Consider the following 111,195-nt stretch of genomic DNA (forward strand, 5'->3'; position numbering starts at 1 on the left):
ATGCATGGTCTAGTCCCTTGCCTTTAATAAGCTGCGCTGACGTTCATCAAGTCGTCAGAGTCCGCAGCAGGTTCTTGTAGTCCTCGCGGATATCCGCGTCGGATTCCTTGAGTTCGTTGATCTTGCGGCACGCATGCAACACGGTGGTGTGATCGCGGCCGCCGAATACGTCGCCGATTTCCGGCAGGCTGTGGTTGGTCAGCTCTTTGGACAAGGCCATGGCGACCTGCCGCGGACGGGCTACCGAACGGGAACGACGCTTGGACAACAGATCGGAGATCTTGATCTTGTAGTACTCGGCAACGGTGCGCTGGATGTTATCCACACTCACCAGTTTGTCCTGCAGTGCCAGAAGATCCTTGAGCGACTCGCGAATCAGCTCGATGGTGATGTCGCGGCCCATGAAGTGCGAGTGAGCGATCACCCGCTTCAGGGCGCCTTCGAGTTCGCGCACGTTGGAGCGAATCCGTTGGGCGATAAAGAAAGCAGCATCATGCGGCAGGTCGACCTTGGCCTGATCGGCCTTCTTCATCAGGATCGCTACCCGGGTTTCGAGCTCCGGTGGCTCTACCGCAACGGTCAGGCCCCAGCCGAAACGCGACTTCAGGCGCTCTTCCAACCCTTCGATTTCCTTCGGATAACGGTCGCTGGTCAGAATGACCTGCTGACCGCCTTCGAGCAGGGCGTTGAAGGTGTGGAAAAACTCTTCCTGGGAACGCTCTTTGCGGGCAAAGAACTGAATGTCATCGATCAGCAGCGCATCAACTGAACGGTAGAAGCGCTTGAACTCATTGATTGCATTAAGTTGCAGCGCCTTGACCATGTCGGCGACAAAACGCTCGGAGTGCAGGTACACCACCTTGGCATTCGGATTCTTCTTGAGCAGGTGGTTACCCACAGCGTGCATCAAGTGAGTTTTACCCAGGCCCACGCCGCCGTACAGGAACAACGGGTTGTAGCCATGCTTGGGGTTGTCGGCAACCTGCCAGGCCGCAGCGCGGGCCAGCTGGTTGGACTTACCTTCAACGAAGTTCTCGAAGGTAAAGGTGCGGTTCAGGTAGCTGGTGTGCTTGAGCGCACCCTCAACCTGCACAGTGCGTTGTTCGGTGCGACCGCTTGGCGCCGGGGCGGCATTGGCCTCGCCCATGGAATCGAAGCTGTCTCGCGAAGGCGCGTCCTCGACTTCAACCGTCGCGGCAGGGGCAGCAACAGGAGCTGCGACTGGTTCGTTGACCACCGCCGTTTGCGCCGCCTGGGCCTGGGATGCAGCCACGGCAGCGGCGAGCGGTGCATTGGGCGCGGCGCGCGGTGCCGAACTGCGTCTGCTGCCTATTAATAAGGAAAGCGCAGGTGCAATACCGTTGCCGTGTTCACCCAGCAGCTCGAGCAGACGGCTCAGGTACTTTTCATTGACCCAGTCGAGAACGAAACGGTTGGGCGCATAGACGCGCAACTCGTCGCCTTCGGCTTCGACCTGTAGCGGACGGATCCAGGTGTTGAATTGCTGGGCAGGCAGTTCATCGCGCAGAAGCTCCACGCACTGCTGCCAAAGTTCCACTGACACGGATATCCCCTGAGTTGAAAGCCGGTGAGGCAAAAACAAGCGCCCATTGTACCCAGCGCCAGCGCAGTTATCCACATGCAGGTGCGTCGAGGATGGCGATAAATCAGCAGTTTAGTGACCAAAATGCCGTTCCGGGCATGTGAATAAGCCCTGTGGATAACCGCACCTGAGGTCTTTGCACAACTGGGGGTCGAAATCGGTGGATAACCTGCCTGTGGATAACAGCCCATTTGATCCACAGCTTTTCCGAGGCTACAACACAGTCAGAACACCTCTTCTCGACAAGGTTTCTTTCCTCTGTACATAAGGTATTTAAAGGCCTGTAGCTTGTTATCCACAGAAATTGTCGACATAAGCTTTATAAGATTCACTAAAAAGCTTTAAATAAGTCCTCTCTTTTTTTCTATGTTTAAGTGATCCGTTGCTCGGGGGCTGTCAGGGCAAACCGGGTGAGCCACCGAATGAGGCCGATTTTCCGTCCATAAGGAAAAGCTGGTTGGAAATTGACCTACGGCCCTGCTTTCTCTAGAATCGCCGGTCTCTTAAAACGGGGGCCATTCCGGCCCGTTGTCGACGAACCAGGTAACACGCCATGAAACGTACTTTCCAACCAAGCACCATCAAGCGCGCTCGCACTCACGGTTTCCGTGCCCGTATGGCCACCAAGAACGGTCGTGCCGTTCTGTCGCGTCGCCGTGCCAAAGGCCGTAAGCGCCTGGCAGTTTGATTTTTCGGCACTGGTGGTGAGTCAGGACTTCAGTCGGGAAAAGCGTCTGCTTATTCCCCGACACTTCAAAGCGGTCTTCGACTCCCCAACCGGCAAGGTTCCAGGGAAATGCCTGCTGATCCTTGCTCGCGAGAACGGTCTTGATCATCCCCGCCTGGGGCTAGTGATCGGGAAAAAGAGCGTCAAGCTCTCCGTTCAACGCAATCGCCTGAAACGCCTGATGCGCGATTCGTTTCGCCTGAACCAGCATTCACTTGCCGGTTGGGATATCGTGATCGTCGCGCGCAAAGGGTTGGGCGAGATTGAAAACCCAGAATTGCACCAACATTTTGGCAAGCTCTGGAAGCGCCTTGCACGCAGTCGGCCCGCTCCAGTGGTTAACACCGACTCTGTGGGGGTAGACAGTCAAGATGCGTAAACTGGCGCTCGTTCCGATCCAGTTTTACCGTTATGCCATTAGTCCACTGATGGCCAGTCACTGTCGTTTCTACCCCAGTTGCTCCTGCTACGCGATCGAAGCCATCGAAACACATGGCCTATTGCGCGGTGGGTGGCTTACCGTTCGTCGCCTGGGGCGTTGTCATCCGTGGAATGCCGGTGGTTTTGACCCGGTTCCACCTGCCTCCTCTTCCCGTACTTCTTCGATAGCCGAGTAATCATGGATATTAAACGCACGATCCTGATCGTCGCCCTGGCAATCGTGTCCTACGTCATGGTCCTTAACTGGAACCAGGACTATGGCCAGGCTGCCCTGCCGACTCAGAATACTGCTGCCAGCAACGTTGCCCCGGCCCTGCCGGACACCGCGCAGGCCGGTAACACTGGCGCCAGCGCCGATGTACCGAGCGCCAACGCTGAATCCAGCCCCGCAGAACTTGCCCCGGTAGTGGTCAGCAAGGATCTGATTCGGGTCAAGACTGATGTCCTCGATCTGGCTATCGATCCCCAAGGTGGCGACATCGCCCAGCTGACGCTGCCGAAGTACCCACGCCGTCAGGACCATCCGGACATTCCGTTCCAGTTGTTCGACAACGGTGGTGAGCGTACTTACCTGGCACAGAGCGGCCTGACTGGCGCCAACGGCCCAGATGCCCGTTCGTCTGGTCGTCCGCTGTATGCCGCTGATCAGAAAAGTTATCAACTGGCCGATGGTCAGGAGCAACTGGTCGTCGACCTGAAGTTCAGCGATGCCGGCGTCAACTACATCAAGCGCTTCAGTTTCAAGCGCGGTGAGTACGACCTGACCGTCACCTACCTGATCGACAACCAGAGCGCACAGCCCTGGACCGGTAACCTGTTCGCGCAACTCAAGCGCGACGCCAGCTCGGATCCTTCCTCGAGCACCGCAACCGGTACCGCGACCTACCTCGGTGCAGCCCTGTGGACAAGTTCGGAACCCTACAAAAAGGTGTCGATGAAAGACATCGACAAGGGAAATCTGAAAGAAAATGTTACCGGCGGCTGGGTAGCCTGGCTGCAGCACTACTTTGTAACTGCCTGGATTCCAAACACGTCTGAAAACAACATCGTTCAGACCCGTAAGGACAGCCAAGGCAACTACATCATCGGTTTCACCGGTCCGGCGCTGAACGTTGCCGCTGGCGGTAAAGGCGAAACCAGCACCATGCTGTACGCAGGTCCGAAGATCCAGGAGAAGCTCAAGGAGTTGTCCCCAGGTCTGGAACTGACCGTCGACTACGGCATCCTGTGGTTCATTGCCCAGCCAATCTTCTGGCTGCTGCAACATATCCACAACCTGCTCGGCAACTGGGGCTGGTCGATCATCGTCCTGACCATGCTGATCAAGGCACTGTTCTTCCCGCTGTCGGCTGCCAGCTACCGTTCCATGGCGCGCATGCGTGCCGTTGCACCGAAACTGGCTGCACTGAAAGAACAACATGGCGATGACCGGCAGAAAATGTCGCAAGCCATGATGGAGCTGTACAAGAAAGAGAAGATCAACCCGCTGGGCGGCTGCCTGCCGATCCTGGTGCAGATGCCGGTCTTCCTCTCGCTGTACTGGGTTCTGCTGGAAAGCGTCGAGATGCGTCAGGCGCCATGGATGTTCTGGATCACTGACTTGTCGATCAAGGATCCGTTCTTCATCCTGCCGATCATCATGGGCGCGACCATGTTCATCCAGCAGCAGCTGAACCCGACTCCACCGGATCCGATGCAGGCCAAGGTGATGAAGCTGATGCCGATCATCTTCACCTTCTTCTTCCTGTGGTTCCCGGCAGGTCTGGTGCTGTACTGGGTTGTGAACAACTGCCTGTCGATCGCACAGCAGTGGTACATCACCCGCAGCATCGAAAAGGCTACCAAGAAAGCCGCTGCTTGACGGGTTAGCCAGCTAACCTGTGGATAAACGCCCCCTCGTGGGGCGTTTTGCTATCTGTCGTTTTTGTCGTGAGGCCCTCGAGCATGAACACTGTGCGTGAAACCATTGCCGCCATCGCTACCGCCCAGGGACGTGGGGGCGTGGGGATCGTGCGGCTATCCGGCCCCCTGGCCCAACAAGCCGGGCTGGCCATCTGTGGAAAAGCACTGACACCGCGGCACGCCCATTACGGAGCGTTCCGCGCTGAAGATGGCCTGGTGCTGGATGAAGGCATTGCGCTGTTTTTCCCTGGGCCCAACTCCTTTACCGGGGAAGACGTGCTTGAGCTGCAGGGCCACGGCGGCCCGGTAGTCCTCGATATGTTGCTGCAGCGCTGTGTACAACTGGGTTGCCGCCTGGCGCGCCCGGGTGAATTCAGCGAGCGGGCATTCCTCAACGACAAGCTCGACCTGGCCCAGGCCGAGGCGATCGCCGACCTGATCGAAGCCAGTTCTGCACAAGCTGCACGCAATGCCTTGCGCTCGCTGCAGGGCGAATTTTCCCGCCGTGTGGATAACCTCACCGAGAAGTTGATCAGCCTGCGCATCTACGTGGAAGCTGCGATCGATTTCCCCGAAGAAGAAATCGACTTTCTTGCTGACGGTCACGTGCTGAACATGCTCGATGAGGTGCGCAACAATTTATCCACAGTGCAGCGTGAAGCCGGGCAGGGCGCCTTGCTGCGCGACGGCATGACGGTGGTGATCGCTGGTCGGCCGAATGCCGGCAAGTCGAGCCTGCTTAACGTACTGGCCGGCCGCGAGGCGGCGATTGTCACCGATATCGCCGGCACCACCCGGGACATCCTGCGCGAACATATCCACATCGACGGCATGCCGCTGCACGTTGTCGACACGGCTGGATTGCGCGATACCGATGACCATGTGGAAAAGATCGGCGTGGAACGCGCACTCAAGGCCATCAACGAAGCCGATCGGGTGTTGCTGGTGGTCGATTCCACAGCACCGGAAGCCAGTGATCCGTTTGCCCTGTGGCCGGAATTTCTCGACCTGCGTCCGGATCCGGCCAAGGTTACGCTGATTCGCAACAAGGCAGATTTGAGTGGCGAAGCCGTCGCCATGGAACAGAGTGAAGATGGTCACGTCACCATTACCCTCAGTGCCAAGGACACCGACATGGGGCTTGAGCTGCTGCGCGAGCACCTGAAGGCCTGCATGGGTTATGAACAGACTGCTGAAAGCAGCTTCAGCGCCCGCAGGCGCCACCTGGAGGCATTGCGTCAGGCCGGTGCGCACCTGGAGCACGGACATGCGCAACTGACCCTCGCCGGTGCCGGTGAGCTGCTGGCAGAGGATTTGCGCCAGGCGCAACACGCCCTGGGCGAGATTACCGGTGCATTCAGTTCCGACGATCTGCTCGGACGTATCTTCTCCAGCTTCTGCATCGGCAAGTAAGCGTCCTTATCCACCGTCGGGTCTGCAACGGACCCGACTGCAGCAGCCTTTTTCTCCAATCCCTTCTCCCGGTCAGGACAGCCACAGTGCTCGTGCTGCGCTGACTCCTGCGCGTCTATCCACATTTTGGTGAAATAAGCCCTGTGGAAAACCCACCTTCAGCTCCGTTGATAACTGGCCCTCAAGGCTGAAGATAACTACCCTTGTGGGTAACTGGCCATTTCATCCACAGGCTTAAAGCGCTTATCCAGAACGCTCATCCCCGGTAGGCCACAGGGTTTTGAATCTCTGTACATAAGGTAAATAAAGGCCTGTAGAACCTTATCCACAGAAAGGTGCCTGACTAAGAATAAACATAAAAACAAAGCTTTAATAAATTTCTCTCTTTTAATTTCTATTACCTGCCATTCATCCACAGCCTGGTTAAATTTTGTGCAAAAGGTTCCTTTAGAGGGGGGTAAGTCCCTATACTTGTGCGTTATCCCTATCTATTCCCGAAACAGGCACGAGGTGCGTGGTGGATTTCCCTTCCCGTTTTGAAGTGATCGTCATCGGCGGCGGCCATGCCGGTACCGAGGCTGCGCTTGCGTCTGCACGCATGGGGGTGAAAACCCTGCTGCTGACCCACAACGTGGAAACCCTCGGTCATATGAGTTGCAACCCGGCCATCGGTGGCATCGGCAAGAGCCACCTGGTCAAGGAAATCGATGCGCTCGGCGGTGCCATGGCACTGGCCACTGACAAGAGCGGTATCCAGTTCCGTGTTTTGAACAACCGCAAAGGTCCAGCCGTGCGCGCTACTCGCGCCCAGGCCGACCGCGCCATCTACAAATCGGTGGTGCGCGAGATTCTCGAGAACCAGCCCAACCTGTGGATATTCCAGCAGTCGTGCGACGACCTGATCGTCGAGCAGGACCAGGTACGCGGCGTGGTAACGCAAATGGGTCTGCGTTTTCTCGCTGACTCCGTGGTACTGACCACCGGGACCTTCCTCGGCGGACTTATCCACATCGGTTTGCAGAATTACTCCGGCGGCCGTGCCGGCGATCCGCCGTCGATTGCCCTGGCGCGCCGCCTGCGTGAACTGCCGTTGCGTGTTGGCCGCCTGAAAACCGGTACACCGCCACGCATCGACGGGCGCTCGGTGGATTTCTCGGTGATGACCGAGCAACCGGGCGACACGCCGATCCCGGTGATGTCGTTCATGGGGTCCAAGGAACAACACCCGCGTCAGGTCAGTTGCTGGATTACCCACACCAACGCCCGTACCCACGAGATCATTGCCTCGAACCTCGATCGTTCGCCGATGTACTCCGGGGTGATCGAAGGCATCGGCCCGCGCTACTGCCCGTCGATCGAAGACAAGATCCACCGCTTCGCCGACAAGGAAAGCCATCAGGTGTTCATCGAGCCCGAAGGCCTGAACACCCACGAGCTGTACCCGAACGGCATTTCCACGTCGTTACCGTTCGATGTGCAGTTGCAGATCGTGCGATCGATCCGCGGCATGGAAAACGCCCACATCGTGCGCCCGGGCTACGCCATCGAGTACGACTACTTCGATCCGCGTGACCTCAAGTACAGTCTGGAAACCAAGGTGATTGGCGGCCTGTTCTTTGCCGGCCAGATCAACGGCACCACTGGCTACGAAGAAGCCGGTGCCCAGGGTCTGCTCGCCGGTACCAACGCGGCACTGCGCGCGCAGGGCCGTGAAAGCTGGTGCCCGCGTCGCGACGAAGCGTACATCGGGGTGCTGGTCGACGACCTGATTACCCTGGGGACCCAGGAGCCGTACCGCATGTTCACTTCGCGCGCCGAGTACCGCCTGATCCTGCGTGAAGACAACGCCGACCTGCGCTTGACCGAAAAAGGTCGTGAACTGGGCCTGGTCGATGACCAGCGTTGGGCTGCGTTCAGTGCCAAGCGCGAAAGCATCGCCCTGGAAGAGCAGCGTCTCAAATCCACCTGGGTCCGCCCGGACACCACCCAAGGTCAGGCCATTGCCGAGAAATTCGGCACGCCGTTGAGCCATGAATACAACCTGCTCAACCTGCTGACCCGCCCGGAAATCGACTACGCCGGGTTGATGGAAGTGACCGGCGGCGCCGAGATCGACCCGCAAGTGGCCGAGCAGGTCGAGATCAAAACCAAATACGCCGGTTACATCGACCGGCAACAGGAAGAAATCGCCCGGCTGCGCGCCAGCGAAGACACCCGCCTGCCCGACGATATCGATTACAGCGGTATTTCCGGGCTGTCCAAGGAAATCCAGAGCAAACTCGGCCAGACCCGGCCCGAGACCCTGGGCCAGGCTTCGCGTATCCCCGGTGTGACCCCGGCGGCGATTTCCCTGTTGCTGATTCATCTGAAAAAACGCGGCGCAGGCCGCGAGTTGGAGCAAAGCGCTTGAGTTCTCAGGTCACCCCTCAACATGCCGAAGAGTTGTCCACAGGCGCCCGCCAGCTCGGTGTCGAGCTGAGCGAGGCCCAGCATGCACAACTGCTGGCCTACCTGGCCTTGCTGATCAAGTGGAACAAGGCCTACAACCTGACCGCCGTGCGCAATCCGGACGAGATGGTGTCCCGCCACTTGCTCGACAGCCTCAGCGTCATGCCGTTTATCCACAGCGAGCGCTGGCTGGATGTCGGCAGCGGCGGTGGCATGCCGGGTATTCCTTTGGCTATCCTGCATCCGGACAAGCAAGTCACGGTGCTCGACAGCAACGGCAAGAAAACTCGCTTCCTGACCCAGGTAAAGCTTGAGCTCAAACTGGATAACCTCACAGTTATCCACAAGCGGGTCGAGGAGTTCCAGCCGGAGCTGCCTTTCACCGGAATTGTTTCCCGTGCTTTCAGCAGCATGGAGAACTTCACCAACTGGACGCGCCACCTCGGTGACGCCCAGACGCAGTGGCTGGCAATGAAAGGGCTGCATCCTGCCGATGAGCTGGTAGCATTGCCGGCAGATTTCAGAGTGGATAGCGAGCAGGCCTTGACCGTTCCGGGTTGCCAAGGCCAACGCCATCTGCTGATACTGCGCCGCACGGCATGACTGGGAACACAAGCAAGAATGGCTAAGGTATTCGCAATCGCGAACCAGAAAGGTGGTGTGGGCAAAACCACCACCTGTATCAATCTCGCAGCATCGCTGGTGGCAACCAAGCGCCGCGTGCTGCTGATCGATCTCGATCCACAGGGCAACGCCACCATGGGTAGCGGTGTGGATAAACACGTCCTGGAACATTCGGTCTATGACCTGTTGATCGGTGAATGCGACCTGGCCCAGGCCATGCACTTCTCCGAGCACGGCGGCTATCAGTTGCTGCCGGCCAACCGCGACCTGACCGCCGCCGAAGTGGTCCTGCTGGAAATGCAGATGAAGGAGAGCCGCCTGCGCACCGCGCTGGCGCCGATCCGCGAGAATTACGACTACATCCTGATCGACTGCCCGCCGTCGCTGTCGATGCTGACGCTCAACGCCCTGGTCGCCGCCGATGGCGTGATCATTCCGATGCAATGTGAATACTTTGCCCTGGAAGGTTTGAGCGACCTTGTGGATAACATCAAGCGGATCGGCGAGCGGTTGAACCCGCAGCTCAAGGTCGAAGGCCTGCTGCGGACCATGTACGACCCGCGCCTGAGCCTGATCAACGATGTTTCCGCACAGCTCAAGGAACACTTCGGCGACCAGCTGTACGACACCGTGATTCCACGCAACATCCGCCTGGCCGAGGCCCCGAGCTTCGGCATGCCGGCCCTGGCCTACGACAAGCAATCGCGTGGCGCCCTGGCGTACCTGGCCCTGGCCGGGGAACTGGTTCGTCGCCAACGTCGTCAAACCCGCACTGCACAGACAACTTAAGGAATCCGCATGGCCGTTAAGAAACGGGGTCTCGGACGTGGGTTGGATGCACTGCTCAGTGGTCCGACCGTCAGCGCGCTCGAAGAGCAGGCTGTCCAGGTCGACCAAAAGGAACTGCAACACCTGCCGCTCGATCTGATCCAGCGCGGCAAGTACCAGCCGCGCCGGGACATGGACCCGCAGGCACTGGAAGAACTCGCCCACTCGATCAAGAGCCAGGGCGTGATGCAGCCGATCGTGGTGCGCCCGATCGCTGACAACCGCTACGAGATCATCGCCGGTGAGCGCCGCTGGCGTGCCAGCCAGCAGGCCGGCATGGACACTATCCCGGCCATGGTTCGCGATGTACCCGATGAAGCGGCCATCGCCATGGCCCTGATCGAGAACATCCAGCGCGAAGACCTCAACCCGGTGGAAGAGGCCATTGCCCTGCAGCGTCTGCAGCAGGAGTTCCAGCTGACCCAGCAACAGGTCGCCGACGCTGTGGGCAAGTCGCGGGTAACCGTGGCCAACCTGCTGCGCCTGATCTCGTTGCCGGAAGTGATCAAGACCATGTTGTCCCACGGCGACCTGGAGATGGGTCACGCCCGGGCATTGCTCGGATTGCCGGATGAACAGCAGGTCGACGGGGCGCGTCACGTTGTCGCACGTGGCCTGACCGTGCGCCAGACCGAGGCACTGGTACGCCAGTGGCTCAACGGCAAACCCGAGCCTGCGGAACCTGCCAAGCCGGACCCGGACATCACCCGCCTTGAACAGCGTTTGGCAGAGCGTCTGGGCTCTGCCGTACAGATCCGCCACGGCAACAAGGGCAAAGGCCAGTTAGTTATCCGTTACAACTCACTAGATGAGTTGCAAGGTGTCCTTGCTCACATCCGCTGAAACAATTCCTTTTGTAGCGCGTAGTCGGAAATCACTACCCGGCAGTTGAATAGGGGTTAAACCGCCCCTATACTCTGCGCGCATTTTGTCGGCACAAATTATGCCAAGTCATAGCTGACTGGTTGGTCGACTTTCGAGGAGCAGTTGTGATGGAAACCCGCACGCCAAACCGCTTGCCTTTCCATCGCTGGGCGGTTTTTCCGGTACTGTTGGCTCAATGTGTCGTGTTTCTGCTGGCAACTTTGGCGTTGTGGCAGTGGCACGGGGCGGTCAGTGGATATTCGGCACTCTGCGGAGGGCTGATTGCCTGGCTGCCGAATGTGTATTTCGCCTGGAAGGCTTTTCGTTACACGGGAGCCAGGGCAGCGCAGGCCATCGTCAAGTCGTTTTACGCGGGCGAGGCAGGCAAATTGATTTTGACGGCAGTGCTTTTTGCACTGACGTTCGCAGGAGTGAAGCCATTGGCGCCGTTAGCAGTCTTCGGTGTCTTTCTGCTGACCCAGTTGGTCAGCTGGTTCGCGCCCCTGCTGATGAATATAAGACTTTCGAGACCTTAGGGCGTTTGAGGCAACCATGGCAGCAGAAACCGCTTCGGGCTATATCCAGCACCACTTGCAGAACCTGACCTTCGGTCAACTACCAGACGGCGGTTGGGGCTTTGCCCATTCCGCAGCAGAAGCCAAGGCAATGGGCTTCTGGGCTTTCCACCTGGACACCCTGGGTTGGTCGGTCGCACTGGGTCTGCTTTTCGTATTCCTGTTCCGCATGGCAGCCAAGAAGGCGACTTCCGGCCAGCCTGGCGGCCTGCAGAACTTCGTAGAAGTGCTGGTTGAGTTCGTCGACGGCAGCGTCAAGGACAGCTTCCACGGCCGCAGCCCGGTGATCGCCCCACTGGCGCTGACCATTTTCGTCTGGGTCTTCCTGATGAACGCCATCGACCTGATCCCGGTCGACTGGATTCCTCAGCTGGCCATCCTGATCTCCGGTGATCCGCACATTCCGTTCCGTGCCGTTTCGACCACCGACCCGAACGCGACCCTGGCCATGGCCTTCAGCGTGTTCGCCCTGATCATTTTCTACAGCATCAAGGTCAAGGGTATCGGCGGTTTCCTCGGCGAACTGACCCTGCACCCGTTCGGCAGCAAGAACATCTTCGTTCAGATCCTGCTGATTCCGGTCAACTTCCTGCTCGAATTCGTCACCCTGATTGCCAAGCCAATCTCGCTGGCCCTGCGTCTGTTCGGCAACATGTACGCCGGCGAACTGGTGTTCATCCTGATTGCCGTGATGTTCGGCAGCGGTCTGCTCTGGCTCAGCGGCCTGGGCGTGGTGCTGCAATGGGCGTGGGCTGTGTTCCACATCCTGATCATCACCCTGCAAGCGTTCATCTTCATGATGCTTACCATCGTCTACCTGTCGATGGCTCACGAAGATAACCATTAAGACCGCCTGGCGTGTCTGATGACCCTTGTGCCGGTACGGGGAAGGGTCGAAAAAGTCCGCAAGGGCAGCTGTACCAAACGATTTTGTTTTACCGCTTCAAACTAAAAAACCTAACCAATACGACGTAAAAGTCGGGAGGAAAGATGGAAACTGTAGTTGGTCTTACCGCTATCGCTGTTGCTCTGCTGATCGGCCTGGGTGCTCTGGGTACCGCCATTGGTTTCGGCCTGCTGGGCGGCAAGTTCCTGGAAGGCGCTGCTCGTCAGCCAGAGATGGTTCCAATGCTGCAAGTTAAAATGTTCATCGTTGCCGGTCTGCTCGACGCCGTAACCATGATCGGTGTTGGTATCGCTCTGTTCTTCACCTTCGCTAATCCCTTCGTTGGTCAAATCGCCGGCTAATCACTCGAATTCTCGAGTGGTTTGGTGTGATGGACAAAGAACGAGCGAGGTGTTGGCGTGAACATTAATGCAACCCTGATTGGTCAGTCCGTTGCGTTCTTCATTTTTGTGCTGTTCTGCATGAAGTTCGTGTGGCCTCCGGTCATCGCGGCATTGCAAGAACGTCAGAAGAAGATCGCGGATGGACTGGACGCTGCCAACCGAGCAGCTCGCGACCTGGAGTTGGCCCAAGACAAAGCGGGTCAGCAACTGCGCGAAGCAAAAGCTCAGGCAGCCGAAATCATTGAGCAAGCCAAGAAGCGCGGTGCTCAGATCGTCGAGGAAGCCCGTGATCAGGCCCGCGTCGAAGCTGACCGTGTGAAGGCTCAGGCTCAGGCCGAGATCGAACAGGAAATTAACGGTGTCAAAGACGCCCTGCGTGCCCAAGTGGGTCTGCTGGCTGTCGGCGGTGCTGAAAAGATCCTTGGCGCCACAATCGATCAAAACGCGCATGCGGAGCTGGTTAATAAACTGGCCGCTGAAATTTAAGCGAGGGCGATCATGGCAGAACTGACCACGTTGGCCCGACCTTACGCTAAGGCGGCCTTTGAGCACGCCCAGGCCCATCAGCAACTGGCCAATTGGTCAGCCATGCTCGGCCTGGCTGCTGCAGTGTCGGAAGACGACACGATGCAGCGCCTGCTCAAGGCCCCGCGACTGACGAGCGCAGAAAAGGCCGCCGCGTTTATTGACGTGTGCGGTGACAAGTTCGATGCACAGGCACAGAATTTCATTCATGTTGCCGCGGAAAACGACCGTCTCCAGCTGTTGCCGGAGATTTCGGCTTTGTTCGACCAGTACAAGGCTGAACAAGAGAAATCCGTGGACGTGGAAGTCACCAGTGCTTTTGCGTTGAACCAAGAACAGCAAGACAAACTCGCCAAGGTTCTCAGTGCACGGCTCAGCCGGGAAGTGCGCCTGCATGCGACGGAGGACGCCTCCCTTATCGGTGGTGTCGTGATCCGCGCCGGCGACCTGGTAATCGATGGCTCGGTTCGCGGCAAAATCGCGAAACTGGCCGAAGCATTGAAATCTTGAGTTTGAAGGGGCAGCAGAGCAATGCAGCAACTCAATCCTTCCGAAATTAGTGAAATCATCAAGGGTCGCATCGAGAAACTCGACGTGACCTCCCAAGCCCGCAACGAGGGTACCGTCGTCAGCGTTTCTGACGGTATCGTGCGGATTCACGGTCTGGCCGACGTCATGTACGGCGAAATGATCGAGTTTCCAGGTGGCGTGTTCGGTATGGCCCTCAACCTGGAGCAAGACTCCGTTGGTGCGGTAATCCTGGGCGCCTACGACACCCTCGCTGAAGGCATGAGCGCCAAGTGCACCGGCCGCATCCTCGAAGTTCCAGTTGGTAAGGAACTGCTGGGTCGCGTAGTCGACGCACTGGGTAACCCAATCGACGGCAAAGGCCCACTGGGCAACACCGAGACCGACGCGGTCGAGAAAGTTGCTCCGGGCGTGATCTGGCGTAAGTCGGTAGACCAGCCTGTACAGACTGGCTACAAATCTGTCGACGCCATGATCCCGGTCGGCCGTGGCCAGCGTGAGCTGATCATCGGTGACCGTCAGATCGGTAAGACCGCCATGGCGATCGACGCCATCATCAACCAGAAAGACTCCGGTATTTTCTGTGTTTATGTTGCTGTCGGCCAGAAGCGTTCCACCGTTGCCAACATCGTTCGCAAGCTGGAAGAAAACGGCGCCCTGGCCAACACCATCGTGGTCGTTGCCAGCGCTTCGGAATCCGCCGCACTGCAATTCCTGGCGCCATACGCCGGTTGCACCATGGGCGAGTTCTTCCGTGACCGCGGTGAAGACGCGCTGATCGTATACGATGACCTGTCCAAGCAGGCCGTTGCCTACCGTCAGATCTCCCTGCTGCTGCGCCGTCCACCAGGACGTGAAGCGTACCCAGGTGACGTGTTCTATCTCCACTCCCGTCTGCTGGAGCGTGCATCGCGCGTTTCCGAAGAGTACGTCGAGAAGTTCACCAACGGTGCTGTAACTGGCAAGACCGGTTCCCTGACCGCACTGCCGATCATCGAAACCCAGGCTGGCGACGTTTCCGCGTTCGTTCCGACCAACGTGATTTCCATCACCGACGGTCAGATCTTCCTGGAATCGGCCATGTTCAACTCGGGCATCCGCCCTGCAGTGAACGCCGGTGTTTCGGTATCCCGTGTGGGTGGTGCCGCTCAGACCAAGATCATCAAGAAGCTCTCCGGTGGTATCCGTACCGCTCTGGCTCAGTACCGTGAACTGGCGGCATTCGCCCAGTTCGCTTCTGACCTGGACGAAGCCACCCGTAAGCAACTCGAGCACGGTCAACGTGTTACCGAGCTGATGAAGCAGAAGCAATACGCTCCAATGTCCATCGCGGACATGGCGCTGTCGCTGTATGCCGCTGAGCGTGGGTTCCTGACCGACGTTGAAATCGCCAAGATCGGTAGCTTCGAACAAGCGCTGATCGCTTACTTCAACCGTGATCACGCCGAACTGATGGCGAAGATCAACGTGAAGGGTGACTTCAACGACGAAATCGACGCTGGCATCAAAGCCGGTATCGAGAAGTTCAAGGCCACCCAAACCTGGTAAGCCGCAGCGGGGGCTTTGCGGCCCCCGCTTGCTAACCTGATAGGTGTTACATGGCAGGCGCAAAAGAGATTCGCAGTAAGATTGCGAGCATCAAAAGCACGCAAAAAATTACCAGCGCCATGGAAAAAGTGGCGGTCAGTAAAATGCGCAAGGCACAAATGCGCATGGCTGCTAGCCGTCCTTACGCGGAGCGTATCCGCCAGGTTATCGGTCATCTGGCCAACGCCAACCCGGAATACCGCCACCCCTTCATGATCGAACGCGAAGTAAAGCGCGTCGGTTATGTCGTCGTGAGCAGTGACCGTGGTTTGTGCGGTGGCTTGAACACCAACCTGTTCAAGGCCCTGGTCAAGGACATGGCGGTCAACCGCGAGCAAGGTATCGAGATCGATCTTTGCGTGGTTGGCAGCAAGGGTGCGGCGTTTTTCCGCAGCTTCGGCGGTAACGTCGTTGCCGCGATCAGCCACCTGGGCGAAGAGCCGTCGATCAACGATCTGATCGGCAGCGTCAAGGTCATGCTGGACGCTTACCTGGATGGTCGTATCGACCGTCTGTCCGTGGTATCGAACAAGTTCATCAATACCATGACGCAAGCCCCAACGGTCGAGCAGTTGATTCCGTTGGTTGCAACCCCGGATCAAGAACTCAAGCACCACTGGGACTACCTCTACGAACCTGACGCCAAAGAGCTGCTGGACGGCCTGATGGTGCGTTACGTGGAGTCGCAGGTCTACCAGGCGGTGGTCGAGAACAATGCAGCTGAACAAGCTGCCCGGATGATCGCGATGAAGAACGCCACCGACAACGCCGGTGACCTGATCAGCGAATTGCAGCTGATCTACAACAAGGCGCGTCAGGCTGCGATCACCCAAGAGATCTCGGAAATCGTCGGCGGCGCTGCCGCGGTTTAACGGTTCAAATATTCAGAGGATCCAGCTATGAGTAGCGGACGTATCGTTCAAATCATCGGCGCCGTCATCGACGTGGAATTCCCACGTGACAGCGTTCCGAGTGTATATAACGCACTGAAAGTTCAGGGCGCGGAAACCACCCTGGAAGTTCAGCAGCAGCTGGGCGACGGCGTGGTCCGTACCATTGCGATGGGCTCGACCGAAGGCTTGAAGCGCGGTCTGGACGTTGCAGACACCGGCGCAGCCATCTCCGTACCGGTCGGTAAAGCGACCCTGGGCCGGATCATGGACGTCCTGGGTAACCCGATCGACGAAGCTGGCCCGATTGGTGAAGAAGAGCGCTGGGGTATCCACCGCGACGCTCCTTCGTTCGCTGACCAGGCAGGCGGCAACGACCTGCTGGAAACCGGCATCAAGGTTATCGACCTGGTTTGCCCGTTTGCCAAGGGTGGTAAAGTCGGTCTGTTCGGTGGTGCCGGTGTAGGCAAAACCGTAAACATGATGGAACTGATCCGTAACATCGCCATCGAGCACAGCGGTTATTCCGTGTTCGCCGGTGTGGGTGAGCGTACTCGTGAGGGTAACGACTTCTACCACGAGATGAAGGATTCCAACGTACTGGACAAGGTTGCTCTGGTATACGGCCAAATGAACGAGCCACCAGGAAACCGTCTGCGCGTAGCGCTGACCGGCCTGACCATGGCTGAGAAGTTCCGTGACGAAGGTAACGACGTTCTGCTGTTCGTCGACAACATCTATCGTTACACCCTGGCCGGTACCGAAGTATCCGCACTGCTGGGCCGTATGCCTTCGGCAGTAGGTTACCAGCCGACCCTGGCTGAAGAGATGGGCGTTCTGCAAGAGCGTATCACTTCGACCAAGGAAGGTTCGATCACCTCGATCCAGGCCGTATACGTACCTGCGGACGACCTGACCGACCCGTCGCCAGCGACCACCTTCGCCCACTTGGACGCTACCGTCGTACTGTCCCGTGACATCGCCTCCCTGGGTATCTACCCAGCGGTCGATCCACTGGACTCGACTTCGCGCCAGCTGGACCCGAACGTGATCGGCAACGAGCACTACGACACCGCTCGTGGCGTTCAGTATGTTCTGCAGCGCTACAAAGAGCTGAAGGACATCATCGCCATTCTGGGTATGGACGAACTGTCCGAAACCGACAAGCAGCTGGTATCGCGCGCTCGTAAGATCCAGCGCTTCCTGTCCCAGCCGTTCTTCGTGGCCGAAGTCTTCACCGGTTCTCCAGGTAAATACGTTTCCCTGAAAGACACCATTGCAGGCTTCAGCGGCATCCTCAAAGGTGACTACGACCACCTGCCAGAACAAGCGTTCTACATGGTCGGCAGCATCGAAGAAGCCGTCGAGAAAGCCAAGAAACTGTAATCCCGGCGCCCCGCAAGGGGCGCTAATCAGGTTGAGGCAAGCAGATGGCTATGACAGTCCATTGCGATATCGTCAGCGCGGAAGGGGAAATTTTCTCCGGTCTGGTCGAGATGGTGATTGCGCACGGCAACCTGGGTGATCTTGGTATCGCTCCAGGCCACGCCCCGCTGATCACTAATCTGAAGCCAGGTCCGATCACGCTGACCAAGCAGGGTGGCGCCCAAGAGGTGTTCTACATCTCTGGTGGTTTCCTCGAGGTCCAGCCGAACATGGTCAAGGTGCTTGCCGATACTGTGCAACGTGCTGCAGACCTGGACGAGGCTCAGGCTCAGGAAGCCCTCAAGGCTGCCGAGAACGCCCTGAATCTGAAAGGCGCGGATTTCGACTACGGCGCCGCCGCCGCACGTCTGGCCGAGGCCGCAGCCCAGCTGCGTACCGTCCAGCAAATGCGCAAAGGCAAGTAATCTGGCGCTCGCCGATCACTTCCGTTGCGATTGAGTTAAAGGGTAGCCTCGGCTACCCTTTTTCTTTTTCCGAATGTCTTCTACTGGTCACAGCGCTGACCTTCCAGGATTGGTAGCCAGTCAATGTCTCTCGATATCGTTATTCTTGCCGCCGGCCAAGGCACCCGCATGCGCTCGGCGCTGCCCAAGGTACTGCACCCGGTCGCCGGCGACTCCATGCTCGGCCATGTTATCCACAGCGCCCGCCAGCTTCAGCCGCAGGGCATTCATGTGGTGATCGGGCACGGTGCGGAGCTGGTACGTGAACGACTGGCCGCCGATGACCTGAACTTCGTCCTGCAGGACAAGCAGCTGGGTACCGGTCATGCCGTGGCCCAGGCTCTGCCGGCGCTGGGTGCCGATACCGTATTGATCCTCTACGGCGATGTCCCGCTGATCGAAGTCGACACCCTCAAGCGTCTGCTGGCCAAGGTCACTGCGCAACAGCTCGGCCTGCTGACCGTGACCCTCGACGATCCAACCGGTTACGGCCGCATCGTTCGTGATGCCCAGGGCCAGGTGGCGGCCATCGTCGAGCACAAGGATGCCAGTGACGCGCAGAAAGCCATCCAGGAAGGCAACACCGGTATCCTCGCGGTCCCGGGCGCGCGCCTGGCTGACTGGCTGGGCCGTTTGTCCAACAACAATGCCCAGGGCGAGTACTACCTCACTGACGTGATCGCCATGGCCGTGGCCGATGGCCTGGTGGTCGCTACCGAGCAGCCGCTGGACCCGATGGAAGTGCAGGGCGCCAATGACCGTCGCCAGCTGGCCGAGCTCGAGCGTCACTACCAGCTGCGCGAAGGCCGCCGCCTGATGGCCCAGGGTGTGACCCTGCGTGATCCGGCGCGCTTCGATGTGCGTGGCGAGGTGACCGTTGGTCGCGACGTACTCATCGATATCAACGTGATCCTCGAAGGCCGCGTGGTCATTGAAGACGAGGTGGTCATCGGCCCGAACTGCGTGATCAAGAACAGCACCTTGCGCAAAGGCGTGGTGGTCAAGGCAAACAGCCATCTGGAAGGCGCGATCATGGGCGAAGGCAGCGATGCCGGCCCGTTTGCCCGCCTGCGCCCTGGCAGTGTGCTCGAGGCTCGCGCCCATGTGGGTAACTTTGTCGAGCTGAAGAACGCCCACCTCGGTGAAGGTGCCAAAGCTGGCCACCTGACCTACCTGGGCGATGCCGAAGTCGGTGCGCGTACCAACATCGGTGCCGGCACCATCACTTGCAACTACGATGGCGCCAACAAGTTCAAGACGGTACTCGGCGAGGACGTGTTCATCGGCTCGAACAACTCCCTGGTCGCGCCTGTGGATATCCTCGACGGCGCCACCACCGCAGCCGGTTCGACCATCACCCAGAACGTCGAAGCGGCGCAGTTGGCCGTTGGTCGGGCGCGCCAACGCAATATCGATGGCTGGAAGCGGCCAGAGAAGCTCAACAAGAGCTGAGTTACCCACAGCTGAGCAAAGGGCCGACTGGATTGTGCATAAGTCGGCCTTTTTTCATTTTGTGGATAAATACCCGATGTGGATCGAGTTATTCACAGCACGTTTTTTACGCCACTGTCCTTGACGTACAAGCCGCTATAGGTTTTGATTGGCATCACTAACTTTCGAAACGAAACTTAAAGACGCCATGTCGAAACGTAACACCCCCCAACGACGCCATAACATCCTGGCTTTGCTCAATGAGCAGGGCGAGGTGAGCGTCGACGCCCTGGCCAAGCGTTTCGAAACCTCGGAAGTGACCATTCGCAAGGACCTGGCGGCGCTCGAAGCCAATGGCCTGTTGTTGCGCCGCTATGGTGGTGCCGTCACCCTGCCGCAGGAACTGTTCACCGATCAGGGCCAGCCAGTCTCCCTCTATAAGCAGGCCATCGCCAAGGCTGCTGTGGGACGTATCCGCGAACACGCACGAATCATCATCGACAGTGGCAGCACCACCGCCGCGATGATCCCGGAGCTGGGTCATCAACCCGGCCTGGTGGTCATGACCAACTCGTTGAATGTGGCGCGTGCCCTCAGCGAGCTGGAGCACGAGCCGGTGCTGTTGATGACCGGCGGTACTTGGGACCCGCATTCGGAATCGTTCCAGGGCCAGGTGGCCGAGCAGGTACTACGCTCATACGACTTCGACCAACTGTTCATTGGCGCCGATGGCATCGACCTGGCGCGCGGCACCACCACGTTCAACGAACTGCTGGGCCTGAGCCGGGTGATGGCTGACGTCGCCCGGGAAGTGATCGTCATGGTCGAGTCCGACAAGGTCGGGCGCAAGATCCCCAACCTTGAGCTGCCTTGGGGCAGCGTCAACACCCTTATTACTGATGATCGCCTGCCCACCGAGGCACGCGAACAGATTGAAGCCCGCGGCATCAACGTGATTTGCGCCGCTATCTCTCAGGAGCATAACTAATGTGTGGAATCGTTGGTGCCGTCGCCGAACGTAACATCACAACCATTCTGATCGAAGGCCTCAAGCGCCTCGAGTACCGCGGCTATGACAGCGCCGGTCTGGCTGTCTTCACCCAGCAGGGCAACCTCGAGCGCCGCCGCCGTATCGGCAAGGTCAGCGAGCTGGAAGCTGCCGTCGCAGCTGAACCACTGGCCGGCAACCTGGGCATCGCCCACACCCGTTGGGCCACCCATGGTGCGCCAACCGAGCACAATGCCCACCCGCATTTTTCCGGTCACGAACTGGCAGTGGTGCACAACGGCATCATCGAGAACCACGAAGAACTGCGTGAGAAGCTCAAGGGCCTGGGTTATAGCTTCAGTTCCGAGACCGACACCGAAGTGATCGTCCATTTGCTGGATCACACCCTGAAAACCTTGCCGGACCTGGCCGATGCTCTCAAGGCTGCGGTCAAGCAACTGCACGGCGCCTATGGCCTGGCCGTGATCAGCGCCAAACAGCCTGATCGTCTGCTGGCCGCTCGCAGCGGTAGCCCGCTGGTTATCGGCCTGGGCCATGGCGAGAACTTCCTGGCCTCGGACCAATTGGCCCTGCGTCAGGTCACTGACCGCTTCATGTACCTGGAAGAGGGCGACATCGCCGAAATCCGCCGCGACCAGGTCACTATCTGGGACGTAGCCGGTACTCAGGTCCAGCGCGAAACCGTGCAGTACCATGAAGGTGCCGAAGCCGCTGACAAGGGCGCCTATCGCCACTTCATGCTCAAGGAAATCCACGAGCAGCCTACCGTGGTGCAACGCACCCTGGAAGGCCGCCTGGGCAAGGACCACGTCATGGTTCAGGCCTTCGGCCCGCAAGCTGCCGAGTTGTTCGCCAAGGTGCGCAATGTGCAGATCGTTGCCTGCGGCACCAGCTATCACGCCGGCATGGTTGCCCGTTACTGGCTGGAGAGCCTGGCCGGTATTCCTTGCCAGGTCGAAGTCGCCAGCGAGTTCCGCTACCGCAAGGTGGTGGTGCAGCCCGATACCCTGTTCGTCTCGATCTCCCAGTCGGGTGAAACCGCCGACACCCTGGCAGCCCTGCGTAACGCCAAGGAACTGGGCTTCCTCGGCAGCCTGGCGATCTGCAACGTCGGCATCAGCTCGCTGGTACGCGAGTCGGACCTGACCCTGCTGACCCAGGCCGGCCCGGAAATCGGCGTGGCCTCGACCAAGGCCTTCACCACCCAGCTGGTATCGCTGATGCTGCTGACCCTGTCCCTGGGCCAGGTGCGCGGCACCTTGGCCGCTGGTGTCGAGGCCGAGCTGGTCGAAGAGCTGCGTCGCCTGCCGACTCGCCTGGGCGAAGCCCTGGCCATGGACGCGATTGTCGAGAAGACCGCCGAGCTGTTCGCCGACAAGCACCACACCCTGTTCCTCGGTCGTGGCGCGCAGTTCCCGGTGGCGATGGAAGGTGCTCTGAAACTCAAAGAGATTTCCTACATTCACGCCGAAGCGTACCCAGCCGGCGAGCTCAAGCACGGCCCGCTGGCGCTGGTCGACAGCGACATGCCAGTGGTCACTGTGGCGCCGAACAACGAGCTGCTGGAAAAGCTCAAGTCCAACCTGCAGGAAGTCCGCGCCCGCGGTGGCGAGCTGATCGTCTTCGCCGACGAAGCTGCCGGCATGAGCAACGGCGAAGGTATTCACGTGATCGCTGTGCCGCACATCATCGATGCCCTGGCGCCGATCCTCTACACCATCCCGCTGCAACTGCTGTCGTACTACGTGGCGGTGCTCAAGGGTACCGACGTCGACCAGCCGCGCAACTTGGCGAAATCGGTGACTGTCGAGTAACGATCGCGGTTGTTAAGCCCAGAACCCCCGATTTTCGGGGGTTTTGTGTTTTTGTCGGTTTGTCCGGCAAGCAGGCCCATTAGCTGGCCTGGATCAATAGTCCAGGCGCGTGCTTGGCATAGTGTGATCAGTCCATGTTTCTTTTTCACGGACGAAAAGCTATGCAGACTCTGGAGCGAAAGCTAGATATCCAGCCCCTGTCGCGGGCGGACATGACCATCGAACTCAACGGCCAGGCAGTCGCTGTCGCCGCCGGTGAAACCGTGCTCAGCGTGCTCAACGCCGTGGGCCTGCGCCAGGTAGCGCGCAACGATCACGATCAACTGACCGGCGCCTTCTGCGGCATGGGCGTCTGCCATTGCTGCCTGGTGTCGATCAACGGTCGGCCCAAGCGCCGCGCCTGCCAGACCGTGGTGCAACCCGGCATGCGGGTCGAAACCGGGACCAACCGCTTTGCCGGGCAGGAGGCACCATGAGCCTGCGTCCAGTGATTGTCGGCGGTGGTTCGGCGGGTATGGCGGCGGCGATCGAGCTGGCCAAGCACGGTGTCTCCAGCCTGTTGTTCGATGAAGCCTCGCGCCCGGGTGGCGTGGTGTTTCGCGGGCCGCTGCGCAGTGGCGTCGACCTGGGTTACCTGGGCGCCCGCTACAGCAAGGCGCTGAAGAAACTGCACAAGGATTTTGCCGCGTGCGCCGATCGCATCGACCTGCGCCTGAATAGCCGTGTGGTCGGTGGTGACGAGCAGCGTCTAATGGTGCTCGACGCCGAAGAAACCCTGCACGAAATCGATTATTCCCACCTGTTGCTGTCGGCCGGTTGCCACGAGCGCAACGTACCCTTCGCTGGCTGGACCTTGCCTGGCGTCATGCTGCTCGGCGGGCTGCAACTGCAGATCAAGAGCGGCGTGGTCAAACCCCTGGGCAGTACGCTGATCGCTGGTACCGGGCCGTTGTTGCCGCTGGTGGCCTGCCAGCTGCACGCGGCCGGGGCGAAAGTCGCCGGCGTCTATGAAGCCTGCCCGTTCAGCAAGATCGCCCGCGAAAGCCTGGCGCTGATGAACAAGCCGCAGCTGTTCCTCGATGGCCTGAGCATGCTCGGCTACATGAAGCTCAATGGCATCCCCATGTACTACGGCTGGGGCGTGGTTGAAGCCAAGGGCGAGGGCGAGCTGGCTGAAGTGACCGTGGCACCCTACGGCGACGACTGGCAACCGGACCTCTCCCGCGCCCAGCGCGAACCGGCGCAAACCCTGGCGGTGGGCTATGGGTTTATCCCGCGCACGCAGCTTAGCCAGCAACTGGGCCTGGACCACGGCTTCAACGAAGACGGCTACCTGCGTCCGGAAAGCAACGTCTGGCAGCAAAGCAGCCAGCCTCACATCCATCTGGCCGGCGACATGGGCGGTATCCGTGGCGGCGAAGCGGCGATGCTCACCGGGCGCATTGCCGCCGTTTCGATCCTGCTCCAGCGTCAAGTGCTCAACGCTGAAGAGGCCATCGAGCTGCGCGAGAAATACCTTGGCCAGTTGGCGGCGATCAAGCGCTTTCGCGCTGGCGTAGAGCGCTACACCCACCGCGGTACCAAGCAGCTCGACCTGCCGCAGCCGGACACGGTGATCTGCCGTTGCGAGCATGTGACCCGCAGCGACATTGACCGGGCCCTGGAGCAGGGTGTCGAAGACATGGCCGGGCTGAAGATGCGCACCCGGGTGAGCATGGGCGACTGCCAGGGGCGCATGTGTGTCGGCTACTGCAGCGATCGCCTGCGCGAAGCCACCGGGCGCGCCGACGTTGGCTGGCTGCGGCCGCGTTTCCCGATCGATCCGATTCCCTTCTCTGCATTCCAGCAACTCGGCACGGAAGCCTGAAGCATGAACAGAACCTATGATGTGGTCATCGCCGGTGGCGGTGTGATCGGTGCGTCCTGCGCCTACCAGCTGTCCAAACGCAAGAACCTGAAAATCGCCCTGATCGACGCCAAGCGCCCGGGCAACGCCACCCGCGCCTCGGCGGGCGGCCTGTGGGCCATCGGTGAGTCGGTGGGCCTGGGCTGCGGGGTGATCTTCTTTCGCATGATGTCGGCCAAGCACAAGCGCGAGGCCCATGGTGCGGCGGTGGCAGTGGATTCGAGCACGCCGCATATCCTGCCGCAGTCGTTCTTCGACTTTGCCTTGCAGTCCAACGCACTTTATCCACAGCTGCACCGCGAGCTGATCGACCGTCACGGTATGGACTTCAAGTTCGAGCGCACCGGCCTCAAGTATGTGATCTACGACGATGAAGACCGTCTGTACGCTGAGCACATTGTCGCGCAGATTCCGCACCTGGCCGACCAGGTGCGCTGGCTCGACCGCGACGCCCTGCGCCAGGCGGAGCCTGCGGTCAGCCATCAGGCCCATGGCGCCCTGGAGTTTCTCTGCGATCATCAGGTCAGCCCGTTCCGCCTGGCCGATTCCTATATGGAAGCGGCGCGCCAGAACGGTGTCGACCTGTTCCACAACACCAACATCACCGGTGTGCTGCATCAGGGCTCGCGGGTCAGCGGTGTGCAAACCGCAGAAGAGGGCACTTTTCACTGCGACACCCTGATCAACGCCGCTGGCGCCTGGGCCGCAGACTTGAGCGAATGGGCCACCGGCCTGCGGATTCCGGTCAAGCCGGTCAAAGGTCAGATCATCCTCACCGAGCGCATGCCCAAGCTGCTGCAAGGCTGCCTGACCACCAGCGACTGCTACATGGCGCAGAAGGACAACGGCGAGATCCTGATCGGCAGCACCACCGAGGACAAAGGCTTCGACGTCAGCAACACCTTCCCGGAGATCAACGGCCTGGTTCAGGGCGCGGTTCGCTGCGTGCCGGAGCTGGCGCAGATCAACCTCAAGCGCACCTGGGCCGGCCTACGCCCAGGCTCACCGGATGAGTTGCCGATTCTGGGGCCGGTCACGGAAGTCAGCGGTTACCTGAATGCCTGTGGACACTTTCGCACCGGCATCCTCACCTCGGCCATTACCGGGGTGCTGATCGACAAGGTCCTGCATCAGGAAACCCTGCCGCTGGACATCACCCCCTTCCTGGCCGAGCGTTTTGACTTGCTGGCTGTGGAAAACCAGCAGGCTGCCCTTGCCTGATTGTGGATAAACCGGCCTTCAGCCCTGGGGGCCGGTTTTCATCTGTTCCAGCAAACTCAGGCACTGCCTGACCTGCGGCGAGTTATCCCCAGCCCGGTAGCTGAGAATGATCGGCGACACTGCGGTTTTTTCAGGCAGCGGTGCATAAACAATGTCGGCGCGATGCTGGCTTTGCACGGACGCCGGTACCAATGTTATCCCCAGGCCAGCAGCAACCAGGCCCAGCGCAGTCTGCAGTTCGTTGGTCCACTGGATAACCTTGATATTCACCCCCTGGGCAGTGAACAGCGCCATGATGTGGTCGGCGTAGCTTGGCCGCGGGTTGGCCGGGTAAAGCACGAAGGGCTCATCTGCCAGGCGTTTGAGGTCCAGGGCCTGATCGAGCAAAGAGTGCCCGCAGGGCAGGGCAACCACCAACGCTTCCTCGCGTAGCAGCACCTGTTCGATGGCCGGATCCTTGATGTGGATGCGCCCGAAGCCGACATCGATGCGTCCGGCCTTGAGCGCCTCGACTTGCTGCAGGGTGATCATTTCCTGCAGGCCCAACTCCAGTTTCTCATTGCGTCGCAGTTGGCGGATCAACTCGGGCAGCAAGTCATAGAGCGTCGACGGCGCAAAGCCGATGCGCAGCCATTGGCGTTCACTGTTGGCGATGCGCCGGGTGCCTTCGGCAATCTGTTCGAGCTGGTCGAGCAGGGCGGCGCTCTGTTCGTGGAAAAACCGCCCGGCTTCGGTCAGGCGCAGGGGCCTGCCGCGCTCCAGCAGTTCGACCCCGAGGGTGTCTTCCAGCTGGCGGATCTGCCGGCTCAGGGGCGGCTGGGCGATGCGCAACTGCTCGGCGGCGCGGGTGAAGTTGAGGGTTTGCGCGAGCACCCGGAAGTAGCGCAGATGACGCAGTTCCATGATACCTCCAGGGTATGGTTGCCTACCCAACGGATATTGGACTGCCTGCTGGCGCTGGCGCAAGCTGCTGCCTTGTGGATAACCAGACCCTGTGGATATCGTCGAACCAGAATAACAATGAGGCCAGCCCATGAGCAGCCAACTGTTGAGCGAGCGCAGCCGTGTGTTCCAGCATGCCGACCCTTATGCGGTGTCCGACTACGTCAACCAGCACGTTGGCAGTCACAGCCTGCGCTTGCCGCGCACGGGTGACCTGCAGGCGAGCATCAACCATCGCAAGTTTGCCAGCCTCGATCTGTGCCGCCTGAGCTATGGGGGCAGGGCGCGGATTACTTCACCGGCGCTGGGCAGCCTGTATCACCTGCAGATCTTGCTCAAAGGGCACTGCCGTTCAAGTTGTCGCGGCGACGAGCATCACTACGTGCCGGGCGAGTTGCTGTTGATCAATCCGGATGATCCGGTTGACCTCACCTACTCGGCCGACTGCGAGAAGTTCATCCTCAAGCTGCCGTCCAGCCTGCTCGAACAGGCTTGCCTGGAACAGCGCTGGCAATTGCCCGAAGGCGGTATCCGCTTCGCCAGCGCGCGGCATGCCACTGGCGCGCTGGAGGGGTTTATCGGCCTGCTCGAGCTGGTGTGTGACGAAGCCGAATCCACCCAGTCGCTGCCGCAGGTGCAGGAACATTACGGGTGTATTGTCGCCAGCAAGCTGCTGAGCCTGTTGGGCAACAACATCGATCGTTGCGAACCCGGGTTGCAGACTCACTCGTTCGAACAGTTGGCGGCCTATATCGATGCCAACCTGCACCAGGACATCGGTGTCAGTCAGCTGATGACGGTGGCGCGGGTCAGCGAACGCTCGTTGTACACGCTGTTCGAGCGTCACGCCGGTCTGTCACCCAAGGGTTATGTGCGCCAGCGCAAGCTCGAGCGTATTCACGCGGCCCTGCAGGACCCTTCCAGCCCGGTGCGCAATGTCACCGAAATCGCTCTGGACTACGGCTTCCTGCACCTGGGCCGCTTCGCCGAAAGCTATCGCCAGCGCTTCGGCGAGCTGCCTTCGGTCACCTTCAAACGCCACCGCTGAACGCTCGTCAGCCCCTGCGCAATCTGGATAGCGATTCGCAGGAAACGGCTATTGGCAGACTCGCTGCTGCTCCTAACCTGACCCTGCGAACACTGCCCGGCCCCGTGCCCTGCAGCTATCGCCATTCGGGTTTCGATAACAACAACAAAAGAGACACGCCTCATGCGAGCGATCGATATCAATAGCCTGATCGATCAGGCGAAGTTCAATTCCTTTCACTGGCGTGTGCTGTTCTGGTGTGCGCTGATCATCATCTTCGACGGTTACGACCTGGTCATCTACGGCGTGGTGCTGCCGGCCTTGATGCAGGAGTGGGGCATGACCCCGTTGCAGGCCGGAGCCCTGGGCAGCTACGCGCTGTTCGGCATGATGTTCGGCGCCCTGGTGTTCGGCCCACTGTCGGACCGTATCGGGCGCAAGAAGGCCATCACTGTCTGTGTGATCCTGTTCAGCGGCTTTACCGTGCTCAACGGCTTTGCCCGCAACCCCACCGAGTTCGGTCTCTGTCGCTTTCTGGCTGGCCTTGGGATCGGCGGGGTGATGCCCAACGTGGTGGCGCTGATGAACGAATACGCGCCCAAGCGCATGCGCAGCACCCTGGTGGCGATCATGTTCAGTGGCTACTCGGTGGGCGGCATGCTCTCGGCCGGGTTGGGCATCGTGCTGTTGCCGGCCTTCGGTTGGCAGTCAGTGTTCTATGTGGCGATCATCCCCTTGCTGGTGCTGCCGCTGATCCTGCGCTACCTGCCCGAGTCCCTGGGTTTCCTGGTGCGCCAGGGCCGCACCGAGCAGGCCAGCCAGTTGCTGCAGCGGGTCGAGCCGAGCTATCAGCCACAAGCGGGCGATCGCCTGGAAGTGCTGACCGGCACTAAAGCCGGTGGCTCGGTACCGCAGCTGTTTCGCGAAGGTCGGGCGCTGAGTACGTTGATGCTCTGGGTCGCGTTTTTCTGCTGCCTGTTGATGGTCTACGCACTCAATTCCTGGTTGCCCAAGCTGATGAACAACGCCGGTTACGGCCTGGGTTCGAGCCTGGCGTTTTTGCTGGTGCTGAACTTCGGCGCGATCTTTGGTGCGGTGGGCGGTGGCTGGATTGGTGACCGCTTCAAGCTCGACCGGGTGCTGGTGGTGTTCTTCGCCGCGGCGGCGTTGTCGATCAGCCTGCTCGGCTTCAAGAGCCCTGCACCCGTCTTGTACCTGCTGATTGCCATAGCGGGTGCGACCACCATCGGCACGCAGATCCTCGCGTATGCCTGTGTGGCCCAGTACTACCCCATGGGGATTCGTTCGACGGGTTTGGGTTGGGCTTCGGGTATTGGCCGCAGCGGGGCGATTGTCGGGCCGATCCTGGGTGGGATGCTGCTGGGGATCCAACTGCCGTTGGCGTTGAATTTCATGGCCTTTGCCCTGCCGGGTGCGGTCGCGGCGGTGGCGATGATGGTGTTTGCCGGGCGTGGTGCTGCCAGGGGCAGGGCGGCGTTGCAGTCAGCGGCATAGCCAAATAACCGCGTTGGCCCTATCGCTGGCAAAGCCAGCTCCCACAGTGGTCGGAGTGCATAGCGTTCTTGTGGGAGCTGGCCTTGCCAGCGATGCAGGCGCCGCAAATTTACAAGCCAAAACAACAATAACAAGAGCACCACTACCATGAACAACTTCCCACACTGCGGGTTGCTGTCCTGCTGCGCCCTGAGTTTCTGTGCCAATGCCGCCGAGCCGGGTTTTATCAAGGACGCCAGCGCTACCCTGCAAGCGCGTAACTACTACTTCAGCCGCGACTTTTCCGGCATTGTCGGTGCCAACCAGCAATCAAAGGCTGAGGAATGGGGCCAGGGGTTCATCTTCACCTTCAAGTCCGGTTATACCCCGGGCCTCCTGGGCTTGGGCGTCGATGCCATTGGCCTGCTCGGCCTCAAGCTCGACAGCAGCACGGACCGTACCGGCACCGGTTTGCTGCCGGTGCAGGACGATGGCCGCGCTGCCGATGAGTACAGCCGGGTCGGTGCCACGCTGAAAATGCGCTATTCGAAGACCGAACTGAAAGTCGGCGAGCTGCAGACCAACCTGCCGATCCTGCAATACAACGACTCGCGCCTGCTGCCGCCAACCTACCAGGGCGTCAGCCTGAGCTCTGCCGAGATAACCGGCTTGACCCTGCAGGCCGGTCACCTGAGTTCAACCAGCCTGCGCAACGAAGCCGGCGACGAGAAAATGATCGCCATGCTCGGCCACCTGCCCCAGCGCCAAGCCGACAGCGATGCCTTCAACTATGCCGGTGGCGACTACAGCTTCAACGCCAATCGCACCACTGCCAGCCTCTGGTATGGGCGCCTGGAAGATATCTACCAGCAAGGTTTTTTCGGTTTGAAGCACAGCCAACCGATGGGCGACTGGACCCTCGGCGCCAACCTCGGTTACTTCACTGCCAGGGAGCAGGGGGATGCGCGCATTGGTGAGGTCGACAACCAGGCGTTTTATTCGCTGCTGTCGGCCAAGCGTGGCGGGCACACGTTCAGCGTCGGCTATCAGGCAATCTATGGTGACGATGCTTTCCCGCGGGTGTTCCCGAATATCTCGCCACTGGGCAACGAAGTGCCAACCTATGAGTTCGCCTATACCGACGAGCGTTCCTGGCAGGTGCGTTATGACTATGACTTCGTCGCCATGGGTGTACCCGGGTTGACCGCGACGGTTCGCTACCTGAAGGGCAACAACGTCGACACCGGGTTGGGCTTCGAGGGCAAGGAACACGAGCGCGATCTTGACCTGGGCTATGCCGTGCAGAGCGGGCCGTTCAAAGGGTTGGGGATACGGCTGCGCAATGCCATGGCACGCTCCAATTACCGTTCGGACATTGATGAGAACCGGGTGATCCTGAGTTACACCTGGACGTTGTTGTAGGCCATATCGCGGGGCAAGCCCGCTCCTACCGGGGTTGTGGGTAACTCTGTGGGAGCTGACTTGCCAGCGATGCTTTTGGAAACACACCGTCCATCCCCGGGTTGCTCGCCGGCCAGTGCTATCGCTTAGACTGGCCGCATAACTACAACGAGTGACCTGGTATGGCCGATATGGGTATGGACAGTCCCCTGCTCAGCGAACGCAGCCGGGTGTTCGAGCGTGCAGACCCTCATGCGGTGTCGACCTACGTCAACCAGCATGTCGGCCCCCATTGCATTCGCCTGCCGCGCTACGGGCATCCCGAGGCGTACCTCAACCATCGCAAGTTCGCCAGCCTCGACCTGTGCCGAATCAGCTATGGCGGCGATGTGCGGGTGATGTCGCCAGCGCTGGAGAACGTTTTCCACCTGCAAATCCTGCTGCGCGGCCACTGCCTCTGGCGCCGTGGCCGTGAAGAGCGCCTGTTGACCCCCGGCGGGTTGCTGCTGATCAACCCTGACGAGCCGGTCGACCTGGCCTATTCCGCCGACTGCGAGAAATTCATCCTCAAACTGCCCACCCGCCTGCTCGAGTCGATGTGTGACGAACAGCGCTGGCAGCGCCCCAGCGAAGGCGTGCGCTTTCTCGATCATCACTACCAGCTGCTGGCGCTGGAAGGCTTTGCCGGGCTGCTGGCAATGGTCTGCCAGGAGGCCGAAAGCAGCGAGCCGATGCTGCGGGTGCAGGAGCACTACAGCCAGATCGTCGCCAGCAAGCTGCTGACCCTGATGCACACCAACGTCAGCCGTGAAGCGCTGAGCAGCCAGGCGGCATCCTTCGAGCGGATCGCCGAGTACATCAACGCCAACCTCAAGCAGGACATCTGCAGCGAACAGTTGGCGCAGCAGGCGAGCATGAGCCTGCGCTCGCTGTATGCCTTGTTCGAGCGCAACGCTCGCACCACGCCCAAACTGTACATCCGCCAGCAGAAACTCGAGCGTATCCGCGCCAGCCTCAGCGACCCCGACTGCAAGGTGCGCAATATCACCGAACTGGCCATGGACTATGGCTTCGTCCACCTCGGGCGTTTCTCTGAACACTACAAGTCGCTGTTCGGCGAACTGCCCTCAGACACCCTCAAGCGTCGCCTCTGACACTTTGCAGAAAACGGATAAAGGTCTGCACAAAGCGGATATTTGCCGTGCCCCTCGCTCCCTAACCTGACATGGCCTGAACACAATAACAACGGAGGCCCCGGCCATGTCCCTGGGATTCGATTACCTTAATTCCCTGCTTGAAGAAGATCAGGAGAAGGGCGTCTTTCGCTGCAAGCGCGAGATGTTCACCGACCCCCGTCTGTTCGATCTGGAAATGAAACACATCTTCGAGGGCAACTGGCTGTACCTTGCCCACGAAAGCCAGATTCCCGAAAAGAACGACTTCCTCACCACCACCATGGGGCGCCAGCCGATCTTCATCGCGCGCAACAAGGATGGGGTGCTCAATGCCTTCCTCAATGCCTGCAGCCACCGCGGTGCGATGCTGTGTCGGCACAAGAGCGGTAACCGCTCGTCCTACACCTGCCCCTTCCACGGCTGGACCTTCAACAACTCCGGCAAGCTGCTCAAGGTCAAGGATCCGGTCGATGCCGGCTACCCGGCGAGCTTCAATTGCGAAGGCTCCCACGACCTGACCAAGGTCGCCCGTTTCGAGTCCTATCGCGGTTTCCTGTTCGCCAGCCTCAACCCGGACGTGGTGCCGTTGGTGGAACACCTGGGCGAGTCGGCGAAGATCATCGACATGATCGTCGATCAGTCGCCCGAAGGCCTGGAAGTGCTGCGCGGCTCCTCGTCCTACATTTATGAAGGTAACTGGAAGCTGACCGCCGAGAACGGCGCCGATGGTTATCACGTCAGCGCCGTGCACTGGAACTACGCCGCCACCCAGAACCAGCGCAAGCAGCGCGAGGCCGGTGGTGAGGTGAAAACCATGAGCGCTGGCGGCTGGGCCAAGAGCGGCGGCGGTTTCTACGCCTTCGACAAGGGCCATCTGCTGCTCTGGACCCGCTGGGCCAACCCCGAAGACCGCCCGCTGTTCGAGCGCCGCGACGAGCTGGCTGCCGACTTCGGCCAGGCCCGCGCCAACTGGATGATCGAGAACTCGCGCAACCTGTGCCTGTACCCGAACGTGTACCTGATGGACCAGTTCAGCTCGCAGATCCGCATCGCCCGGCCGATCGCCGTCGACAAGACCGAGATCACCATCTATTGCATCGCACCCAAGGGCGAGAGCGACGAGGCGCGGGCCCAGCGCATTCGCCAGTACGAAGACTTCTTCAACGTCAGCGGCATGGCCACCCCGGATGATCTGGAAGAGTTCCGTTCCTGCCAGATGGGCTACCAGGGCGGGCGCGGCTGGAACGACATGTCCCGTGGCGCCACCCACTGGGTCGAAGGCGCCGATACCGCCGCCCAGGAAATCGACCTGCATCCGCAACTGAGCGGCGTGCGTACCGAAGACGAAGGCCTGTTCGTGCTGCAACACAAGTACTGGCAGGAAACCATGCTCAAGGCGCTTGCCGCCGACCAGCAACTGATCCCCGTGGAGGCCGTGCAATGAGCATTTCCTTCGAGCAAGTGCGCGACTTTCTCTTTGCCGAAGCACGCTACCTGGACGACAGCCAGTGGGACAACTGGCTGGAGTGCTACGCCGCCGACGCCACCTTCTGGATGCCGGCCTGGGACGATAACGACCAGCTCACCGAAGACCCGCAACGGGAAATCTCGCTGATCTGGTACGGCAACCGTGGCGGCCTGGAAGACCGGGTATTCCGGATCAAGACCGAACGCTCCAGCGCGACCATGCCCGACACCCGGACCTCGCACAACATCAGCAACATCGAGCTGCTGGAGCAGGGCGAAGGCCTGTGCAAGGTGCGCTTCAACTGGCACACCCTGAGCTTTCGCTACAAGACCGTCGACAGCCACTTCGGCACCAGCTTCTACACCCTCGATATCCGCGGTGAACGGCCGCTGATCAAGGCCAAGAAGGTAGTGCTCAAGAACGACTACGTGCGTCAGGTCATCGACGTTTATCACATCTGAATCCTGCTTTGCTGCGAGGTGCGCCATGCACAAGATCGCCTTGAATTTCGAGGACGGGGTCACCCGTTTCATCGACGCTACCGCTGAAGAAACCGTGGCCGATGCCGCCTACCGCCAGGGCATCAACATTCCGCTGGACTGCCGCGATGGCGCCTGCGGTACCTGTAAGTGTTTCGCCGAAGCTGGCCGTTACGACCTTGGCCAGGAATACATCGAAGACGCCTTGAGCGAGGAAGAAGCCGCCCAGGGTTATGTGCTGACCTGCCAGATGCGCGCCGAGAGCGACTGCGTGGTGCGTGTGCCGGCTTCGTCGCAACTGTGCAAGACCGAACAGGCCAGCTACCAGGCCAGCATCAGCGCCGTGCGCCAGCTGTCGGATAGCACCATTGCCCTGTCGATCAAGGGTGAGGCCCTGAGCCGCCTGGCCTTTCTGCCGGGGCAGTACGTCAACCTCGGCGTGCCCGGCAGCGAGCAGACCCGTGCCTATTCCTTCAGCTCGTTGCAAAAGGATGGTGAGGTCAGTTTCCTGATCCGCAACGTGCCGGGCGGCTTGATGAGCAGCTTTCTTACCGGTCTTGCCAAGGCGGGCGACAGCATGACCCTGGCCGGCCCCCTGGGCAGCTTCTACCTGCGCGAGATCCGCCGGCCATTGCTGCTGCTGGCCGGTGGCACCGGGCTTGCGCCGTTCACCGCGATGCTCGAGAAGATCGCCGAAGAGGGCAGCGAGCATCCGCTGCACCTGATCTACGGCGTCACCAACGACTTCGACCTGGTTGAGCTGGACCGCCTGCAGGCCTTTGCCGCGCGCATTGCCAACTTCAGCTTCAGCGCCTGCGTGGCCAACCCCGAGAGCCAGCATCCGCTCAAGGGCTACGTCACCCAGCACATCGAGCCGCGCCACCTCAACGAAGGCGATGTCGACGTGTACCTGTGCGGCCCGCCGCCGATGGTCGAGGCGGTCAGCCAGTACATCCGCGAACAGGGCATTACCCCGGCGAACTTCTACTACGAGAAGTTCGCTGCCGCTGCTGCCTGAAGCCGTTTTATGGGGCCGGGCGCATCGTGCGGGTACGGTCGGTCCCTTTTTTATTCGAGGTTGTCATGAACAGATTCACCAACAAGGTTGCGCTGGTTACCGGCGCGGCGCAGGGGATCGGCCGCCGTCTGTGCGAGCGTCTGCTCGAAGAAGGCGCGACGCTGGTGGCCGTGGATCGCTCGGAACTGGTGCATGAACTGCAAGGCGAGGGCGTGCTGAGCCTGACCGCCGATCTTGAACAGCACAGCGAATGCAGCCGGGTAATGGCTGCGGCGGTGGAGCATTTCGGCCGCCTTGATGTGCTGGTCAACAACGTGGGCGGCACCCTCTGGGCCAAGCCGTTCGAGCACTACGAAGCGGCGCAGATCGAAGCGGAAGTGCGCCGCTCGCTGTTCCCCACCCTGTGGTGCTGCCATGCCGCGCTGCCGTACATGCTCGAACAGGGCAGTGGGGCGATCGTCAACGTCTCCTCGATTGCGACTCGCAGCATCAATCGCGTGCCCTATGGCGCGGCCAAGGGTGGCGTCAATGCCCTGACCGCCTGCCTGGCCTTCGAAACCGCCGGGCGCGGTGTGCGGGTCAATGCCACGGCGCCGGGTGGCACCGAAGCGCCGCCACGGCGGGTACCGCGCAACAGCGCCGAGCAGAGTGGCGAAGAGAAAATCTGGTACCAGCAGATCGTCGACCAGACCCTCGACAGCAGCCTGATGAAACGCTACGGCAACCTCGATGAACAGGTTGGCGCGATCCTCTTTCTCGCTAGCGACGAAGCCTCTTACATCACCGGCACAGTGCTGCCGGTCGGCGGCGGCGACCTTGGTTGAGCGCCCCTGGAGAACCTTGATGAGTCATCCCCTGATTGAACGCATCTCGACCCTGATCGTTGACCTGCCAACCATTCGCCCGCACAAGCTGGCGATGCACACCATGCAGCAGCAAACCCTGGTGATCATCCGCCTGCAGTGCAGCGACGGCATCGAAGGCCTCGGCGAAGCCACCACCATCGGCGGCCTGGCCTACGGCAACGAAAGCCCGGAAAGCATCAAGCAGAATATCGACAGCTACTTCGCGCCGCTGTTGGTCGGGCTGGATGCCAACAACATCAACGCCGCCATGCAGCGCCTGGACAAGGTGATCAAGGGCAACACTTTCGCCCGCTCGGGGATCGAAAGCGCCTTGCTCGATGCCCAGGGCAAACGCCAGGGCCTGGCGGTCAGCGAGTTGCTCGGCGGGCGCGTGCGCGACAGCCTGGAAGTGGCCTGGACCCTGGCCAGCGGCGACACCGGGCGCGACATTGCCGAGGCCGAGCAGATGCTCGACCTGCGCCGCCACCGGATCTTCAAGCTGAAGATCGGTGCCAATGAAGTGGCCCATGACCTGCGCCATGTCATCGCGATCAAGCGGGCTCTGGGGGAGCGCGCCAGCGTGCGCGTCGACGTCAACCAATATTGGGACGAGTCCCAGGCTATCCGCGCCTGCCAGGTGCTGGGCGACAACGGTGTCGACTTGATTGAGCAACCGATCTCGCGCATCAACCGTGCCGGCCAGGTGCGCCTGAATCAGCGCAGCCCGGCACCGATCATGGCCGATGAGTCGATTGAAAGCGTCGAGGATGCCTTCAGTCTCGCGGCCGATGGCGCGGCCAGCATCTTCGCCCTGAAGATCGCCAAGAACGGTGGCCCGCGGGCCGTGCTGCGAACCGCGCAAATCGCCGAAGCCGCCGGTATCGCCCTGTACGGCGGGACCATGCTCGAAGGCTCGATCGGCACCCTGGCTGCCGCGCACGCCTTCGTCACCCTCAACCAGCTGACCTGGCATACCGAGCTGTTCGGCCCACTGCTGCTGACTGAAGAAATCGTGGTCGAGGCGCCGCTGTACCGCGACTTCGCCCTGCAGGTACCCCGCACTCCCGGCCTTGGCCTGACCCTGGATGAAGAGCGCCTGGCGTTCTTCAGCCGCACGTAAGCAAGGAGAGACGCCATGTTGTTCCACGTGAAAATGACCGTGAAATTGCCCCTGGACATGGACCCGGCCAACGCCGCGCAGCTCAAGGCCGACGAGAAGGAACTGGCCCAGCGCCTGCAGCGCGAAGGCAGCTGGCGCCACCTGTGGCGCATCGCCGGGCACTACGCCAACTACAGCGTGTTCGACCTGCCCAGCGTCGAAGCGCTGCACGACACCCTGATGCAACTGCCGTTGTTCCCCTACATGGACATCGAGGTCGACGGCCTGTGCCGCCACCCGTCATCGATCCACAGCGACGACCGCTGAACACCGAGCGCCGATAACAACAATTCGAGGTAACCCGTCATGACCGTGAAGATTGCTCACACTGCCGATATCCAGAAATTCTTCGAAGAAGTCAGTGGCCTGCACAACGACCAGGGCAACCCACGCCTGAAGCTGCTGACCCAGCGCATCATCAACGATGTAGCGCGCCTCATCGAAGACCTGCAAGTGACCCCCGACGAGTTCTGGAAGGCGGTCGACTACCTCAACCGCCTCGGTTCGCGCCAGGAAGCCGGCCTGCTGGTGGCCGGGCTGGGCGTCGAGCACTATCTGGACCTGCAACTGGATGCTCAGGATGCCGAAGCCGGCATCATTGGCGGCACCCCGCGGACCATCGAAGGCCCGTTGTATGTGGCGGGCGCACCGCTGGCCGAAGGCGAAGTGCGTATGGACGATGGCCGTGACCCGGGCACGGTGATGTTCCTCCAGGGCCGCGTGCTGGATGAACAAGGTCAGCCGGTGGCGGGCGCCGTGGTCGACCTGTGGCATGCCAACACTCAGGGCACCTACTCGTATTTCGACAGCACGCAGTCCGAGTTCAACCTGCGCCGGCGCATCGTTACCGACGCCGAAGGCCGCTACCGCGCCCGCAGTATCGTGCCGTCGGGCTACGGTTGCCCTGCGGACGGGCCGACCCAGGAGTTGCTCACTCAGCTCGGTCGTCACGGCAATCGCCCAGCGCATATCCACTTCTTCATCTCGGCGCCTGGCTACCGGCACCTGACCACCCAGATCAACCTGGCGGGCGATGAGTACCTGTGGGATGACTTCGCTTATGCCACCCGTGACGGGTTGATTGGCGAGTTGCGCTTTGTCGAGGATGCGGCGGCGGCCGATGCCCGTGAGGTAGAAGGGCGCTTTGCCGAGATGGACTTTGACTTCCAGCTGTTGAGTGCGCCCAAGCCTGCCAGTGAACAGCGCAGCAAGCGGCCGCGGGCGTTGCAGGACGCTTGAAGCCATCGCGGGTCAAGCCCGCTCCCACAGGCATCGGATAATCCTGTGGGAGCGGGCTTGACCCGCGATGCTTTTCAGAAGCCTCAACGGGATAACCCAATGAAAACAATATTCCAGGACTTCTCCCTCTCCGCCCACAGCGCCCAGCTGTCGGCGGCCGAACTGTCTTCGTGGGTCTGGGCGATTTCCATCGGCAGTGGTCTGCTTGGGGTGATCCTCAGCCTGCGGCGACGGGCGCCACAGGTTGGCGGGGCAAGGGTGCAGACCGACTGATCAGATCTGCATGGCTTTGCCATCGACGTTCATCGCCGCCTGGCGCAGGGCCTCGGAGCGGGTCGGGTGCGGGTGGCAGGTGAGGGCGATGTCTTCGGCCGAGGCGCTGAACTCCATGGCCACGCAGTATTCGCCGATCATCTCGCTGACGCTCGGGCCGACCAGATGCACACCCAGCACTTCATCGGTACGGGCGTCGGCCAGGACCTTGGCAAAGCCTTCGGTCTCGTGGTTGATCTTGGCCCGGCTGTTGGCGCTGAAAGGGAACTTGCCGACCTTGTATTCACGGCCCTCGGCCTTGAGCTGCTCTTCGGTCTTGCCGACGCTGGCCAGCTCCGGGCGGGTGTAGATGACCGCCGGGATCAGGTTGTAATTGACCTCGTGAGCCTTGCCGGCAATCTGCTCAATGCAGGAGATCGCTTCGTCCTCGGCCTTGTGCGCGAGCATCGCCCCGGAAGTGACATCGCCGATCACCCAGACCCCTGGCACGCCGGTGCGATGGTGCTGGTTGGCGAGCATGCCGCGCTTGTCGGTCTCAAGGCCGACGCTTTCCAGGCCCAAGCCCTGGGTGTAGGGGCGACGGCCAATGGCGACCAGCACGTAATCGGCTTCGAGGGTTTCGGCGCTGCCGCCAGCGGCAGGCTCCAGGCTCAGGTTCACCCCTTGCGCCGAAGCCGTGGCCTGGGTGACTTTGCTGCCGAGCTTGAACTTCATGCCTTGCTTGGCCAGGGAGCGTTGCAGGGTTTTTGCCGCTTCTTCATCGGTGCCAGGGCAGATGCGATCAAGGTACTCGACCACGGTTACCTGGCTGCCCAACCGGCGCCACACCGAACCCAGCTCCAGGCCGATGACCCCGGCGCCGATGACCACCAGGTGCTTGGGCACTTCACCCAGGGCCAGGGCGCCAGTGGAGTCGATAATGCGCTGGTTGTCGATGGTCACGCCCGGCAGCGGCGTCGGCTCCGAGCCGGTAGCGATGACAATGTCCTTGGCCTGCAGCTCAGTGACGACGCCCTGCTCATCGCTGACCGCGACCCGGCCGACGCCATCGAGCTTGCCCCAGCCCTTGATCCAGTCGACCTTGTTCTTGCGAAACAGGAACTCGATGCCCTTGGTCAGGCCGCTGACGCTTTCGTCCTTCTGTTTCATCATCTGCGCGAGGTTGAGGGTCGGTTTGACCTCGATGCCAAGGCTGGCGAACTCGCCGCCTACTGCCGCTTCATACAACTCGGAGGCATGCAGTAGCGCCTTGGATGGCATGCAGCCGACGTTCAGGCACGTGCCCCCCAGGGTTGAACGACCTTCGACGCACGCCACGCTCAAGCCAAGCTGGCCAGCACGAATAGCCGCGTTGTAGCCGCCAGGCCCGCCGCCAATGATCACTACATCATAGGTTTTCATTGTTGTACTCCAGGATGAAGAATCGACAATGGCGCCAAGACTAATCTGCACAACGGTTGATTGTATACAATTGATCGTGGGTACCCGCCGCGCCCGCAATGTCTGGAACGGGCCCGGCAGGCTCAGACTATGGTCTGTATTAGCTGAAACTTGCTGTGAATGAACTACCCTTTTGGACAGACGTCCGATGAAAAAAGGAGGCTAATTTCATGCTTGCGCAACTTCCACCTGTTCTGCAAAGCCTGCGACTGCCACTGCGACTGAAGCTCTGGGATGGTCATGCCTTCGATCTGGGGCCCAAGCCGCAAGTCACCATCCTGGTCAAGGATCCGCAGCTGATTACCCAACTGGCCCATCCGAGCCTGGATGAACTGGGCGCTGCTTTTGTCGAAGGCAAGCTGGAACTGGAGGGCTCCATCGGTGAGGTGATTCGTGTCTGCGATGAACTGAGCGTAGCCTTGCTCAAGGATGAAGAAGACCCACAGCCGGTGCGCGCCGAGCATGATAAGGCTACCGATGCGGCGGCGATTTCCTACCACTATGACCTGTCCAACGCCTTCTACCAGCTGTGGCTGGATAGCGACATGGCGTACTCCTGCGCCTATTTCAAATCACCCACCAACACCCTGGAACAAGCCCAGCAGAACAAGTTCGAGCACCTGTGCCGCAAGCTGCGCCTGCACAAGGGCGATTACCTGCTCGATGTCGGCTGTGGTTGGGGCGGGCTGGCACGCTATGCCGCCAGGGAGTTCGGTGCCAAGGTGTTCGGCATCACCCTGAGCAAGGAGCAGCTCAAGCTGGCCCGCAAACGGGTCAAGGCTGATGGCCTGGAAGGGCAGGTGGAGCTGCAGATTCTCGATTACCGCGACCTGCCCCAGGACGGGCGCTTCGACAAGGTGGTCAGCGTTGGCATGTTCGAACACGTCGGCCATGCCAACCTGGCGTTGTACTGCCAGCGCCTGTATGGCGCGGTGCGCGAAGGCGGCCTGGTGATGAACCACGGCATTACCGCCAAGCACACCGACGGGCGACCGGTCGGGCGGGGCGCGGGCAGCTTTATCGAGCGCTACGTGTTCCCCCATGGCGAGCTGCCGCACCTGTCGATGATCAGTGCACGGATCAGCGAGGCAGGCCTGGAAATCGTCGACGTCGAAAGCCTGCGCCTGCATTACGCGCGGACTCTGGAGCACTGGAGCAACCGCCTCGAAGCACAACTGGACAAGGCTAGCGCGCTGGTGCCGGAGCGGGCCTTGCGCATCTGGCGCCTGTACCTGGCCGGCTGCTCCTATGCCTTTGCCAAGGGCTGGATCAACCTGCACCAGATCCTGGCGGTAAAGCCTTTCGCCGATGGCAGCCACGATTTGCCGCTGACTCGCGAAGATTTCTACCGCTAAGACAGCTTACAGAATTGGCGAAATCAGCCGAGCGATACGCATCCCCAGTTGTTGCAGGCGGTGCGTGTCGCGAGTGTCTTCGGCGGTGATCTCCCGGGCGCGATCAAAATCATGGATGAGCATGGCTTCGACCTGATCGGCAAATTCGCGGTCGACGGTCAGCAGCATGATTTCGAAGTTAAGTCGCAACGATCGGTTGTCGAGGTTGGCGCTGCCGATGGCGCTGATCTCGTTATCGATCAGCACCACCTTCTGATGCAGGAACCCTGGTTCAAAACGAAACATCCGCACCCCGGCGCGTACTGCCTCGAAGGCGAACAGGCTGGAGGCGGCGTAGACGATGCGGTGGTCCGGGCGTGAAGGAATCAGGATGCGCACGTCGACGCCGCGCAGTACCGCCAGGCGCAGGGCGGCGAACACCGCTTCGTCGGGGATGAAGTAGGGGCTGGTGATCCACAGTCGTTCACGCGCCGAATGGATAGCCTCGACGAAGAACAGCGAGCAGGTTTCCTGTGGGTCGGCCGGGCCGCTGGCGAGCGCCTGACAGAGCACGCCGTCTTCCGGGTAGGTGTCCGGCAGGATCAGCGGCGGTAATGTTCGTGACGCCCAGAACCAGTCTTCAGCGAACGACTCCTGCAGGCAGGCCAACACCGGCCCACTGACCTGCACGTGGGTATCGCGCCAGGGCGACAGCTTGGGGTTAGCGCCCAGGTACTCATCGCCAACGTTATGTCCGCCAACAAACCCCTGCAGGCCATCGACCACGACGATCTTGCGGTGGTTACGGAAGTTGACCTGGAAGCGGTTGAACCAGCCGCGGCGGGTCGCGAAGGCGCGGATGTTCACGCCACCCTCGCGCAGTGTGTGGTTGTAGGCCGAGGGTAGGGCGTGGCTGCCGACGCTGTCATAGAGCACGTAGACCTTCACCCCTTCGGCGGCTTTTTTCAGTAGCAGGGCTTGCAACTGCCGCCCCAGATCATCGTCGTGAATGATGAAAAACTGCACCAGCACCGTGTCGCGAGCACCGGCGATGGCGCGAAAGATCGCATCGAAAGTGGCCTTGCCGTCGACCAGCAAGCGCACCTGGTTATTGGCCAGGCACGGCATGCGCCCGAGCCTGGGCATCGCCCGCAGCGCGCCATAGGACTCCGAGTTGCGTGCGGCCAGCGCCTCCTCGACCCACGGTCGCCAATTCAGGTCCGCCATGGCCACGTGCATTTCCCGATTGGCCTGGCGCCGGGCCTCGATGTAGGCATCGAAGGTACGGCTGCCGAACACCAGGTAGGGGATGAGGGTGAAGTAGGGAATGAACAGCAGCGACATTGCCCAGGCAATCGCCCCCTGAGCGGTGCGCACAGTGAACACCGCATGCAACGCGGCGATACCGCCGAGCAGGTGAATCACACCAATGAGATAACCGAAGAAGTAGGGGCTGTGGTAATCCATACGCATCCTGCTGTCCGAAGGCTCTGCCCCTAACAGAGCATGTTCCAGGCCGCCGTTGCAACCGAAAGCACAAAATGACGTCTAAGCTGTGTTCCAGCTTGGGGCTGGAGTTTTGAGGAGTCATTACATGAAGAGTCGTCTGCCAATGCTGGCACTGGTACTGGGCCTGGCGAGCCCGTTGGTGCATGCGCAGATGTTGCAACCTGGCCTGTGGGAGCTGACCACCAGCAACATGCAGGTCGATGGCAAGCCACTGCCGGACATGGGCTTCATGCTCGGCCAGCTGAAGAATCTGCCGCCAGAGCAACGGGCGATGATCGAGGGCGGCCTGGCCAAGCAAGGGATCAGTGTGGCGGGACAGGGGGTGCGTTCCTGCCTGACCCCCGAGCAAGTGAAAAGCAATGACATCCCGCTGCAAGATCCCAAGTCTGGTTGCACTCAAAAAATCACCGAGCGCAACGGCAATGTCTGGAAGTTCACCTTCAGTTGCCCGAAAGCTCAGGGCAATGGCGAAGCCACGTTTCTCAACAATCGCGAGTTCCTGACCAAGGTCAACGGTACCTTCAACGCTTCCGGTGTGCAGCAGCAAGGCAGCATGAATACCCGTGCGGTATGGCTGGGCAATGATTGCGGTACGGTCAAGCCGCGAACCTGAAGCGCCTCACCAGTGCCATTGGCTGTGGGCGACTGCGTCGTGGGCATGCAGACTTTCGGCATGTTCCACGCGCAGGTTGAAGCCGCCGAGCCAGGGTAGCGTTTTCAAAGCCACATGAAGCCGTCGGGCGGCATCTTCGCAGAACATCGGATTCTGACCGTTGGCCAACGCAAAAGCCTGTTCATCAGCACGCTTTACCGCAGTTTGTACCGCGGTACCCAAGGCTTTTTCAGCGTGGTCGATCAGCGCTTCTATCGGCAGCTCATTAATGCCTTGGCGCAATCGAGCCTGCAGCTTCGCTACACTGCGTTGGCTGTGAGGTGTGGCGACGATGCCCTGGGTACTTCCGAGCCAACTCAAGACAGCCTCATGGCTCAAGGTGCGGTTGCCAAAGTCGGTGAGAAATTGCTGCTGAATCAACTGCCGGGCCAAGGCAGCGGAGCAGGGGCAGGTGGAGGAGTACTCCACATCGACAAATAGTTCCACGTGGAACACTCCGTCTTTTAGCTGCGCATTCAGGGTAACCGGATAGGCTTTCCAGCCCGCCAACGGGCTGATCAAGGCAGGGCGTTTGAGCATCAGTTCGAAACGAAGGGTCAAGAAGGCGCTGGCGGAAAGGCCGATGTGGCTGTCGAGAAAGCACTCCAGCACAGCGTTCAGCAACACAGGACTCAAGGCCTGGTGTTCCAGTGCCTCCAGCGCCAGGTACAAGCGCGACATGTGAATGCCCCGGGACGCGCCATCATCAAGGCTGACACCTGCGTCGGCACTTGCTCGCAGAATCTGCCCGTTGATCTGCAGCGGCAGGGCAATGCCACACATGCCCACCCAATCCAAGGGCAACTGGCTGGCGGTAGCTTGGGCAGCGATGTCAGGAAGGGGGAAAGCGCTCATCAGTGGTTCACTTTTCAAGGAAGACTATTGGCAGCCGCTCAGGCGATTGCAGCGCAGATTGAAACGCTGCCCGGTGGAACTCGACACGCTGTTCAAGGTGGTCCAGCCCACACGCCGGCTGTAACCGACCCAGGTTTCACCGTTGCTCGCCACGCCTGTGTAAAAGGTCAATTGGCCATAGCGGCTGTTGGTTTGTGCCCATAGCCGGCGACCTTGCATTTCAAAGCCACGCAGGTAGGTCGTGTTGCCCTGGGTTTGCACGCTGTAGTAATTACCTTGGGCATCGCTGCAGGCAAGCAGGGTTGCGCTGCGGGTACAGAGCGCCAGGCCGTTGCTCAAGGGCGTGGTGTTGGCGCTGGCGAACTCGCACAGCAGCAACACGGCGAAGGCAAACAAGCAACGCGATTTCATCTTTCAGGTCGGCCTTTGGTCATGTTCTGGGCGAAGTAGGTTGGCGAGATTGTATTGTTATAATATAACATTGCGCAATGCGTCGTTCGAATGCTCTCTCCTGATGAGGATCGCCCCAATGCCCGACCGTCTTCCCGTAACCGTGCTCTCCGGCTTTTTGGGTGCCGGCAAAAGCACGCTGCTTAATCACGTGTTGAAAAACCGCGACAACCTGCGGGTCGCGGTGATCGTCAACGACATGAGTGAAATCAACATCGATGCCAGTGAGGTCCAGCGCAACGTCAGCCTTAACCGCGCCGAAGAGAAGCTGGTGGAGATGAGCAACGGTTGCATCTGCTGCACCCTGCGTGAAGACCTGCTCGAAGAGGTCGCCCGCCTGGCCCGGGAGGGGCGTTTCGATTACCTGTTGATCGAGTCCACCGGCATCTCCGAGCCGCTGCCAGTCGCCGAGACCTTTACCTTTCGCGATGAGCAAGGCCGCAGCCTGGCCGACCAGGCGCGCCTTGACACGATGGTCACCGTGGTCGATGGCTTGAACTTCCTGCGTGACTATCAGGCCGCCGAAAGCCTGGCCAGCCGCGGCGAAACCCTCGGTGATGAAGACGAGCGTTCGATCAGTGACCTGCTGATCGAGCAGGTGGAGTTCGCCGATGTAATCCTGCTGAGCAAGATCGACCTGATCAGCAGTGCCGAACGCGAAGAGCTCAGCGCCATCCTGCGCAGTCTCAACGCCCAGGCGCAGATTGTGCCGATGGTCATGGGCCAGGTGGCGTTGCAACAGATCCTCAATACTGGCCTGTTCGACTTCGAGCGCGCAGCCCAGGCGCCCGGCTGGCTGCAGGAACTGCGCGGGGAGCATGTGCCGGAAACCGAGGAGTACGGGATTGCCGCCACCACCTGGCAAGCCCGCCGGCCGCTGCATCCGCAGCGCTTTTTCGACTTTATCCACACGCCGTGGAACAACGGTCGGCTGCTGCGCTCCAAAGGCTTTTTTTGGCTGGCCAGCAAGCACCAGGACGCCGGTAGCTGGTCGCAGGCCGGCGGCATGATGCGCCATGGCTTTGCCGGACGCTGGTGGCGCTTCGTTCCACGCGAGCACTGGCCGCAGGATGAGCAGAGCACTGCGGCGATCCTCAAGAACTGGAGCGCTGAATGCGGTGATTGCCGTCAGGAGCTGGTGTTTATTGGCCAGAACATCGACTTCGCGCGGCTGGATGCCGAGCTCTCGGCCTGCCTGCTCGACGATGCAGAAATGGCGGCGGGTGTGCACAGCTGGCAGCAATTGCCCGACCCGTTTGGCCCCTGGTTCGACGAGGAAGCGGCGTAATGCGCCAGGCGTTCGGCGAAACGCCCCAGGTGCTCACCGAGGCCTTGCAGGACGGGGTAAACCTTGCGGTTTGGCAGCGGCGCCTGCCGGTGCAGATCGAGGACTTTGCCCGGTTGCTGTTGTCGTTGAACCAGCCACTGGGTGAAAGCCGGGTAATCGAATTGGATGACCAGCATCAGTTGCCGGACCTCAATGGCTTGCTGGGTGGCTATGCCGACCTGGAGGGCCATAGGGCGTTTCTTACCGACGTTGCCTGGCTGGTGAGTGCCTACGCTTGCCTGCTCGACGCCCGGCGTGTCGGTCTGCGGTTACAGGCGCTGAGCAGCGCCATGTGCCCGCGGTTTCATGTCGACCATGTACCCCTGCGTTTGCTGAGCACCTATGCCGGCCCAGGCAGTGAATGGCTGGAAGAAGGTGCAATCGACCGATCGCAGCTTGCCCGGGAGCAGCCCGCTGCCAGTGCGGTCCGCCAGTTGGGCAGCGGTGAGGTGGCCTTGCTCAAGGGCGAGAAGTGGCTCGGCAACCAGGGTGGCGGGCTGGTCCATCGCTCGCCGGCGCTGTTGAATGGCGAACGTCGCCTGATTCTCAGCCTTGACTGGATGGCCTGAAATAGCGGCATAGTGGCGAAAATTTCAGGCACTCTCCGTCCCATGCTGCAGAACATTCCTACCCACGTGATTGCCGGCCCGCTCGGTGCCGGCAAGACCAGTCTGATTCGTCAACTGCTGGCGCAGCGGCCCGCCGATGAGCGCTGGGCGGTACTGATCAACGAGTTTGGCCAGATCGGCCTGGATATGGCGCTGCTGGCCAGCGACGACGACGGTATTGCCTTGGGTGAAGTGGCCGGCGGTTGCCTGTGCTGCGTCAACGGCATGCCGTTCCAGGTTGGCCTGGGTCGCTTGCTGCGCAAGGCCAGGCCACAGCGGGTATTCATCGAACCGTCCGGGTTGGGTCATCCGCTGCAGTTGCTTGAGCAACTGCGTTTGCCGCCTTGGCAAGGCGTGTTGGCGGTACAACCGGCGGTACTGGTGCTGGATGCCGAGCAACTGGCTGCAGGTATTGCCCTGCCTGAAGCCCAGCAATCGACCCTGGCCAGCGCTGGATTGCTGGTGCTGAACAAGTCCGCCGGGTTGGATGCACAACAGCGCTTGTGGATAACTTCTCAGCTACCTGCTGCTCGCCTGTACTGGACCGATCATGGGCAATTGCCCTGGTCCGAAGTGCCTGTGGAAAGCTCTGCAGCGCCACTTTCCGCCGCTGTGGATAAGCTCGCGGCAGTCAATATTCCCGGGGTCGTCAGCAGCCTGTGGACAAATCCGCAGGAGCCTATTTGCAGTATTCAGCAGGCCGCAGAAGGTTGGAGTATAGGTTGGCGCTGGCACCCGGGTCAGGTGTTCGATCGTCCCCGTCTGGAGCGCTTTCTGCAGGGCCTGGACTGGCGTCGGGCCAAGGCAGTTATCCACAGTCTGGATGGCTGGCAGTCGATCAACGCCTTGGCAGGGCAGCCTGCATTGCGGTGGAGCAACAGTGAATGGCGCCGCGACTCGCGGCTGGAGCTGATCTTCGCCGAGCCGCAGGCCCCTGAAGCATTGCAGCAAGCCATGCTGGCCTGCCGCGTCTAGTTGCGCCAGCGGTTGTGGTCCTGGCGCCACTGGTTCATCTCGACGACGTTGTCGTGATGTTGTGGTGTCTTGATCTCGAACGGGTAGGGGGCCAGTTCGATTTGCATGGTGTGCGCGCCAAACTGGGTGACGGTACCGGGATGGCGCTGTTCGCCGGTCACGGTGAATTCGAAGTTGTACACCCGGGCCAGGCGCTTGCGGCCGTTGGCGTCGCGCACAAAACCGATGCGCTTGAGCGCGACATTGCCATCGAGCAGCTCCAGATCGAGTTTGGCGCAGTGCTGCTTGACCCGCTCCAGAGCCTTTTCACGCAAGCCGTGGTTATGCCACAACCAGGCGCCCGCCGTGGCCAGCAGCATCAGCACGAAGAGATTTCCCAGGGTCAACATTTACATATGCTCCAACGAGGTATGCCCAGCTTAACTGCCTCCCCGGTCTGTCGTACAGGTGGCATTTAGCGCCATACTGCGTGCCTTGTTTTTCATTCCTACGCTTTCGGAAGACCTGCATGAAACGTACACCGCATCTGCTCGCCATCCAGTCCCACGTGGTTTTCGGCCATGCCGGCAACAGCGCTGCGGTGTTTCCCATGCAACGGGTCGGGGTGAAGGTCTGGCCGCTCAATACCGTGCAGTTCTCCAACCATACTCAGTATGGCCAGTGGACCGGAGAAGTGCTTGCTCCAGCGCAAATTCCTGCACTGGTTGAGGGGATTGCGACGATCGGTGAGTTGGGCAACTGCGATGCGGTGCTGTCCGGCTACCTGGGCAGTGCCGAGCAGGGGCGGGCGATCCTTAGCGGTGTGGCCCGGATCAAGGCCGCCAACCCGCGCGCCTTGTACCTGTGCGACCCGGTGATGGGCCATCCGGAGAAGGGCTGTATCGTCCCGGCCGAGGTCAGCGAGTTCCTGGTGGAAGAAGCGCTGACCACCGCCGATGTGCTGTGCCCGAATCAGCTGGAGCTGGATAGCTTCTGCGGGCGCCGGGCCGAGTCGCTGCAAGACTGTGTCAGCATGGCCCGCAGCCTGTTGGTGCGAGGCCCGAAAGCTATCCTGGTAAAGCACCTGGCCTATCCCGGACGCAGTGTCGAAGACTTTGAAATGCTGCTGGTTACCGCCGACGGCAGCTGGCTTATCCGACGCCCGTTGCTGGCATTTGCCCGCCAGCCAGTGGGCGTGGGTGACCTGACGTCGGGCTTGTTCCTGGCGCGTTTGCTGCTGGGCGATGACTGGGTCGCGGCGTTTGAATTCACCGCCGCCGCAGTGCACGAAGTGCTGCTGGAAACCCAGGCCTGCGCCAGCTACGAGCTGGAACTGGTGCGTGCCCAGGACCGCATCGTGCACCCACGGCTGCGCTTTGCAGCGCAGCCTCTGGCCATTTAAAGGGCGTCGCCCTTGAGTTCCTGATAGCGCTTTTCCAGCTCCTGACGAATCAGCCGGCGCTGTTTGCCCTGCAGGAAACGGCGCTTTTCCTCGCTGGTTTCAGGCTGGCGGGGCGGCACCGCCACCGGCTTGCGGTCATCGTCAACGGCGACCATGGTGAAGAAGCAGCTGTTGCTGTGGCGCACCGAGCGTTCGCGAATGTTTTCGGTGACGACTTTGATGCCGACTTCCATCGAGGTGTTGCCGGTGTAGTTGACCGAGGCGAGGAAGGTCACCAGCTCGCCGACATGCACCGGTTCGCGAAAGACCACCTGGTCGACCGACAGGGTCACCACATAACGGCCGGCGTAACGGCTGGCGCAGGCATAGGCCACTTCATCGAGGTATTTGAGCAGGGTGCCGCCGTGGACGTTGCCAGAAAAGTTGGCCATGTCCGGGGTCATCAGGACGGTCATCGACAGCTGGGCGTTTCCAGGTTCCATAGTGTGCTCACGGTAAGGTTGCGCTGAGGCGGGGTGGCGATTGCTATTCACGCTTCTTTCCCCCAATACGATTCCCATCTAGTAAGACGGGACGCTGACAGCGGCCTTGCCGTCACGCTGTTTGTGCCATTTGCGGCGATGCTTTGGTCGATCTGTTTCTTCATATTGCACCGGCTTCTAGCGACAAGCGGCGGTGTTAACCTGAGGAAGCCCATGCAAGGTGGGCTTCCTACATTTAAATCGCTATGTATCCGTAACTCAATCAGACAATGCTTCGGGTGGATTGCGGCTTGTCTCTGGATACCAGGTAAGGAGTCCCACGCCGTGCATGCCATCAGCTTTATTCAGGATTTGGCAGTGATCATGCTGGTTGCCGGGGTGGTCACTATCCTGTTTCACCGCTTCAAGCAGCCCGTGGTGCTTGGCTACATCGTTGCCGGCTTTATCATCGGCCCGCACACGCCGCCGTTCGGCCTGATTCATGACGAAGACACGATCAAGACCCTGGCCGAGCTCGGGGTGATCTTCCTGATGTTTTGCCTGGGGCTGGAGTTCAGCCTGCGCAAACTGTTCAAGGTCGGGGCCACAGCGTTCATCGCAGCGTTCATGGAAATCGTGCTGATGATCTGGATCGGCTTCGAGATCGGCCGCTGGTTCGGCTGGAGCACCATGGACTCCCTGTTCCTCGGTGCGATCCTGGCGATCTCCTCGACCACTATCATTGTCAAGGCGCTCAACGACCTGAAGATGAAGAACGAGCGCTTTGCCCAGCTGATCTTCGGTGTGCTGATCGTCGAAGACATCCTTGGCATCGGCATCATCGCTCTGCTCTCGGGCATCGCCGTCAGTGGCACTGTGAGCTCCGGCGAGGTGTTTTCCACCGTTGGCAAGCTGTCGCTGTTCATGATCGTTGCGCTGGTCATCGGCATCCTCGTGGTGCCGCGCCTGTTGGCGTACGTGGCCCGTTTCGAAAGCAATGAGATGTTGCTGATCACCGTCCTGGGCCTGTGTTTCGGGTTCTGCCTGCTGGTGGTCAAGCTTGAGTACAGCATGGTTCTGGGTGCCTTCCTGATCGGTGCGATCATGGCGGAATCACGGCAATTGCTGAAAATCGAGCGCCTGATCGAGCCGGTTCGCGACCTGTTCAGTGCCATCTTCTTCGTTGCCATCGGCATGATGATCGACCCGTCGATCCTGCTCGAATACGCCTGGCCGATCGTGGTCATCACCATTGCCGTGGTGCTGGGCAAGATGTTGTCCTGCGGCATGGGCGCCTTTATCGCCGGTAACGACGGACGCACCTCGCTGCGGGTAGGGATGGGGCTGTCACAGATTGGCGAGTTCTCTTTCATCATCGCCGCGCTGGGCATCACCCTGCAGGTCACCAGCGACTTCCTCTACCCGGTGGCGGTAGCGGTATCGGCCATTACCACGCTGCTCACGCCCTACCTGATTCGCGCTGCCGACCCATTGTCGCTGAAGCTGGCCAAGGTCGTGCCGGGGCGTCTGGCGCGGGTGTTGTCGCTGTATGGCGAGTGGCTGCGCAGCATTCAACCCCATGGCGAAGGGGCGATGCTGGCCTCGATGATCCGGCGGATTCTGCTGCAAGTCGGGGTGAACCTGGCGCTGGTGGTGGCGATCTTCTTCAGCGGTGGTTATTTTGCCGCCCGCATTGGTGACTACCTGAGCGAGTGGGTCAGCGATATTGGCCAGCAGAAGGCCTTGATCTGGGGCGCGGCGCTGATGCTGTCGCTGCCGTTCCTGATCGCTGCGTACCGCAAGCTCAAGGCACTGTCGATGTTGCTGGCGGAGATGGGGGTCAAGCCGGAGATGGCCGGGCGGCATACCCAGCGGGTGCGACGGGTGATTGCCGAGGTGATTCCGCTGCTGTCGCTGCTGGTGATTTTCCTGCTGCTAGCGGCGCTGTCGGCCAGCATTCTGCCGACCAGCGAGCTGCTGTTGCTGATCGTGGTGGTCGCGGCGGTGGTGGTGGCAGTGCTGTGGCGCTGGTTCATCCGTGTGCACACACGCATGCAGATCGCCTTGCTGGAAACCCTGGAAAACAACCAGGAGAACCACCACTAAGAGGCGCTTCCTGCGCGGGGCGGTTCGAATGTCCGAGGGGATGGAGCGGTAGCGAAGCGCCACGCGCAGGAAGGCGTGGCGATTCTACGAACATTAATAGCCAAGAGCCATTACTTTGTGTGGTTATTTCTCATTCAGCTTTCCAGCCAGACGTCTCGGGCCCAGTGCCAGACCGATTCCCAGCTGTCTTCGGTAATGATCTCTTCTTCACCGGACCACAGCACCACGGTGCCATCTTCTTCGACGCAATAGTAGTCGTCGCCGTCCTGGCAGATCGGGATCAGGTCGCGCGGCACGCCGGCATCCCAGGCGTTGGCCGCCACGTCCGGCAAGTAGGTATGCGACTGCGGGTCGGTGACGGTGACCGGCTCGAGGCTACCGTAGACCACGTCGCTGACTGTCAGCAGGAACTCCTTGAACACGAACGGAATGTTGATAAACAACTCTTCTTCGATTTCGACCAGTTGGTCTTCGTCAGGCAACTCCAGCGGCACCGGTACCGGTTCATTGGCTTCTCGGAGCTGTTCGATGACTTCTTCCACGGTTCTATCCTCTAACCTTTACGACACGCTGCGCGTTATACCCTAGTAGCCCGCTGCGCTAAAAGCAAAACCCCGGGACAAGCCCGGGGTTTTTTTGTGCAATGCCTCAAGATCAGCCGTTCTGGCGGATCCCGGCAACCAGCCAAGGCTGGTTTTCACCTTGGGCGCGTTCCATGTTCCAGCTTTCGCTGAACGGTTCGCCCTGGTCAAAGCGCGAGGTTTTCGACACGCCGCTGAAGGTCAGGGTGGCGATGGTCTTGTCGGCGCGGTCGTCGACACCTTCGAGCTGCACGTTCAGGTCGTCAATGTAGGTGGACTGGAAGCCATCACCCAGATCAGCGCGCTCCTGCTTGAGGAACTGCAGCATCTGAGGGGTGACGAATTCGGCGATCTTGTCCATTTCATTGGCATCCCAGTGCTGCTGCAGCGACTGGAAGTGGTTGCGGGCAGCGGCCAGGAAGCTCTGCTCGTTGAACCAGGCCGGCGCGTTGATCACCGGGCGGGCAGCGGCGGCAGGCGCAGCGGAACCACCGAAGATCGACGGCTGAGCTGGCTGCTGGTGCACTTCGCGCTGGAATGGCGCGTGGCCGGCGGCGGCCATTTGCGGCTGCTGCTTGCGGCGACGGGCGGCGATGAAGCGGAACACCAGGAAGGCGATCAGCGCCATGATCAGGATGTCGAAGATCTGCATGCCCTGGAAGCCATCGCCCATGAACATGGAGGCCAGCAGGCCGCCGGCGGCGAGGCCGGCCAGAGGGCCAAGCCAGCGCGAAGCACCACTGGCGGCGGCAGGTGCGCGACCTGGCGCGGTTGGCGAGGCAGCCGGAGTCGTCGGGGCCGCCTGACGGGTCTGGTGGGTCGGCGCGGCGCCCGAACTCTTGCCGCCGCCGAAGCGTTTGGCGTTGGCGTCGAGACTCATCGTCAGGCCGATGCACAGCGCCAAAGCGATGCTAAGAAAACGTTGCATAGAAGGGTATTCCCGTTTTGTGGATTGCACGCGCGTCATGGTGCACAGGTTGTAGGACACATGACCAGCGCCATAATGTTTCCAGCTTTTGCCTGATTTGTCTGAATACGCTGTAAGACAAACTCTGTAGGAGCGGGCTTGCCCCGCGATTTGCGGCTTGCAAGTCGCATTGCATCGCGGGGCAAGCCCGCTCCTACAGGGCCTCGAGCTTGGCGTAACCAAGCATCAGCCACTTGCTGCCTTCGGCGAAATTGACCTGGACCCGGGCCTGGGCGCCGGAACCCTCGAAGTTGAGGATCACCCCTTCGCCGAACACCGCATGTTGCACACGCTGACCCAGGTTGAAGGCGGTCTGCGGAATGTTGGCGTTGGCAAACAGGCTGCTCGAGTTCTGCTGCTGGCCGGAGCTGAACGGACGGCTGACGCTGTTGGACAGGCGCACTTCCTGAACCAGGCCTGTCGGAATTTCGCGTACGAAGCGCGAGACCTTGTTGTAGGTCTCGCTGCCATACAGCCGGCGAGTCTCGGCATAGGTCATCACCAGTTGCTGCATGGCGCGGGTGATGCCGACATAGGCCAGGCGGCGTTCCTCTTCAAGGCGGCCGGGTTCTTCCAGGCTCATCTTGTGCGGGAACAGGCCTTCTTCCATGCCGACCAGGAATACGTGAGGGAATTCCAGGCCCTTGGCACTGTGCAGGGTCATCAACTGGATGCTGTCTTCGTGCTCGTCGGCCTGGGCGTCGCCGGCTTCCAGCGAGGCGTGGCCGAGGAAGGCCGCCAATGGCGACAGCTCGGCGTCTTCTTCGCTGTTTTCGAAGTTGCGCGCGGCGCTGACCAGTTCCTCAAGGTTTTCTACCCGGGCCTGGCCTTTTTCGCCTTTTTCTTCCTGGTGATAGACGATCAGCCCGGACTGCTCGATGACCGTCTGGGTCATCAGGTGCAGGGGCATTTCCATGACCTTGGCGGTGAGGTTTTCGATCATTTCCATGAACGCGCCCAGGGCGCTGGCAGCGCGGCCCTTGAGCGCCTTGTTGGCGATCAGCAGGCTCATCGATTCCCACATCGAGACCTGGGCGTGGCGCGCGTGCTCGCGAATCGCTTCGACGGTTTTCTCGCCGATGCCACGCGGTGGCACGTTGATTACCCGCTCAAGGGCGGCGTCGTTGCCGCGGCCTTCGAGCAGGCGCAGGTAGGCCATGGCGTTCTTGATCTCGGCACGCTCGAAGAAGCGCTGGCCGCCATAGATGCGGTAAGGAATACGTTCGCGCAGCAGTGCTTCTTCAAGCACCCGCGACTGGGCGTTGGAGCGATACAGGATGGCAATATCGCTGCGGGCCAGGCCGGTCTTGAGCGCGCTTTCGATGCTCTCGACCACGTAGCGGGCTTCGTCGTGCTCGTTGAAGGCGGCGTACAGGCTCAGCGGCTCGCCATCGCCACCGTCGGTCCACAGCTCTTTGCCCAGGCGCCCGCTGTTGTTGGCGATCAGGGCGTTGGCCGCCTTGAGGATACCGGCGGTGGAGCGGTAGTTCTGCTCCAGGCGGATCAGCTCGGCGTCAGGGAAGTCGGCAGTGTACTGATGGATGTTCTCGATCTTGGCGCCACGCCAGCCATAAATCGACTGGTCGTCGTCGCCGACCACCATCAGGCTGTCGCCGCCCCTGGCCAGCAGCCGCAGCCAGGCGTACTGCACGGCGTTGGTATCCTGGAATTCGTCGACCAGCACATGGCGGAAGCGCCGCTGGTAGTGCTCGAGCAGGCCTGGGTGGTCACGCCACAGGTCCAGGGCGCGCAGCAGCAGCTCGGAGAAGTCGATGACGCCGGCGCGCTGGCAGGCGGTCTCGTAGGCTTCATAGATGCTGCGCATGGTGCCCAGGAACAGGTCGCCACTGGCCTGGATGTGTTGCGGGCGCAGGCCTTCGTCTTTCTGCCCGTTGATGAACCATTGTGCCTGGCGCGCTGGCCAGCGTTGTTCATCCAGGCCCAGCTCGCGGATCACCCGCTTGACCAGGCGCTGCTGATCGTCGCTGTCGAGGATCTGGAAGTTCTGGTTCAGCCCTGCCTCTTGCCAGTGCGCGCGCAACAGGCGGTGCGCCAGGCCGTGGAAGGTGCCTACCCACATGCCGGCCGGGTTGATGCCCATCAGCTGTTCGATACGCTGGCGCATCTCGGCAGCGGCCTTGTTGGTGAAGGTCACCGACAGGATCGAGTGCGGCGAGGCCTGCACGACCTGGATCAACCAGGCGATGCGGTGCACCAGCACACGGGTCTTGCCGGAGCCGGCACCGGCCAGGACCAACTGACGACCGACCGGCGCAGCTACAGCCTGGCGTTGGGCGTCGTTGAGAGAGTTCAACAGGAGAGAGAGATCATCGCGCATCCGGCCATTTTAGGGGCGCAGACGACCCTTGGGCAAATATACAGTAGAAAAACTTGCCGCTGACGACTGGCTGGTCACCGGCTGCAGCCCAAGGCCTGCGTGCTTGAGCGCCTGCCGTCGGGAAACGCAATGAAATAATTATGATCCAGAGCAGTTTGGCCCGAGGGCTTGCTTGTGTATGCTCCGTGCACGTTTAAGGCTAACCATTACAAGAACACTGCCTATGACTCTCGGTTCCGACTCCATGAGCGCCCCTTCCGAAGCGCGCCGGAGTATTCGCAAGCACTTCGCAACCCAACTGGCTGTCGAGCGCACCCGCCTGCTGTACCAGGGCTCGTTGCTGCCGACCCTGTTCATGCTGCTCAATGGTCTGGTCTGTGCCTGGTTGCTGTGGAGCCCGGCACGCTACCTATTGGTCAGTGTATGGATTGTCTGGCTGACGGCGTTGGTGGCCATGCGGGTGATCCAGGTCGCCGCCTTCGATGCCGCCATGCCCGCTCGACAGGCCCAGCCAAGCTGGTGGCGAATGTTCTTGCTCGGTTCGGCCTTCAGTGGCCTGACCCTGGCCAGCGCGGCGATCGCCCTGGTGCCGGTGGATAACTTCGTCCAGCAGGCCTGGGTATTCGGCCTGCTGGGTGCGGCGACGCTATCGGCCAGCGTCGCTTATGCCGTCAGCCTGCCGGCCTTCCTTAGTTTTACCTTGCCGTGCCTGCTGCCGCCGATTGCCTTCCTGTTCTGCAATGGCGATGAGCAGCAGCGTGGCTGGGGCTGGCTTGGCCTGATTTTATTGCTCGCCTTGTCAGTGGTGGCCTGGCAGGTCAACCGGCTGATCGAGCGTGGGCTGTTGCGGCGCTTTCAGAATCAGGAGCTGATCGAGCACCTGCAAGCTGCACAAAACCGCAGCGAACGACTTAACCAGGCATTGGCCGAGGAGGTTCAGCAGCGGCGGCTGATCGAGGAGCAACTGCGCGAGGCGCAAGTGGGCCTGGAGTCGCGCGTCGCCCAACGCAGCCAGGAGCTGGACGCTGCCAACCAGGCCCTGAGCAAGAGCGAACAGCGTCTGGCCCTGGCCCTGGAGGCCAGCGAACTGGGGCTGTGGGACTGGAACCTGGAAACCGACGAGATCCACCATACCCAGTTACGCGAGTTGTTTGGCCTGGAGCCTGACCAGGTCCAGGAAATGCTCGCGCACCTCAAGCCACGCCTGCATCCCGATGACGTGCCGCTGCTCAAGCGCACCCTGGTCGAACACCTCAAGGGCCGCAGCGAGGATTACCGCATCGACTACCGGGTGCGTCACCGCCAGGGCCACTGGTGCTGGATCGAGGACCGAGGCCGGGCAGTGGAGCGCAGTGCCAGCGGGCGGGTGCTGCGCATGCTCGGCACCCGCCGGGATATCAGTGCGCAAAAAGCCCAGGAAGAACAGCAGCGCATGGCCGCCACCGTATTCGAAGCGGCCAGCGAAGGCATTGTGATTCTCGACCCTGATTATGTGTTGCTGGCGGTCAATCAGGCCTTCTGCCGGGTTACCGGCTACAACCGCGAAGAATTGCTTCAGGGCCGGTTACTGGAACTGCCCTGCAGTCGCGACGCCCGTCGCCACTCTCAGGCCATTGAGCTGGCGCTGGAGCAGCAGGGCAACTGGCAGGGGGAACTGGTCGAGGCGCGCAAGAACGGCGAGCTCTATCCTCAGTGGCTGCAGCTCAATGGCGTGCGCGATGCACGGGGCAACCTGACCAGCATCGTCGGCTTCTTTACCGACCTGTCGGCGCGCCGCGAGTCCGAGGAGCGCCTGCGGTACCTGGCTCACTACGACGAGCTGACGGGCCTGGCCAACCGCGCCCTGTTCCGCCTGCGCCTGTATGAGGCCGGCGAGCGCCTGCGCCAGAGCGGGCGCGGCCTGGCCTTGCTGCACATCGACCTGGACCGCTTCAAGCTGCTCAATGACAGCCTTGGCCACGAAGTTGCCGACCAGTTGCTCAAGCAGATGGCCCAGCGCATCAGCAATGCCATGCCCGAGGCCGACACGGTGGCGCGCTTGTCCGGCGACGAGTTTGCCGTGCTGTTCGATGCCTACAGCAACCTGTCGAGCCTGGTGCGTGTGGCCAGCCGCTTGCTGGACAAGCTACGTGTACCGCTGCGGGTCGATGGCCACGAGCTGGTGATCAGCGCCTCGGTAGGCATCAGCCTGCTGGCCGATACCTCGCGGGATGTCACGGTACTGGTCAGCCAGGCCAACACCGCCATGCAGCACGCCAAGCACCTGGGCGGCGACAATTTCCAGTTCTACACCGAGAGCCTGCAGGCCAGTACCCTGCAGCGCCTGCAGCTGGAAAACCACCTGCGCAAGGCCATCGAGGAGCGTCAGCTACAGGTGTACTACCAGCCCAAGCTGTGCCTGGCCACTGGCCGTCTGCATGCTGCCGAGGCGCTGGTGCGCTGGCAGCATCCGCAGTGGGGCATGGTACCGCCGTCGGACTTTATCGGCCTGGCCGAAGAAACCGGCCTGATTGCGCCGATGGGCGAATTCGTTTTGCGCCAGGCCTGTTGGCAGGCCTGCGAGTGGCAGCGCATGGGGCTTGCGCCGATCCGTGTGTCGGTGAACCTGTCGGTCTATCAGTTGCGCCACGGCAAGCTGGTCAGCCTGGTGCGCCAGGTGCTCGATGAAAGTGGCCTGGCGCCGCATCTGCTGGAGCTGGAACTGACCGAGAGCCAGTTGCTCGATAGCGTTGAGCACATCATCGCCACCTTCCGCCAGTTGCACGAACTGGGAGTGAAGCTGGCCATCGATGACTTTGGCACGGGCTACTCATCGCTCAGCTATCTCAAGCGCTTCCCGGTGGATTACGTGAAGATCGACCAGGCCTTTATCCGCGGCCTGAGCGAAGGCAGTGAAGATGCCGCGATCACCCGGGCAATCATCGTCATGGCCCAGAGCCTTGACCTTCAGGTGGTCGCGGAGGGCGTCGAGACCCATGAACAGCTGGAGTTTTTGCGCAAGCAAGGCTGCAATGAAGTGCAGGGCTACCTGATCAGCCGGCCGGTACCGGCGCAGGAGCTGGCCGAGCTACTGGCCAGTCACTACAGCTTCTAGAGGTGCCAGGCGCGGCCCTGGTGCGCCAGCAGGCTGTGGGCCTGATCCGGGCCGTTGGAGCCGGCGTGGTAGGGGCGCGGCGCCTGGAAGTGCTCCTGCCAGCCGGTGAGGATCGGGTCGATCCAGGCCCAGGCGGCCTCGACTTCGTCACGGCGCATGAACAGCGTCGAATCGCCTTCGAGCACATCCAGCAACAGGCGTTCATAGGCGTCCCAGCGACGGGTCTGGCCGAAGACCTGGGCCAGGTTGAGGTTCAGTTCCACCGGCTCCAGGCGCATGCCCTTGCCGGGGGTCTTGGTCATCATCTGCAGGCTGATACGCTCATCGGGTTGTAGCTGGATCAGCAACTGGTTGGCCTGGTCGCCCTCAAACAGGCGGTGCGGCACGGGTTTGAACTGGATGACGATCTGCGACGAGCGCTTGGCCAGGCGCTTGCCGGTGCGCAAATAGAACGGTACGCCGGCCCAGCGCCAGTTATTGATATGCGCTTCTACGGCGACGAACGTCTCGGTATCGCTGTCGTTGTCGACGTCTTTCTCGAAGTAGTAGGCCGGTACTTCCTGGCCGCCGATCTTGCCGGCGCTGTATTGGCCGCGCACGGTCTTGTCTTGTACATCCTGGCCGGTGATCGGTTGCAGGGCCTTGAGAATCTTTACTTTTTCGTCACGCACCGCCTCGGCCTCGAACTGTGCTGGCGGCTCCATGGCCACCAGGCAGAGCAGTTGCAGCAGGTGGTTTTGCAGCATGTCGCGGGTGGCACCGGCACGGTCGTAGTAGGCGCCGCGATTTTCTACACCGAGGGTTTCGCAGACGCTGATCTGCACATGATCGACCTGGTTGTTGCGCCATACCGGTTCGAGCAGGGCATTGGCAAAGCGCAGGGCCATGAGGTTCTGCACCGTTTCCTTGCCCAGGTAGTGGTCGATGCGAAACACCTGCGATTCAGCGAAAACGGCGCCAAAGGCTTCGTTGATTGCCGTGGCCGATTCCAGCGAGTGGCCAATGGGTTTTTCCAGCACGATACGCGCGTCGTGATCGGCCAGACCTGCGACTTTCAGGTGGTTGGCTATCGGCACGAACAGATTGGGTGCGGTGGCCAGGTAGTAGATCCGGGTCAGGCCGCCCGCTTCACCGAGAAAGCGCGCCAAGCGGACGAAATCGGCGCTTTGCGAGGCGTCCATGGGGAAGTAGTCCAGCCGTGCAGAGAAGCGCGCCCAGACATCCTCATCGAAGTCGGCGCGGGCAATCTGCGCCCGGCAGCGGCGTTCGGCGAGCTTGAGGAATTCATTGCGCGGCAGATTGCTGCGGGCCAGGGCAATGATGCGTACGGCCGGGTGCAGGCGAGCCTCGCGATACAGGTGGTAGAGCGCCGGAAGCAGTTTGTGCAGGGCCAGGTCACCGGTGCCGCCGAACACCATGATGTCGCAAGGGATAGTCAATACCACCACTCTCCTAGTTCGTTTAGCTGGGCGGGTCGCCGGTCATGTAGTATAACTACAAGAAAGCTACAACCCGGTCAGTCGATCATAACCGAGTCCTGCCCTTGAATCTGTTGCAACACATCGCCCAGTCGCGCCATCTGCTACGCAAATCGGAACTCAAGGTTGCCGATCACGTGCTGCTTGATCCTGCGGCCGTCATGCATAGCTCCATGGCCGACCTTGCCCACAGCGTTGGTATCAGCGAGCCGACTATCGTGCGCTTTTGCCGTGCGATCGGTTGTTCCGGCTTTCAGGACCTCAAGCTCAAGCTGGCCCAGAGCCTGGCGGCGGGGGCGAGTTTCGGCCAGTTCGCGATTCATGAGGACGACTCGGTTGCCGACTACAGCCTGAAGATCTTCGACACCACCTTGCATACGCTGATGGAGGTGCGCGAGCACCTCGACCCGCAGGCCTTGCAACGTGCGGTCACGGCCATGGCCCAGGCCCAGCGCGTCGAGTTCTATGGTTTTGGTGCCTCGGGTGCGGTGGCGGCCGATGCCCAGCACAAGTTCTTCCGCCTGTTGCTGACGGCGGCAGCATACTCCGACCCGCACATGCAGGCGATGTCGGCGGTTACCCTCAAGCCTGGCGATGTGGCGATCTGCATCTCCCAGTCGGGGCGTTCCAAGGACCTGCTGATCACCGCTAACCTGGTGCGCGAAAGCGGCGCCACGCTGATCACCCTGTGCCCGAGCCAGACGCCGCTTGCCGAGCTGTCGACCGTCAACCTGGCCATCGACGTGCACGAAGACACCGAGATCTACACCCCGCTGACCTCGCGTATCGCCCACCTGGTGGTGATCGACGTGCTGGCCATGGGCGTTGCCATGGCTCGCGGGCCGAGCCTGGTCAACCACCTCAAGAGCGTCAAGCGCAGCTTGCGCAGCCTGCGTTTATCGCCCAAGTCGATCAAGGCGATGGACGACTGAGACCTGTGGCGCTGGCCGCCAGGGTTTCATTGATTTGTCATTGGCTCGCCGCCAAATCGTAATGCCACGTCGTCAGGCTAAAGCTCCCGCACTCGAAAAGGGAGATATGCAATGGCTCGTGAATTCGATGGCTCGTACCAACCCAACGCCAAATCCCGCAAGCAGCAGGAAAAAGACCAGCGTCGCATGGAGTTTCGCCGCGCGATCGAAAGCTACTCCGAGCAGCGCCGCCTGCTGCAGGAAATCACCGACTACGCCGACCTGCAGACCCTCAGCGTGTGGCAGGTATCGGCGGCAGAATCCCCGAGAAACGCTCAACAAGCCCGCTGATCTGCGCACGTTCGCTACGAATGAACGCTAAAAAGGCCAGGGCCACCGGCGACTGCCGCTTGGCCTTGGACTGCACCACGCACCAACTGCGGTACAGTGGCAGCTCTTCGACCGGCAGCTCGCGCAGCACGCCAGTGGCCAGTTCCAGGTTCAGCGCGTGGCGGGTCAGCAGGGCGATGCCCAGGCCTGCGATCACGCATTCGCGCTGGGCATCGGCCGAGGCCACCTCCAGCGTCTGGGTGAAGTGCACACGCTTTTCCTTGAAGTACTCTTCGCAAGCCTTGCGCGTCCCCGAGCCCTGTTCGCGCACCAGCAGGGTGTGCGGCTCAAGGTCCTGCAGGCGCAGGCTGTCGAGCTTGCACAGTGGGTGATCGGGCGGCGCCACGGCTACAATCGGATTGTTCAGGAATGGCAGGAACTCCAGGCCCATGTCCTGAGGCACCATGGACATGATGATCAGGTCATCGCGGTTGTCCGAGAGGCGACGGATGGCCTGGGCCCGGTTCACCACCGTGAGGGTAAGATTGACCTCCGGGTGCAGGCGCTTGAAGGCGGCGAACAGGTGCGGAACGAAGTACTTGGCGCTGGACTCGACCGCCAGCTTCAGTTGCCCTTGCAGCGAGCCCTGCATGTCCGAGAGCTGCATGTCGAGGCTCTCCAGGCGCCCGAAGATGTCGCGGCTAGCGCGCTGCAGCGCTTCGGCGGCGTCGGTCAGGTAGAGCTTTTTGCCGACGTACTCGAACAGCGGCTGGCCGACCAGTTCTTCGAGTTGACGGATTTGTAGACTAACGGCGGGTTGCGTCAGGTTCATCTCCTCGGCCGCCCGGCTGTAGGAACGCAAATCACAGACCTCATTGAAGATCTGAAGTTGACGCAATGTCATACGCATCAATGACTTACGCATTTCTCTCAAGCCCCGGCAAAACCTTGTAACAGCACTATAAGCTTTTGCTTATGCACACCCTAATAAATATTGATTTTTGTTTATCCAGAGACAGCGCTAGGGTAAAGATGCGACTGGCCAGCGACGATTGGTCACGCGCCGACCGGCGTTGCCGGCTCGTTTGTTCTAGCGGCCTTGGGAATACTCCAGTGATAAAAAAGATCCTGATCGCCAACCGCGGTGAAATTGCTGTTCGAATCGTGCGTGCCTGCGCCGAGATGGGCATCCGTTCCGTGGCGATCTACTCCGACGCCGACCGCCATGCCTTGCACGTCAAACGTGCCGATGAGGCCCACAGCATTGGTGCCGAGCCCCTGGCCGGCTACCTGAACCCGCGCAAGCTGGTGAACCTGGCCGTGGAAACCGGTTGTGATGCGCTGCATCCCGGTTATGGTTTTCTGTCTGAGAACGCTGAACTTGCGGACATCTGCGCCGAACGTGGGATCAAATTCATCGGCCCTTCGGCAGAAGTCATTCGTCGCATGGGCGACAAGACCGAAGCCCGCCGCAGCATGATCAAGGCCGGTGTACCGGTCACCCCGGGCACCGAAGGCAACGTCGCCGACATCCACGAAGCGCTGCTTGAAGGCGACCGCATCGGTTATCCGGTGATGCTCAAGGCCACTTCCGGCGGTGGCGGCCGTGGTATTCGTCGCTGCAACAGTCGTGAAGAGCTGGAACAGGCTTTCCCGCGGGTGATCTCCGAAGCGACCAAGGCCTTTGGTTCTGCGGAAGTGTTCCTGGAAAAATGCATCGTCAACCCGAAACACATCGAGGCGCAAATCCTCGGCGACAGCTTCGGCAACGTCGTGCACCTGTTCGAGCGCGACTGCTCGATCCAGCGGCGTAACCAGAAACTCATCGAAATCGCCCCGAGCCCGCAACTGACCCCCGAACAGCGCGCGTACATCGGCGACCTGTCGGTACGCGCGGCCAAGGCCGTGGGTTATGAGAACGCCGGCACCGTGGAGTTCCTGCTCGCCGATGGCGAGGTGTACTTCATGGAGATGAACACCCGGGTGCAGGTGGAACACACCATCACCGAAGAAATCACCGGCATCGATATCGTTCGCGAGCAGATCCGCATTGCCTCCGGCCTGCCGCTCTCGGTCAAGCAGGAAGACATCCAGCACCGCGGCTTCGCCCTGCAGTTCCGGATCAATGCCGAAGACCCGAAAAACAACTTCCTGCCCAGCTTCGGCAAGATCACCCGTTACTACGCACCCGGCGGCCCGGGCGTGCGTACCGACACGGCGATCTACACCGGCTACACCATTCCACCGTTCTATGACTCGATGTGCCTGAAACTGGTGGTCTGGGCGCTGACCTGGGAAGAAGCCATGGACCGCGGCCTGCGGGCCCTGGACGACATGCGCGTACAAGGGGTGAAGACCACCGCCGCCTATTACCAGGAAATCCTGCGCAACCCGGAATTTCGCAGCGGTCAGTTCAATACCAGCTTCGTTGAAAGCCATCCGGAACTGACCAACTACTCGATCAAGCGCAAACCCGAAGAGCTGGCCCTGGCCATCGCTGCCGCCATTGCCGCCCACGCAGGCCTGTGAGGAACCCATAATGTCCAAGAAAATCTTTGTAACCGACACAATCCTGCGCGACGCCCACCAGTCCCTGCTGGCCACCCGCATGCGTACCGAAGACATGCTGCCGATCTGCGACAAGCTCGACAAAGTCGGCTACTGGTCGCTGGAAGTCTGGGGCGGGGCGACCTTCGATGCCTGCGTGCGCTTCCTCAAGGAAGACCCGTGGGAGCGCCTGCGCAAGCTGCGCGCGGCATTGCCCAACACCCGCCTGCAGATGCTTCTGCGTGGGCAGAACCTGCTGGGCTACCGCCACTACAGCGACGACGTGGTCAAAGCCTTCGTCGCCAAGGCAGCGGTCAACGGCATCGACGTGTTCCGCATCTTCGACGCCATGAACGACGTGCGTAACCTGCGCGTCGCCATCGAAGCGGTCAAGGCCGCCGGCAAACATGCCCAGGGCACCATCGCCTACACCACCAGCCCCGTGCACACCATCGAAGCCTTCGTCGCCCAGGCCAAGCAGATGGAAGCCATGGGTTGCGACTCGGTAGCAATCAAGGACATGGCCGGCCTGCTGACCCCGTACGCCACCGGCGAGCTGGTCAAGGCACTGAAGGCCGAGCAATCGCTGCCGGTGTTCGTCCATTCCCACGACACCGCCGGCTTGGCCGCCATGTGCCAGCTCAAAGCTATCGAGAACGGCGCCGATCATATCGACACCGCCATCTCCAGCTTTGCCTGGGGCACCAGCCACCCGGGCACCGAGTCGATGGTCGCGGCCCTCAAGGGCAGCGAATTCGACACTGGCCTGAGCCTGGAACTGCTGCAGGAAATCGGCCTGTACTTCTATGCCGTGCGCAAGAAATACCACCAGTTCGAAAGCGAGTTCACCGCTGTCGATACCCGCGTGCAAGTCAATCAGGTACCGGGCGGGATGATTTCCAACCTGGCCAACCAGCTCAAGGAGCAGGGCGCGCTCAACCGCATGAACGAAGTGCTGGCGGAGATCCCGCGGGTGCGTGAAGACCTCGGCTTTCCGCCGCTGGTGACCCCGACCTCGCAGATCGTCGGCACCCAGGCGTTCTTCAACGTACTTGCTGGCGAGCGCTACAAGACCATCACCAACGAGGTGAAACTGTACCTGCAGGGCGGCTACGGCAAGGCCCCGGGTGTGGTCGACGAACAACTGCGGCGCCAGGCCATCGGTAGCGAAGAAGTCATCGATGTGCGTCCGGCCGACCTGCTCAAGCCAGAAATGACCAAGCTGCGCAACGACATTGGCGCCCTGGCCAAGTCGGAAGAAGACGTGCTGACCTACGCCATGTTCCCGGACATCGGGCGCAAGTTCCTCGAAGAGCGTGAGGCCGGCACCCTGACCCCTGAAGTGCTGCTGCCGATTCCGGAAGCCGGTGCCGTGGCTTCGGCCGGTGGCGAAGGCGTACCGACCGAGTTCGTCATTGATGTGCACGGTGAAACCTACCGGGTGGATATCACCGGTGTTGGCGTCAAGGCCGAAGGCAAGCGCCACTTCTACCTGTCCATCGACGGCATGCCTGAAGAAGTGGTGTTCGAGCCGCTCAACGAGTTCGTCGGCGGCGGCGGCAGCAAGCGCAAACAGGCCAGCGCACCGGGCCATGTCAGTACCACCATGCCGGGCAACATCGTTGATGTGCTGGTCAAGGAAGGCGACATGGTCAAGGCCGGCCAGCCAGTGCTGATTACCGAGGCAATGAAGATGGAGACCGAAGTGCAGGCGGCAATTGCCGGCAAGGTCACCGCCATTCACGTGGCCAAGGGCGACCGGGTCAACCCGGGCGAGATCCTGATCGAGATCGAGGGCTGATTTTCAGGCCCTCATCTACAAGCGGTTAACCTCTGGGGGGCGTATGCTCCCCTTTTTTTTTTGCATGCACCTACCGACACGCTTGCAGTGTCCGCACCTGCCCTTCAGGGCGCTGGTTATCTTCCGCCAACCAGCGCTCAAACCCCGCCGCAATCGCCGGCCATTCATCATCGGTAATCGAGAACCACGCCGTGTCGCGGTTACGGTCCTTGATCACCATATGCTTGCGAAACACCCCTTCGAAGGTGAAGCCAAAGCGCAGTGCAGCGCGCTTGGAGCGGGCGTTGTCGTTGTTGCACTTCCATTCCAGGCGGCGGTTGCCCAGCGCGAATGCGAGCTTGCCGAGCAGGTAGATGGCTTCGGTACCCTTGGGCGTGCGTTGCATGGCGGCGCCGAAGGCGATGTGGCCAATTTCGATGCGGCCCTGTTCGGGCACGATCGACATCAAGCTGAGGATGCCCTGGGTCTGGCCGCTGGCCAGGTCAATGACGCTGTAGAACAGCGGGTCGCTGCTGGCGGCGTTGATGTCGAGCCAGTGATCGAAATCCTCGCGTTCGCTGAACGGACCGTAGGCCAGGTAATCCCACAGTTTGTTATCGGCCTGGGGGCCCTGGAACACTTCCCAGAGGTCTTCGGTGTCGCGCTTGGGGTCGAGTTTTTCCAGGCGTACGAAGCGCCCGGTCAATGTCGAAGGTTGCGGGCGCTTGGCCGGATACCAGTGCAATGGACTGCTCATGGGGGGCTCCTCTGGCTTACAGCGGTTTGCGGAACTGAATGAAGCCGGGCCGCTCGGCGACTTGCTCGTACAGGCTGATAGCCGTGGCATTGGTTTCGTGGGTCAGCCAGTGCACCTTGGCGCAACCTGCCGCCTTTGCCGTAGCGTAGACATATTCGATCAATTGGCGGCCGATACCCAGGCCACGCTGCTCACTTTGCACGTACAGGTCCTGCAGGTAGCAGGCATTCTCGATGCTCCAGTTGGAGCGGTGATAGATCCAGTGGACCATGCCCAGCGCCTTGCCGTCGACCCAGGCCAGCGCGGCATTGGTTGGCTCGCTGGGGTCGAGCATACGCTCCCAGGCCACGGCGCTGACCTCGTCGGCGATGCGGGTTTGGTAAAAGCGCTGATAAGCCTGCCACAGCGGCAGCCAGGCACTGTGATCGGCGGCAGTGACGGGGCGGATGGTTATGCTAGCCATAGGCATGCTCCTTCAAGGTTGGCCCATCAGGGCGGCCAGTTGGTTGTCCAGGGGATCGGTGCTGTTGGCCAGGCCTTTGCGCACGCCTTCGATATCGATGGCCGAACGGTTCTGGCTAAGTTTGCGTGTGCCTTGCAGGCGCTCGATGGGCAGGGCGAAGCCGACGATCGCCTTGAGCATGCCGGCCATGTAGTCGGCCGGCGCTTCTTCCACCGACCAGGGCTTGGCCTGGCTTTGTTCATGCTGATCACTCAGGCGCCTGACGATAGCCAGCAGGCGCTCGGCGTCGTGATACACCTCGGCCTTGCCCCAGGCGTGCACCGTCACGTAGTTCCAGGTCGGTACCGTGCGCGGGTCGTCGATCTTGCTGGGGTAGTAACCCGCGCTGACATACGCATCCGGTCCGGCAAACACCACCAGCGCCTCGGCGCCGTTGGCCAGCTCCTGCCATTGCTTGTTGGCCCGGGCGAAGTGGCCGTACAGGGTGCCGTTGCTGCCCTGGCTGCGATCCAGTAACAGGGGGAGGTGGCTGGCCTGCAGACCCTGCTCGCCGTGGGTGACCAGCACGGCGAGGCGCGTTTGTTCGATCTGCTGATGCAGGCGGTCGAGATCGGTTTCCTTGTGGCTCGAAGGTGTGAACATATGGATTGTCCTTGGCGAATGGCTCAATCCTAGGCAGGCTATTGGACTAAGGTAAGAGCCATTTCAAGATAATTTCATAGGTCCAATGTCATGAGCGAGCGTCCTTTCACTTTGCCGTTCGACCCGACGGGCATCGTCCTTGATCGCCGTCAGGGCCTTAGCCGCCAGCTCTACCACGCCCTGCGCCTGCGGGTGCTGGACGGTCGCTTGAGCAGCGGCACGCGCTTGCCGGCGACCCGCGACATGGCGCAGGTGCTAGCGCTGTCGCGCAACAGCGTAGTGCGCGCCTATGACCAGCTGTATGCCGAAGGCTATATCGAAAGCCGGGTGGGCGATGGCACCTATGTCAGCCACCTGCCAAAACTATCCACAAAAGTATCCACAGGGTTATCCCTGGGTTTTTCCACAGGGTTATCCACAAAAACAACGGAAAATACTGAGGATTCATCCAGTAAAGTTATCCACAGTGGTCCAATGCACCGTCTGCAAAACAACCATCTACCGGCGCCTAAAAGCGGTCCGCCGCGGGCTTTTCGTGTCGGTTTGCCGGCGTTCGACCTGTTCCCGTTCGACGTCTGGGCCAAGCTTCAGGCGGGTTTCTGGCGTAATCCCGATCCTGCTGCGCTGGGTTATGGCGACCCGGCTGGCGAGCCGCAACTTCGCGAGCTGATCGCGACCTATTTGCGTCGATCTCGTGGGCTTTCGTGTGCGGCTGAACAAATTGTGATCACCAGTGGCGCGCAGCAGGCGATTAGTCTTTGTGCACAGCTGTTGCTGGAGCCTGGCGAAGTAGTGGCTGTGGAAAACCCCGGCTACCGCGCCGCTGGCAACGCCTTCGCATTGACCGGGGCAACGGTGCAAGGAGTGGCGGTGGACCATGAAGGGCTCGACTGCGCAGCGCTCAATGCCGTGGAGCATTGCCGCCTCAGCTACGTGACGCCGTCTCACCAGTACCCGACCGGCGTCACCATGAGCCTGGCCCGGCGCCTGGAACTGCTGGCCTGGGCCGAGCGCAAGGACGGCTGGATCATTGAAGACGACTACGATGGCGAGTACCGCTACAGCGGCGACCCGCTGGCGCCTTTGGCGGCACTGGATCGTAGCGGGCGGGTGTTGTATGTCGGCACCTTCGGCAAAATCGCCTTTCCGGCGCTACGCCTGGGCTACCTGGTGCTGCCAAAGCAGCTGGTACAAGCCTTTTCTCGCTGTCGGGCGCTGGCCGTGCGGCACTCGGAGGTGGGTACTCAGGCGGTGATGGCGCAGTTCATGGCCCAGGGGCATTTTCAGCGGCATATCCGGCGCATGCGCAGGGCCGCGCTGAGTCGACGCAATGCGTTAAAGGCTGGGTGGCCCATGGACGTTCCCGGCGTTGGCGCCATGCCGGACGTCGCGGCAGGATTGCACGTGAAAGTCGATATCGACAGCTATGCCCGCGAACAGGAGTTGATCGCCCGTGCTGAAGCGGTAGGCGTTGAGCTCAATGCCCTGAGCGATTACTGGCTGCCAGACTCGACGGTCCCTATGGATGAGCGTGCGGGGCTGGTACTGGGCTTCGCCGCCGTGGGCGAAGCCGCTATTGCCGATGCCCTGGCCCGCTTGCGGCGGGCCTGGCGTCAGTGACGATCAGGTCCCGGCCTTGATCTTGGTCCAGGCGCGGGTGCGCGCCCGCTCGGCATCGCGTGGCAGTGGCTGCAGGGTGTAGAGCTTGGCCATGGCTTGCTCGGTGGGGTAAAGGTTGGGGTTGTTGCGGATGGCCGGTGCAACCAGTTCGGTGGCGTCCTTGTTGGGGTTGGGATAACCGACAAAGTCGCTGATGGGCGCGATCACCTTGGGCTGCAGCAGGTAGTTGATGAAGGTGTAGGCATCTTCCGGGTTGGCCGCGCCTTTGGGGATTGCCAGCATGTCGAACCAGATCGGCGCACCTTCCTTGGGCAGGCGCATGTCGACGACCACGCCGTTCTTCGCCTCGGTGGCGCGGTTGGCCGCCTGGGAGAAGCTGCCCGAGTAGCCGACCGCCACACAGATGTCGCCATTGGCGATATCTGCCATGTACTTGGAGGAGTGGAAGTAGGTGACGTGCGGGCGGATCTTCAGCAGCAGCTCTTCGGCCTTTTTGTAGTCCGCCGGTTTCGTGCTGTTCGGTGGCAGGCCCAGGTACTGCAGGGCCAGCGACAGGATTTCCGACGGTGAGTCAAGCAAGGCCACGCCGCATTGCTTGAGCTTGGCGATGTTCTCTTCCTTGAAGATCAGGTCCCAGCTGTCGACCGGGGCATTGTCGCCCAGCGCCGCCTTGACCTTGGCCGGGTTGAAGCCGATCAGTACGGTGCCGTACATGTACGGCACGGCGAACTGGTTGCCGGGGTCGTTGGCCTCGATCAGCTTCATCAGTTTCGGGTCCAGGTGCTGCCAGTTCGGCAGCTTGCTGCGGTCCAGCGGCTGGAACACCCCGGCCTCGATCTGCTTGGCCAGGAACACGTTGGACGGCACCACCACGTCGTAGCCGGAGTTGCCGGTCAGCAGCTTGGCCTCCAGGGCTTCGTTGGTGTCGAAGATGTCGTAGATGAGTTTGACCTGGCTGTCTTTCTGGAAGTCCACCAGGGTTTGCGGGGTGATGTAGTCGAACCAGTTGTAGACCCGCAGGGTGCGTTGTTCGGCAGCCTCCAGGCTACCGGCGAGCAGGGTGCTGCAGAGCAGAGGGGCGAGCAGGCGCTTGAGTCGGGTCATGCTTGAGCTTCCTGTTGGGCGCGTTCGAAACCTTCGAGTACGTTCACTGCGTTGATACCGATTTCCTCGACTGCATAACCACCTTCCATGACGAACAGCGTCGGCGTGCCGAGGCGGGCGATGCGTTCGCCCATCTTCAGGTAGTCGGGGCTGTCGAGCTTGAACTGGGAGATCGGGTCGTCCTTGAACGTGTCCACGCCCAGCGAAATCACCAGCACGTCCGGGCCATAGGCGGCGATGCGCTCACAGGCCTCATCCAGGGCTTTGCTCCAGGTCAGCCAGTCGCTACCGGCGGGCAGCGGGTAATTGACGTTGTAGCCCAGGCCTTCACCTTCGCCTTGCTCATCGGCATAGCCCAGGAAGAACGGAAACTCGGCCTGCGGATCTCCATGGATCGAGGCGAACAACACATCACGGCGCTGGTAGAAGATTTCCTGGGTGCCGTTGCCGTGGTGGTAGTCGACATCGAGGATTGCCACCTTGCCCCGGCCTTGGTCGAGGAACGCCTGGGCGGCGATGGCGGCGTTGTTGAGGTAGCAGTAACCGCCCATGACATCGCTGGCGGCGTGGTGTCCCGGTGGCCGGCAGAGGGCGAAGGCGCTGTGGGCGCCGGTCTGGATCGCAGCCTGGGCGGTGAGGGCAACTTGCGCGGCGCTGTAGGCCGCTTGCCAGGTGCCAGCGGTGATTGGCGCACCGGCGTCGAAGCTGTAGTAACCGAGTTCGCCGTGCAGGCTGCTAGGTTTGACGCTGCGCAGGGTGCGCGCCGGCCAGGTGAAGGGCAGCAGGTCGCCTTCGTAGCCCAGCTGGGTCCAGCGCTGCCAGGCGCCTTTGAAGAAGTTCAGGTAATCGGCACTGTGCACGCGCAGCAAGGGCGCGCGGCCAAAGTCGGCAGGCCCCTTGATTGCACCCAACTCGCGGGTTTTTACCCGCTCCAGAACATGGTCGGCGCGCGAAGGCATCTCGAAGCAGGGCATCAGTTGCCCGTCGATCAGCTCGCAGCGGCCATGGTGCAGGCGGTGGTCATCGGAATAGATCGTCAGCATCTTGTTGTTCTCCGGGTCACTGGCGTCGCTCCATTGTTGGTGGCCCGGGCCCTGTGCAGAACGACGGAAACGGCCAAAAGGGGACCGATATGGCCAGCCTGACTGTCCGGATTTCGCCCCCTGGCGGTGCAACCGTCGTATTCAGGCGCGGAAGTGGCTTGGCGCAACGCCGCTCCAGCGCATGAAGGCGTGGCGAAAGCTGGCGGTTTCGCTGAAGCCCAGCAGTTCGGCGATGCGGTAGATGGGCAGCTGATCTTCGGCCAATAGCTGCTTGGCACGCTCGAAACGCAGCTCATCGAGCAGTTGTTGATAACTGCTGCCCAGCTCCTGCAGGTGCCGACGCAAGGTGCGCGACGAGCAGTTCATCTGCCGCGCCAGGCCTTCCAGCCCGGGAGCCGCATCGAGTTGTTCGAGCAGCAGCTGGCGAATCCGCCCGAGCCAGGCCTGGCGACCGGTGAACTCCAGGTTTAGCCGTCGGCAGCGCTCGCTCATGGCCCGGTGGGTGATCTGGTCGGCCAGCGGCAGGGGTTGCTCCAGCCATGTGCGCGCAAAGGCGAAGGCATTGTCGGCTGCCTCGAAGCGCAACGGGCAGGCGAAGCTGTCGCCATACAGCGCATGGTAATCGGGCGTGGGGTGGGCGAAGCGTGCCGCCAGCAGCGGTAGCGGTTGGCCGAGCAGGTCGTCGCAGATGACTTTCAGCGAGGTCAGGCAGAACTCGGCATTGAACGCCGCCAGCTGCGGTTCTTCGCGATAATCGCTGGCGCTGAACCAGACCCGCTCGCCGTCGTCGATCAGGCGCAGCTGAAAAAGTGTTCCCAGTAGCGCCGGGTACTGCATCGCCAGGCGCAAAGCGTCACCTAAGGTGGCACTGGAGAGCAGGGCGTAACCGAGCATACCGTAGCAGGAAACATGCATGCGCCGGCCCAGCTCCAGGCCCACTTCACGGCGCTGGGCCACGGCATTGGCACACACCAGCATCTCCTGGCGGGTGGTGATGCGCGAGTCGGCGCGGCCCAGGTCTGCCGGGTTGATGCCGCTGCCGGCAAGCAGCGCTTCATCGCCGGGGCCCTGGCCTTGAAAGGCCTGCAGAACCAGGGACACGGCGTTGAGGGTGGTGAGGTGTGAATGGAGCATGCTCGGCTTCTTTCGGCAGGTTGGCCAAACAAATCGAGCAATTTGTATGCCTTCAGTCGCTTACAGCAATTCCCCGCAAAGATCCTGCTCCACCAGGCGCCGAACCTCGGCAACCGGCAAACCGCTGCCCAGCAACAGTTGCAACTTGCCGAACAGTGCTTCACGGGTCATGCCGCCCCCCGACAGCACGCCAACCTGGCGCAAGCGGCTGCCGGCCTGGTAGACATCCAGTTCAACCCCGCCTTCATGGCACTGGGTGATGGCGACCACGACAATGCCACGTGCCTGAGCCTCGGCCAGGGCGGCGAGAAAGTCGGGGTTGTCGGACGGGCCAGTGCCACTGCCAAAGCATTCCAGGATCAAGCCTTGTACACCGCTGGCCAGCGCGGCCTGCAACAGTGGCGGGCCAAACCCCGGCACCAGGGGCAGCACCGCGACATTGGCGACCTGTTTCGGTTGGCGATAGTCGAGTGCTGCGGGCAGGGGTTGCGGCGCGCCAGCGCCGGCAAAACGCTTGAGGGTAACGAACGGATGACGGCCAAAGCTGCGCACCTTGGCCGTATGGTGCGGGGCCAGCAGCTCACCGTGAAAGTACAGTTGCACACCGGGCGGGACGCCTGTAGCCAGGGCCTGTAGTGCCCCGGTGAGATTTTCCCAGGCATCGCTGTCGGCGACACCAGCTGGCAGCATGGAGCCGGTGAACAGCACCGGGACCTGCAGGCCAAGCAACTGGAAGCTCATGGCCGCAGCGCTGTAAGCCAGGGTGTCGGTACCGTGCAGCACCAACACGGCATCGCAGCTTTGCCCGTCGACCGCATCGATGATCGCCGCACGCAGGCGCTGCCAGTAGTGCGGGGTCATGTTGGCGCTGTCGATCAGCGGTAGCAGTTCACGGAACTGCCAGGCGGGAATACCGGCCTGCCCAGCCAGTTGCTCGCGCATCCGTTGCTCGAAGCCCGAGGCTGGGGCCAGGCCGTTGGCGCTCGCTTGCATGCCGATGGTGCCGCCGGTGTACAGCACCATGATGTTGCGGGCCGGTTGCGCAGTTGCCATACGCCTGTCTCCGTGGTCAGCTTGAGGAAGACCGACCACAGTACGCCATCACCGCGCAGGCTGTCAGCGCTTGGTGTCTTCGACCTTGGCTGGCCAGGCTTTGGTGTCGAGGTCCAGGTCGGCGAACTTGGCCGAATCGAACACCGGCGTTTTTACCCCGGCAGCGCGCTGGTCGTCGTAGTCGCGCAGCACGCGCATGGCCACCTTGAACAGCAGGGCCAGGGCGATCAGGTTGACGAAGGCCAGGCAGGTCATGGTGATGTCGGCGAACGCGAACACCGTGCCCAGGTTCTGCACCGCGCCCCAGAAGATCAGCAGCAACACCAGTGCGCGGTAGCCGATCAGGGCCTTGCGGTTGTCACCGACCAGAAAGCGCAGGTTGCTCTCGCCCAGGTAGTAGTTGTAGAGGATCGAGGTGAACACGAACAGCGCCAGGGCGACGCTAATGAACATCCGTCCCCAGTCACCGACCACGGCGGCCAGCGAGTTCTGGGTCAAAGCGATGCCGTCCCCTTCGAAGCCCGGGGTGTAGAAACCCGAGAGCAGGATCAGCAAGGCCGTGCAAGTGCAGATGATGAAGGTGTCGAGGAACACCGAGAACGCCTGGACCACGCCCTGGGCAATCGGGTGTTCGACCTGGGCCACGGCGGCGACGTTGGGGGCACTGCCAAGGCCGGCTTCGTTGGCGAACACGCCGCGCTTGACGCCCATGATGATGGCGCTGCCGACCAGGCCACCGAAGGCCTGATCCAGGCCGAAGGCGCTTTTGACGATAGTCATCAGCATGCCCGGCACCTGATCGAACTGCAGCACGATCACGTAAACGGTTACGGCGATGTAAACCAGGGTCTTGACCGGTACCAGCAGGTCGGCGACGGCGGCGATGCGCTTGATGCCGCCGATGAACACCAGGCCCAGCAGCACCGCCAGGGCGATACCGGTGTAGGTGGTGTCGAACTGGAAGGCATTGTTCAGCGAGTGGGTCACGGCGTGGGCTTGCAGGCCGTTGAAGGCGAAGCCGAAGGTGACCAGCAGCAGGAAGGCCATGACCATGCCCAGCCAGCGCTTGCCCAGGCCATGCTCGATGTAATACGACGGGCCGCCGCGGTATTGGCCTTCACTGTCGCAGCGTTTGTACAGCTGGCCGAGGGTACATTCGATGAAGCTGCTGGACATGCCGACCAGCGCGGTTACCCACATCCAGAACACCGCACCGGGGCCGCCGAGGGTCACGGCGATGCCGACACCTGCGATATTGCCCGCACCGACGCGGCCGGCGAGGCTGAGCATCAGCGCCTGGAACGAGCTCAGTTGTTCGCTGCTGCTGCGCAGGCTGTCGCGAAATACCGAGAACATATGGGTGAAATAACGCAGCTGAACGAAACGCGAGCGGATCGTGAAGTAACTGCCCAGACCGACAATGAGCACGATCAGTACCTTGCCCGATAGGAAGTCGTTGATGACTTCAAGCATGGAGTGTTCCTCGCTTTTAATGGCTTTTACTGCATGTCGCGCCAAGGAGCTGGCACGCAAGAGGGCGGGCACTATACCGATGCGAGCGCCGCGCGTCTGCCTTGGCGTGGCGGATATGCCCTGTGGTCGCCACTGTGGGAGCTGGCGTTGCCAGCGATGCGGCCGACGCGTAGCAGCTGAAACCGTGCTGATTTCATCGCCGGCAAGGCCGGCTCCCACAGGGAATGAAGTGCTGCAGGAGGACATAAAAAAAGGGCCCGGGGAGTGATCCCTGGGCCCTCAAAAGGTGAGAGGTGTCTAGTCCCTCGACCTGGTGAGCGTGTTACAGCATCGGTTACGCCTTGAGCGGCACCAGACGCGGAGCAATCATGTTTTCCGGACGCAGGATGTCGTTGAGCATCTCTTCGTCCAGCAGGCCTTCTTCACGTACCAGTTCCAGCACGCCACGGCCGCTTTCCAGGGCGATGGCAGCGATACGGGTCGCGTTTTCGTAGCCGATGTACGGGTTCAGGGCAGTGACCAGGCCGATCGAATGTTCGACCAGTTCGCGGCAGCGCTGTTCGTTGGCGGTGATGCCGACGATGCAGTGCTCGCGCAGCATGTCCATGGCGCGTTGCAGCAGGCGGATCGAGTCGAAGATCTTGTAGGCGATCAGCGGCTCCATGACGTTCAGCTGCAGTTGGCCACCTTCGGCCGCGACGGTCAGGGCCAGGTCGTTGCCCATGATGGCGAAGGCCACTTGGTTGACCGCTTCCGGGATAACCGGGTTGACCTTGCCTGGCATGATCGAGCTGCCTGGCTGACGCGCTGGCAGGTTGATTTCGTTGATGCCGGTGCGTGGGCCGCTGGACAGCAGGCGCAGGTCGTTGCAGATCTTCGACAGCTTGACTGCAGTACGCTTGAGCATGCCCGAGAACAGGACGAAGGCGCCCATGTCCGAGGTAGCTTCGATCAGGTCGGCAGCCGGTACCAGCGGCTGGCCGCTGATGGTGGCCAGGCGCTGAACGGCCAGGGCCTGGTAGCCAGGGTCGGCGTTGATGCCGGTACCGATGGCGGTACCCCCCAGGTTGATTTCGGTCAGCAGCTCTGGCGCCAGGGAACGCAGACGGTTGAGGTCTTCGGTCATGGTGGTGGCGAAGGCGCGGAATTCCTGGCCCAGGGTCATCGGCACAGCGTCCTGCAGCTGGGTACGGCCCATCTTCAGTACGTGGTCGAATTCCTGACCTTTGGCAGCGAAGGCCTGGATCAGGCTGTCGAGGCTGGCCAGCAGGGCGTCGTGACCCAGCAGCAGACCCAGACGGATCGCGGTCGGGTAGGCGTCGTTGGTCGACTGCGCCATGTTCACGTCGTTGTTCGGGTGCAGGTACTTGTACTCGCCCTTCTGGTGGCCCATGGCCTCCAGCGCGATGTTGGCGATCACTTCGTTGGCGTTCATGTTGGTAGAAGTACCAGCACCGCCTTGAATCATGTCGACCACGAACTGCTCGTGGTAGTCGCCGCGGATCAGACGGGCGCAAGCCTCGCTGATGGCAGCGTGCTTGGCATCGCTCAGGTGACCCAGCTCGCGGTTGGCGTCGGCAGCAGCCTGTTTGACCATGGCCAGGGCCACAACCAGTTTAGGGTAGTGCGACAGCGGAACGCCGGAGAGGTGGAAGTTGTTGGCAGCACGCAGAGTCTGGATACCGTAGTAGGCATCAGCAGGGACTTCGAGGGTGCCAAGCAGATCTTTTTCGACACGGAACGATGCAGCAGCGGACATGATAGATATCATCTCGAGTTTGACCCGGCACATGCCGGAATGGCGCCAATCCTAGGCTTGCGCCGATTTTGCGGCCAATGCTGTTGCACGCTAACCTATGCATAAACGGCATACGGGTTGATGTGACGTCAACTGCCGATCGAGCGTGTTCAATTTTGGTGCATGCCTGGAGAGCCCATGAACCTTGAGAGCAAATGGCTGGAAGATTTCAGTGCCCTGGCCGCGACCCGCAGCTTTTCCCAGGCCGCCGAGCGCCGCTTCGTCACCCAGCCGGCCTTCAGCCGGCGTATTCGCAGCCTTGAGGCGGCGCTGGGGCTGACCCTGGTCAACCGTTCACGTACGCCTATTGAGTTGACGGCGGCGGGGCAATTGTTCCTGGTGACGGCGCGTACGGTGGTGGATCAGTTGGGCGAAGTGTTGCGCCATCTGCATCACCTGGAAGGCGGACAGGGCGAGGTGATCCAGGTGTCGGCGGCGCACTCGCTGGCGCTGGGGTTCTTTCCGCGCTGGATCGCGCAATTGCGCAACGACGGCCTGAACATCGCCACGCGCCTGGTGGCAACCAACGTCGGCGATGCGGTGCATGCCCTGCGTGAAGGCGGCTGCGACCTGATGCTGGCCTTCTACGACCCCGATGCAGCCTTGCAGATGGATGCGGAGATCTTCCCGTCGCTGCATCTGGGCCATACCGAGATGCTGCCGGTGTGCGCCGCCGATGCCGAGGGTAAGCCGCTGTTCGATCTGGAAGGCGAGGGCAGTGTGCCGTTGCTGGCCTACAGCGCCGGGGCGTTTCTCGGTCGTTCGGTCAATCTGTTGTTGCGTCAGCGCAACCTGCGCTTTACCACTGTCTATGAAACGGCGATGGCCGACAGCCTCAAGAGCATGGCCCTTGAAGGCCTGGGTATCGCCTGGGTGCCACGGCTGTCGGCGCGGGCCGAACTTGAGCGCGGTGAGCTGGTGATTTGCGGCGGCAGCCAGTGGCATGTGCCGCTGGAAATCCGCCTGTATCGCTGCGCCCTGGTGCGCAAGGCCAACGTGCGCCTGCTGTGGCGCAAGCTTGAGGGCGGTTCGCCAGCAGCCGGGGCTTGACCCAAAAGTCAGCCAAAGCCCCGAAAAATAAGGCCGACAGTTGGTCGTCAGGGTGCATCCAAGGCGTTGCTTTGCGGTATACTGCGCGGCCTTCGGTCGGCATGCCCGGCCCTAATTCGTATAACAAGCCACGCCGGTCGTCCCGCGTGGCTTGTTGTTTTTTGACGCGCCTGCGGGCGCCCAAGAGAAGAGGCTCGACGATGAGTGCACTGGTTGGCGTGATCATGGGCTCCAAGTCCGATTGGTCCACCCTTAGCCACACCGCCGATATGCTGGAAAAACTCGGCATTCCCTACGAGGTCAAGGTGGTGTCTGCCCACCGGACCCCGGACCTGCTGTTCCAGTATGCCGAAGAGGCCGAAGGCCGTGGCATCGAGGTGATCATCGCCGGCGCCGGGGGTGCTGCCCACCTGCCAGGCATGTGTGCGGCCAAGACCCACCTGCCGGTGCTGGGCGTGCCGGTACAGTCGTCGATGCTCTCCGGCGTCGACTCGCTGCTGTCGATCGTGCAGATGCCAGCCGGTATTCCGGTTGCCACCCTGGCCATCGGCAAGGCCGGCGCGATCAACGCCGCGCTGCTCTCGGCAAGCATCCTTGGCGCCAAGCACCCGCAGTTCCACACGGTGCTCAAACAGTTCCGCGCTGAGCAGACAGACAACGTTCTGGACCATCCAGATCCGCGCCAGGCTTGAGGTCAAAAGCATGAAAATCGGTGTAATCGGTGGCGGCCAGCTGGGCCGCATGTTGGCTCTGGCGGGTACTCCGCTGGGCATGAACTTCGCTTTCCTCGACCCGGCTCCGGACGCCTGCGCGGCGCCTCTGGGCGAGCACCTGCGTGCCGATTACGGTGACCAGGACCACCTGCGACAGTTGGCCGACGAAGTTGACCTGGTGACCTTCGAATTCGAAAGCGTCCCGGCTGAAACCGTGGCCTTCCTGTCGCAGTTCGTGCCGGTCTACCCGAGTGCCGAGTCGCTGCGCATCGCCCGCGATCGCTGGTTCGAAAAGAGCATGTTCAAGGACCTGGGCATTCCCACCCCGGCCTTCGCCGATATCCAGTCGCAAGCCGACCTGGATGCCGCCGTTGCCAGCATCGGCCTGCCTGCCGTCCTCAAGACCCGCACCCTGGGTTATGACGGCAAGGGGCAGAAAGTGCTGCGAACTGCCGAGGATGTTGTGGGTACCTTCGCCGAACTGGGCAGCGTCCCGTGCCTGCTCGAAGGCTTCGTGCCGTTCACCGGCGAAGTGTCGCTGATCGCCGTGCGCGCCCGTGATGGCGAAACCCGTTTCTACCCGTTGGTGCACAACACCCACGAGAGCGGCATCCTGCGCCTGTCGGTGGCCAGCGAAGACCACTTGCTCCAGAACCTGGCCGAAGACTACGCCGGCCGCGTGCTCAAGCAGCTCGACTATGTCGGCGTGCTGGCTTTCGAGTTCTTTGAAGTCGATGGCGGCCTCAAGGCCAACGAGATTGCCCCACGGGTGCATAACTCCGGGCACTGGACCATCGAAGGCGCCGAGTGCAGCCAGTTCGAAAACCATCTGCGTGCCGTTGCCGGTTTGCCGCTGGGTTCGACCGCCAAGGTCGGCGAAAGCGCGATGCTCAACTTCATCGGTGAAGTGCCGGCGGTCGACAAGGTGATTGCCATCGACGAATGCCACCTGCACCACTACGGCAAGGCCTTCAAGGTCGGGCGCAAGGTTGGTCACGCCACCCTGCGTTGCGACGACCTGGCGACCCTGGAACAAAAAATCCAGCAAGTCGAAGCCCTGATCAAGGGCTGAAGGGAACCTTCCCGCTCCGCTATCCCTCTGATGGCAGGATGCCAAAGCGCTGGCTAGGCTTTGGCATGCGCCATTTAACTCAGAGGGATTGCCATGGGTATCATCGGAACCATCTTCATCGGCCTGATCGTCGGTCTGCTGGCACGCTTTCTAAAGCCTGGCGACGACAGCATGGGCTGGATCATGACCATTCTGCTGGGGATTGCCGGTTCGCTTGCCGCGACCTACGGCGGCCAGGCGCTGGGTATCTATCAGGCTGGAGAGGGGGCAGGCTTCCTCGGCGCACTGGTGGGCGCGATCATCCTGTTGGTGATCTACGGCCTGGTCGTCAAAAAGAGCTGACGGCAGGCTAGAATGCTCGGCACCGAACTCCATCGTTGCCGAGCTTTTTCATGCGCCGTGTATTACTTCTCTCCCTGTTGCTGCTCAGCGGCCTGGCCCGTGCCGAACTGCCGGAAACCGACTGGCTGGAACTGATGCCCAAGTCGGACCAGAAAGCCCTCGAGCAGATGCCCGAAATCGATCATAACTCTCCGGAAGCCATGGGCACCTTCACCGACAAGGGTGGCCTGAAGCAGAGTCAGGGGCTGCCGGCGGTCATGTATTCGGCCAAGACCGTGGCAGCCATGAACGGCAAGCATATTCGCTTGGGCGGCTATCCGGTGCCGCTGGAAACCGACGCCAAGGGCAACAGCACGCTGTTCTTCCTGGTGCCTTACCCGGGCGCCTGCATCCATGTGCCGCCACCGCCACCGAACCAACTGGTGCTGGTGCGCTATCCCAAGGGCTTGAAGCTCGACGATATCTACACGCCGCTGTGGGTCAACGGTACCTTGAAGGTGGAGAAGGTCAGCAATGACCTGGCCGATGCGGCCTATGCAATGGATGCGGCCAAGGTGCGGGTGGTTGAAGACGCGGATCTGTGAATGATCGCGGGGCAAGCCCGCTCCTACAGGAGCGGGCTTGCCTCGCGATAGCGATCTAGAGCGCTTGGCTAGCGATTGTCAGGCTCAGCGAATGGGTCGCGCCCGGCGCCAGTGTGACCAGGTCATCCACCACGTTGGCGGTTTCGATGCAGAGCATGCGTTGCCAGCCATCGTCGGCCATGTCTGGCAGTTCGGCGGCGCGCTCGGTCCAGGGGTTCCAGATCACGGTCGTACGCGAACCCTGCGCGGTTAGCACAATGCGCCGCTGCCAGGCCGGGTCGACAATACTCAGTTGGTCCGGCGCCTGCAGGTAGATGCGGTCGGTCTCGCCGGCAAAACCAAGATTGCCTTGCTGCTTGCGTCGCTCCCAGTTGGCCAGGGTCTCGATGTAGCCAAGGCCATCGACACCTTCAACCTGCACCTGACGCACATCGCTGACGGCGAAGTAGCTGTGCAACGCCTGGCTGAGGGTGACCGCAACGTTGTCGAGGTTGTAGCTGGAGAGGGTAATGCTCAGTTGCTCGCCCATGACAATGCTCAGCGTGAGCTCGACATTATGGGGCCAGCCGGGGAGGTCGCCCTGGGTCTCGGGCAGGGTGAACTCGACGCGAATATCGTCGCCGCTGCTGGTGATCCCCAGCAATTGCCAGTCACGACCGCGGACCAGGCCATGGGCAGGGCCGTCTTCCGCGCGATACATGGCCTGCACCGCTTCGGGGTTGCGCTTGAAAATGCCAAACCAGGGCCAGCACACCGGAACACCGGCGCGCACGGATTTGCCCTGCTTGAAGATGGCCTGGTCACTGAGCCACAACAAAGGCGGCTCGCCGAGGCGCTGATAGCTCAGCACCTGCGCGCCCTGCTGGGCTACCAGCAGTTCGGCAGTGTCGCTGGTGATGCGCCAGCAATTGAGCTCGCCGTGCTGTTCGGATTCGACCTTGGGTGTGGACATGCGCTTTATCTCGTTGGTTTGCCGTACGGCTTTGGACCGCTTGCATGCCTTCGAGTTTACCGCGCAGCGGTCTCAGCGACGAGGAGGAACCGAGCGGGTGCGACCGCTGCCGTCGATGGCGACGAACACGAATACCGCTTCGGTAACCTTGCGCCATTCACTGGACAGCGGATCGTCGCTCCATACTTCGACCATCATCTGGATCGAGCTACGGCCGATTTCCAGGGTCTGGGTATAGAAGGACAATTGCGCGCCGACCGCCACTGGCACCAGGAATGCCATGCGATCGATGGCCACGGTAGCGACACGGCCGCCAGCGACACGGCTGGCCATTGCGGTGCCGGCCAGGTCCATCTGGGCGACCAGCCAACCGCCGAAAATATCGCCGAAACCGTTGGTTTCACGGGGCAATGCAGTGATCTGCAAGGCCAGGTCGCCTTGCGGGATAGGATCTTCTTGTTCGAGTTCAATCATGCCGGGGGTGCCTCTGACCCGTGACGCTTCGTTGGTTGGCGCTATGACAGACGCCTCGAAAAACGATTCAGCACAACTATTCTACGCTGCTTTCGCTTTGCCAGGCGGCGAAGGGAAACTCTGCGAAACCGACTAAGCATACCTAGCGGCGTTTTCGCACAACATCCTTCAGAAGACGCAACCCCTTCCTACAAGCGGCCAGTATATAGAGCCGAAAGCGCAGCGACGACCATGCAGTCATGAATACTTGTATTGAATTTGTACTGCTATGTGCTTTTTCCAGCAATTTGCTATCGTTCCAGGCTTACCAGGCCCAAACCCGCGCGCCAGGCGGCCTGCACCCCCAATAAGAAATGCCAACAAGAGAGACCTATGACCTCCGTGCCCGGCAGTATCGCGCAGCCTTCGAGGCCGCTGACCCGCAGTGACTACAAGACCCTGTCGCTTTCCGCCCTGGGCGGTGCGCTGGAATTCTACGATTTCATCATCTTCGTGTTCTTCGCCACGGTCGTCGGCAAGCTGTTCTTTCCCGCCGAAATGCCTGAATGGCTGCGTTTGATGCAAACGTTTGGCATCTTCGCCGCCGGCTACCTGGCGCGGCCACTGGGTGGCATCGTCATGGCCCACTTCGGCGACCTGTTGGGACGCAAGAAGATGTTCACCCTGAGCATCTTCATGATGGCCGTACCGACGTTGATCATGGGCCTGCTGCCGACCTACGCGCAGATCGGCCTGTGGGCGCCGATCCTGCTGTTGGTGATGCGGGTGATCCAGGGCGCGGCGATTGGTGGTGAAGTGCCGGGCGCCTGGGTGTTCGTCTCCGAGCACGTGCCGGCACGCAGCACCGGTTATGCCTGCGGTACGCTGACGGCAGGCCTGACCGCCGGGATCCTGCTCGGTTCGCTGGTGGCGACGCTGATCAACACGGTCTATAGCCAGCAGGAGGTCGCCGACTATGCCTGGCGCATCCCGTTCCTGCTCGGTGGGGTATTTGGCCTGTTCGCCGTGTACCTGCGCCGCTGGCTGCATGAAACCCCGGTATTCGCCGAGATGCAGGCGCGCAAGGCGCTGGCTGAGGAGGTACCGCTGCGCGCCGTGCTGCGTGATCACCGTGGCGCCATTGTCCTGTCGATGTTGCTGACCTGGCTGCTGTCGGCCGGCATCGTCGTGGTGATCCTGATGACCCCGGCGCTGTTGCAGAGCCTCTATCAGGTCAGCCCCACCGATTCGCTGAAGGCCAATAGCCTGGCCATCGTCCTGCTCAGCCTGGGGTGCATCGGCACCGGGACACTGGCCGACCGTTTTGGCGCTGGCCGGGTGTTTATCGTCGGTAGCCTGGCGTTGCTGGTGACCTCCTGGACCTTCTATCACACCTTGCCTACCCATCCCGAGTGGCTGTTTCCGCTGTATGCCCTGACCGGCCTGTGTGTCGGCATTGTCGGTGCCGTGCCTTACGTCATGGTCAAAGCCTTTCCGCCTGTAGTCCGTTTCAGCGGCCTGTCGTTTTCCTACAACCTGGCTTACGCGATCTTTGGCGGCCTGACGCCGATGGTGGTCACCGCGCTGCTCAAGCTCAGCCCGATGGCACCGGCCTATTATGTCGCGGGCATCTGCGCCATTGGTCTGTTGGTGGGAATTTATCTGACGGCGAAAAAGCGTTGAAACCGCTCTAAAACAAGCCTCGCAACATTTTGCAAAGGCCATCACCGCTCGCCGGTGATGGCCTTTCATCTAATTGTCACATTCTATTCATAGAGTAGTCATACGGCCTGCAGATACTTGGGCCCGATCCATCTCACCCCAATTCCTGCTAGGAGCAAGGCATGAAACTGAAGCGTTTGATGGCGGCCCTGACTTTCGTCGCCGCTGGCGTTGCCACCGCCAATGCGGTTGCCGCTGTTGACCCAGCTATTCCGACCTACACCAAGACCACCGGTGTGTCGGGCAACCTCTCCAGCGTCGGTTCCGATACCCTGGCGAACCTGATGACCCTGTGGGCTGAGGCCTACAAAAAGGAATATCCGAACGTAAACATCCAGATTCAGGCTGCCGGTTCCTCCACTGCGCCACCCGCGCTGACTGAAGGTACCGCCAACCTCGGCCCGATGAGCCGTAAGATGAAGGACGTCGAGCTGCAGGCCTTCGAACAGAAGTACGGCTACAAGCCAACCGCCATCCCGGTTGCCGTCGACGCCCTGGCCGTGTTCGTGCACAAGGACAACCCGATCAAAGGCCTGACCATGGCCCAGGTCGATGCCATCTTCTCCTCGACCCGCCTGTGCGGTGCCAAGGCCGACGTGAAAACCTGGGGCGACCTGGGCGTGACCGGCGACCTGGCCAACAAGCCAGTGCAGCTGTTCGGCCGTAACTCGGTGTCCGGCACCTATGGCTACTTCAAGGAAGAAGCCCTGTGCAAAGGCGACTTCAAGCCGAACGTCAACGAACAACCTGGCTCGGCTTCGGTCGTGCAGTCGATCAGCAGCTCGCTGAACGGCATCGGTTACTCGGGCATCGGCTACAAGACCGCCAGCGTCAAGACCGTGCCTCTGGCCAAGAAAGAAGGCGGTGCCTTCGTTGAAGACAACGAAGCCAACGCCCTGAACGGTACTTACCCGCTGTCGCGTTTCCTCTACGTCTACGTCAACAAGGCGCCGAACAAGCCTCTGGCCCCGCTGGAAGCCGAGTTCGTCAAGCTGGTCCTGTCGCAAGCCGGCCAGCAAGTCGTGGTCAAAGACGGTTACATCCCGCTGCCTGCCAAAGTGGTTGATAAAGCCCTGGCGGACCTGGGTCTGAACCAAAACGGCAACGTTGCGAAGAAGTAAGTGAAAGACCGGCGGGGTCGGGTTTTGTCCTGGTCTCGCCACACATTGCGAGTCCGCTGCCAGGGGTATCTGCGCGGCGGGCTTTTTTGCGTCACTGCATTGTCATGTTTTTGTCATACGGGACCGCTAGGGTGTGCGCATGAATGATCTGGCCAACTCCACAATGACCCAAAATTCTCCCCCCGTGCGGATTGACTTCAATACGCCCGAACTGCAACGCAAGCGGCGCATGCGTGCGCTCAAGGACCGCCTGACCCGCTGGTATGTACTGGTGGGCGGGCTTGCCGTGCTGGCGGCAATCACCCTGATCTTCTTCTACCTGGCCTACGTGGTCGTGCCGCTGTTCCAGGGCGCGACCCTGACCAGCAAGAAGGCCCTGGAGCCGACCTGGCTGCAGCAGGACGCCGGCAAGCCACTGATGATTGCCCTTGAAGAGCAGAACCTGGTCGGCATGCGGGTTTCCGACAAGGGCCAGGCGCTGTTCTTCGACACCAAGACCGGTGCCGAGCTCAAGCGTGTGGATCTGCCGGTGCCCGCCGGCACCCAGGTGACTTCGATCGGTGCCGATCAGCCGGGCAACCCGCTGGTGGTGCTGGGCCTGTCCAACGGCCAGGCGCTGGCGTTCAGCCACAGCTACAAGATCACCTACCCGGACAACAAGAAAACCATCAGTCCGGCCATCGACTTCCCGTATGGCCAGGAGCCGTTCACCCTGGACGACCAGGGCCGCGCGCTGGAACATGTCAGCCTCAACGTCAATGGCGAGACCCTGGTAGTGGCAGGCTCTACCGGTGCACACCTGCAGGTGGTATCGCTGAGCCGTGAAGAAAACATGATGACCGGCGAAGTCACCAGCGAGCAGAGCCGCATCGACCTGCCGCAGATGACCGAACCGGTCAAAGCCATCTTCATCGACCCACGTCAGCAATGGCTGTATGTAATCAACGGTCGCGCCCAGGCCGACGTTTTCAGCCTGCGCGACAAGAGCCTCAACGGTCGCTACAAGCTGCTCGACGACGGTAATGCCGAAGTCACTGCCAGCACCCAGCTGGTGGGCGGTATCTCGCTGATCATCGGTGATTCCAAAGGCGGCCTGGCCCAGTGGTTCATGGCCCGCGACCCGGATGGCGAGCAGCGCTTCAAGCGCATTCGCGAATTCCAGATGGGCAAGGCGCCGATCGTGCAGATCGATGCCGAAGAACGCCGCAAGGGCTTCGTCGCCCTCGATGCCGACGGCAAGCTCGGGGTGTTCCACAGCACCGCGCACCGTACCCTGCTGGTCGAACCGGCCGCTGAAGGCGCGGGCATCCTGGCGCTGTCGCCGCGGGCCAACCGCATCATCATCGAAGAAGGCGGCAAGCTGCTGCCGCTGAGCCTGAAGAACCCGCACCCGGAAGTGTCCTGGAGCGCGCTGTGGAGCAAGGTTTGGTACGAGAACTACGACGAGCCCAAGTACGTTTGGCAGTCGACCGCCTCGAACACGGACTTCGAACCCAAGCTGAGCCTGTCGCCGCTGACCTTCGGTACCCTCAAGGCTGCGTTCTACGCGATGATCCTCGCCGCGCCACTGGCCATTGCTGCCGCCATCTACACCGCCTATTTCATGGCCCCGGGCATGCGCCGCAAGGTCAAGCCGGTGATCGAGCTGATGGAAGCGATGCCGACGGTGATTCTCGGCTTCTTCGCCGGCCTGTTCCTGGCGCCATTCCTTGAAGGTCACCTGCCGGGTGTGTTCAGCCTGTTCCTGTTGATGCCGCTGGGTATCCTGGTCGCCGGCTTCACCTGGAGCCGTCTGCCCGAGTCGCTGCGCCTGCGGGTGCCGGATGGCTGGGAAGCGGCGATCCTGATCCCGGTGATCCTGTTCACCGGCTGGTTCGCCCTGTACATGAGCCCGTTCATCGAGACCTGGTTCTTCGACGGTGACATGCGCCTGTGGATCACCAACGATCTGAAGATCACCTATGACCAGCGCAACGCCCTGGTCGTGGGCATTGCCATGGGCTTCGCGGTGATCCCGAACATCTACTCGATCGCCGAAGACGCCGTGTTCAGCGTGCCGCGCAGCCTGACCCTGGGGTCGCTGGCGCTCGGTGCCACGCCGTGGCAGACCCTGACCCGCGTGGTCATCCTGACGGCAAGCCCGGGGATCTTCTCGGCGCTGATGATCGGCATGGGCCGCGCCGTGGGTGAAACCATGATCGTGCTGATGGCCACCGGCAACACCCCGGTCATGGAAATGAACCTGTTCGAAGGTATGCGCACCCTGGCGGCCAACGTTGCGGTGGAGATGCCCGAATCGGAAGTCGGTGGCAGTCATTACCGCGTGCTGTTCCTCGCCGCGCTGGTGCTGCTGATGTTCACCTTCGTGATGAACACCTTGGCCGAGCTGATTCGCCAGCGTCTGCGCAAGAAATACTCGTCGCTTTGATAGAAAGGTAGCGATCCGTGAAAAAGGATTCCCTCAAAAGCTGGTTCAAGAGCGGCGCCCCTGGCGTCTGGATGAGCGGTGGCGCGGTCGCCATCGCGGTGATCATGACCATTGGTCTGCTCGCCGTGATCGCCGTGCGCGGCCTTGGCCACTTCTGGCCGGCCGACCTGCTGCAAGCCAGCTACAACGTGCCTGGCCAGGCCAACCACATCGTCGTCGGCGAAGTGGTGCAGAAGGAAGAAGTACCTCGCGCGCGTCTGAAGGGTGCCGGCTTGCCGGTGCCTGACGAAGGCCCTGAGTTCATGACCCGCGAGCTGATCAAGATCGGTAACCGCGACCTCAACGGCAGCGACTTCACCTGGGTGGTTGGCGAATGGCTGACCGACCAGCAGAAGCCGGTCGACCTGATCGCCCTGGAGCGCCGCGAGTGGGGCAACTTCTACGGCTACCTGGTCAGCGTCAAGGAGAACGGCAAGGTGGTCGCCGAAGGCCAGGCCGCCTGGAGCGAACTGCAGAACCGCCTCAAGCGTGCCGACAAGCTGGCCGGCGAGCTGCAGAGGCTTGAGAAGAAAGACATCGGTGCGATCAACTACGGCCTTGAGCGCCTGCGCCTGCAGACCCGCAAGCTGGAACTGGATGGCAAGCTGGATGCCGCTGCCCAGGCTGATATCGAAGCCGAGCGCGCCGAGCTGAACAACCGCTACAAGGCCATCGAAGAGCGCCTGGGCGGCCTGCACCAGGACTTCGGCCGCGACAGCCTGGTAGCCAAGGACGGTAATGGTCGTGAGGTGGAAATCAACCTGAGCAAGGTGGTGCACGCCTACCAGCCAAATGGCATGGGCGTGTTCACCAAGCTGGGGGTGTACTTTGCCAAGGTCTGGGAGTTCCTCAGCGACGACCCGCGTGAAGCCAACACTGAAGGCGGGATCTTCCCGGCGATCTTCGGTACCGTGATGATGACCCTGATCATGGCCGTGATCGTCACCCCGTTCGGCGTGCTGGCGGCGGTGTACCTGCGTGAATATGCGCGTCAGGGCCCGGTGACCCGCTTGATCCGTATCGCGGTGAACAACCTGGCCGGTGTTCCGGCGATCGTTTACGGCGTGTTCGGCCTGGGCTTCTTCGTCTATGTGCTGGGTGGCTCGCTCGACCGGTTGTTCTTCCCCGAAGCCTTGCCCGCGCCGACCCTGGGTACCCCGGGCCTGCTCTGGGCTTCGCTGACCCTGGCGCTGCTGGCGGTGCCGGTGGTGATCGTGGCCACCGAAGAAGGCCTGGCGCGAATTCCGCGCACGGTCCGCGAAGGCTCGCTGGCGCTCGGTGCGACCAAGGCCGAGACTTTGTGGAAGATCGTCCTGCCGATGGCCAGCCCGGCGATGATGACCGGCATGATCCTCGCCGTGGCCCGCGCCGCCGGTGAAGTGGCGCCGCTGATGCTGGTGGGGGTGGTGAAGCTTGCGCCTTCGCTGCCGGTGGACGGCAACTACCCGTACCTGCACCTGGACCAGAAGATCATGCACCTGGGCTTCCACATCTATGACGTCGGCTTCCAGAGCCCCAACGTCGAGGCCGCGCGGCCGCTGGTGTACGCCACCGCGTTGCTGCTGGTGCTGGTAATCGCCACGTTGAACCTCTCGGCGGTCTGGATTCGTAACCACCTGCGCGAGAAGTACAAGGCGCTGGATAGTTGACTGAAAGCTATTAGCCATAAGCGGCAAGCTACACGCCGCTTTTGCTCAAACTTGCAGCGTGCAGCGAGAAGCTTGCAGCTACAAACGGAGTGAAATCATGCAACATGAAACCCATTCTCACGGTATCGACATGTCGGCCCTGGGTCGCGACAAACAGAGCCTGCGCCTGGCTGAAGAAACCGTAGCCATCGAAGTGCCTGGCCTGAGCCTGTACTACGGCGACAAGCAAGCCCTGTTCGATGTCAGCATGAACATCCCCAAGCAGCGCGTGACCGCCTTCATCGGCCCGTCCGGCTGCGGTAAATCGACCTTGCTGCGTACGTTCAACCGTATGAACGACCTGGTTGACGGCTGCCGCGTCGAAGGTGCGATCAACCTCTACGGCAACGACATCTACCGCAAGGGCGAAGACGTGGCCGAGCTGCGCCGCCGGGTCGGCATGGTGTTCCAGAAGCCCAACCCGTTCCCCAAGACCATCTACGAGAACGTGGTCTACGGCCTGCGCATCCAGGGCATCAACAAGAAGCGCGTGCTCGACGAAGCGGTTGAGTGGGCGTTGAAGGGCGCGGCGCTGTGGGATGAGGTCAAGGACCGCCTGCATGAGTCGGCGCTGGGTCTGTCCGGTGGTCAGCAGCAACGTCTGGTGATTGCCCGCACGATCGCCGTGGAGCCAGAAGTGCTGCTGCTCGACGAACCCTGCTCGGCACTCGACCCGATCTCGACGCTGAAGGTTGAAGAGCTGATCTACGAGCTCAAGTCCAAGTACACCATCGTCATCGTTACCCATAACATGCAGCAAGCGGCGCGGGTCTCCGACTACACCGCATTCATGTACATGGGCAAGCTCGTCGAGTTTGGTGATACCGACACATTGTTCACCAATCCGGCGAAGAAGCAGACCGAAGACTACATCACTGGCCGTTACGGTTAACGGCAGTTGCAAGCTTCAAGCCGCAAGCTGCAAGAAAGTGGCGAGCGTGAAGCCCGGGAACGACACGAACAAACTTGAAGCTTGAAGCTTGCTACTTGAAGCTTTTTCGCGGAGCGAAAGCATGATCGATAAAGACAGCCTTACCCACCATATCTCCCAGCAGTTCAACGCCGAACTCGAAGAGGTTCGCAGCCACCTCCTGGCGATGGGCGGCCTGGTCGAGAAGCAGGTCAACGACGCGGTTACCGCGCTGATCGAGGCCGATTCTGGCCTGGCCCAGCAGGTGCGCGAAGTCGACGAACAGATCAACCAGATGGAGCGCAATATCGACGAAGAGTGCGTGCGCATTCTTGCCCGGCGCCAGCCGGCGGCGTCCGACTTGCGTCTGATCATCAGCATTTCCAAGTCGGTGATCGACCTGGAGCGCATCGGCGACGAGTCGACCAAGATCGCCCGCCGCGCCATCCAGCTGTGCGAGGAAGGCGAGTCGCCGCGTGGTTATGTCGAAGTGCGTCACATCGGTGACCAGGTGCGCAACATGGTCCGTGATGCCCTCGATGCCTTTGCCCGTTTCGACGCCGACTTGGCGCTGTCGGTCGCTCAGTACGACAAGACCATCGACCGCGAGTACAAGACTGCCCTGCGCGAGCTGGTCACTTACATGATGGAAGATCCACGCTCGATCTCGCGCGTTCTCAGCGTGATCTGGGCCTTGCGTTCGCTGGAGCGTATCGGCGACCACGCCCGTAATATCTCCGAACTGGTGATCTACCTGGTACGCGGCACCGATGTGCGTCACCTGGGCCTCAAGCGCATGCAGGAAGAGGTTCAGCGCAGTGGTGAAAGCGCTAATGTTCCGGGCAAATCTGACGATAACTAAGACTGCCCGAGAATGAACGCCCGGCCTTGGCCGGGCGTTTTCGTTTGCGGGTGAGGCAGCCGCGAACGAAACAACGAGTCCCGGCGTGACCCAATGTTTGGCAAATGGCCATCAGTCAGCGTTATGCTAGTCGGGATTCAATAGGAGTGGCGATGAGTAAAGTCAGTGTTTTGGTTGTGGATGATGCGCCGTTCATTCGTGACCTGGTCAAGAAGTGCCTGCGTAACTACTTCCCCGGTATCGTCATCGAAGACGCGGTCAACGGTCGCAAGGCCCAGACCTTGCTGAGCCGTGAGACCTTCGACCTGGTCCTGTGCGACTGGGAAATGCCGGAAATGTCCGGTCTTGAACTGCTGACCTGGTGCCGCCAGCAGGAGTCGATGAAGACCTTGCCGTTCATCATGGTCACCAGCCGCGGCGACAAGGAGAACGTCGTCCAGGCGATTCAGGCCGGGGTTTCGGACTTTGTCGGCAAGCCATTCACCAACGAGCAACTGCTGACCAAGGTGAAGAAAGCCCTGACCAAGGTTGGCAAGCTCGACACCTTGCTGGCCAGTGCGCCAACCCGCGCCAGTTCGGCCTTTGCCAACGACTCGCTGAGCGCCCTGACCGGCGGCCGTGCCGAAACGGTCAAGCCGACAGCGCCTGCGGCCCCCGTGGCAGCGGCCAAACCGTTGGTGAGCGCTCCCAAGCCTGGCGCTGCGGCACCGGCAGGTCGTGGCCAGGGCCAACTGCGTTTGCCAAGCGGCGTTCAGCCGTGCGTGATCAAGGCGCTGAGCCTCAAGGAGGCGCTGCTGGTGGTGCGTCGTGGCGAAACCCTGCCACAGGTACTGGAAGGCGCGGTACTCGACCTGGAGCAGGGCGAGAACGCCGAGATCGCGCGTCTTAACGGCTACTTGCATGCGATCGCCGCACTGGAGCCCAAGCCGGACAGCGACTGGCTGCAACTGACCTTCAAGTTTGTTGACCAGGATGCGCAGAAGCTCGACTACCTGTCGCGCTTGATCGCCCGCGGATCGGCGCAGAAGCACTTCGTACCGGGGGCCTGACGGCCCTGTGGGAGCGGGCCTTGCCCCGCGATCGAGCGCACAGCGGTCGCAATCCAGACAACACCTGATGTATTGACTGGGCTGGCCTCCTCGCGGGGCAAGCCGGCTCCTACAGGAGCCGGCCTTGCCGGCGATCAATGCACCGCTCGTCTCCTGGCACACCCCTGAAACACTCTCGCCGCATCCCCGCCAAAATCTGCTGCTAGGCTTCGACAGACCATCAACTGTCAAAAAGCCACTACTCATGCCTGCACGCACGCTGCTGTTCTGCGCCTTGCTCACGGCTTGCGGCCCTGTGCTGGGCATCACCCTGTACAAAAGTACCGACGCTTATGGCGTGGTGTCTTATTCCGATCGCCCGATTCCCGGCAGCCGGGCATTTGTCTTTGGCGACAGGATGGTCGAACAGCTGGACACCCAGGTGCAGTTGCAGGTCAGCCGGTTTGCCGGTGGTGTGCGCTTCAGTGCGCGCAACGACACTTACGCGCCAGTCGAGGTGGAGCTGCGTTTGCAGCGCATGGGCAATGTGCAGGGTGGGGCGTCACGGCTGGTACGGGGGGTAATACCGGCGCGCACGACGATGCCGTTGACCCTGCTAAGTGCGCGGCAGCCCGGCAGGCCGGTGAGCTATAAGGAGAAATTCTCTTACGCCCTGGGCAACCCGGGCCAGCGCCAACTGGCCTTCCGCTACCCCTTGCCCTGGCGTGGCGGGCCCTTTCGCCTGTCCCAGGGGCCCAATGGCCGCTACAGCCACTTCGGGCCCAAGGGCCGCTATGCCATGGACATCGCCATGCCCGAGGGCACGCCGATCATCGCCGCCAGGGCAGGGGTGGTAATCAAGACTGAAAACAGCCAGAGCGGCCGTGGCAGCCATCCTTCGGGCAATTTCGTACGGATCCTCCACGAAGACGGCACCATGGGCGTGTATCTGCACCTGATGCGCGGCTCGGTGGTGGTCAGGGAAGGGCAGCGGGTGGTGTATGGCACGCCGCTGGCCAAGTCCGGCAATACCGGCAACAGCAGCGGGCCGCACCTGCATTTTGTGGTGCAGCGCAACGTCGGGCTGGCGCTGGAGTCGATTCCCTACCAGTTCAACCAGCCCGTCGGTGGGTTGCCGAATTTTACCGCCGGCAACCCCTGAGGCGGCTCAATCGAGCTTGAGCACCTTGGCCAGGACGATCTTCGGGCCTTTCATCTTCTTGATGATGATGCGCAGGCCTTCGACTTCCAGCAGCTCTTCCTCTTCCGGCACCCGCTTGAGGGTCTCGTAGACCAGGCCGGCGAGGGTTTCCGCTTCGATATGGTCAAGGTCCACGCCGAGCAGGCGCTCGACCTTGAACAACGGGGTGTCGCCGCGCACCAGCAGCTTGCCCGGCTGGTAGGCGAGGATGCCGCGTTCGGCCTTGCGGTGTTCGTCCTGGATATCGCCGACCAGCACTTCCAGCACGTCTTCCATGGTCAGGTAGCCGATGACTTTGCCGTCGGCTTCCTCGACCAGGGCGAAATGCGCGCCGCCCTTGCGGAACTGTTCGAGCAGATGGGCCAGCGGCATGTGCCGCGACACGCGCTCCAGCGGACGGGTCAGCTCGGCCAGGTTGAACGACTCGGGGATATGGTCGAGGTCGGCCAGCTCCAGCAGCAGGTCCTTGATGTGCAGCAGGCCGATGAACTCCCCGCGCTCGGCATCGAGCACCGGGTAGCGGCTGAACTTGTGCCGGCGGAACATCGCGAGGATTTCCTTGAGCGGCGCATTGGCATCGAGGCAGACCATGTCTTCACGGGAGTTGGCCCAGTCGACCACTTCCAGCTCGCCCATTTCCACCGCCGACGCCAGCACCCGCATACCCTGGTCGCTGGGGTCCTGGCCACGGCTGGAGTGCAGGATCAGCTTGAGCTCTTCACGGCTGTAATGGTGTTCGTGGTGCGGCCCGGGCTCACCTTGGCCAGCGATACGCAGGATGGCGTTGGCGCTGGCGTTGAGCAGGTAGATCGCCGGGTACATCAGCCAGTAGAACAGGTACAGCGGCACCGCGGTCCACAACGACAGCAGTTCGGGCTTGCGGATCGCCCAGGACTTGGGCGCCAGCTCGCCGACGACGATGTGCAGGTAGGAGATGACGAAGAAGGCACTGAAGAACGAGATGGCCTTGATGACTTCCGGCGATTCGACGCCGACCGCGCCCAGCAGCGGCTCGAGCAGGTGGGCGAAGGCTGGTTCACCCACCCAGCCCAGGCCCAGCGAGGCGAGGGTGATACCCAGTTGGCAGGCGGACAGGTAGGCGTCCAGCTGGCTGTGCACGGTGCGCAGGATTTGCCCGCGCCAGCCATGCTGCTCGGCAATCGACTCGACCCGGGTCGAGCGCAATTTGACCATGGCGAACTCGGCGGCAACGAAAAAGCCGTTGAGCAGAACCAGCAGCAGAGCAAAAAGAATCATGCCGAAATCGGCGAAAAGTGCAGCGAGGTTGAAACCAGGGGAAGGGTCCATGATGGAGTTTTACGGGGTCCGTCTTCTAAGAAAGGGAGTACAGCAATGCCAGCACGTGCTGGCGCAAGTCAGCCAATGTAGCGGCTGACTGCGCAAATTTAAAGGGCGGCGGCTCAGGAGGCCTGGCGCGCCGCCATCTGGGCAGGGGCGAAATGGCAGGTAAAGGTGCTGCCGTGGCCCGGCACGCTGCTGATTTCCAGGCGCGCCCGATGGCGCAACAGCACATGCTTGACGATTGCCAGGCCCAGGCCGGTGCCACCGGTATTGGAGGCGCGGCTGGAGTCGACCCGGTAGAAGCGTTCGGTCAGGCGTGGCAAATGCTTGGGGTCGATGCCGATGCCCGAGTCCTGCACGCTCAGGTGCGCGCCTTGCTCGTCGGTCCACCAGCGGATGCGGATCTGGCCGTCATCCTGGGTGTACTTGACCGCATTGAACACCAGGTTGGAGAAAGCGCTGCGCAGCTCCGCCTCGCTGCCCTTGAGGCGAATACCCGGCTCGGCTTCCAGGCTGATGCGCTGGTTGCGTTGCCCGGACAGCGCCTGGGCGTCGCCCTTGATCGATTGCAACAGGGTATCGACGGCCACCGGCTGGTTATCCGAGGGGTAATCAGTGGCTTCCAGCTTGGCCAGCAACAGCAGGTCGTTGAGCAGGGTCTGCATGCGTCCGCCTTGCTGCTGCATCTGCTGCAACGCGCGAACCCAGCGCGGGTTCACCTCTTCGACGTTGTCGAGCAGGGTTTCCAGGTAGCCGGCAATCACCGTCAGCGGCGTGCGCAGCTCGTGGGAGACGTTGGCGACGAAGTCTTTGCGCATTTGTTCCAGCTGATGGATGCGGGTGACATCGCGCACCAGCATCAGGTGCTCATTGTTGCCATAGCGGGTGATATGCAGCTGCACACGCATGCGGTCATTGATCGGCGAGGGGATTTCCAGCGGTTCGAGGTAGTTTTCCTGCTCGAAGTACTCCTTGAAACGCGGGTGGCGCACCAGGTTGGTCACCGGCTGGCCGCTGTCCTGTGGGGTCTTGAGGCCCAGCAGGGTTTCCGCGGCGCGGTTCCACCACTCCAGGTTGCCATCGCTGTCGAGCATGATCACCGCATCCTTGAGCGCGGCGGTGGACTCCTGCACCCGGTCGATCACCGCCTGCAGGCGCCCGCGCACGCGCTGGTCGCGGCGTTGCAGGTGATAGATGCTGTCGAACACCTCGCCCCACAGGCCATAGCCATCGGGCGGTGCTTCATCGGGTTTGTGCAGGCGCAGCCATTCGTGCAGGCGCAGCAGTTGCTTGAGGGTCCAGCCCAGGTAGATCGCCAGGCCCAGGGCCAGGCTCCAGCCATAGTAGCCGCTGATCAGGCCGGCCAGCAGGCAGACAGTGATCAGCAACAGCATGTGGCGAATCAGGGTGCCATGCCAGTTCTGGTTCAATTGGGATCCTTAGCGGATCAGCCGCACGTTGCAAGCTACAAGCTGCAAGGTTGAAGCGGATCTGCGTTTGCTTTTGCTCTTTCTTGCAGCTTGCAGCGTTCTCAACTTTTGGTAGAGAAGCGGTATCCAGTGCCGCGGACGGTTTGTACCAGATTTTCGTAGGCATCACCCAGCGCCTTGCGCAGGCGGCGGATATGCACATCGACGGTACGCTCTTCGACATAGACGTTGCCGCCCCAGACCTGATCCAGCAGTTGCCCACGAGTGTAGGCGCGTTCCTGGTGGGTCATGAAGAACTGCAGCAGGCGGTACTCGGTCGGGCCCATTTCGGCCGGCTTGCCGTCGATGGTCACCCGGTGGCTGATCGGGTCGAGCAGCAGGCCGCCGACTTCGATCGGCGCCTCGCCATCGCTTGGGCCTGCGCGGCGCAGCACGGCCTTGAGCCGGGCCACCAGCTCGCGCGGCGAGAATGGCTTGGTGATGTAGTCGTCGGCACCGACTTCCAGGCCCTGGATCTTGTTGTCTTCCTCACCCTTGGCGGTGAGCATGATGATCGGGATGTCGCCGGTCAGCTCATCGCGCTTGAGACGCCGGGCCAGTTCTATGCCGGAAGTGCCCGGGAGCATCCAGTCGAGCAGGATCAGGTCCGGCTTGCGGTCGACGATAATGGCGTGGGCCTGCTGGGAATTCTCGGCTTCCAGGCAGTCATAGCCGGCCATTTCCAATGCAACGGCGATCATCTCGCGAATTGGCGCTTCGTCGTCAACGATCAGAATGTTTCTGCCAACCATGCTTAAACCTCTTCCATTAAAGGTGTCTTGGCCCGCATTAGATAACGGAATTATTGCAGTCGTGTGACAGCTCGTGGGCCATTGCAGCAACATTCTGTTACTGGGCTAGGCTTAAACTCCCTCTCCCGATTATTACGGTGAATCCAATGACACGACATACGCTGAACTGGATGACGCTTTTCGCTGCAGTGGCACTGGCGTTGCCAGGGATAGCGTCGGCCCATCATGCCATGATGAAGGACGGCATGATGGTCGACCATGCTGGCATGACGCTCTACACCTTTGACAAGGATTCGGGCGGCAAGTCCATGTGCAATGATGAGTGTGCCAAGAACTGGCCGCCGCTGATGGTCAAAGCTGGCGACATGGCGGAAGAGGGCTGGACTCAAATCAAGCGCGATGACGGTTCAATGCAGTGGGCCTACAAAGGCAAGCCGGTGTACACCTTCATCAAGGACAAGAAAGCCGGTGACATGACCGGTGATGGCATGAAAGATGTCTGGCACGTGATCAAGTAACAGTGCCTTCAATCGCGGGGCAAGCCCGCTCCTACATGTAGGAGCGGGCTTGCCCCGCGAAACAATCAGAAACTGTAATCCAGCACGATGCCGATAAAGATCAGCAGCCCCGCCCAGTGATTGTGCAGAAAGGCCTTGAAGCACGACTCGCGGTCCAGCTTGCGCGTCGACCAGAACTCCCAGGCAAAGCACACTAATGCCGCCAACAGCCCCAGGTGGAACCAGCCGCCCAGCTCGAAGCGGTTGCCGGCCAGCAGCAGGCAGCCCAGCGACAGCACCTGCAAGGTCAGAATGATCACCCGATCGGCTTCGCCAAACAGAATGGCAGTGGATTTGACCCCGATCTTCAGGTCGTCATCACGGTCGACCATGGCGTAGTAGGTGTCGTAACCCACGGTCCACAGCAGGTTGGCGATGTACAGCAGCCAGGCAATGGCCGGCAGCTCGCCGGTGGCGGCGGTGAAGGCCATGGGGATGCCCCAGGAATAGGCCGCCCCCAGTACTACCTGTGGATAGTAGGTGTAGCGTTTCATGAACGGGTAACAGGCCGCCAGCGCCACGGCACCGAACGACAGCCACACCGTGGTGGCGTTGGTGCACAGCACCAGCAAGAAGCTCACCCCGACCAGCGTGGCAAACAGAATCAGCGCCTCGCGGGCATTGATCCGCCCAGCAGCCAGCGGACGGTCGGCGGTGCGTTTGACGTGGCCATCGACCTTGCGGTCGGCAAAATCGTTGATCGCACAGCCGGCGGCGCGCATCAGTACCACGCCAAGGGTGAAGATCAGCACGTTGGCCACGGTCGGTGTGCCCTTGGCGGCAATCCAGACTGCCGAAAGGGTCGGCCACAGCAGCAGGTAGATGCCGATCGGGCGGTCCATCCGGCTCAGCTGGATGAAATCCCAGGCCCGGGGATGCAGACGATTGAACGACTTGAGCAGCTGCAGGTACATCAGCGGTTCTCCGAGGGTTTATCGGCAGCAATCCACAGCGTAGGCAAGAACACTTCAGCCACCAGCACGCTCAAGGTGCCACGGTCGAAGCGTGAGCGACGTCCCCACAAGCCTTCATGGCGTTGCTCCGCCGGCAGCCAGGCGTGTGGATAGTGACAGACCTCGATGGGCCGCCGGGCAAATCCCTTTTCGCAGAACAACAGTTCACCCAGTGAGCGGCTGCCCAGTGCTGCCAGGTCCAGGCCGCCGCTTTCCAGCGAGCTGCGCGCGGCCACGCTGCGGGCGAACACCCAGGGCTGGCCATGGCCGCGCAGGTACACCTCGCGCACCCAGCCTTCGCTGCCCAGGGGCAGATCGAGGGCCTGGCATTCATCGTCGCGCAAGCGCTGCCAACCCTCGCAAAGAGGTGTAACAGAAAAGTGATCGGCGGATAATTGAATCAGGCGGCGGGTCAGGGAGCCCTGGTCGAACAACCAGTCGAGGGTCGCGGGCGGGGTGTTGTCTGCCACGTCAGGGTGCTGCAGCCAGAATGCAGCGGGCGCTTGCAATGTTTCGTACGGCACGGCGGTATCGAATAACAGGCCAGAGAGACGCCGAGCTTAGCATGATTGCCCGATCCGGCTTGCATGCTGGCACCTCGCTCCAGTACAAAGCCCCTCTTTGATGGTCGCCACTGTAATGTTCACGAGAGCGGCCACTCCAAAGCCTGAGTCCTTTGAGGAAGTGCGTAATGAAAAAGTGGCAATGTATCGTCTGTGGCCTGATCTACGATGAGGCCGAGGGCTGGCCGGATGACGGTATCGTTCCAGGCACCAAGTGGGAAGATGTACCCGAAGACTGGCTGTGCCCGGACTGCGGCGTCGGCAAAATGGACTTCGAAATGATCGCCATCGGCTGATCCCCTCCAAACAGATTCAAGGAAAGCAGCGCATGACGGCTCCAGTGGTGATTGTCGGTACAGGTCTGGCGGGTTACAACCTGGCCCGCGAATTTCGCAAGCTCGATGGCGAAACGCCGTTGCTGCTGATCACCGCCGACGACGGCCGCTCCTATTCCAAGCCGATGCTCTCCACCGGTTTTGCCAAGAACAAGGACGCCGACGGCCTGAGCATGGCCGAGCCCGGCGCCATGGCCGAGCAGCTCAAGGCCGAAGTGCGCACCCACACCCGAATCAGTGGCATCGACCCCGGCCACAAGCGCCTGTGGATCGGTGAGGAGCAGGTGCCCTATCGTGACCTGATCCTGGCCTGGGGCGCCGAAACCGTGCGGGTGCCGGTCGAAGGCGACGCTGCCGACCTGATTTTCCCGATCAACGACCTCGAAGACTACGCGCGCTTCCGTGCCGCCGCGTCCGGCAAGCAACGGGTGCTGATCCTCGGTGCCGGCTTGATCGGCTGTGAATTCGCCAACGACATGAGTCTGGGTGGCTATCAGGTCGAGTTGGTGGCGCCCTGCGAGCAGGTCATGCCGACACTGCTGCACCCGATGGCCGCAGCTGCCGTTCAGACAGGCCTGCAAGGTCTGGGCGTGCGATTCCACCTGGGGCCGGTACTGACCCGCCTGCAGCGGCTGGAGCAAGGCCTGGAAGCGCACCTTTCCGACGGCAGCGTGATCGCCTGCGACCTGGTGGTTTCGGCTGTCGGTCTGCGTCCGCGCATTGACCTGGCCTCGGCGGCGGGGTTGCAGGTCAATCGCGGCGTGGTGGTTGACCGCCAGCTACGCACCTCTCACGCCAATATCTTCGCCCTGGGCGACTGCGCCGAAGTCGATGGCCTCAACTTGCTGTACGTGATGCCACTCATGAGTTGCGCCAGGGCACTGGCGCAAACCCTGGCGGGTAACCCGACGGCGGTTGCTTATGGGCCGATGCCGGTTACCGTAAAAACCCCGGCTTGCCCGCTGGTGGTTTCGCCACCCCCCCATGGCCGCGAAGGCCAGTGGAGCGTTGAAGGGCAGGGCGCCGACCTCAAGGTGCTTTGCCACGATGCTGACGGCCAGTTGCTCGGTTATGCCCTGACCGGTGCCGCGGTCATGGAAAAGCTGGCTCTAAATCGGCAACTTCCGGCGCTGATGGCGTAAATAACCGGCGTTCTGTCGGATTTCCCCTGCCTTTGCCCCAACAATGGCCGCCCAGAGACTGGCGCGGCCCCTGAGGGCATGCCATTCTCACTCCCGTCTGCCGCAGTTTAGAGCCTGCGGTGCCTTGGGCGCTGTTCTTGAAGAGCAGCACGGCATAACAACAAAAAAACCGTCAAAGAGGCTTCACTATGCGTAAACCAGAACTCGCCGCCGCCATTGCGGAAAAGGCCGATCTCACCAAAGAGCAAGCTAACCGCGTGCTCAACGCCGTGCTCGAAGAAATCACTGGCGCCCTGCATCGCAAGGACAGCGTGACGCTGGTCGGCTTCGGTACCTTCCTGCAGCGTCACCGCGGTGCCCGCACCGGCAAAAACCCGCAAACTGGCGAGCCGGTCAAGATCAAGGCCAGCAACACCGTTGCTTTCAAACCAGGTAAATCCCTGAAGGACAGCGTCAATCCGTGATGCCTCGCACAGATCGATCGCAGTGAAAAACGGGCACCGCGCAAGGTGCCCGTTTTTTGTTGCCGCCGCCCCGGCATCTGACTAGCATACGCGGCCCCCGTCGCAACGATGGGAAGTGTCCAGGGAGGGCCGTGATGAAGATCGAAGGATTCGCAGTAACCGCTAGCGCGGGGCAACGCCATGTATGACGGCCTGATCCTGCCCAATTACCTGGCGAGTGTCGCCGACAGCAACCTGTTCGGCAGCCTGGCCTTTGTCTGCCTGATATTGATACTCACCGGCCTGCACCGGCGCTGGCGTGACCAGCTCTGGCATCGCTTGCTGACGTTCATTTGCCTGACCACCGTGGTGGTCATGGAACTGGTGGGGTCCTACTACGCGAACCTGCCGCCAGCATGAGCACAGGCAAATGGTTCGCTCTGGCGTTGCTAGTAATCCTGCTGCTGCCAGGCGTTACCACCCAGTTGTACTGGAACGCGTTGCTACTGTGGATGGAGCCTGACAACTTCATCCCTGCCGAGTCCTCGCTGCTGACTTTCGAGCCCTACCAGATTTCCCAGGGTTCCTCGTCGTACTGGCTATACGGCCAGGATAAGCACAACTACTACCACTTCACCTACGAAGCCGCGCACCCCTATCGCTATATCGCCCGCGACAACAACTGCCCCGGCTTCGACAAGAACGATGTGCGCAGTTGGTGCCAGGCCTTACAAGGAAATGCCCGATGACCCGCCGCTGGCTGATTGCCCTGGTCGCGCACGCGCTGGCCTGTTTGCTGTTCCTGCTGCTCAACGACATCGGGGTCGATTACTACAAGCAGGTCTACGGCGGCTTTACCGCGCGCGGCGTGGCGTCTGGCGCCATCGTCTGGCTGGTGTTCGACGTGATGGTGGTGTTCAGCCTGGTGATTGCCCATGTGCCGCGGCTCAAGCACAAACTCATGCTCAATGCCGCGCTGGTTGCGCTGATCATCTACTGGCTGATGCCGGATCACCCGGTGCGCACCGCATTCTTCAGCCCGTTGGCCGGTGGCCTGACCTTGCTGGCGATACTGATCACCCATTGGTTGGGCCCGCTGCCAGCTGTCAAAGAGGTGCAGTCTTGAAACGTCGGCGCTATTTCGCCCTGGTAGCGGTCGGGGCATTGGTCCTGTGGGTGGGGTACAACATTCAGGTGCTGATCGACCGTCCCGGTGCATACGGAGTGGTCAGTGAGTCTGGCCGCTATCGCATGGAGAACATACCGGTGGGTGGCTGGCTGGTGCCTTTCGATGACCTGGCCTACCTGCGCATCACTGACCGCAGCAACGGCCATCAGGTCTATCGCACCCCCCTGTACTCACAGACCCCCCTGGACATGCGCGACTATGAAGACAGCGGCACCGTCGGCATTGTCTGGATCAGATTCTTCAAGGCCGATCAGCACTTCGAGATCGAAATGCCCAACTGGGAGCCCCATTGGCTCAACTATTTCATCAGCAATACGCCCTACGAGGTGGCCGACGAACAGGCCGATTGCCGCAAGCCGGAACATGCCTTGCGCTTTATCTGGGATGTGCTGAGTTACTGGCTGGGGTTCAGTGATTACTGGTGCACTCAAACCCAACAGCTGATCGACAGAGGAAAATCATGAAAGGCTTGGCGATGGCCTGGGGTCAGCGGCTCTGTTCGCTTCTGCTGCTGGCCGGTGCAACAACCTGCGTGGCCGCGCCGGCGGACATGCCGGATTGTTCCGACAATGACTTCGGCGCCTTCTTCGCTGTTTTTGCCAAGAGCGAAGCGCTGCAGCAGTCGCTGGTGACCGACCCGCTGATCGAGCAACGGGTGTATCCCGGGCGCAAGCAGCCGCGTGTGTCGATTCGCAAGCTGACCCCGGAGCAGCGCCCGTCCCTGGCGTTGCTGCAGCCGGCCAAGCGTGCCGAGATGGGGCTGGTGGTCGAGCAGGAGGGCATACGCCAAGTGGTGTTGCGCGACACCAAGGGTGAACTTCTCAAGGTCTACACCTTTACCCGTGGCCAGTGCTGGGTGTTGAACCGGATTGAAGACTGGTCGCTGGCAGACTTCTTCACGGGTCGCAAGGAGAAGGTCGCGGGCGAGTTGGATATCGAGCGTGCAGGGATCTATGAGGACCTGGGCAGGTCAGGGCTCTACGACATGCCCGGGCAACTGATGAATGCTGCCCTCAACAGCCTGCTCAGTGCCGCTGCCAAGGGCAACAACGAAGCGGCGGTGCAGGCGGTCATCCTGGTTTTTTCGGGTGAAGCCGAACGCCTGCCAGATTCGACCATCGTGCAGCTCCTGGAGTCGGCCATGAGCACTGAACGCGACGCCGGAGCCATGCTGGCGCACTTCGTTTGCTACGGCGAGGAGTATGCCGAGAACCTGACCTGCCAAAACCCGGGCAAAGCGCTACAAGCCTTGCAGCAATCGGCGAAACTGGAGTCGCCGAGGGGGCTGGTGGACCTTGGTTACGCCTATGAGAAAGGCAAGCTTGGCCAGCAGGACAATGCCCGCGCCATGGCTTGCTACCAGCAAGCTGCGCTTGAGGCGAGCGGTTACCGCGATAGCGCCGTGGACGGCATCAAGCGCCTGAGCGACAAAGGCGTGGTCGAGGGTGTGGTGCAGAAATGCCTGTAACTCGCCCTTACCGCCTGGCAATCGCCCTGACTGTGCACGTGTTGGCCATTGTCACTTACCTGGTGCTGCACAATACCGGCATGACGATGTACAGGCAGATGGCCGGTGGGTTGATGTCGCGCGGGGTCGCGATTGGCATGGGCATGTACCTGATCTTCTACTTCGTGGTGCTGATGAACCTGGTGATCGCGCTGGTGCCGCGGCTCAAGTGGCGGTTGCTGCTGGCGGCCGCCATTCCTGCTGCGATCCTCTTGTACCTGCTGCCGCAGCATCCGCTGCGCGCGCTGTTTTGCAGCGTGCTGGGTTTTTCCACGGCATTGGCGGCAATCGGTGCGAACCAGCTGGTTTTGCACCTGCTGAGCAAGGTCAGGCGCCAGTGAATAACCCGGTTACAAGGCCATCAGCGGCTATCTTCGTGTAAAGCGCAGAGAACTATGGCGTTTTTGTAGCGAGACTATAAACTGCTTCGCCAGTCACTTTTTAGCCGAGGCGTGCACATGAAGTTTCGCTTTCTCCTTTGGGCCATGGGCTTGCTGATGGCCAAGGCCAGCCGCAACAACTCTGCTTTCCAGCAGCAACTGGCCGACAAGGACCTGGTGTTCCAGCTGCAGACCCTCGATGGCAAGGCTGCCCGCCATTTCATCGTCAAGGACATGCGCATCAGCAGCAAATCCGGCACCCACCCTGCGCCGGCCTTTGCCATCGCCTTCAAGGATGCTGCGTTCGGCTTTGCCACCCTGCAGGCCAAGAACAAGCAGTTGGCTTTCATGCAGGGGATTCAGGACAAGAGCATCCAGATCAAGGGCAACCCGGCGCTGGTGATCTGGTTCCAGGGCCTGATGAAGTACCTGAAACCGAAAAAGAAGGCCTGACCGCCAGGGTCAGGCTCATGCCTCAGTGCTGGCTGAACTGCGAGGCCAGCTCACGCAGCATGGCTTCGGCTTCCAGTACCTTGTTGACGACATCCTCGGCCTTCTCACGGGTCAGGTTCAGGCGTTCCAGCAGCTCATCGGGGATGCTTTCCTGCGGCCCCGAGCCGATCCCGCGCGAACGCAGCAGGCGCACCGCCAGGCATACCAGGTTGGGGAAGGCGGCGTAGTCGCCGGCGTAGGTGGGGTCGTGCTGGAAGCGCAGGGCGGTGGACAGCTCCTCCGGCATGTCCCAGTAGCGCATCAGCCAGGCGCCGATCTGCTCGCGGCTGATGCCCAGCAGGTGCTGCTCGACGTAGCTGTGGCACAGGTGCGGATTGACCTCCAGGTGCCGGCAGATCAGCGAGAAATGCGGCGGGAACACATGTGCCAGCAACAGGTAACCGAAGTTGTGCAGCAGCCCGGCCAGGTAGGTCAGGCCCGATTCCGGGCGCTCGGCCCGGGGCATGGCACGGGTCAGGCCTTCGATCACTGCAGCGGTGTAGATCGATTGCTGCCAGTAGGGCGTGGTCTGTTGCGGGTGGTCCTTGGGCAGGCTCAGGGTCTTGCCCAGCGCCAGGCCGAGGGCCAGGTTGATCACCAGGTCAAAGCCCAGCACGCGCACGATAGCGTCTTCCACCGAGCGGATCTTGCCCGGTGACGCGTAATAGGGCGATGCCGCCCAGCTGACCACTTGCGCCGCCAGTGCCGGGTCGGTTTCGACCACGCCAGTGATGTCGTCGATGGTGGCGTTGGGGTCGACCCGCAGTTTGATGATCTTCTGTGCGGTTTCCGCCAGCGGTGGGATCTCGATGGTGCTTTCCAGGCGCTGCTGGATACGTCTGGCGGTGAACGCCTGGACGGCCTGGGAGATCTCCTCGCGGTCGTCATGGGGGCGGTCAAGGTTGGGGCGGATGCTGCTCAGCAATTCGCCGAAGTTGCCGGCGCTGGCTTTGCTGAGCATCTTCTTGAAGTCGTCGCGCTCGATTTCCAGCAACAGGCCGGCTTCGCCAGAATGAATCAGCAGGCGCTCGGGCCGTAGCAGGTTTTCTTCGTACAGGCACGGTGAGCTGGTCAGCGCCGGAATTCCCGGGAGCAGCTTCAGGCCGTGCTTTTCCAGCATGTGCCGCAGGCGCTCCAGCGGCACGGCGGCCAGCTTGCGCCCGGTCAGCTCGGTCAGGCGGCTGAGGTCCAGCAACTGGTTCTGCGGGAACAGCACCATCAGCGCGCCGATTTCGTCATCCAGCAGTACGGCCTGCACTTTGGCGGCGGCCGGCAGCTGCGGGTGTTCGCTCACTTCGCGGTAGGCGATGCCGAGCTTGTCGAGCAGCAACCGGATAACAGACGGAGCGTGGGGGGTTGCGGTGTCCAGAGCAACTTCAGTCATGGTCTGTATCCAAAATTTTTTTAATCGCATGAGTATAACCAGCTTGAACCTTGGGCTGGCTGCAATCTGGGACGGCCGTCACACTTGGCCATATTGCTGGCCGTGACGCAGCCAGCGCTCCAGCAACGGGCTCACGTGCGACGGCCAACGCGCCAGCAGGGCCTGGGCGGCATCGCGCACGGCGGGCAGCAGATCGGCATCGCGCATCAGGTCGGCGACCTTGAATTGCAGCAGGCCGGTCTGGCGGGTGCCGAGCATTTCGCCGGGGCCGCGCAGCTCCAGGTCCTTTTCGGCGATGATGAAGCCGTCGTTGGTTTCGCGCATGATCCCCAGGCGTTCGCGGCCGATCTGCGACAGCGGCGGGTGATACAGCAGCACGCAGTGGCTCACCGCGCTGCCACGGCCAACCCGGCCGCGCAGCTGGTGCAACTGTGCCAGGCCCAGGCGCTCGGGGTTCTCGATGATCATCAGGCTGGCATTGGGCACGTCGACCCCCACCTCGATCACCGTGGTCGCCACCAGCAGTTGCAGGTTGCCCTGCTTGAACTCGGCCATCACCGCGGCTTTTTCCGCAGGCTTCATGCGCCCGTGAATCAGGCCGACGCGCAATTCGCCCAAGGCGCTGCTGAGCTCCTCGAAGGTGGTCTCGGCGGCCTGGCAGGTGAGCTCTTCGGACTCTTCGATCAGGGTGCATACCCAGTAGGTCTGACGCCCTTCGGCACAGGCCGCACGGACCCGCTCGACCACCTCGAAACGCCGGCTGTCAGCCACCAGCACGGTATTGACCGGGGTGCGGCCTGGTGGCAGCTCGTCGAGGATTGACGTATCCAGGTCGGCATAGGCGCTCATTGCCAGGGTGCGCGGGATCGGCGTGGCGGTCATGATCAACTGGTGTGGGCAAAGTTGGCCGCCCACGCCTTTCTGGCGCAGGGCCAGGCGCTGTTGCACGCCGAAGCGGTGCTGTTCGTCGATGATCGCCAGGGCCAGGTTCTTGAACTTCACCTCTTCCTGGAACAAGGCATGGGTGCCGACCACCATCGGTGCGCCGGCGGCGATCTGCTCCAGGGCGCTGACGCGCGCCTTGCCCTTGAGCTTGCCGGCCAGCCAGGCGACTTCGATGCCCAGCGGCTCCAGCCAGCGCTTGAAGGTGATGAAGTGTTGTTCGGCGAGGATCTCGGTGGGCGCCATCAACGCCACCTGATAACCGGCCTCCAACGCCTGCAGCGCGGCCAGGGCGGCGACCACGGTCTTGCCCGCGCCAACGTCTCCCTGGACCAGGCGCAGCATTGGCTCCGGCTGGCTGAGGTCGTAGGCAATCTCGTTGCCGACCCGCTGCTGTGCGCCTGTCGGTGCAAAACCGAGGTTGGCCAGGTACTGCTGTGGCAAGCGGCTGGCCTTGGGCAGTACCGGCGCACGCTGGGCGCGCAGGCTTTCGCGCAGGCGCTGCTGGGACAGCTGGTGGGTCAGCAGTTCTTCGAACGCCAGGCGGTGCTGGGCCCAGTGCTGGCCTTCGGCAAGCTCGTCGACATCGGCATCGGCCGGTGGGTGATGCAGGTAGCGGATCGCGTCGTCCAGTGGTGCCAGTCGATAGTCCCGGGCCAGTTCTTCCGGCAGCCAGTCCGGCAGGCTGCGCGGGCCAAGCAGCGCCAGGCTCTGTTGGCACAGCTGGCGCAGGCGCTGCTGGGTCAGGCCTTCGGTAGTCGGGTAGATCGGTGTCAGGGTCTGTTCCACCGGGGCCGGCTCGTCGCCAGTCAGCGCGCGGTACTCCGGGTGGTAGATTTCCAGGCCCGAGGCACCTGGGCGGGCTTCACCGTAGCAGCGCAAGTGGGTGCCACGCTTGAGGCCTTCCTTCTGGGCGTTGCTGAAATGGTAAAAGCGCAGGCTGAGCACGCCGCTGCCGTCGCCCAGGCGCACCAGCAGGCTGCGGCGCTTGCCCATGACCACATCGGTGCCACTGACCACGCCTTCGATCACTGCATCCTGGCCCGGACGCAGGGCGCCGATAGGCACCACGCGAGTACGGTCCTGATAGCGCAGCGGCAGGTGGAACAGCACGTCCTGAAGGTTTTCCAGGCCGACCTTGGCGAGCTTCTCGGCCATGGCCTCGCCGACACCCTTGAGCGCGGTCACCGAGACCTGGGACAACTCCGGCATGGCGCTTTCCTACTGGCTCGCGGCGGGTTTGGCGACCGAGCACAAGCGGATCGAGTCAGCGAGGATCTCGATCGCCTTGGGCCGCGGGAAGCTGGCGCGCCAGGCGATGGCGACGGTACGAAACGGTGCCGGTGGGCTCAGGGGGCGCACTTCGATCACGCCCGGGGCGTAATGATGGCTGTGCACTGCCGACAGCGGCAGGATCGACACACCGAGGCCCGAAGCGACCATGTGACGAATGGTCTCCAGCGAGCTGGATTCGACCGTGGTGTGCTTGGCGCCGTCGCTGCCCTTGGCCAGGGTCGGGCAGGCCTCGAGCACCTGGTCACGGAAGCAGTGGCCTTCACCGAGCAGCAGCAGGCTCTTGTCGTTGAGCAGGCTGGCGTCGATGGTTTCTTTCTGGGTCCATGGATGCTCGCTGGGCATCAGCACGTAGAAAGGTTCGTCGTACAGCGGCAGGGTCAGCACATCGGCTTCGTTGAACGGCAGGGCGATGATCACTGCATCCAGCTCGCCATTGCGCAGCTTGTCGCGCAGTACATGGGTGAAGTTTTCTTCGATGTACAACGGCATCTGCGGGGCGACCCGGTGCAGTTGCGGAATCAGGTGCGGGAACAGGTAGGGGCCGACGGTGTAGATCGCGCCGACTTTCAGCGGGGCGGTCAGCTGGTTCTTGCCGGCCTGGGCCAGCTCGCGAATGCCCTGGGCCTGCTCAAGCACCTTTTGCGCCTGGGCAACGATGCCTTCACCGACCGGGGTCAGGCGCACCGCGCTTTTGCTGCGCTCGAAGATCAGTACACCCAGCTCGTCCTCAAGCTTTTTCACGCCGACCGACAGGGTCGGCTGGCTGACGTGGCAGCGCTCGGCGGCATGGCCGAAGTGCTGCTCCTGGGCGAGGGTGACGATGTAGCGCAATTCTGTGAGGGTCATAACGTGCGTCCATGAAGTTGCGGCCCCAGCATAGCGGCTGCAATCGATAGACGCACGTTATCAGACTTGCTCGTTTGTGACAGAAACAAAGCGTTAGCGTTTGTCCAGCGAGTAGACGAAAGGCGCGATCACTTCAATGCTGCCGTTGTTGAGCAATTCCTTTGGTGGCGGTGGTACCGGTTGCGCGCGACGGATCATCTCCAGGGTCGCCCGATCCAGTGCCGCGCTGCCCGAACCACCGGCCAGGGCGTAGGAAAGGATCTTGCCCTCGCCATCGACCACAAAGCGCAGACGGTTGATGCCTTCCATACGCATGCGCCGGGCGTTTTCCGGGTAGCGCTTGTACTTCGCCAGGTGTCGCAGCAGGTCGCTTTGCCAGGTCGGCAAGGCATTGCTGTTGGTGGCGATGCTCGGTGCCGGAGCCGCCGATTTCTGTGTCGGCGCGGTAGTTGGCGGTGTATCGACCACTTCCTCGTCGGCGGGCTTCTCCTGCGGCGGCTCAGGCTTTTTCTCAGGCTTGGGCGGCTGCGGTTTGGCCTTCGGCTTGACCGGCTTGGCGATGGCGATTTTCGGTTTCGGCGCCTCGGCCAGTTTCGGCAGCGGCGGTTCTTCGACCGGCGCTGGCGGCTGTGGCGGTGTGACCACCTTCGGTGGAGGTGGCGGTGCCGGTTCGGGCATCGGTGCCATTTCGATCATCATTGCCGCAGGCGGCAACTCGATCGCTTGGGGCACCGACCAATTGAGCGTCAGCAACACGGCAACGGCATGGATACCCAGCACAATCGCCAGACTACTGCTGTAACGCGCCAGCTTATGCCGCGTCTTGATCATTTCTTGGCTGCCGTCTCAAGGCCGACCAGACCGACTTTCAGGTAACCGGCCGCGCGCAGCGTGTTCATGACTTCCATCAGATCGCCGTAATCCACGCCTTTGTCAGCCTGGAAGAAGATCGTGGTGTCCTTGTCGCCCTTGGTCTTGGCGTCGAGAATCGCCCCGAGCTGGTCACGCTGGACCTGATCGTCGCCAACGTAGAGTTTCTGGTCAGCCTTGACGCTGAGGAACACCGGCTTCTCGGGCCTCGGCGCAGGTTTGGCGGTCGAGGCTGGCAGGTCGACCTTGATGTCGACGGTTGCCAGTGGCGCTGCCACCATGAAGATGATCAGCAGGACCAACATCACGTCGATGAACGGCGTAACGTTGATTTCGTGGTTTTCGGCGAGATCGTCGCCACCTTCGTTCAGATGCAGGCCCATGGCTTAGCCCACTTTGACCATGTGAGGTGCAACTACGCGTTCGCCTGGCTGGTGATCCAGGTCGCGGCTGACCAGCAGCAGGACCTCGGCCGAGGCATCGGACACCTGAGCTTTGTAGCCAGCGATGGAGCGGGCGAAGACGTTGTAGATGACCACGGCAGGAATTGCTGCAACCAGGCCCAGGGCGGTCGCCAGCAATGCTTCGGCAATACCAGGAGCAACCACGGCAAGGTTGGTGGTCTGGGTTTTGGCGATGCCGATGAAGCTGTTCATGATGCCCCAGACGGTACCGAACAGACCGACGAACGGTGCGGTGGAACCGATGGTGGCCAGCACGCCGGTGCCGCTGCTCATGTTGCGGCCGCTGGCGGCGACCAGGCGCTCGAGGCGGAAACTGACGCGCTCCTTGATGCCTTCTTTCTCGCGGGCATTGGCCGAGAGGCGCATTTCATCCAGGGCATCGTGGACCAGGATATGGGCCAGGGTGCCTTCTTTGCTGGCACTGTCGCTGGCTTCCTTGAGGGTGGTCGCGCGTTTGAGTGCAGCGATCTCGCCCCGCAGGCGGCGCTTGGCGCCCAGCAGCTCGAAGCCTTTGGCGATCCAGATGGTCCAGGTGATGATCGAGGCGATAGCCAGGCCGATCATGACGATCTTGACCACGATGTCGGCGTTTTTGTACATGCCCCACGGCGACAGGTCGTGGGCCATGCCCAGGCTGGTGTCTTCAACCAGTGCTTCAACGCTTTCGTCGGCAGGGTTGGCTACCTGGCTATCGATCGGTGCAGCGGCAGGCGCGGCAGCCGGGTCGGTCGCTGCAGCCTGTTCGGCGCCTGGCGCGGCCGGTGCTACAGCAGCGGCTGGAGTGGAGGGAGCGGTAGTTGGCTCATCGGCCAGAGCGACGGGTGCCATCACCAGGCTGAACATCAGCGCGGCAATGGCGCGCCATGCGCGCGACGTGGTTGGCGAAGCGGAAGGTTGGATACGTGTCATGCTGGCCTGACCTGATGAAGAAGAAAGAGGTGGTTGTCCTTCCAGGCCTCGAGACAGGCCGAGAACAAAATTGGGTGGCCATTATTGCAAGTAATTCTTGTTAGCAGAAGTAATAAAGTTACTTTTTTTCCACCATAGCTAGCCGCCTATCTATTTATTTGGATAGGCTGGGCCTTTGATTTACGGAGTTTCGGGATGTCTGCGCCCTCAGTTCTGATCGTCGGTTGTGGCGATGTCGGTGGCCGTCTGGCCAAGCAATTGCTGGCTTCTGGCTGGCCGGTGAGCGGCCTGCGCCGCAGTGTTGGCCAATTGCCAGAAGGGGTGGCGGCCATCGCGGCCGACTTGAATGACCCGCGCTGTCCGACCGCCTGGCCGGTTGACGCGCCGGATTACCTGGTCTACAGCGTCGCGGCGAGCCAGCATGACGAGGCCGGCTATCAGGCCGCTTATGTTGACGGCCTGCGCAACGTGCTGGGCTGGCTGGCCGAGCGCAAGCAAGCGCCGCGGCGTCTGCTGTTTGTCTCGAGCAGCAGCGTGTATGCGCAGAAGGACGGTGAGTGGATTGATGAAAGTGCTGCCGTGGAGCCTGAAGGCTATTCGGGCAAGGTCATGCTCGAAGCCGAGCGCCTGGCCTTGGCCAGCGGTATTCCCGCTACCATCGTGCGCCTCACCGGCATCTACGGGCCGGGCCGCGAATGGTTGTTGAGCCAGGTCCGCCAGGGCTATCGGGTGACGGAAGAGCCACCGCTGTACGGCAACCGCATTCATGCTGAAGATGCGGCCGGGTTGCTGGCCTTTCTGCTCAAGGTCGATCACCAGGGCGAGGCCCTGGACGATTGTTACATCGGCGTTGACGACGCGCCGGCGCCATTGTTTGACGTGGTCGCCTGGCTGCGTGAGTACATGGGCGTTACCCAGTGGTCGGAACAGGAGCGGGTGCGGCGCACCGGCAGCAAGCGTTGCAGTAACGCCCGGGCCCGGGCACTGGG

The 111,195-nt window shown here is 61.4% G+C and carries 109 protein-coding genes and 1 pseudogene (2 of these 110 running past the window's edge); 74 read left to right on the top strand and 36 right to left on the bottom strand.

Annotated elements, in window-relative coordinates:
- A protein-coding gene (gene dnaN, locus NLX68_RS00555; protein WP_010222708.1) for a DNA polymerase III subunit beta crosses the window boundary here: on the bottom strand, positions 1-6 show its 5' portion. 1,098 nt of this gene lie to the left of the window's left edge; only the first 6 of its 1,104 coding nucleotides appear in the window; it begins with the start codon at positions 4-6; the stop codon falls past the left edge of the window.
- A gap of 40 nt (positions 7-46) precedes the next feature.
- Positions 47-1,564, bottom strand: a complete 1,518-nt coding sequence (gene dnaA / locus NLX68_RS00560; protein WP_010222709.1) for a chromosomal replication initiator protein DnaA — start codon at positions 1,562-1,564, stop codon at positions 47-49.
- A 592-nt stretch (positions 1,565-2,156) separates the two neighbouring features.
- Here dnaA and rpmH point away from each other — a divergent pair.
- From rpmH to hcnC, 24 genes are all read left to right on the top strand, one after another.
- Positions 2,157-2,291, top strand: a complete 135-nt coding sequence (gene rpmH, locus NLX68_RS00565) for a 50S ribosomal protein L34 (protein ID WP_002551315.1) — start codon at positions 2,157-2,159, stop codon at positions 2,289-2,291.
- A gap of 13 nt (positions 2,292-2,304) precedes the next feature.
- Positions 2,305-2,709 carry a ribonuclease P protein component gene (gene rnpA, locus NLX68_RS00570; protein WP_010222710.1) on the top strand — a complete coding sequence of 135 codons (405 nt, stop codon included), beginning with the start codon at positions 2,305-2,307 and terminating at the stop codon, positions 2,707-2,709.
- Positions 2,702-2,947, top strand: coding sequence for a membrane protein insertion efficiency factor YidD (yidD, locus tag NLX68_RS00575; protein ID WP_010222711.1), 246 nt, complete (start codon positions 2,702-2,704; stop codon positions 2,945-2,947). Before rnpA ends, yidD begins: the two co-directional genes overlap by 8 nt.
- Positions 2,948-2,949: 2 nt before the next feature.
- Positions 2,950-4,632, top strand: coding sequence for a membrane protein insertase YidC (yidC, locus tag NLX68_RS00580; RefSeq protein ID WP_254282125.1), 1,683 nt, complete (start codon positions 2,950-2,952; stop codon positions 4,630-4,632).
- An 83-nt stretch (positions 4,633-4,715) separates the two neighbouring features.
- Positions 4,716-6,086 (top strand): tRNA uridine-5-carboxymethylaminomethyl(34) synthesis GTPase MnmE, encoded by a 1,371-nt coding sequence (gene mnmE, locus NLX68_RS00585; RefSeq protein WP_254282126.1) that lies wholly within the window; start codon positions 4,716-4,718, stop codon positions 6,084-6,086.
- Between the two features lie 517 nt (positions 6,087-6,603).
- On the top strand, positions 6,604-8,496 hold the full coding sequence (mnmG, locus tag NLX68_RS00590) for a tRNA uridine-5-carboxymethylaminomethyl(34) synthesis enzyme MnmG (protein ID WP_254282127.1): 1,893 nt from the start codon (positions 6,604-6,606) through the stop codon (positions 8,494-8,496).
- Positions 8,493-9,137, top strand: coding sequence for a 16S rRNA (guanine(527)-N(7))-methyltransferase RsmG (gene rsmG, locus NLX68_RS00595; protein ID WP_038997905.1), 645 nt, complete (start codon positions 8,493-8,495; stop codon positions 9,135-9,137). Before mnmG ends, rsmG begins: the two co-directional genes overlap by 4 nt.
- 18 nt (positions 9,138-9,155) lie before the next feature.
- On the top strand, positions 9,156-9,947 hold the full coding sequence (locus NLX68_RS00600; RefSeq protein WP_010222720.1) for a ParA family protein: 792 nt from the start codon (positions 9,156-9,158) through the stop codon (positions 9,945-9,947).
- Between the two features lie 9 nt (positions 9,948-9,956).
- Positions 9,957-10,829, top strand: a complete 873-nt coding sequence (locus tag NLX68_RS00605) for a ParB/RepB/Spo0J family partition protein (protein WP_254282128.1) — start codon at positions 9,957-9,959, stop codon at positions 10,827-10,829.
- Between the two features lie 149 nt (positions 10,830-10,978).
- Complete coding sequence (locus NLX68_RS00610; protein WP_010222722.1) at positions 10,979-11,386, top strand: F0F1 ATP synthase subunit I; 408 nt, start codon at positions 10,979-10,981, stop codon at positions 11,384-11,386.
- Between the two features lie 16 nt (positions 11,387-11,402).
- Complete coding sequence (atpB, locus tag NLX68_RS00615; protein ID WP_010222723.1) at positions 11,403-12,272, top strand: F0F1 ATP synthase subunit A; 870 nt, start codon at positions 11,403-11,405, stop codon at positions 12,270-12,272.
- Between the two features lie 143 nt (positions 12,273-12,415).
- Positions 12,416-12,673 carry a F0F1 ATP synthase subunit C gene (atpE, locus tag NLX68_RS00620; RefSeq protein ID WP_003097235.1) on the top strand — a complete coding sequence of 86 codons (258 nt, stop codon included), beginning with the start codon at positions 12,416-12,418 and terminating at the stop codon, positions 12,671-12,673.
- A 57-nt stretch (positions 12,674-12,730) separates the two neighbouring features.
- A complete protein-coding gene (locus NLX68_RS00625) occupies positions 12,731-13,201 on the top strand; it encodes a F0F1 ATP synthase subunit B (protein ID WP_010222733.1) in 471 nt (156 codons plus the stop codon).
- A 12-nt stretch (positions 13,202-13,213) separates the two neighbouring features.
- The gene (locus tag NLX68_RS00630) at positions 13,214-13,750 is read left to right on the top strand and encodes a F0F1 ATP synthase subunit delta (RefSeq protein ID WP_254282130.1); all 537 of its coding nucleotides are present in this window, start codon (positions 13,214-13,216) and stop codon (positions 13,748-13,750) included.
- Positions 13,751-13,771: 21 nt separating this feature from the next.
- Entirely contained in the window at positions 13,772-15,316 is a 1,545-nt protein-coding gene (atpA, locus tag NLX68_RS00635) for a F0F1 ATP synthase subunit alpha (protein ID WP_010222735.1), read from the top strand.
- 50 nt (positions 15,317-15,366) lie between these two features.
- Positions 15,367-16,227 (top strand): F0F1 ATP synthase subunit gamma, encoded by an 861-nt coding sequence (gene atpG, locus NLX68_RS00640; RefSeq protein ID WP_166570493.1) that lies wholly within the window; start codon positions 15,367-15,369, stop codon positions 16,225-16,227.
- A 27-nt stretch (positions 16,228-16,254) separates the two neighbouring features.
- Complete coding sequence (atpD, locus tag NLX68_RS00645; protein ID WP_130262132.1) at positions 16,255-17,631, top strand: F0F1 ATP synthase subunit beta; 1,377 nt, start codon at positions 16,255-16,257, stop codon at positions 17,629-17,631.
- A 44-nt stretch (positions 17,632-17,675) separates the two neighbouring features.
- Positions 17,676-18,095 (top strand): F0F1 ATP synthase subunit epsilon, encoded by a 420-nt coding sequence (locus tag NLX68_RS00650; protein ID WP_038997917.1) that lies wholly within the window; start codon positions 17,676-17,678, stop codon positions 18,093-18,095.
- Between the two features lie 123 nt (positions 18,096-18,218).
- Complete coding sequence (gene glmU / locus NLX68_RS00655) at positions 18,219-19,586, top strand: bifunctional UDP-N-acetylglucosamine diphosphorylase/glucosamine-1-phosphate N-acetyltransferase GlmU (protein ID WP_254282132.1); 1,368 nt, start codon at positions 18,219-18,221, stop codon at positions 19,584-19,586.
- Positions 19,587-19,773: 187 nt separating this feature from the next.
- Entirely contained in the window at positions 19,774-20,553 is a 780-nt protein-coding gene (locus NLX68_RS00660) for a DeoR/GlpR family DNA-binding transcription regulator (RefSeq protein ID WP_254282133.1), read from the top strand.
- Positions 20,553-22,388 (top strand): glutamine--fructose-6-phosphate transaminase (isomerizing), encoded by a 1,836-nt coding sequence (gene glmS, locus NLX68_RS00665; protein ID WP_254282135.1) that lies wholly within the window; start codon positions 20,553-20,555, stop codon positions 22,386-22,388. Before NLX68_RS00660 ends, glmS begins: the two co-directional genes overlap by 1 nt.
- Before the next feature lie 161 nt (positions 22,389-22,549).
- Positions 22,550-22,864, top strand: a complete 315-nt coding sequence (gene hcnA, locus NLX68_RS00670; RefSeq protein ID WP_254282137.1) for a cyanide-forming glycine dehydrogenase subunit HcnA — start codon at positions 22,550-22,552, stop codon at positions 22,862-22,864.
- Positions 22,861-24,255 (top strand): cyanide-forming glycine dehydrogenase subunit HcnB, encoded by a 1,395-nt coding sequence (gene hcnB / locus NLX68_RS00675; protein WP_254282139.1) that lies wholly within the window; start codon positions 22,861-22,863, stop codon positions 24,253-24,255. The genes hcnA and hcnB overlap by 4 nt, the downstream gene beginning before the upstream one ends.
- Before the next feature lie 3 nt (positions 24,256-24,258).
- Positions 24,259-25,515 carry a cyanide-forming glycine dehydrogenase subunit HcnC gene (gene hcnC / locus NLX68_RS00680; protein ID WP_254282141.1) on the top strand — a complete coding sequence of 419 codons (1,257 nt, stop codon included), beginning with the start codon at positions 24,259-24,261 and terminating at the stop codon, positions 25,513-25,515.
- An 18-nt stretch (positions 25,516-25,533) separates the two neighbouring features.
- Here the strand turns inward: hcnC and NLX68_RS00685 are convergent, their stop codons facing one another.
- Positions 25,534-26,418 carry a LysR family transcriptional regulator gene (locus tag NLX68_RS00685; RefSeq protein ID WP_254282142.1) on the bottom strand — a complete coding sequence of 295 codons (885 nt, stop codon included), beginning with the start codon at positions 26,416-26,418 and terminating at the stop codon, positions 25,534-25,536.
- Between the two features lie 130 nt (positions 26,419-26,548).
- Here NLX68_RS00685 and NLX68_RS00690 point away from each other — a divergent pair, with 130 nt between their 5' ends.
- The 12 genes and pseudogenes from NLX68_RS00690 to NLX68_RS00745 all read left to right on the top strand — a co-directional run.
- Entirely contained in the window at positions 26,549-27,505 is a 957-nt protein-coding gene (locus NLX68_RS00690) for an AraC family transcriptional regulator (RefSeq protein WP_254282144.1), read from the top strand.
- A 162-nt stretch (positions 27,506-27,667) separates the two neighbouring features.
- Entirely contained in the window at positions 27,668-28,999 is a 1,332-nt protein-coding gene (locus tag NLX68_RS00695; protein WP_254282146.1) for an aromatic acid/H+ symport family MFS transporter, read from the top strand.
- A 147-nt stretch (positions 29,000-29,146) separates the two neighbouring features.
- Complete coding sequence (locus NLX68_RS00700; protein ID WP_254282148.1) at positions 29,147-30,400, top strand: OprD family porin; 1,254 nt, start codon at positions 29,147-29,149, stop codon at positions 30,398-30,400.
- Positions 30,401-30,576: 176 nt separating this feature from the next.
- The gene (locus NLX68_RS00705) at positions 30,577-31,533 is read left to right on the top strand and encodes an AraC family transcriptional regulator (RefSeq protein ID WP_254282150.1); all 957 of its coding nucleotides are present in this window, start codon (positions 30,577-30,579) and stop codon (positions 31,531-31,533) included.
- 106 nt (positions 31,534-31,639) lie between these two features.
- The gene (gene benA / locus NLX68_RS00710; RefSeq protein WP_254282152.1) at positions 31,640-32,998 is read left to right on the top strand and encodes a benzoate 1,2-dioxygenase large subunit; all 1,359 of its coding nucleotides are present in this window, start codon (positions 31,640-31,642) and stop codon (positions 32,996-32,998) included.
- Positions 32,995-33,483 (top strand): benzoate 1,2-dioxygenase small subunit, encoded by a 489-nt coding sequence (gene benB / locus NLX68_RS00715; RefSeq protein WP_254282154.1) that lies wholly within the window; start codon positions 32,995-32,997, stop codon positions 33,481-33,483. Before benA ends, benB begins: the two co-directional genes overlap by 4 nt.
- Before the next feature lie 25 nt (positions 33,484-33,508).
- Positions 33,509-34,519 (top strand): benzoate 1,2-dioxygenase electron transfer component BenC, encoded by a 1,011-nt coding sequence (gene benC, locus NLX68_RS00720; protein ID WP_010222766.1) that lies wholly within the window; start codon positions 33,509-33,511, stop codon positions 34,517-34,519.
- 65 nt (positions 34,520-34,584) lie between these two features.
- A complete protein-coding gene (locus tag NLX68_RS00725) occupies positions 34,585-35,343 on the top strand; it encodes a 1,6-dihydroxycyclohexa-2,4-diene-1-carboxylate dehydrogenase (protein ID WP_254282156.1) in 759 nt (252 codons plus the stop codon).
- A 19-nt stretch (positions 35,344-35,362) separates the two neighbouring features.
- On the top strand, positions 35,363-36,484 hold the full coding sequence (locus tag NLX68_RS00730; protein ID WP_254282158.1) for a muconate cycloisomerase family protein: 1,122 nt from the start codon (positions 35,363-35,365) through the stop codon (positions 36,482-36,484).
- Between the two features lie 15 nt (positions 36,485-36,499).
- Positions 36,500-36,790, top strand: coding sequence for a muconolactone Delta-isomerase (catC, locus tag NLX68_RS00735; protein ID WP_010222769.1), 291 nt, complete (start codon positions 36,500-36,502; stop codon positions 36,788-36,790).
- A 39-nt stretch (positions 36,791-36,829) separates the two neighbouring features.
- The gene (gene catA, locus NLX68_RS00740; protein WP_254282160.1) at positions 36,830-37,762 is read left to right on the top strand and encodes a catechol 1,2-dioxygenase; all 933 of its coding nucleotides are present in this window, start codon (positions 36,830-36,832) and stop codon (positions 37,760-37,762) included.
- 99 nt (positions 37,763-37,861) lie between these two features.
- Positions 37,862-38,008, top strand: a pseudogene (locus tag NLX68_RS00745) (benzoate/H(+) symporter BenE family transporter); the annotation flags it as partial.
- A 27-nt stretch (positions 38,009-38,035) separates the two neighbouring features.
- Here NLX68_RS00745 and lpdA read toward each other — a convergent pair.
- Positions 38,036-39,436 (bottom strand): dihydrolipoyl dehydrogenase, encoded by a 1,401-nt coding sequence (lpdA, locus tag NLX68_RS00750; RefSeq protein WP_254282162.1) that lies wholly within the window; start codon positions 39,434-39,436, stop codon positions 38,036-38,038.
- A gap of 209 nt (positions 39,437-39,645) precedes the next feature.
- Here lpdA and cfaB point away from each other — a divergent pair, with 209 nt between their 5' ends.
- Positions 39,646-40,830 (top strand): C17 cyclopropane fatty acid synthase CfaB, encoded by a 1,185-nt coding sequence (gene cfaB, locus NLX68_RS00755; RefSeq protein WP_254282164.1) that lies wholly within the window; start codon positions 39,646-39,648, stop codon positions 40,828-40,830.
- A gap of 6 nt (positions 40,831-40,836) precedes the next feature.
- Here cfaB and cls read toward each other — a convergent pair whose 3' ends face one another.
- Positions 40,837-42,276 (bottom strand): cardiolipin synthase, encoded by a 1,440-nt coding sequence (gene cls, locus NLX68_RS00760; RefSeq protein ID WP_254282166.1) that lies wholly within the window; start codon positions 42,274-42,276, stop codon positions 40,837-40,839.
- 127 nt (positions 42,277-42,403) lie between these two features.
- On the opposite strand from cls, the gene NLX68_RS00765 reads away from it, so the two are divergent.
- Positions 42,404-42,931 carry a DUF3617 domain-containing protein gene (locus tag NLX68_RS00765; protein ID WP_010222774.1) on the top strand — a complete coding sequence of 176 codons (528 nt, stop codon included), beginning with the start codon at positions 42,404-42,406 and terminating at the stop codon, positions 42,929-42,931.
- A 6-nt stretch (positions 42,932-42,937) separates the two neighbouring features.
- Here the strand turns inward: NLX68_RS00765 and folE2 are convergent, their stop codons facing one another.
- A complete protein-coding gene (gene folE2 / locus NLX68_RS00770) occupies positions 42,938-43,825 on the bottom strand; it encodes a GTP cyclohydrolase FolE2 (protein WP_254282168.1) in 888 nt (295 codons plus the stop codon).
- A gap of 24 nt (positions 43,826-43,849) precedes the next feature.
- Complete coding sequence (locus tag NLX68_RS00775) at positions 43,850-44,236, bottom strand: glutamine synthetase (RefSeq protein ID WP_254282170.1); 387 nt, start codon at positions 44,234-44,236, stop codon at positions 43,850-43,852.
- Between the two features lie 118 nt (positions 44,237-44,354).
- Between NLX68_RS00775 and zigA the strand changes: the two genes are divergently transcribed.
- Genes zigA through NLX68_RS00790 form a run of 3 tightly spaced genes read left to right on the top strand, consistent with a single transcriptional unit; the run spans position 44,355 to position 47,185 of the window.
- The gene (gene zigA, locus NLX68_RS00780) at positions 44,355-45,563 is read left to right on the top strand and encodes a zinc metallochaperone GTPase ZigA (protein ID WP_254282173.1); all 1,209 of its coding nucleotides are present in this window, start codon (positions 44,355-44,357) and stop codon (positions 45,561-45,563) included.
- Positions 45,563-46,171: a DUF1826 domain-containing protein gene (locus NLX68_RS00785; RefSeq protein WP_254282175.1), complete on the top strand. Its 609-nt coding sequence runs from the start codon at positions 45,563-45,565 to the stop codon at positions 46,169-46,171. Before zigA ends, NLX68_RS00785 begins: the two co-directional genes overlap by 1 nt.
- A gap of 42 nt (positions 46,172-46,213) precedes the next feature.
- Positions 46,214-47,185 carry a GTP-binding protein gene (locus NLX68_RS00790; RefSeq protein ID WP_254282183.1) on the top strand — a complete coding sequence of 324 codons (972 nt, stop codon included), beginning with the start codon at positions 46,214-46,216 and terminating at the stop codon, positions 47,183-47,185.
- On the opposite strand, the gene NLX68_RS00795 is transcribed toward NLX68_RS00790, so the two are convergent.
- On the bottom strand, positions 47,182-47,574 hold the full coding sequence (locus NLX68_RS00795) for a DUF3301 domain-containing protein (RefSeq protein ID WP_010222780.1): 393 nt from the start codon (positions 47,572-47,574) through the stop codon (positions 47,182-47,184). The two genes, NLX68_RS00790 and NLX68_RS00795, sit on opposite strands and share 4 nt — an antisense overlap.
- A gap of 119 nt (positions 47,575-47,693) precedes the next feature.
- Between NLX68_RS00795 and pdxY the strand changes: the two genes are divergently transcribed.
- The gene (gene pdxY, locus NLX68_RS00800; protein ID WP_254282185.1) at positions 47,694-48,566 is read left to right on the top strand and encodes a pyridoxal kinase PdxY; all 873 of its coding nucleotides are present in this window, start codon (positions 47,694-47,696) and stop codon (positions 48,564-48,566) included.
- On the opposite strand, the gene NLX68_RS00805 is transcribed toward pdxY, so the two are convergent.
- Positions 48,563-49,048 carry an acyl-CoA thioesterase gene (locus tag NLX68_RS00805; protein ID WP_010222782.1) on the bottom strand — a complete coding sequence of 162 codons (486 nt, stop codon included), beginning with the start codon at positions 49,046-49,048 and terminating at the stop codon, positions 48,563-48,565. The two genes, pdxY and NLX68_RS00805, sit on opposite strands and share 4 nt — an antisense overlap.
- Positions 49,049-49,372: 324 nt before the next feature.
- Between NLX68_RS00805 and NLX68_RS00810 the strand changes: the two genes are divergently transcribed.
- On the top strand, positions 49,373-51,133 hold the full coding sequence (locus NLX68_RS00810; protein WP_254282187.1) for a cation:proton antiporter: 1,761 nt from the start codon (positions 49,373-49,375) through the stop codon (positions 51,131-51,133).
- A 134-nt stretch (positions 51,134-51,267) separates the two neighbouring features.
- Here NLX68_RS00810 and NLX68_RS00815 read toward each other — a convergent pair whose 3' ends face one another.
- From NLX68_RS00815 to uvrD, 3 genes are all read right to left on the bottom strand, one after another.
- Positions 51,268-51,675, bottom strand: a complete 408-nt coding sequence (locus NLX68_RS00815) for an SMI1/KNR4 family protein (protein ID WP_254282189.1) — start codon at positions 51,673-51,675, stop codon at positions 51,268-51,270.
- A gap of 112 nt (positions 51,676-51,787) precedes the next feature.
- Positions 51,788-52,642: a TIM44-like domain-containing protein gene (locus tag NLX68_RS00820; protein WP_010222785.1), complete on the bottom strand. Its 855-nt coding sequence runs from the start codon at positions 52,640-52,642 to the stop codon at positions 51,788-51,790.
- Between the two features lie 193 nt (positions 52,643-52,835).
- The gene (gene uvrD / locus NLX68_RS00825; RefSeq protein ID WP_254282191.1) at positions 52,836-55,019 is read right to left on the bottom strand and encodes a DNA helicase II; all 2,184 of its coding nucleotides are present in this window, start codon (positions 55,017-55,019) and stop codon (positions 52,836-52,838) included.
- Between the two features lie 223 nt (positions 55,020-55,242).
- Here uvrD and NLX68_RS00830 point away from each other — a divergent pair, with 223 nt between their 5' ends.
- Positions 55,243-58,113, top strand: coding sequence for an EAL domain-containing protein (locus NLX68_RS00830; RefSeq protein WP_254282193.1), 2,871 nt, complete (start codon positions 55,243-55,245; stop codon positions 58,111-58,113).
- On the opposite strand, the gene zwf is transcribed toward NLX68_RS00830, so the two are convergent.
- On the bottom strand, positions 58,110-59,552 hold the full coding sequence (zwf, locus tag NLX68_RS00835; RefSeq protein ID WP_115084618.1) for a glucose-6-phosphate dehydrogenase: 1,443 nt from the start codon (positions 59,550-59,552) through the stop codon (positions 58,110-58,112). The two genes, NLX68_RS00830 and zwf, sit on opposite strands and share 4 nt — an antisense overlap.
- A gap of 104 nt (positions 59,553-59,656) precedes the next feature.
- On the opposite strand from zwf, the gene hexR reads away from it, so the two are divergent.
- Positions 59,657-60,523 (top strand): transcriptional regulator HexR, encoded by an 867-nt coding sequence (gene hexR, locus NLX68_RS00840; protein ID WP_010222789.1) that lies wholly within the window; start codon positions 59,657-59,659, stop codon positions 60,521-60,523.
- 111 nt (positions 60,524-60,634) lie between these two features.
- A complete protein-coding gene (locus tag NLX68_RS00845; protein WP_026001293.1) occupies positions 60,635-60,853 on the top strand; it encodes a PA3496 family putative envelope integrity protein in 219 nt (72 codons plus the stop codon).
- Here NLX68_RS00845 and NLX68_RS00850 read toward each other — a convergent pair.
- On the bottom strand, positions 60,795-61,742 hold the full coding sequence (locus tag NLX68_RS00850; protein ID WP_162471128.1) for a LysR family transcriptional regulator: 948 nt from the start codon (positions 61,740-61,742) through the stop codon (positions 60,795-60,797). The genes NLX68_RS00845 and NLX68_RS00850 overlap by 59 nt on opposite strands.
- A 203-nt stretch (positions 61,743-61,945) precedes the next feature.
- Between NLX68_RS00850 and NLX68_RS00855 the strand changes: the two genes are divergently transcribed.
- Together NLX68_RS00855 and oadA are read left to right on the top strand one after the other, a co-directional pair.
- Entirely contained in the window at positions 61,946-63,361 is a 1,416-nt protein-coding gene (locus NLX68_RS00855) for an acetyl-CoA carboxylase biotin carboxylase subunit (RefSeq protein ID WP_010222792.1), read from the top strand.
- Between the two features lie 10 nt (positions 63,362-63,371).
- Complete coding sequence (oadA, locus tag NLX68_RS00860) at positions 63,372-65,180, top strand: sodium-extruding oxaloacetate decarboxylase subunit alpha (RefSeq protein ID WP_254282195.1); 1,809 nt, start codon at positions 63,372-63,374, stop codon at positions 65,178-65,180.
- Positions 65,181-65,250: 70 nt separating this feature from the next.
- Here oadA and NLX68_RS00865 read toward each other — a convergent pair whose 3' ends face one another.
- Genes NLX68_RS00865 through NLX68_RS00875 form a run of 3 tightly spaced genes read right to left on the bottom strand, consistent with a single transcriptional unit; the run spans position 65,251 to position 67,021 of the window.
- Positions 65,251-65,916, bottom strand: coding sequence for a GNAT family N-acetyltransferase (locus NLX68_RS00865; RefSeq protein WP_254282197.1), 666 nt, complete (start codon positions 65,914-65,916; stop codon positions 65,251-65,253).
- 16 nt (positions 65,917-65,932) lie between these two features.
- Positions 65,933-66,379, bottom strand: coding sequence for a GNAT family N-acetyltransferase (locus NLX68_RS00870; RefSeq protein WP_254282199.1), 447 nt, complete (start codon positions 66,377-66,379; stop codon positions 65,933-65,935).
- Between the two features lie 12 nt (positions 66,380-66,391).
- The gene (locus tag NLX68_RS00875; RefSeq protein ID WP_254282201.1) at positions 66,392-67,021 is read right to left on the bottom strand and encodes an FMN-binding negative transcriptional regulator; all 630 of its coding nucleotides are present in this window, start codon (positions 67,019-67,021) and stop codon (positions 66,392-66,394) included.
- 90 nt (positions 67,022-67,111) lie between these two features.
- Here NLX68_RS00875 and NLX68_RS00880 point away from each other — a divergent pair, with 90 nt between their 5' ends.
- The gene (locus tag NLX68_RS00880; RefSeq protein WP_254282202.1) at positions 67,112-68,641 is read left to right on the top strand and encodes a PLP-dependent aminotransferase family protein; all 1,530 of its coding nucleotides are present in this window, start codon (positions 67,112-67,114) and stop codon (positions 68,639-68,641) included.
- A gap of 3 nt (positions 68,642-68,644) precedes the next feature.
- Here the strand turns inward: NLX68_RS00880 and NLX68_RS00885 are convergent, their stop codons facing one another.
- From NLX68_RS00885 to aspA, 6 genes are all read right to left on the bottom strand, one after another.
- Positions 68,645-69,745, bottom strand: a complete 1,101-nt coding sequence (locus NLX68_RS00885) for a polyamine ABC transporter substrate-binding protein (RefSeq protein WP_254282203.1) — start codon at positions 69,743-69,745, stop codon at positions 68,645-68,647.
- Positions 69,742-70,788, bottom strand: a complete 1,047-nt coding sequence (locus NLX68_RS00890) for a histone deacetylase family protein (protein ID WP_254282204.1) — start codon at positions 70,786-70,788, stop codon at positions 69,742-69,744. The genes NLX68_RS00885 and NLX68_RS00890 overlap by 4 nt, the downstream gene beginning before the upstream one ends.
- Positions 70,789-70,929: 141 nt before the next feature.
- The gene (locus tag NLX68_RS00895) at positions 70,930-71,922 is read right to left on the bottom strand and encodes an AraC family transcriptional regulator (protein ID WP_254282205.1); all 993 of its coding nucleotides are present in this window, start codon (positions 71,920-71,922) and stop codon (positions 70,930-70,932) included.
- A gap of 60 nt (positions 71,923-71,982) precedes the next feature.
- The gene (locus NLX68_RS00900; protein ID WP_254282206.1) at positions 71,983-72,975 is read right to left on the bottom strand and encodes an asparaginase; all 993 of its coding nucleotides are present in this window, start codon (positions 72,973-72,975) and stop codon (positions 71,983-71,985) included.
- 63 nt (positions 72,976-73,038) lie between these two features.
- Positions 73,039-74,448 carry a sodium:alanine symporter family protein gene (locus NLX68_RS00905; RefSeq protein ID WP_254282207.1) on the bottom strand — a complete coding sequence of 470 codons (1,410 nt, stop codon included), beginning with the start codon at positions 74,446-74,448 and terminating at the stop codon, positions 73,039-73,041.
- A 334-nt stretch (positions 74,449-74,782) separates the two neighbouring features.
- Entirely contained in the window at positions 74,783-76,207 is a 1,425-nt protein-coding gene (aspA, locus tag NLX68_RS00910) for an aspartate ammonia-lyase (RefSeq protein WP_010222803.1), read from the bottom strand.
- A gap of 177 nt (positions 76,208-76,384) precedes the next feature.
- On the opposite strand from aspA, the gene NLX68_RS00915 reads away from it, so the two are divergent.
- From NLX68_RS00915 to NLX68_RS00935, 5 genes are all read left to right on the top strand, one after another.
- Positions 76,385-77,296 carry a LysR substrate-binding domain-containing protein gene (locus NLX68_RS00915; RefSeq protein WP_010222804.1) on the top strand — a complete coding sequence of 304 codons (912 nt, stop codon included), beginning with the start codon at positions 76,385-76,387 and terminating at the stop codon, positions 77,294-77,296.
- Positions 77,297-77,496: 200 nt separating this feature from the next.
- On the top strand, positions 77,497-77,988 hold the full coding sequence (gene purE, locus NLX68_RS00920) for a 5-(carboxyamino)imidazole ribonucleotide mutase (protein WP_010222805.1): 492 nt from the start codon (positions 77,497-77,499) through the stop codon (positions 77,986-77,988).
- A 10-nt stretch (positions 77,989-77,998) separates the two neighbouring features.
- On the top strand, positions 77,999-79,081 hold the full coding sequence (locus NLX68_RS00925) for a 5-(carboxyamino)imidazole ribonucleotide synthase (protein WP_010222806.1): 1,083 nt from the start codon (positions 77,999-78,001) through the stop codon (positions 79,079-79,081).
- Positions 79,082-79,174: 93 nt separating this feature from the next.
- Positions 79,175-79,423, top strand: a complete 249-nt coding sequence (locus tag NLX68_RS00930) for a GlsB/YeaQ/YmgE family stress response membrane protein (RefSeq protein WP_045199503.1) — start codon at positions 79,175-79,177, stop codon at positions 79,421-79,423.
- 50 nt (positions 79,424-79,473) lie between these two features.
- Positions 79,474-80,007 carry a DUF3299 domain-containing protein gene (locus tag NLX68_RS00935; protein ID WP_254282208.1) on the top strand — a complete coding sequence of 178 codons (534 nt, stop codon included), beginning with the start codon at positions 79,474-79,476 and terminating at the stop codon, positions 80,005-80,007.
- Positions 80,008-80,062: 55 nt separating this feature from the next.
- Here the strand turns inward: NLX68_RS00935 and NLX68_RS00940 are convergent, their stop codons facing one another.
- Both NLX68_RS00940 and NLX68_RS00945 read right to left on the bottom strand, forming a co-directional pair.
- Positions 80,063-80,959 carry a D-hexose-6-phosphate mutarotase gene (locus NLX68_RS00940; protein ID WP_254282210.1) on the bottom strand — a complete coding sequence of 299 codons (897 nt, stop codon included), beginning with the start codon at positions 80,957-80,959 and terminating at the stop codon, positions 80,063-80,065.
- Positions 80,960-81,031: 72 nt separating this feature from the next.
- Positions 81,032-81,433, bottom strand: coding sequence for an acyl-CoA thioesterase (locus NLX68_RS00945; RefSeq protein WP_009402429.1), 402 nt, complete (start codon positions 81,431-81,433; stop codon positions 81,032-81,034).
- 372 nt (positions 81,434-81,805) lie between these two features.
- Between NLX68_RS00945 and NLX68_RS00950 the strand changes: the two genes are divergently transcribed.
- The 8 genes from NLX68_RS00950 (at position 81,806) to NLX68_RS00985 (ending at position 92,372) form a co-directional block, all read left to right on the top strand.
- Positions 81,806-83,095: an MFS transporter gene (locus tag NLX68_RS00950; RefSeq protein WP_254282211.1), complete on the top strand. Its 1,290-nt coding sequence runs from the start codon at positions 81,806-81,808 to the stop codon at positions 83,093-83,095.
- A gap of 161 nt (positions 83,096-83,256) precedes the next feature.
- On the top strand, positions 83,257-84,255 hold the full coding sequence (locus NLX68_RS00955) for a phosphate ABC transporter substrate-binding protein PstS (protein WP_254282215.1): 999 nt from the start codon (positions 83,257-83,259) through the stop codon (positions 84,253-84,255).
- Between the two features lie 139 nt (positions 84,256-84,394).
- The gene (locus NLX68_RS00960; RefSeq protein ID WP_026001473.1) at positions 84,395-86,683 is read left to right on the top strand and encodes an ABC transporter permease subunit; all 2,289 of its coding nucleotides are present in this window, start codon (positions 84,395-84,397) and stop codon (positions 86,681-86,683) included.
- A gap of 71 nt (positions 86,684-86,754) precedes the next feature.
- Positions 86,755-88,371: a phosphate ABC transporter permease PstA gene (pstA, locus tag NLX68_RS00965; RefSeq protein WP_174242345.1), complete on the top strand. Its 1,617-nt coding sequence runs from the start codon at positions 86,755-86,757 to the stop codon at positions 88,369-88,371.
- A gap of 97 nt (positions 88,372-88,468) precedes the next feature.
- Entirely contained in the window at positions 88,469-89,302 is an 834-nt protein-coding gene (gene pstB, locus NLX68_RS00970; protein ID WP_010225943.1) for a phosphate ABC transporter ATP-binding protein PstB, read from the top strand.
- 121 nt (positions 89,303-89,423) lie between these two features.
- Positions 89,424-90,182 carry a phosphate signaling complex protein PhoU gene (gene phoU / locus NLX68_RS00975; RefSeq protein WP_010225942.1) on the top strand — a complete coding sequence of 253 codons (759 nt, stop codon included), beginning with the start codon at positions 89,424-89,426 and terminating at the stop codon, positions 90,180-90,182.
- Between the two features lie 152 nt (positions 90,183-90,334).
- Positions 90,335-91,231, top strand: coding sequence for a response regulator (locus NLX68_RS00980; protein ID WP_010225941.1), 897 nt, complete (start codon positions 90,335-90,337; stop codon positions 91,229-91,231).
- Positions 91,232-91,475: 244 nt separating this feature from the next.
- The gene (locus NLX68_RS00985; protein ID WP_254282217.1) at positions 91,476-92,372 is read left to right on the top strand and encodes a peptidoglycan DD-metalloendopeptidase family protein; all 897 of its coding nucleotides are present in this window, start codon (positions 91,476-91,478) and stop codon (positions 92,370-92,372) included.
- Positions 92,373-92,378: 6 nt separating this feature from the next.
- On the opposite strand, the gene NLX68_RS00990 is transcribed toward NLX68_RS00985, so the two are convergent.
- From NLX68_RS00990 to phoB, 3 genes are all read right to left on the bottom strand, one after another.
- Entirely contained in the window at positions 92,379-93,719 is a 1,341-nt protein-coding gene (locus tag NLX68_RS00990; RefSeq protein ID WP_036995255.1) for a hemolysin family protein, read from the bottom strand.
- A 113-nt stretch (positions 93,720-93,832) separates the two neighbouring features.
- Positions 93,833-95,107, bottom strand: a complete 1,275-nt coding sequence (gene phoR / locus NLX68_RS00995; protein ID WP_254282644.1) for a phosphate regulon sensor histidine kinase PhoR — start codon at positions 95,105-95,107, stop codon at positions 93,833-93,835.
- A 137-nt stretch (positions 95,108-95,244) separates the two neighbouring features.
- Positions 95,245-95,934 (bottom strand): phosphate regulon transcriptional regulator PhoB, encoded by a 690-nt coding sequence (phoB, locus tag NLX68_RS01000; protein WP_010225936.1) that lies wholly within the window; start codon positions 95,932-95,934, stop codon positions 95,245-95,247.
- Positions 95,935-96,080: 146 nt separating this feature from the next.
- On the opposite strand from phoB, the gene NLX68_RS01005 reads away from it, so the two are divergent.
- A complete protein-coding gene (locus NLX68_RS01005) occupies positions 96,081-96,452 on the top strand; it encodes a hypothetical protein (RefSeq protein ID WP_115084648.1) in 372 nt (123 codons plus the stop codon).
- A 65-nt stretch (positions 96,453-96,517) separates the two neighbouring features.
- Here the strand turns inward: NLX68_RS01005 and ubiA are convergent, their stop codons facing one another.
- Together ubiA and NLX68_RS01015 are read right to left on the bottom strand one after the other, a co-directional pair.
- A complete protein-coding gene (gene ubiA / locus NLX68_RS01010) occupies positions 96,518-97,405 on the bottom strand; it encodes a 4-hydroxybenzoate octaprenyltransferase (RefSeq protein WP_254282219.1) in 888 nt (295 codons plus the stop codon).
- Positions 97,405-97,968, bottom strand: a complete 564-nt coding sequence (locus tag NLX68_RS01015) for a chorismate lyase (protein ID WP_254282221.1) — start codon at positions 97,966-97,968, stop codon at positions 97,405-97,407. The genes ubiA and NLX68_RS01015 overlap by 1 nt, the downstream gene beginning before the upstream one ends.
- A gap of 167 nt (positions 97,969-98,135) precedes the next feature.
- On the opposite strand from NLX68_RS01015, the gene NLX68_RS01020 reads away from it, so the two are divergent.
- From NLX68_RS01020 to NLX68_RS01065, 10 genes are all read left to right on the top strand, one after another.
- Positions 98,136-98,303 carry a rubredoxin gene (locus NLX68_RS01020; RefSeq protein ID WP_254282223.1) on the top strand — a complete coding sequence of 56 codons (168 nt, stop codon included), beginning with the start codon at positions 98,136-98,138 and terminating at the stop codon, positions 98,301-98,303.
- Between the two features lie 32 nt (positions 98,304-98,335).
- The gene (locus tag NLX68_RS01025) at positions 98,336-99,484 is read left to right on the top strand and encodes an NAD(P)/FAD-dependent oxidoreductase (protein WP_254282225.1); all 1,149 of its coding nucleotides are present in this window, start codon (positions 98,336-98,338) and stop codon (positions 99,482-99,484) included.
- A gap of 188 nt (positions 99,485-99,672) precedes the next feature.
- Positions 99,673-99,948 (top strand): HU family DNA-binding protein, encoded by a 276-nt coding sequence (locus NLX68_RS01030; RefSeq protein WP_003213368.1) that lies wholly within the window; start codon positions 99,673-99,675, stop codon positions 99,946-99,948.
- 180 nt (positions 99,949-100,128) lie between these two features.
- Entirely contained in the window at positions 100,129-100,347 is a 219-nt protein-coding gene (locus NLX68_RS01035; RefSeq protein WP_254282227.1) for a hypothetical protein, read from the top strand.
- Positions 100,344-100,676, top strand: a complete 333-nt coding sequence (locus NLX68_RS01040) for a hypothetical protein (protein ID WP_254282229.1) — start codon at positions 100,344-100,346, stop codon at positions 100,674-100,676. Before NLX68_RS01035 ends, NLX68_RS01040 begins: the two co-directional genes overlap by 4 nt.
- Positions 100,673-101,053: a hypothetical protein gene (locus NLX68_RS01045; RefSeq protein WP_254282231.1), complete on the top strand. Its 381-nt coding sequence runs from the start codon at positions 100,673-100,675 to the stop codon at positions 101,051-101,053. The genes NLX68_RS01040 and NLX68_RS01045 overlap by 4 nt, the downstream gene beginning before the upstream one ends.
- Entirely contained in the window at positions 101,050-101,580 is a 531-nt protein-coding gene (locus NLX68_RS01050; RefSeq protein WP_254282232.1) for a hypothetical protein, read from the top strand. The genes NLX68_RS01045 and NLX68_RS01050 overlap by 4 nt, the downstream gene beginning before the upstream one ends.
- Entirely contained in the window at positions 101,577-102,584 is a 1,008-nt protein-coding gene (locus tag NLX68_RS01055) for a hypothetical protein (protein WP_254282233.1), read from the top strand. The genes NLX68_RS01050 and NLX68_RS01055 overlap by 4 nt, the downstream gene beginning before the upstream one ends.
- The gene (locus tag NLX68_RS01060) at positions 102,575-102,964 is read left to right on the top strand and encodes a hypothetical protein (protein ID WP_254282234.1); all 390 of its coding nucleotides are present in this window, start codon (positions 102,575-102,577) and stop codon (positions 102,962-102,964) included. Before NLX68_RS01055 ends, NLX68_RS01060 begins: the two co-directional genes overlap by 10 nt.
- A 117-nt stretch (positions 102,965-103,081) precedes the next feature.
- Complete coding sequence (locus NLX68_RS01065; RefSeq protein WP_254282235.1) at positions 103,082-103,456, top strand: helicase; 375 nt, start codon at positions 103,082-103,084, stop codon at positions 103,454-103,456.
- Between the two features lie 22 nt (positions 103,457-103,478).
- Here the strand turns inward: NLX68_RS01065 and NLX68_RS01070 are convergent, their stop codons facing one another.
- The 6 genes from NLX68_RS01070 to exbB all read right to left on the bottom strand — a co-directional run bounded on the left by NLX68_RS01070 (position 103,479) and on the right by exbB (position 110,206).
- Entirely contained in the window at positions 103,479-104,879 is a 1,401-nt protein-coding gene (locus NLX68_RS01070; RefSeq protein WP_010225916.1) for an aminoacyl-tRNA deacylase and HDOD domain-containing protein, read from the bottom strand.
- A gap of 78 nt (positions 104,880-104,957) precedes the next feature.
- Positions 104,958-107,033, bottom strand: coding sequence for an ATP-dependent DNA helicase RecG (gene recG, locus NLX68_RS01075; protein WP_254282236.1), 2,076 nt, complete (start codon positions 107,031-107,033; stop codon positions 104,958-104,960).
- Positions 107,034-107,042: 9 nt separating this feature from the next.
- Positions 107,043-107,963, bottom strand: coding sequence for a hydrogen peroxide-inducible genes activator (locus NLX68_RS01080; protein ID WP_254282237.1), 921 nt, complete (start codon positions 107,961-107,963; stop codon positions 107,043-107,045).
- A gap of 93 nt (positions 107,964-108,056) precedes the next feature.
- Positions 108,057-108,794, bottom strand: a complete 738-nt coding sequence (locus NLX68_RS01085; RefSeq protein WP_254282238.1) for an energy transducer TonB — start codon at positions 108,792-108,794, stop codon at positions 108,057-108,059.
- Positions 108,791-109,216: a TonB system transport protein ExbD gene (gene exbD, locus NLX68_RS01090; RefSeq protein WP_254282239.1), complete on the bottom strand. Its 426-nt coding sequence runs from the start codon at positions 109,214-109,216 to the stop codon at positions 108,791-108,793. Before exbD ends, NLX68_RS01085 begins: the two co-directional genes overlap by 4 nt.
- Positions 109,217-109,219: 3 nt before the next feature.
- A complete protein-coding gene (gene exbB / locus NLX68_RS01095) occupies positions 109,220-110,206 on the bottom strand; it encodes a tonB-system energizer ExbB (protein ID WP_254282240.1) in 987 nt (328 codons plus the stop codon).
- Between the two features lie 195 nt (positions 110,207-110,401).
- On the opposite strand from exbB, the gene NLX68_RS01100 reads away from it, so the two are divergent.
- Positions 110,402-111,195: the 5' portion of an SDR family oxidoreductase gene (locus tag NLX68_RS01100; RefSeq protein ID WP_254282243.1), read on the top strand. 64 nt of this gene lie beyond the right edge of the window; 794 of the gene's 858 nt are visible here — the first part of the coding sequence; its start codon is at positions 110,402-110,404; its stop codon lies off the right edge, out of view.

Origin of the sequence: Pseudomonas sp. SBB6 (assembly GCF_024213215.1) — a bacterium.
Classification (GTDB): Bacteria; Pseudomonadota; Gammaproteobacteria; order Pseudomonadales; family Pseudomonadaceae; genus Aquipseudomonas; species Aquipseudomonas donghuensis.

What these genes read in the sequence shown, in the direction of transcription:
- NLX68_RS01005 (WP_115084648.1), top strand. Translation starts at nt 96,081, where the DNA reads ATGACACGACATACGCTGAACTGGATGACGCTTTTCGCTGCAGTGGCA.
- NLX68_RS00915 (WP_010222804.1), top strand. Translation starts at nt 76,385, where the DNA reads ATGAACCTTGAGAGCAAATGGCTGGAAGATTTCAGTGCCCTGGCCGCG.
- exbB (WP_254282240.1), bottom strand. Translation starts at nt 110,206, where the DNA reads ATGACACGTATCCAACCTTCCGCTTCGCCAACCACGTCGCGCGCATGG.
- NLX68_RS00805 (WP_010222782.1), bottom strand. Translation starts at nt 49,048, where the DNA reads ATGGAACCTGGAAACGCCCAGCTGTCGATGACCGTCCTGATGACCCCG.
- NLX68_RS01040 (WP_254282229.1), top strand. Translation starts at nt 100,344, where the DNA reads ATGAGCACAGGCAAATGGTTCGCTCTGGCGTTGCTAGTAATCCTGCTG.
- atpB (WP_010222723.1), top strand. Translation starts at nt 11,403, where the DNA reads ATGGCAGCAGAAACCGCTTCGGGCTATATCCAGCACCACTTGCAGAAC.
- NLX68_RS00930 (WP_045199503.1), top strand. Translation starts at nt 79,175, where the DNA reads ATGGGTATCATCGGAACCATCTTCATCGGCCTGATCGTCGGTCTGCTG.
- NLX68_RS00890 (WP_254282204.1), bottom strand. Translation starts at nt 70,788, where the DNA reads ATGCTGACGATCTATTCCGATGACCACCGCCTGCACCATGGCCGCTGC.
- NLX68_RS00690 (WP_254282144.1), top strand. Translation starts at nt 26,549, where the DNA reads ATGAGCAGCCAACTGTTGAGCGAGCGCAGCCGTGTGTTCCAGCATGCC.
- NLX68_RS00785 (WP_254282175.1), top strand. Translation starts at nt 45,563, where the DNA reads ATGCGCCAGGCGTTCGGCGAAACGCCCCAGGTGCTCACCGAGGCCTTG.
- glmU (WP_254282132.1), top strand. Translation starts at nt 18,219, where the DNA reads ATGTCTCTCGATATCGTTATTCTTGCCGCCGGCCAAGGCACCCGCATG.
- NLX68_RS00795 (WP_010222780.1), bottom strand. Translation starts at nt 47,574, where the DNA reads ATGTTGACCCTGGGAAATCTCTTCGTGCTGATGCTGCTGGCCACGGCG.
- NLX68_RS00955 (WP_254282215.1), top strand. Translation starts at nt 83,257, where the DNA reads ATGAAACTGAAGCGTTTGATGGCGGCCCTGACTTTCGTCGCCGCTGGC.
- oadA (WP_254282195.1), top strand. Translation starts at nt 63,372, where the DNA reads ATGTCCAAGAAAATCTTTGTAACCGACACAATCCTGCGCGACGCCCAC.
- phoB (WP_010225936.1), bottom strand. Translation starts at nt 95,934, where the DNA reads ATGGTTGGCAGAAACATTCTGATCGTTGACGACGAAGCGCCAATTCGC.
- NLX68_RS01035 (WP_254282227.1), top strand. Translation starts at nt 100,129, where the DNA reads ATGTATGACGGCCTGATCCTGCCCAATTACCTGGCGAGTGTCGCCGAC.
- NLX68_RS00610 (WP_010222722.1), top strand. Translation starts at nt 10,979, where the DNA reads ATGGAAACCCGCACGCCAAACCGCTTGCCTTTCCATCGCTGGGCGGTT.
- purE (WP_010222805.1), top strand. Translation starts at nt 77,497, where the DNA reads ATGAGTGCACTGGTTGGCGTGATCATGGGCTCCAAGTCCGATTGGTCC.
- NLX68_RS00695 (WP_254282146.1), top strand. Translation starts at nt 27,668, where the DNA reads ATGCGAGCGATCGATATCAATAGCCTGATCGATCAGGCGAAGTTCAAT.
- NLX68_RS01025 (WP_254282225.1), top strand. Translation starts at nt 98,336, where the DNA reads ATGACGGCTCCAGTGGTGATTGTCGGTACAGGTCTGGCGGGTTACAAC.
- NLX68_RS00865 (WP_254282197.1), bottom strand. Translation starts at nt 65,916, where the DNA reads ATGAGCAGTCCATTGCACTGGTATCCGGCCAAGCGCCCGCAACCTTCG.
- NLX68_RS00730 (WP_254282158.1), top strand. Translation starts at nt 35,363, where the DNA reads ATGAGTCATCCCCTGATTGAACGCATCTCGACCCTGATCGTTGACCTG.
- NLX68_RS00850 (WP_162471128.1), bottom strand. Translation starts at nt 61,742, where the DNA reads ATGCGTATGACATTGCGTCAACTTCAGATCTTCAATGAGGTCTGTGAT.
- yidC (WP_254282125.1), top strand. Translation starts at nt 2,950, where the DNA reads ATGGATATTAAACGCACGATCCTGATCGTCGCCCTGGCAATCGTGTCC.
- glmS (WP_254282135.1), top strand. Translation starts at nt 20,553, where the DNA reads ATGTGTGGAATCGTTGGTGCCGTCGCCGAACGTAACATCACAACCATT.
- cfaB (WP_254282164.1), top strand. Translation starts at nt 39,646, where the DNA reads ATGCTTGCGCAACTTCCACCTGTTCTGCAAAGCCTGCGACTGCCACTG.
- NLX68_RS00950 (WP_254282211.1), top strand. Translation starts at nt 81,806, where the DNA reads ATGACCTCCGTGCCCGGCAGTATCGCGCAGCCTTCGAGGCCGCTGACC.
- benA (WP_254282152.1), top strand. Translation starts at nt 31,640, where the DNA reads ATGTCCCTGGGATTCGATTACCTTAATTCCCTGCTTGAAGAAGATCAG.
- NLX68_RS01060 (WP_254282234.1), top strand. Translation starts at nt 102,575, where the DNA reads ATGCCTGTAACTCGCCCTTACCGCCTGGCAATCGCCCTGACTGTGCAC.
- atpD (WP_130262132.1), top strand. Translation starts at nt 16,255, where the DNA reads ATGAGTAGCGGACGTATCGTTCAAATCATCGGCGCCGTCATCGACGTG.
- ubiA (WP_254282219.1), bottom strand. Translation starts at nt 97,405, where the DNA reads ATGTACCTGCAGCTGCTCAAGTCGTTCAATCGTCTGCATCCCCGGGCC.
- uvrD (WP_254282191.1), bottom strand. Translation starts at nt 55,019, where the DNA reads ATGCGCGATGATCTCTCTCTCCTGTTGAACTCTCTCAACGACGCCCAA.
- NLX68_RS01080 (WP_254282237.1), bottom strand. Translation starts at nt 107,963, where the DNA reads ATGACCCTCACAGAATTGCGCTACATCGTCACCCTCGCCCAGGAGCAG.
- phoU (WP_010225942.1), top strand. Translation starts at nt 89,424, where the DNA reads ATGATCGATAAAGACAGCCTTACCCACCATATCTCCCAGCAGTTCAAC.
- NLX68_RS00885 (WP_254282203.1), bottom strand. Translation starts at nt 69,745, where the DNA reads ATGACCCGACTCAAGCGCCTGCTCGCCCCTCTGCTCTGCAGCACCCTG.
- zigA (WP_254282173.1), top strand. Translation starts at nt 44,355, where the DNA reads ATGCCCGACCGTCTTCCCGTAACCGTGCTCTCCGGCTTTTTGGGTGCC.
- aspA (WP_010222803.1), bottom strand. Translation starts at nt 76,207, where the DNA reads ATGTCCGCTGCTGCATCGTTCCGTGTCGAAAAAGATCTGCTTGGCACC.
- NLX68_RS00725 (WP_254282156.1), top strand. Translation starts at nt 34,585, where the DNA reads ATGAACAGATTCACCAACAAGGTTGCGCTGGTTACCGGCGCGGCGCAG.
- catC (WP_010222769.1), top strand. Translation starts at nt 36,500, where the DNA reads ATGTTGTTCCACGTGAAAATGACCGTGAAATTGCCCCTGGACATGGAC.
- NLX68_RS00925 (WP_010222806.1), top strand. Translation starts at nt 77,999, where the DNA reads ATGAAAATCGGTGTAATCGGTGGCGGCCAGCTGGGCCGCATGTTGGCT.
- NLX68_RS01020 (WP_254282223.1), top strand. Translation starts at nt 98,136, where the DNA reads ATGAAAAAGTGGCAATGTATCGTCTGTGGCCTGATCTACGATGAGGCC.
- NLX68_RS00940 (WP_254282210.1), bottom strand. Translation starts at nt 80,959, where the DNA reads ATGTCCACACCCAAGGTCGAATCCGAACAGCACGGCGAGCTCAATTGC.
- benB (WP_254282154.1), top strand. Translation starts at nt 32,995, where the DNA reads ATGAGCATTTCCTTCGAGCAAGTGCGCGACTTTCTCTTTGCCGAAGCA.
- NLX68_RS00660 (WP_254282133.1), top strand. Translation starts at nt 19,774, where the DNA reads ATGTCGAAACGTAACACCCCCCAACGACGCCATAACATCCTGGCTTTG.
- NLX68_RS00600 (WP_010222720.1), top strand. Translation starts at nt 9,156, where the DNA reads ATGGCTAAGGTATTCGCAATCGCGAACCAGAAAGGTGGTGTGGGCAAA.
- NLX68_RS00705 (WP_254282150.1), top strand. Translation starts at nt 30,577, where the DNA reads ATGGACAGTCCCCTGCTCAGCGAACGCAGCCGGGTGTTCGAGCGTGCA.
- NLX68_RS00775 (WP_254282170.1), bottom strand. Translation starts at nt 44,236, where the DNA reads ATGAAATCGCGTTGCTTGTTTGCCTTCGCCGTGTTGCTGCTGTGCGAG.
- NLX68_RS00900 (WP_254282206.1), bottom strand. Translation starts at nt 72,975, where the DNA reads ATGGCAACTGCGCAACCGGCCCGCAACATCATGGTGCTGTACACCGGC.
- NLX68_RS00685 (WP_254282142.1), bottom strand. Translation starts at nt 26,418, where the DNA reads ATGGAACTGCGTCATCTGCGCTACTTCCGGGTGCTCGCGCAAACCCTC.
- NLX68_RS00845 (WP_026001293.1), top strand. Translation starts at nt 60,635, where the DNA reads ATGGCTCGTGAATTCGATGGCTCGTACCAACCCAACGCCAAATCCCGC.
- benC (WP_010222766.1), top strand. Translation starts at nt 33,509, where the DNA reads ATGCACAAGATCGCCTTGAATTTCGAGGACGGGGTCACCCGTTTCATC.
- hcnC (WP_254282141.1), top strand. Translation starts at nt 24,259, where the DNA reads ATGAACAGAACCTATGATGTGGTCATCGCCGGTGGCGGTGTGATCGGT.
- NLX68_RS00820 (WP_010222785.1), bottom strand. Translation starts at nt 52,642, where the DNA reads ATGCAACGTTTTCTTAGCATCGCTTTGGCGCTGTGCATCGGCCTGACG.
- recG (WP_254282236.1), bottom strand. Translation starts at nt 107,033, where the DNA reads ATGCCGGAGTTGTCCCAGGTCTCGGTGACCGCGCTCAAGGGTGTCGGC.
- hcnA (WP_254282137.1), top strand. Translation starts at nt 22,550, where the DNA reads ATGCAGACTCTGGAGCGAAAGCTAGATATCCAGCCCCTGTCGCGGGCG.
- NLX68_RS00875 (WP_254282201.1), bottom strand. Translation starts at nt 67,021, where the DNA reads ATGTTCACACCTTCGAGCCACAAGGAAACCGATCTCGACCGCCTGCAT.
- pdxY (WP_254282185.1), top strand. Translation starts at nt 47,694, where the DNA reads ATGAAACGTACACCGCATCTGCTCGCCATCCAGTCCCACGTGGTTTTC.
- pstB (WP_010225943.1), top strand. Translation starts at nt 88,469, where the DNA reads ATGCAACATGAAACCCATTCTCACGGTATCGACATGTCGGCCCTGGGT.
- NLX68_RS01070 (WP_010225916.1), bottom strand. Translation starts at nt 104,879, where the DNA reads ATGACTGAAGTTGCTCTGGACACCGCAACCCCCCACGCTCCGTCTGTT.
- catA (WP_254282160.1), top strand. Translation starts at nt 36,830, where the DNA reads ATGACCGTGAAGATTGCTCACACTGCCGATATCCAGAAATTCTTCGAA.
- cls (WP_254282166.1), bottom strand. Translation starts at nt 42,276, where the DNA reads ATGGATTACCACAGCCCCTACTTCTTCGGTTATCTCATTGGTGTGATT.
- NLX68_RS01030 (WP_003213368.1), top strand. Translation starts at nt 99,673, where the DNA reads ATGCGTAAACCAGAACTCGCCGCCGCCATTGCGGAAAAGGCCGATCTC.
- NLX68_RS00980 (WP_010225941.1), top strand. Translation starts at nt 90,335, where the DNA reads ATGAGTAAAGTCAGTGTTTTGGTTGTGGATGATGCGCCGTTCATTCGT.
- yidD (WP_010222711.1), top strand. Translation starts at nt 2,702, where the DNA reads ATGCGTAAACTGGCGCTCGTTCCGATCCAGTTTTACCGTTATGCCATT.
- NLX68_RS00935 (WP_254282208.1), top strand. Translation starts at nt 79,474, where the DNA reads ATGCGCCGTGTATTACTTCTCTCCCTGTTGCTGCTCAGCGGCCTGGCC.
- NLX68_RS01065 (WP_254282235.1), top strand. Translation starts at nt 103,082, where the DNA reads ATGAAGTTTCGCTTTCTCCTTTGGGCCATGGGCTTGCTGATGGCCAAG.
- NLX68_RS00830 (WP_254282193.1), top strand. Translation starts at nt 55,243, where the DNA reads ATGACTCTCGGTTCCGACTCCATGAGCGCCCCTTCCGAAGCGCGCCGG.
- NLX68_RS00870 (WP_254282199.1), bottom strand. Translation starts at nt 66,379, where the DNA reads ATGGCTAGCATAACCATCCGCCCCGTCACTGCCGCCGATCACAGTGCC.
- NLX68_RS00650 (WP_038997917.1), top strand. Translation starts at nt 17,676, where the DNA reads ATGGCTATGACAGTCCATTGCGATATCGTCAGCGCGGAAGGGGAAATT.
- lpdA (WP_254282162.1), bottom strand. Translation starts at nt 39,436, where the DNA reads ATGAAAACCTATGATGTAGTGATCATTGGCGGCGGGCCTGGCGGCTAC.
- phoR (WP_254282644.1), bottom strand. Translation starts at nt 95,107, where the DNA reads ATGCTGTTGCTGATCACTGTCTGCCTGCTGGCCGGCCTGATCAGCGGC.
- NLX68_RS00790 (WP_254282183.1), top strand. Translation starts at nt 46,214, where the DNA reads ATGCTGCAGAACATTCCTACCCACGTGATTGCCGGCCCGCTCGGTGCC.
- NLX68_RS00990 (WP_036995255.1), bottom strand. Translation starts at nt 93,719, where the DNA reads ATGGACCCTTCCCCTGGTTTCAACCTCGCTGCACTTTTCGCCGATTTC.
- NLX68_RS01055 (WP_254282233.1), top strand. Translation starts at nt 101,577, where the DNA reads ATGAAAGGCTTGGCGATGGCCTGGGGTCAGCGGCTCTGTTCGCTTCTG.
- atpA (WP_010222735.1), top strand. Translation starts at nt 13,772, where the DNA reads ATGCAGCAACTCAATCCTTCCGAAATTAGTGAAATCATCAAGGGTCGC.
- mnmE (WP_254282126.1), top strand. Translation starts at nt 4,716, where the DNA reads ATGAACACTGTGCGTGAAACCATTGCCGCCATCGCTACCGCCCAGGGA.
- NLX68_RS01085 (WP_254282238.1), bottom strand. Translation starts at nt 108,794, where the DNA reads ATGATCAAGACGCGGCATAAGCTGGCGCGTTACAGCAGTAGTCTGGCG.
- NLX68_RS00945 (WP_009402429.1), bottom strand. Translation starts at nt 81,433, where the DNA reads ATGATTGAACTCGAACAAGAAGATCCTATCCCGCAAGGCGACCTGGCC.
- atpG (WP_166570493.1), top strand. Translation starts at nt 15,367, where the DNA reads ATGGCAGGCGCAAAAGAGATTCGCAGTAAGATTGCGAGCATCAAAAGC.
- NLX68_RS00905 (WP_254282207.1), bottom strand. Translation starts at nt 74,448, where the DNA reads ATGCTTGAAGTCATCAACGACTTCCTATCGGGCAAGGTACTGATCGTG.
- NLX68_RS01045 (WP_254282231.1), top strand. Translation starts at nt 100,673, where the DNA reads ATGACCCGCCGCTGGCTGATTGCCCTGGTCGCGCACGCGCTGGCCTGT.
- NLX68_RS00880 (WP_254282202.1), top strand. Translation starts at nt 67,112, where the DNA reads ATGAGCGAGCGTCCTTTCACTTTGCCGTTCGACCCGACGGGCATCGTC.
- NLX68_RS00895 (WP_254282205.1), bottom strand. Translation starts at nt 71,922, where the DNA reads ATGCTCCATTCACACCTCACCACCCTCAACGCCGTGTCCCTGGTTCTG.
- exbD (WP_254282239.1), bottom strand. Translation starts at nt 109,216, where the DNA reads ATGGGCCTGCATCTGAACGAAGGTGGCGACGATCTCGCCGAAAACCAC.
- atpE (WP_003097235.1), top strand. Translation starts at nt 12,416, where the DNA reads ATGGAAACTGTAGTTGGTCTTACCGCTATCGCTGTTGCTCTGCTGATC.
- NLX68_RS00700 (WP_254282148.1), top strand. Translation starts at nt 29,147, where the DNA reads ATGAACAACTTCCCACACTGCGGGTTGCTGTCCTGCTGCGCCCTGAGT.
- NLX68_RS00960 (WP_026001473.1), top strand. Translation starts at nt 84,395, where the DNA reads ATGAATGATCTGGCCAACTCCACAATGACCCAAAATTCTCCCCCCGTG.
- folE2 (WP_254282168.1), bottom strand. Translation starts at nt 43,825, where the DNA reads ATGAGCGCTTTCCCCCTTCCTGACATCGCTGCCCAAGCTACCGCCAGC.
- NLX68_RS00630 (WP_254282130.1), top strand. Translation starts at nt 13,214, where the DNA reads ATGGCAGAACTGACCACGTTGGCCCGACCTTACGCTAAGGCGGCCTTT.
- hcnB (WP_254282139.1), top strand. Translation starts at nt 22,861, where the DNA reads ATGAGCCTGCGTCCAGTGATTGTCGGCGGTGGTTCGGCGGGTATGGCG.
- NLX68_RS00605 (WP_254282128.1), top strand. Translation starts at nt 9,957, where the DNA reads ATGGCCGTTAAGAAACGGGGTCTCGGACGTGGGTTGGATGCACTGCTC.
- pstA (WP_174242345.1), top strand. Translation starts at nt 86,755, where the DNA reads ATGAGCGGTGGCGCGGTCGCCATCGCGGTGATCATGACCATTGGTCTG.
- rpmH (WP_002551315.1), top strand. Translation starts at nt 2,157, where the DNA reads ATGAAACGTACTTTCCAACCAAGCACCATCAAGCGCGCTCGCACTCAC.
- NLX68_RS00985 (WP_254282217.1), top strand. Translation starts at nt 91,476, where the DNA reads ATGCCTGCACGCACGCTGCTGTTCTGCGCCTTGCTCACGGCTTGCGGC.
- NLX68_RS00765 (WP_010222774.1), top strand. Translation starts at nt 42,404, where the DNA reads ATGAAGAGTCGTCTGCCAATGCTGGCACTGGTACTGGGCCTGGCGAGC.